Source organism: Stenotrophomonas sp. C9D9 (assembly GCF_056491205.1).
The window spans coordinates 114392-225328 of the sequence record NZ_JBSZIF010000006.1 but is presented as its reverse complement, the minus strand read 5'-3'; the positions used below and the strand labels follow the sequence as shown (position 1 = coordinate 225328).

110 protein-coding genes, 1 tRNA gene and 2 pseudogenes (2 of these 113 only partly in view) are annotated in these 110937 nt (G+C 66.0%); 43 read left to right on the top strand and 70 right to left on the bottom strand.

The window, feature by feature from the left end:
• A protein-coding gene (locus tag ACXI0D_RS16505) for a GGDEF domain-containing protein (protein WP_049443171.1) crosses the window boundary here: on the top strand, nucleotides 1–1036 show its 3' portion. It extends 404 nt beyond the left edge of the window; only the last 1036 of its 1440 coding nucleotides appear in the window; the start codon falls outside the window, past its left edge; its stop codon occupies nucleotides 1034–1036.
• Here ACXI0D_RS16505 and ACXI0D_RS16500 read toward each other — a convergent pair.
• Nucleotides 1033–2859, bottom strand: coding sequence for a methyl-accepting chemotaxis protein (locus tag ACXI0D_RS16500; RefSeq protein WP_479642816.1), 1827 nt, complete (start codon nucleotides 2857–2859; stop codon nucleotides 1033–1035). The genes ACXI0D_RS16505 and ACXI0D_RS16500 overlap by 4 nt on opposite strands.
• 254 nt (nucleotides 2860–3113) lie before the next feature.
• On the bottom strand, nucleotides 3114–3659 hold the full coding sequence (locus tag ACXI0D_RS16495) for a GNAT family N-acetyltransferase (RefSeq protein WP_479642815.1): 546 nt from the start codon (nucleotides 3657–3659) through the stop codon (nucleotides 3114–3116).
• A 154-nt stretch (nucleotides 3660–3813) separates the two neighbouring features.
• Here ACXI0D_RS16495 and ACXI0D_RS16490 point away from each other — a divergent pair, with 154 nt between their 5' ends.
• Together ACXI0D_RS16490 and ACXI0D_RS16485 are read left to right on the top strand one after the other, a co-directional pair.
• Nucleotides 3814–4902, top strand: coding sequence for a DUF5694 domain-containing protein (locus ACXI0D_RS16490; RefSeq protein WP_101765697.1), 1089 nt, complete (start codon nucleotides 3814–3816; stop codon nucleotides 4900–4902).
• 62 nt (nucleotides 4903–4964) lie between these two features.
• Complete coding sequence (locus tag ACXI0D_RS16485) at nucleotides 4965–5255, top strand: putative quinol monooxygenase (protein ID WP_135967278.1); 291 nt, start codon at nucleotides 4965–4967, stop codon at nucleotides 5253–5255.
• Nucleotide 5256: 1 nt separating this feature from the next.
• On the opposite strand, the gene ACXI0D_RS16480 is transcribed toward ACXI0D_RS16485, so the two are convergent.
• The 15 genes from ACXI0D_RS16480 to ACXI0D_RS16410 all read right to left on the bottom strand — a co-directional run bounded on the left by ACXI0D_RS16480 (nucleotide 5257) and on the right by ACXI0D_RS16410 (nucleotide 23932).
• Nucleotides 5257–5496 (bottom strand): hypothetical protein, encoded by a 240-nt coding sequence (locus tag ACXI0D_RS16480; RefSeq protein WP_432592169.1) that lies wholly within the window; start codon nucleotides 5494–5496, stop codon nucleotides 5257–5259.
• Between the two features lie 77 nt (nucleotides 5497–5573).
• On the bottom strand, nucleotides 5574–6968 hold the full coding sequence (locus tag ACXI0D_RS16475; RefSeq protein ID WP_479642814.1) for an efflux transporter outer membrane subunit: 1395 nt from the start codon (nucleotides 6966–6968) through the stop codon (nucleotides 5574–5576).
• Entirely contained in the window at nucleotides 6955–8118 is a 1164-nt protein-coding gene (locus ACXI0D_RS16470; protein ID WP_049443165.1) for an efflux RND transporter periplasmic adaptor subunit, read from the bottom strand. The genes ACXI0D_RS16475 and ACXI0D_RS16470 overlap by 14 nt, the downstream gene beginning before the upstream one ends.
• Nucleotides 8111–11329, bottom strand: a complete 3219-nt coding sequence (locus ACXI0D_RS16465) for an efflux RND transporter permease subunit (RefSeq protein ID WP_479642813.1) — start codon at nucleotides 11327–11329, stop codon at nucleotides 8111–8113. Before ACXI0D_RS16465 ends, ACXI0D_RS16470 begins: the two co-directional genes overlap by 8 nt.
• Nucleotides 11330–11960: 631 nt before the next feature.
• A complete protein-coding gene (locus ACXI0D_RS16460) occupies nucleotides 11961–13340 on the bottom strand; it encodes a sensor histidine kinase (protein ID WP_479642812.1) in 1380 nt (459 codons plus the stop codon).
• Nucleotides 13318–14001, bottom strand: a complete 684-nt coding sequence (locus ACXI0D_RS16455) for a response regulator transcription factor (protein ID WP_014037608.1) — start codon at nucleotides 13999–14001, stop codon at nucleotides 13318–13320. The genes ACXI0D_RS16460 and ACXI0D_RS16455 overlap by 23 nt, the downstream gene beginning before the upstream one ends.
• A gap of 95 nt (nucleotides 14002–14096) precedes the next feature.
• Entirely contained in the window at nucleotides 14097–16280 is a 2184-nt protein-coding gene (locus ACXI0D_RS16450) for a PAS domain S-box protein (RefSeq protein ID WP_479642811.1), read from the bottom strand.
• Between the two features lie 207 nt (nucleotides 16281–16487).
• Nucleotides 16488–18875 (bottom strand): Tex family protein, encoded by a 2388-nt coding sequence (locus ACXI0D_RS16445; RefSeq protein WP_479642810.1) that lies wholly within the window; start codon nucleotides 18873–18875, stop codon nucleotides 16488–16490.
• 207 nt (nucleotides 18876–19082) lie between these two features.
• Nucleotides 19083–19298, bottom strand: a complete 216-nt coding sequence (locus tag ACXI0D_RS16440; protein WP_006452005.1) for a hypothetical protein — start codon at nucleotides 19296–19298, stop codon at nucleotides 19083–19085.
• Nucleotides 19299–20004: 706 nt separating this feature from the next.
• Nucleotides 20005–20457: a hypothetical protein gene (locus ACXI0D_RS16435; RefSeq protein ID WP_087922925.1), complete on the bottom strand. Its 453-nt coding sequence runs from the start codon at nucleotides 20455–20457 to the stop codon at nucleotides 20005–20007.
• A complete protein-coding gene (locus ACXI0D_RS16430; RefSeq protein ID WP_014037612.1) occupies nucleotides 20454–20657 on the bottom strand; it encodes a PspC domain-containing protein in 204 nt (67 codons plus the stop codon). The genes ACXI0D_RS16435 and ACXI0D_RS16430 overlap by 4 nt, the downstream gene beginning before the upstream one ends.
• 67 nt (nucleotides 20658–20724) lie before the next feature.
• Entirely contained in the window at nucleotides 20725–21096 is a 372-nt protein-coding gene (locus ACXI0D_RS16425) for a YfeK family protein (RefSeq protein WP_049444460.1), read from the bottom strand.
• A gap of 55 nt (nucleotides 21097–21151) precedes the next feature.
• On the bottom strand, nucleotides 21152–22219 hold the full coding sequence (locus ACXI0D_RS16420; RefSeq protein ID WP_049444248.1) for a class III poly(R)-hydroxyalkanoic acid synthase subunit PhaC: 1068 nt from the start codon (nucleotides 22217–22219) through the stop codon (nucleotides 21152–21154).
• Nucleotides 22216–23295 carry a class III poly(R)-hydroxyalkanoic acid synthase subunit PhaE gene (gene phaE, locus ACXI0D_RS16415; RefSeq protein WP_119006446.1) on the bottom strand — a complete coding sequence of 360 codons (1080 nt, stop codon included), beginning with the start codon at nucleotides 23293–23295 and terminating at the stop codon, nucleotides 22216–22218. Before phaE ends, ACXI0D_RS16420 begins: the two co-directional genes overlap by 4 nt.
• Before the next feature lie 22 nt (nucleotides 23296–23317).
• Nucleotides 23318–23932, bottom strand: coding sequence for a CDP-alcohol phosphatidyltransferase family protein (locus tag ACXI0D_RS16410; protein WP_014037616.1), 615 nt, complete (start codon nucleotides 23930–23932; stop codon nucleotides 23318–23320).
• Between the two features lie 347 nt (nucleotides 23933–24279).
• On the opposite strand from ACXI0D_RS16410, the gene ACXI0D_RS16405 reads away from it, so the two are divergent.
• Nucleotides 24280–24930, top strand: a complete 651-nt coding sequence (locus tag ACXI0D_RS16405; RefSeq protein WP_119006447.1) for a class I SAM-dependent methyltransferase — start codon at nucleotides 24280–24282, stop codon at nucleotides 24928–24930.
• 84 nt (nucleotides 24931–25014) lie between these two features.
• Here ACXI0D_RS16405 and ACXI0D_RS16400 read toward each other — a convergent pair whose 3' ends face one another.
• The 5 genes from ACXI0D_RS16400 to ppsR all read right to left on the bottom strand — a co-directional run bounded on the left by ACXI0D_RS16400 (nucleotide 25015) and on the right by ppsR (nucleotide 29267).
• The gene (locus ACXI0D_RS16400) at nucleotides 25015–26376 is read right to left on the bottom strand and encodes an MATE family efflux transporter (RefSeq protein WP_119006448.1); all 1362 of its coding nucleotides are present in this window, start codon (nucleotides 26374–26376) and stop codon (nucleotides 25015–25017) included.
• A 118-nt stretch (nucleotides 26377–26494) separates the two neighbouring features.
• Complete coding sequence (locus tag ACXI0D_RS16395; protein WP_101765707.1) at nucleotides 26495–27112, bottom strand: DUF2239 family protein; 618 nt, start codon at nucleotides 27110–27112, stop codon at nucleotides 26495–26497.
• 143 nt (nucleotides 27113–27255) lie between these two features.
• The gene (locus tag ACXI0D_RS16390; RefSeq protein ID WP_101765708.1) at nucleotides 27256–27744 is read right to left on the bottom strand and encodes an NUDIX hydrolase; all 489 of its coding nucleotides are present in this window, start codon (nucleotides 27742–27744) and stop codon (nucleotides 27256–27258) included.
• A gap of 42 nt (nucleotides 27745–27786) precedes the next feature.
• On the bottom strand, nucleotides 27787–28296 hold the full coding sequence (locus ACXI0D_RS16385) for a DUF1249 domain-containing protein (protein WP_032956108.1): 510 nt from the start codon (nucleotides 28294–28296) through the stop codon (nucleotides 27787–27789).
• 149 nt (nucleotides 28297–28445) lie between these two features.
• Nucleotides 28446–29267, bottom strand: coding sequence for a posphoenolpyruvate synthetase regulatory kinase/phosphorylase PpsR (gene ppsR, locus ACXI0D_RS16380; RefSeq protein WP_014037622.1), 822 nt, complete (start codon nucleotides 29265–29267; stop codon nucleotides 28446–28448).
• Nucleotides 29268–29411: 144 nt separating this feature from the next.
• Here ppsR and ppsA point away from each other — a divergent pair, with 144 nt between their 5' ends.
• Together ppsA and ACXI0D_RS16370 are read left to right on the top strand one after the other, a co-directional pair.
• Entirely contained in the window at nucleotides 29412–31790 is a 2379-nt protein-coding gene (gene ppsA, locus ACXI0D_RS16375) for a phosphoenolpyruvate synthase (protein WP_014037623.1), read from the top strand.
• A 144-nt stretch (nucleotides 31791–31934) separates the two neighbouring features.
• Nucleotides 31935–32828 (top strand): mechanosensitive ion channel family protein, encoded by an 894-nt coding sequence (locus ACXI0D_RS16370; protein WP_014037624.1) that lies wholly within the window; start codon nucleotides 31935–31937, stop codon nucleotides 32826–32828.
• An 87-nt stretch (nucleotides 32829–32915) separates the two neighbouring features.
• Here the strand turns inward: ACXI0D_RS16370 and ACXI0D_RS16365 are convergent, their stop codons facing one another.
• From ACXI0D_RS16365 to ACXI0D_RS16345, 5 genes are all read right to left on the bottom strand, one after another.
• On the bottom strand, nucleotides 32916–34031 hold the full coding sequence (locus ACXI0D_RS16365) for an alkene reductase (protein WP_119006449.1): 1116 nt from the start codon (nucleotides 34029–34031) through the stop codon (nucleotides 32916–32918).
• A gap of 208 nt (nucleotides 34032–34239) precedes the next feature.
• Nucleotides 34240–35112, bottom strand: a complete 873-nt coding sequence (locus ACXI0D_RS16360) for an EcsC family protein (RefSeq protein WP_119006450.1) — start codon at nucleotides 35110–35112, stop codon at nucleotides 34240–34242.
• 113 nt (nucleotides 35113–35225) lie between these two features.
• Nucleotides 35226–35798 (bottom strand): oligoribonuclease, encoded by a 573-nt coding sequence (orn, locus tag ACXI0D_RS16355; RefSeq protein ID WP_119006451.1) that lies wholly within the window; start codon nucleotides 35796–35798, stop codon nucleotides 35226–35228.
• A 74-nt stretch (nucleotides 35799–35872) separates the two neighbouring features.
• Nucleotides 35873–36397, bottom strand: a complete 525-nt coding sequence (tadA, locus tag ACXI0D_RS16350; protein WP_119006452.1) for a tRNA adenosine(34) deaminase TadA — start codon at nucleotides 36395–36397, stop codon at nucleotides 35873–35875.
• Nucleotides 36398–36472: 75 nt separating this feature from the next.
• Entirely contained in the window at nucleotides 36473–36832 is a 360-nt protein-coding gene (locus tag ACXI0D_RS16345) for a winged helix-turn-helix transcriptional regulator (RefSeq protein ID WP_014037629.1), read from the bottom strand.
• 78 nt (nucleotides 36833–36910) lie between these two features.
• On the opposite strand from ACXI0D_RS16345, the gene ACXI0D_RS16340 reads away from it, so the two are divergent.
• The 3 genes from ACXI0D_RS16340 (at nucleotide 36911) to ACXI0D_RS16330 (ending at nucleotide 38448) form a co-directional block, all read left to right on the top strand.
• Nucleotides 36911–37678, top strand: a complete 768-nt coding sequence (locus tag ACXI0D_RS16340) for an NAD(P)H-dependent oxidoreductase (RefSeq protein WP_119006453.1) — start codon at nucleotides 36911–36913, stop codon at nucleotides 37676–37678.
• A gap of 68 nt (nucleotides 37679–37746) precedes the next feature.
• The gene (locus ACXI0D_RS16335; protein WP_049444276.1) at nucleotides 37747–38184 is read left to right on the top strand and encodes an acetyltransferase; all 438 of its coding nucleotides are present in this window, start codon (nucleotides 37747–37749) and stop codon (nucleotides 38182–38184) included.
• A 57-nt stretch (nucleotides 38185–38241) separates the two neighbouring features.
• Complete coding sequence (locus tag ACXI0D_RS16330; protein WP_049444278.1) at nucleotides 38242–38448, top strand: hypothetical protein; 207 nt, start codon at nucleotides 38242–38244, stop codon at nucleotides 38446–38448.
• A gap of 12 nt (nucleotides 38449–38460) precedes the next feature.
• On the opposite strand, the gene ACXI0D_RS16325 is transcribed toward ACXI0D_RS16330, so the two are convergent.
• Complete coding sequence (locus tag ACXI0D_RS16325; protein WP_049444279.1) at nucleotides 38461–38967, bottom strand: GNAT family N-acetyltransferase; 507 nt, start codon at nucleotides 38965–38967, stop codon at nucleotides 38461–38463.
• Between the two features lie 261 nt (nucleotides 38968–39228).
• Between ACXI0D_RS16325 and ACXI0D_RS16320 the strand changes: the two genes are divergently transcribed.
• From ACXI0D_RS16320 to ACXI0D_RS16310, 3 genes are read left to right on the top strand one after another with little or no spacing between them, the layout of a single operon-like run.
• Complete coding sequence (locus ACXI0D_RS16320) at nucleotides 39229–39885, top strand: hypothetical protein (RefSeq protein ID WP_479642809.1); 657 nt, start codon at nucleotides 39229–39231, stop codon at nucleotides 39883–39885.
• A gap of 43 nt (nucleotides 39886–39928) precedes the next feature.
• Nucleotides 39929–40582: a hypothetical protein gene (locus ACXI0D_RS16315; RefSeq protein WP_119006455.1), complete on the top strand. Its 654-nt coding sequence runs from the start codon at nucleotides 39929–39931 to the stop codon at nucleotides 40580–40582.
• Complete coding sequence (locus tag ACXI0D_RS16310) at nucleotides 40579–41907, top strand: XVIPCD domain-containing protein (RefSeq protein WP_479642808.1); 1329 nt, start codon at nucleotides 40579–40581, stop codon at nucleotides 41905–41907. Before ACXI0D_RS16315 ends, ACXI0D_RS16310 begins: the two co-directional genes overlap by 4 nt.
• Before the next feature lie 54 nt (nucleotides 41908–41961).
• Here the strand turns inward: ACXI0D_RS16310 and ACXI0D_RS16305 are convergent, their stop codons facing one another.
• From ACXI0D_RS16305 to ACXI0D_RS16205, 21 genes are all read right to left on the bottom strand, one after another.
• Nucleotides 41962–43230: a hypothetical protein gene (locus tag ACXI0D_RS16305; protein WP_424143698.1), complete on the bottom strand. Its 1269-nt coding sequence runs from the start codon at nucleotides 43228–43230 to the stop codon at nucleotides 41962–41964.
• Between the two features lie 98 nt (nucleotides 43231–43328).
• Entirely contained in the window at nucleotides 43329–44336 is a 1008-nt protein-coding gene (locus ACXI0D_RS16300; protein ID WP_101765715.1) for an XVIPCD domain-containing protein, read from the bottom strand.
• 57 nt (nucleotides 44337–44393) lie between these two features.
• Nucleotides 44394–44930 (bottom strand): hypothetical protein, encoded by a 537-nt coding sequence (locus tag ACXI0D_RS16295; protein WP_101765716.1) that lies wholly within the window; start codon nucleotides 44928–44930, stop codon nucleotides 44394–44396.
• A 360-nt stretch (nucleotides 44931–45290) separates the two neighbouring features.
• The gene (locus tag ACXI0D_RS16290) at nucleotides 45291–45614 is read right to left on the bottom strand and encodes a DUF4189 domain-containing protein (RefSeq protein ID WP_101765717.1); all 324 of its coding nucleotides are present in this window, start codon (nucleotides 45612–45614) and stop codon (nucleotides 45291–45293) included.
• Nucleotides 45615–45832: 218 nt separating this feature from the next.
• The gene (locus tag ACXI0D_RS16285; protein WP_119006457.1) at nucleotides 45833–46372 is read right to left on the bottom strand and encodes a DUF4189 domain-containing protein; all 540 of its coding nucleotides are present in this window, start codon (nucleotides 46370–46372) and stop codon (nucleotides 45833–45835) included.
• Nucleotides 46373–46878: 506 nt separating this feature from the next.
• On the bottom strand, nucleotides 46879–47154 hold the full coding sequence (locus ACXI0D_RS16280; RefSeq protein WP_259337398.1) for a DUF4189 domain-containing protein: 276 nt from the start codon (nucleotides 47152–47154) through the stop codon (nucleotides 46879–46881).
• Nucleotides 47155–47726: 572 nt separating this feature from the next.
• Complete coding sequence (locus ACXI0D_RS16275) at nucleotides 47727–47885, bottom strand: hypothetical protein (protein WP_223224464.1); 159 nt, start codon at nucleotides 47883–47885, stop codon at nucleotides 47727–47729.
• A 42-nt stretch (nucleotides 47886–47927) separates the two neighbouring features.
• Nucleotides 47928–48476, bottom strand: coding sequence for a DUF4189 domain-containing protein (locus ACXI0D_RS16270; RefSeq protein WP_223224465.1), 549 nt, complete (start codon nucleotides 48474–48476; stop codon nucleotides 47928–47930).
• Nucleotides 48477–48509: 33 nt separating this feature from the next.
• Nucleotides 48510–49655 carry a TrbL/VirB6 family protein gene (locus tag ACXI0D_RS16265; RefSeq protein ID WP_119006458.1) on the bottom strand — a complete coding sequence of 382 codons (1146 nt, stop codon included), beginning with the start codon at nucleotides 49653–49655 and terminating at the stop codon, nucleotides 48510–48512.
• Between the two features lie 61 nt (nucleotides 49656–49716).
• Nucleotides 49717–50568 (bottom strand): hypothetical protein, encoded by an 852-nt coding sequence (locus ACXI0D_RS16260; protein ID WP_101765720.1) that lies wholly within the window; start codon nucleotides 50566–50568, stop codon nucleotides 49717–49719.
• On the bottom strand, nucleotides 50565–53012 hold the full coding sequence (locus ACXI0D_RS16255; protein ID WP_101765721.1) for a VirB4 family type IV secretion/conjugal transfer ATPase: 2448 nt from the start codon (nucleotides 53010–53012) through the stop codon (nucleotides 50565–50567). Before ACXI0D_RS16255 ends, ACXI0D_RS16260 begins: the two co-directional genes overlap by 4 nt.
• 81 nt (nucleotides 53013–53093) lie before the next feature.
• Complete coding sequence (locus tag ACXI0D_RS16250; protein ID WP_080347493.1) at nucleotides 53094–53402, bottom strand: VirB3 family type IV secretion system protein; 309 nt, start codon at nucleotides 53400–53402, stop codon at nucleotides 53094–53096.
• Complete coding sequence (locus ACXI0D_RS16245) at nucleotides 53395–53802, bottom strand: TrbC/VirB2 family protein (RefSeq protein ID WP_049444299.1); 408 nt, start codon at nucleotides 53800–53802, stop codon at nucleotides 53395–53397. The genes ACXI0D_RS16250 and ACXI0D_RS16245 overlap by 8 nt, the downstream gene beginning before the upstream one ends.
• Before the next feature lie 73 nt (nucleotides 53803–53875).
• Entirely contained in the window at nucleotides 53876–54859 is a 984-nt protein-coding gene (locus ACXI0D_RS16240; protein ID WP_101765722.1) for a lytic transglycosylase domain-containing protein, read from the bottom strand.
• Between the two features lie 3 nt (nucleotides 54860–54862).
• Complete coding sequence (virB11, locus tag ACXI0D_RS16235) at nucleotides 54863–55906, bottom strand: P-type DNA transfer ATPase VirB11 (protein ID WP_049444303.1); 1044 nt, start codon at nucleotides 55904–55906, stop codon at nucleotides 54863–54865.
• A 14-nt stretch (nucleotides 55907–55920) separates the two neighbouring features.
• Nucleotides 55921–57174, bottom strand: a complete 1254-nt coding sequence (locus ACXI0D_RS16230; RefSeq protein ID WP_101765723.1) for a TrbI/VirB10 family protein — start codon at nucleotides 57172–57174, stop codon at nucleotides 55921–55923.
• Complete coding sequence (locus ACXI0D_RS16225) at nucleotides 57171–57950, bottom strand: TrbG/VirB9 family P-type conjugative transfer protein (RefSeq protein ID WP_101765724.1); 780 nt, start codon at nucleotides 57948–57950, stop codon at nucleotides 57171–57173. The genes ACXI0D_RS16230 and ACXI0D_RS16225 overlap by 4 nt, the downstream gene beginning before the upstream one ends.
• Nucleotides 57947–58993: a VirB8 family type IV secretion system protein gene (locus ACXI0D_RS16220; RefSeq protein ID WP_101765725.1), complete on the bottom strand. Its 1047-nt coding sequence runs from the start codon at nucleotides 58991–58993 to the stop codon at nucleotides 57947–57949. Before ACXI0D_RS16220 ends, ACXI0D_RS16225 begins: the two co-directional genes overlap by 4 nt.
• An 89-nt stretch (nucleotides 58994–59082) precedes the next feature.
• The gene (locus ACXI0D_RS16215; protein WP_042358796.1) at nucleotides 59083–59529 is read right to left on the bottom strand and encodes a hypothetical protein; all 447 of its coding nucleotides are present in this window, start codon (nucleotides 59527–59529) and stop codon (nucleotides 59083–59085) included.
• 431 nt (nucleotides 59530–59960) lie between these two features.
• Nucleotides 59961–61640, bottom strand: a complete 1680-nt coding sequence (locus ACXI0D_RS16210; protein ID WP_479642807.1) for a type IV secretory system conjugative DNA transfer family protein — start codon at nucleotides 61638–61640, stop codon at nucleotides 59961–59963.
• Nucleotides 61641–61675: 35 nt separating this feature from the next.
• Nucleotides 61676–61933, bottom strand: a complete 258-nt coding sequence (locus tag ACXI0D_RS16205; RefSeq protein WP_049444463.1) for a hypothetical protein — start codon at nucleotides 61931–61933, stop codon at nucleotides 61676–61678.
• 221 nt (nucleotides 61934–62154) lie between these two features.
• Here ACXI0D_RS16205 and ACXI0D_RS16200 point away from each other — a divergent pair, with 221 nt between their 5' ends.
• Nucleotides 62155–63366 carry an MFS transporter gene (locus tag ACXI0D_RS16200; RefSeq protein WP_188485209.1) on the top strand — a complete coding sequence of 404 codons (1212 nt, stop codon included), beginning with the start codon at nucleotides 62155–62157 and terminating at the stop codon, nucleotides 63364–63366.
• Between the two features lie 18 nt (nucleotides 63367–63384).
• On the opposite strand, the gene ACXI0D_RS16195 is transcribed toward ACXI0D_RS16200, so the two are convergent.
• A complete protein-coding gene (locus ACXI0D_RS16195; protein WP_479642806.1) occupies nucleotides 63385–63864 on the bottom strand; it encodes a MerR family transcriptional regulator in 480 nt (159 codons plus the stop codon).
• Nucleotides 63865–63953: 89 nt separating this feature from the next.
• Between ACXI0D_RS16195 and ACXI0D_RS16190 the strand changes: the two genes are divergently transcribed.
• From ACXI0D_RS16190 to ACXI0D_RS16175, 4 genes are all read left to right on the top strand, one after another.
• Entirely contained in the window at nucleotides 63954–65192 is a 1239-nt protein-coding gene (locus ACXI0D_RS16190; RefSeq protein ID WP_479642805.1) for an NADH:flavin oxidoreductase/NADH oxidase family protein, read from the top strand.
• A gap of 92 nt (nucleotides 65193–65284) precedes the next feature.
• Entirely contained in the window at nucleotides 65285–65761 is a 477-nt protein-coding gene (locus ACXI0D_RS16185; protein ID WP_479642804.1) for a hypothetical protein, read from the top strand.
• Nucleotides 65762–65864: 103 nt separating this feature from the next.
• Complete coding sequence (locus tag ACXI0D_RS16180; protein WP_119006461.1) at nucleotides 65865–66134, top strand: hypothetical protein; 270 nt, start codon at nucleotides 65865–65867, stop codon at nucleotides 66132–66134.
• A gap of 124 nt (nucleotides 66135–66258) precedes the next feature.
• On the top strand, nucleotides 66259–66504 hold the full coding sequence (locus ACXI0D_RS16175; protein ID WP_049444316.1) for a hypothetical protein: 246 nt from the start codon (nucleotides 66259–66261) through the stop codon (nucleotides 66502–66504).
• A 45-nt stretch (nucleotides 66505–66549) separates the two neighbouring features.
• Here ACXI0D_RS16175 and ACXI0D_RS16170 read toward each other — a convergent pair whose 3' ends face one another.
• Nucleotides 66550–68079, bottom strand: a complete 1530-nt coding sequence (locus ACXI0D_RS16170) for an FAD-dependent monooxygenase (RefSeq protein ID WP_479642803.1) — start codon at nucleotides 68077–68079, stop codon at nucleotides 66550–66552.
• Nucleotides 68080–68161: 82 nt separating this feature from the next.
• Here ACXI0D_RS16170 and ACXI0D_RS16165 point away from each other — a divergent pair, with 82 nt between their 5' ends.
• Together ACXI0D_RS16165 and ACXI0D_RS16160 are read left to right on the top strand one after the other, a co-directional pair.
• Nucleotides 68162–68806 (top strand): TetR/AcrR family transcriptional regulator, encoded by a 645-nt coding sequence (locus ACXI0D_RS16165; RefSeq protein ID WP_479642802.1) that lies wholly within the window; start codon nucleotides 68162–68164, stop codon nucleotides 68804–68806.
• A gap of 72 nt (nucleotides 68807–68878) precedes the next feature.
• On the top strand, nucleotides 68879–71020 hold the full coding sequence (locus tag ACXI0D_RS16160) for a TonB-dependent siderophore receptor (RefSeq protein WP_479642801.1): 2142 nt from the start codon (nucleotides 68879–68881) through the stop codon (nucleotides 71018–71020).
• 54 nt (nucleotides 71021–71074) lie between these two features.
• On the opposite strand, the gene ACXI0D_RS16155 is transcribed toward ACXI0D_RS16160, so the two are convergent.
• The gene (locus ACXI0D_RS16155) at nucleotides 71075–71356 is read right to left on the bottom strand and encodes a hypothetical protein (RefSeq protein ID WP_049444324.1); all 282 of its coding nucleotides are present in this window, start codon (nucleotides 71354–71356) and stop codon (nucleotides 71075–71077) included.
• 214 nt (nucleotides 71357–71570) lie between these two features.
• Here ACXI0D_RS16155 and ACXI0D_RS16150 point away from each other — a divergent pair, with 214 nt between their 5' ends.
• The 7 genes from ACXI0D_RS16150 to ACXI0D_RS16120 all read left to right on the top strand — a co-directional run bounded on the left by ACXI0D_RS16150 (nucleotide 71571) and on the right by ACXI0D_RS16120 (nucleotide 78518).
• Complete coding sequence (locus tag ACXI0D_RS16150) at nucleotides 71571–72245, top strand: response regulator transcription factor (RefSeq protein ID WP_049444326.1); 675 nt, start codon at nucleotides 71571–71573, stop codon at nucleotides 72243–72245.
• Entirely contained in the window at nucleotides 72245–73594 is a 1350-nt protein-coding gene (locus tag ACXI0D_RS16145; protein WP_135967024.1) for a sensor histidine kinase, read from the top strand. The genes ACXI0D_RS16150 and ACXI0D_RS16145 overlap by 1 nt, the downstream gene beginning before the upstream one ends.
• Before the next feature lie 292 nt (nucleotides 73595–73886).
• The gene (locus tag ACXI0D_RS16140; protein ID WP_080347494.1) at nucleotides 73887–74336 is read left to right on the top strand and encodes a hypothetical protein; all 450 of its coding nucleotides are present in this window, start codon (nucleotides 73887–73889) and stop codon (nucleotides 74334–74336) included.
• Between the two features lie 135 nt (nucleotides 74337–74471).
• On the top strand, nucleotides 74472–75665 hold the full coding sequence (locus ACXI0D_RS16135; protein WP_049444330.1) for an efflux RND transporter periplasmic adaptor subunit: 1194 nt from the start codon (nucleotides 74472–74474) through the stop codon (nucleotides 75663–75665).
• Nucleotides 75662–77632: a MacB family efflux pump subunit gene (locus tag ACXI0D_RS16130; protein WP_424143891.1), complete on the top strand. Its 1971-nt coding sequence runs from the start codon at nucleotides 75662–75664 to the stop codon at nucleotides 77630–77632. Before ACXI0D_RS16135 ends, ACXI0D_RS16130 begins: the two co-directional genes overlap by 4 nt.
• 91 nt (nucleotides 77633–77723) lie before the next feature.
• Nucleotides 77724–78110, top strand: a complete 387-nt coding sequence (locus ACXI0D_RS16125; RefSeq protein ID WP_049444334.1) for a hypothetical protein — start codon at nucleotides 77724–77726, stop codon at nucleotides 78108–78110.
• Between the two features lie 30 nt (nucleotides 78111–78140).
• Nucleotides 78141–78518 (top strand): EF-hand domain-containing protein, encoded by a 378-nt coding sequence (locus tag ACXI0D_RS16120; RefSeq protein ID WP_049444336.1) that lies wholly within the window; start codon nucleotides 78141–78143, stop codon nucleotides 78516–78518.
• A 129-nt stretch (nucleotides 78519–78647) separates the two neighbouring features.
• Here the strand turns inward: ACXI0D_RS16120 and ACXI0D_RS16115 are convergent, their stop codons facing one another.
• The 5 genes from ACXI0D_RS16115 to ACXI0D_RS16095 all read right to left on the bottom strand — a co-directional run bounded on the left by ACXI0D_RS16115 (nucleotide 78648) and on the right by ACXI0D_RS16095 (nucleotide 82730).
• Nucleotides 78648–79103 (bottom strand): hypothetical protein, encoded by a 456-nt coding sequence (locus ACXI0D_RS16115; RefSeq protein ID WP_049444338.1) that lies wholly within the window; start codon nucleotides 79101–79103, stop codon nucleotides 78648–78650.
• Nucleotides 79104–79199: 96 nt separating this feature from the next.
• A complete protein-coding gene (locus ACXI0D_RS16110) occupies nucleotides 79200–80525 on the bottom strand; it encodes a Smlt3024 family type IV secretion system effector (RefSeq protein ID WP_479642800.1) in 1326 nt (441 codons plus the stop codon).
• A gap of 24 nt (nucleotides 80526–80549) precedes the next feature.
• Nucleotides 80550–81413 (bottom strand): Smlt3025 familytype IV secretion system inhibitor, encoded by an 864-nt coding sequence (locus ACXI0D_RS16105; RefSeq protein ID WP_479642799.1) that lies wholly within the window; start codon nucleotides 81411–81413, stop codon nucleotides 80550–80552.
• 76 nt (nucleotides 81414–81489) lie between these two features.
• A complete protein-coding gene (locus ACXI0D_RS16100) occupies nucleotides 81490–81897 on the bottom strand; it encodes a hypothetical protein (RefSeq protein WP_430345987.1) in 408 nt (135 codons plus the stop codon).
• Nucleotides 81898–82382: 485 nt separating this feature from the next.
• On the bottom strand, nucleotides 82383–82730 hold the full coding sequence (locus ACXI0D_RS16095; RefSeq protein WP_479642798.1) for a winged helix-turn-helix transcriptional regulator: 348 nt from the start codon (nucleotides 82728–82730) through the stop codon (nucleotides 82383–82385).
• 101 nt (nucleotides 82731–82831) lie between these two features.
• Here ACXI0D_RS16095 and acuI point away from each other — a divergent pair, with 101 nt between their 5' ends.
• Together acuI and ACXI0D_RS16085 are read left to right on the top strand one after the other, a co-directional pair.
• Nucleotides 82832–83821, top strand: a complete 990-nt coding sequence (acuI, locus tag ACXI0D_RS16090; protein ID WP_479642797.1) for an acrylyl-CoA reductase (NADPH) — start codon at nucleotides 82832–82834, stop codon at nucleotides 83819–83821.
• A gap of 173 nt (nucleotides 83822–83994) precedes the next feature.
• A complete protein-coding gene (locus ACXI0D_RS16085; RefSeq protein WP_479642796.1) occupies nucleotides 83995–84309 on the top strand; it encodes a hypothetical protein in 315 nt (104 codons plus the stop codon).
• 53 nt (nucleotides 84310–84362) lie between these two features.
• Here the strand turns inward: ACXI0D_RS16085 and ACXI0D_RS16080 are convergent, their stop codons facing one another.
• A complete protein-coding gene (locus ACXI0D_RS16080; RefSeq protein ID WP_479642795.1) occupies nucleotides 84363–84572 on the bottom strand; it encodes a hypothetical protein in 210 nt (69 codons plus the stop codon).
• Between the two features lie 188 nt (nucleotides 84573–84760).
• Between ACXI0D_RS16080 and ACXI0D_RS16075 the strand changes: the two genes are divergently transcribed.
• On the top strand, nucleotides 84761–87511 hold the full coding sequence (locus ACXI0D_RS16075) for a UvrD-helicase domain-containing protein (protein ID WP_479643103.1): 2751 nt from the start codon (nucleotides 84761–84763) through the stop codon (nucleotides 87509–87511).
• A 26-nt stretch (nucleotides 87512–87537) separates the two neighbouring features.
• Nucleotides 87538–87717: pseudogene (locus ACXI0D_RS16070) on the top strand (integrase core domain-containing protein); the annotation flags it as partial.
• Between the two features lie 81 nt (nucleotides 87718–87798).
• Here ACXI0D_RS16070 and ACXI0D_RS16065 read toward each other — a convergent pair.
• A complete protein-coding gene (locus ACXI0D_RS16065; protein ID WP_101765733.1) occupies nucleotides 87799–88509 on the bottom strand; it encodes a hypothetical protein in 711 nt (236 codons plus the stop codon).
• Between the two features lie 194 nt (nucleotides 88510–88703).
• Between ACXI0D_RS16065 and ACXI0D_RS16060 the strand changes: the two are divergent.
• Nucleotides 88704–89134: pseudogene (locus ACXI0D_RS16060) on the top strand (IS3 family transposase); the annotation flags it as partial.
• A 137-nt stretch (nucleotides 89135–89271) separates the two neighbouring features.
• On the opposite strand, the gene ACXI0D_RS16055 reads toward ACXI0D_RS16060, so the two are convergent.
• Nucleotides 89272–89361: transfer RNA gene (locus tag ACXI0D_RS16055), tRNA-Ser, on the bottom strand.
• Between the two features lie 124 nt (nucleotides 89362–89485).
• Here ACXI0D_RS16055 and ACXI0D_RS16050 point away from each other — a divergent pair.
• On the top strand, nucleotides 89486–90559 hold the full coding sequence (locus tag ACXI0D_RS16050) for a DUF4241 domain-containing protein (protein ID WP_479642794.1): 1074 nt from the start codon (nucleotides 89486–89488) through the stop codon (nucleotides 90557–90559).
• A gap of 55 nt (nucleotides 90560–90614) precedes the next feature.
• Here ACXI0D_RS16050 and ACXI0D_RS16045 read toward each other — a convergent pair whose 3' ends face one another.
• Nucleotides 90615–91607: a LysR family transcriptional regulator gene (locus ACXI0D_RS16045; protein ID WP_005410175.1), complete on the bottom strand. Its 993-nt coding sequence runs from the start codon at nucleotides 91605–91607 to the stop codon at nucleotides 90615–90617.
• A gap of 126 nt (nucleotides 91608–91733) precedes the next feature.
• Here ACXI0D_RS16045 and ACXI0D_RS16040 point away from each other — a divergent pair, with 126 nt between their 5' ends.
• Both ACXI0D_RS16040 and ACXI0D_RS16035 read left to right on the top strand, forming a co-directional pair.
• Nucleotides 91734–92321 carry an FMN-dependent NADH-azoreductase gene (locus ACXI0D_RS16040; protein ID WP_100442319.1) on the top strand — a complete coding sequence of 196 codons (588 nt, stop codon included), beginning with the start codon at nucleotides 91734–91736 and terminating at the stop codon, nucleotides 92319–92321.
• 136 nt (nucleotides 92322–92457) lie between these two features.
• Complete coding sequence (locus ACXI0D_RS16035) at nucleotides 92458–92808, top strand: SH3 domain-containing protein (RefSeq protein WP_049444380.1); 351 nt, start codon at nucleotides 92458–92460, stop codon at nucleotides 92806–92808.
• Nucleotides 92809–92949: 141 nt separating this feature from the next.
• Here the strand turns inward: ACXI0D_RS16035 and serS are convergent, their stop codons facing one another.
• A complete protein-coding gene (gene serS, locus ACXI0D_RS16030) occupies nucleotides 92950–94230 on the bottom strand; it encodes a serine--tRNA ligase (RefSeq protein ID WP_049443244.1) in 1281 nt (426 codons plus the stop codon).
• A 113-nt stretch (nucleotides 94231–94343) separates the two neighbouring features.
• Between serS and ACXI0D_RS16025 the strand changes: the two genes are divergently transcribed.
• Both ACXI0D_RS16025 and ACXI0D_RS16020 read left to right on the top strand, forming a co-directional pair.
• A complete protein-coding gene (locus tag ACXI0D_RS16025) occupies nucleotides 94344–94982 on the top strand; it encodes an energy transducer TonB (protein WP_042359252.1) in 639 nt (212 codons plus the stop codon).
• Nucleotides 94983–95101: 119 nt separating this feature from the next.
• Nucleotides 95102–95674, top strand: a complete 573-nt coding sequence (locus tag ACXI0D_RS16020; RefSeq protein ID WP_479642793.1) for an energy transducer TonB — start codon at nucleotides 95102–95104, stop codon at nucleotides 95672–95674.
• Nucleotides 95675–95832: 158 nt separating this feature from the next.
• Here ACXI0D_RS16020 and aroA read toward each other — a convergent pair whose 3' ends face one another.
• From aroA to ACXI0D_RS16000, 4 genes are all read right to left on the bottom strand, one after another.
• Nucleotides 95833–97140 (bottom strand): 3-phosphoshikimate 1-carboxyvinyltransferase, encoded by a 1308-nt coding sequence (gene aroA / locus ACXI0D_RS16015; RefSeq protein WP_479642792.1) that lies wholly within the window; start codon nucleotides 97138–97140, stop codon nucleotides 95833–95835.
• Between the two features lie 76 nt (nucleotides 97141–97216).
• Nucleotides 97217–98416 (bottom strand): prephenate dehydratase, encoded by a 1200-nt coding sequence (gene pheA / locus ACXI0D_RS16010; RefSeq protein WP_049443241.1) that lies wholly within the window; start codon nucleotides 98414–98416, stop codon nucleotides 97217–97219.
• A 51-nt stretch (nucleotides 98417–98467) separates the two neighbouring features.
• The gene (serC, locus tag ACXI0D_RS16005) at nucleotides 98468–99553 is read right to left on the bottom strand and encodes a 3-phosphoserine/phosphohydroxythreonine transaminase (RefSeq protein WP_049443240.1); all 1086 of its coding nucleotides are present in this window, start codon (nucleotides 99551–99553) and stop codon (nucleotides 98468–98470) included.
• Nucleotides 99554–99747: 194 nt separating this feature from the next.
• Nucleotides 99748–100554 (bottom strand): FHA domain-containing protein, encoded by an 807-nt coding sequence (locus ACXI0D_RS16000; RefSeq protein WP_049443239.1) that lies wholly within the window; start codon nucleotides 100552–100554, stop codon nucleotides 99748–99750.
• 125 nt (nucleotides 100555–100679) lie between these two features.
• Between ACXI0D_RS16000 and ACXI0D_RS15995 the strand changes: the two genes are divergently transcribed.
• The 3 genes from ACXI0D_RS15995 (at nucleotide 100680) to ACXI0D_RS15985 (ending at nucleotide 102768) form a co-directional block, all read left to right on the top strand.
• A complete protein-coding gene (locus ACXI0D_RS15995; protein ID WP_005417302.1) occupies nucleotides 100680–100955 on the top strand; it encodes a polyhydroxyalkanoic acid system family protein in 276 nt (91 codons plus the stop codon).
• Nucleotides 100956–101035: 80 nt separating this feature from the next.
• The gene (locus tag ACXI0D_RS15990) at nucleotides 101036–101527 is read left to right on the top strand and encodes a phasin family protein (protein ID WP_014037692.1); all 492 of its coding nucleotides are present in this window, start codon (nucleotides 101036–101038) and stop codon (nucleotides 101525–101527) included.
• A gap of 236 nt (nucleotides 101528–101763) precedes the next feature.
• Nucleotides 101764–102768: a restriction endonuclease gene (locus tag ACXI0D_RS15985; protein WP_049443238.1), complete on the top strand. Its 1005-nt coding sequence runs from the start codon at nucleotides 101764–101766 to the stop codon at nucleotides 102766–102768.
• A 184-nt stretch (nucleotides 102769–102952) separates the two neighbouring features.
• Here ACXI0D_RS15985 and ACXI0D_RS15980 read toward each other — a convergent pair whose 3' ends face one another.
• The 4 genes from ACXI0D_RS15980 to ACXI0D_RS15965 form a co-directional block, all read right to left on the bottom strand.
• Nucleotides 102953–103330, bottom strand: a complete 378-nt coding sequence (locus tag ACXI0D_RS15980) for a type II toxin-antitoxin system HicB family antitoxin (RefSeq protein ID WP_479642791.1) — start codon at nucleotides 103328–103330, stop codon at nucleotides 102953–102955.
• A 23-nt stretch (nucleotides 103331–103353) separates the two neighbouring features.
• Nucleotides 103354–103536 (bottom strand): type II toxin-antitoxin system HicA family toxin, encoded by a 183-nt coding sequence (locus tag ACXI0D_RS15975; protein ID WP_080347459.1) that lies wholly within the window; start codon nucleotides 103534–103536, stop codon nucleotides 103354–103356.
• 73 nt (nucleotides 103537–103609) lie between these two features.
• Nucleotides 103610–104338 (bottom strand): histidine utilization repressor, encoded by a 729-nt coding sequence (gene hutC / locus ACXI0D_RS15970; RefSeq protein ID WP_088026455.1) that lies wholly within the window; start codon nucleotides 104336–104338, stop codon nucleotides 103610–103612.
• A gap of 28 nt (nucleotides 104339–104366) precedes the next feature.
• Nucleotides 104367–105737, bottom strand: a complete 1371-nt coding sequence (locus tag ACXI0D_RS15965; RefSeq protein ID WP_479642790.1) for a formimidoylglutamate deiminase — start codon at nucleotides 105735–105737, stop codon at nucleotides 104367–104369.
• A gap of 67 nt (nucleotides 105738–105804) precedes the next feature.
• On the opposite strand from ACXI0D_RS15965, the gene hutI reads away from it, so the two are divergent.
• The 4 genes in view from hutI to hutU are tightly spaced (each overlapping or abutting the next) and all read left to right on the top strand, a layout consistent with a single transcriptional unit that may run on beyond the window.
• Entirely contained in the window at nucleotides 105805–107028 is a 1224-nt protein-coding gene (hutI, locus tag ACXI0D_RS15960; RefSeq protein WP_479642789.1) for an imidazolonepropionase, read from the top strand.
• Nucleotides 107025–108566: a histidine ammonia-lyase gene (gene hutH / locus ACXI0D_RS15955; protein WP_049443234.1), complete on the top strand. Its 1542-nt coding sequence runs from the start codon at nucleotides 107025–107027 to the stop codon at nucleotides 108564–108566. The genes hutI and hutH overlap by 4 nt, the downstream gene beginning before the upstream one ends.
• Complete coding sequence (gene hutG, locus ACXI0D_RS15950) at nucleotides 108563–109417, top strand: N-formylglutamate deformylase (protein WP_101765740.1); 855 nt, start codon at nucleotides 108563–108565, stop codon at nucleotides 109415–109417. Before hutH ends, hutG begins: the two co-directional genes overlap by 4 nt.
• Nucleotides 109414–110937: the 5' portion of a urocanate hydratase gene (gene hutU / locus ACXI0D_RS15945; RefSeq protein WP_479642788.1), read on the top strand. Its footprint extends 144 nt past the window's final position; 1524 of the gene's 1668 nt are visible here — the first part of the coding sequence; its start codon is at nucleotides 109414–109416; its stop codon lies off the right edge, out of view. The genes hutG and hutU overlap by 4 nt, the downstream gene beginning before the upstream one ends.

Sequence of the window (110937 nt, the reverse complement as noted above, 5' to 3'; positions counted from 1 at the left end):
GGCGATGGCACACCTCAACACCGCATTGTGGACGCAATGCCTGCACACCATGAGCAACGTGCAGAACAGCCTGGTGTTCTGCTTCGCGCTGATCCGCTTCCTGGCCGAGGACAATGCCGACCGCCGCGACTTCTTCCGCACGTTGACCCTCTACGCGCTGGGCTACTTCCTGCTGGCGTTCTACATCAATACCTGGCAGCCGCAGGTACCCGATGGTGGCTGGGGCGACCTGCTGATCAGCGGGCTGTTCGTGCTGCTGGCGGTGCTGGCCGGCAGCACGTATCGCCCACCGGCGGTGGCTGTGCCGCGCAACCTCCGCCGCATCGTCGATGCCGGCGTGCCGCTGATGCTGCCGTTGCTGCTGATGATGGTGGCGCTTCTGGTGGCACGCCTGCAGCCGACCCTGGCCACCGTGGGGTTCATCGGCGCCATGCTCGGCTATGCCCTGCGCAGCGTGCTGACCCAGGTGCAGATCCAGCGCGAGCGCGACGAACTGGCGCTGCTGGCCCGGCGCGATCCGCTGACCGGGCTGGGCAACCGGCGCAACTTCGATGAATCACTCGGCAGCGCGCACGGCCGCGCCCGTCGCCAGGGCCTGGGGCTGGCGGTGCTGATGATCGACATCGACCACTTCAAGCGACTCAACGACACCTACGGGCATCCGGAAGGCGATCGCCGCCTGCAGGCGGTCGCCGCGATCCTCGACGGCTGCCTGCAACGCGGTGATGACCTACTGGCCCGCTACGGCGGCGAGGAGTTCATCGCCGCCCTGCCCGCGCCCGACGCCGCCCACGCCCTGGGCCTGGGCGAGCGCCTGCGCGCCGCCGTGGAAGCCGCCGCCCTGCCCGCCGCCGAGGCCCACGTGACCATCAGCATCGGCGTGGCCTGGCAGGCCGCGCATGAGCAGGCCGACCCACGAGGCCTGGTCGATCGGGCCGACCAGGCCCTGTACCGGGCCAAGCATGCCGGCCGCAACTGCGTGCATGCTGCCCCGGCCATCGAGGCCGGGGAGCACCACTCCGACCGCCGGGCCTAGACCGCGCGCAGCACCGTCGCGCCATGCAGGTGCCCCACCCCACCCTGCACGCGGAAGCTGGCCACGGTCTGCAGCAGCTGCGCTGACTGCTCTTCCATGCTGCGCGCCGCGGCCGAGGCTTCCTCGACCAGCGCGGCGTTCTGCTGGGTACCCTGGTCGATCAGATCGACGGCATGGTTCATCTGCTGGATGTCGTCGCTCTGCTGCTGTGCGGCCGTGCTGATCTCGGACATCAGGTCACTGACCCGGCGCACGTTGACCACGATCTCGTCCATGGTGCGGCCGGCGCTCTCAACCTGTGCAGTACCGGCGCCGACATTGGCCACCGACGCATCGATCAGCTGCTTCATCTCCTTGGCGGCACTGGCCGAGCGCTGCGACAGTTCGCGGATCTCGGTGGCGACCACGGCGAAGCCACGCCCGTGCTCGCCCGCGCGCGCGGCTTCCACCGCGGCGTTCAAGGCAAGGATGTTGGTCTGGAAGGCGATGCCGTCGATCACGCCGATGATGTCGACGATGCGCCGCGAGGACGCGTTGATCACCGCCATGGTCTCGACCACTTCGTGCACCACGTTGCCACCGCGCGCGGCGACGTCGGCGGCGCCACCGGCCAGCTGGCTGGCCTGCCGTGCATTGGTCGCGGTGCGCTGCACGGTCTCGGCCAGGCCCTTCATCGACACCGCGGTCTCCTCCAGCGACGCTGCCTGCTGCTCGGTGCGCTGCGACAGATCGCTGTTGCCCTGCGCGATCTCGGTTGCGCCGACGGCGATGGTGTCGGCGGCGAACTTGATCTGGCCGATGATCGCGGCCATCGCCTCGACCAGCGAATTCACGCCTTCGCACAGCTCGGCGATCGGCCCGTTCTTGTCGGCGGTGGCCACGCGCCGGGTCAGGTCGCCCTCCTTGGCGGCCGCCACCACTTCACGGGTCTGCGCCACGGCGCGCTGCATGGCCTGGTTTTCATGCACCTGCGCGGTGATGTCGGTGGCGTACTTGACGACCTTGAACGGCTTTCCGTTGAGGTCCAGGATCGGGTTGTAGGACGCCTGGATCCAGACCTCGCGCCCGCCCTTGCCGAGGCGCCGGTACTGGCCGGCATCGTATTCGCCACGACCCAGCTTCTCCCAGAACTGCCGATACTCGGCACTGCCGCGATGCTCGGGTTCGACGAACAGCGAATGGTGCTGGCCACGCACGTCGTCCAGGCTGTAGCCGGTGGCGGCCAGGAAGTTGTCGTTGGCCGACAGGATGCGGCCGTCCATGCTGAACTCGATCACCGCCTGCGACTTGTCGATGGCCGCCAGCTGCCCGGCCGAGTCGGCCGCCTGCAGCTTCTGCGCGGTGATGTCGGTGGCGAACTTGACCACCTTGTACGGACGCCCCTGCCGGTCCAGCACCGGGTTGTACGAGGCCTGGATCCAGATCTCGCGCTGGCCCTTGCCGAAACGCCGGTACTGGCCAGCGTCATATTCGCCACGTCCCAGCCGCGCCCAGAAGTCACGGTATTCGGCGCTGCGCGCCTGCTCGGGATCGACGAACAGGGAATGGTGCTTTCCCTGGATCTCCTCCAGCCGGTAGCCCATCGCCTGCAGGAAGTTGTCGTTGGCCTGCAGGATGGTGCCGTCGAGGGCGAACTCGATGACCGCCTGGACCCGGTGCAGCGCAGCGACCTGCGCCTCGAGTTCGGTACGGCCATCGGCCGCCGCTTCGACGCCGGTGCGGTGCTGGGGTGCCAGCGCGCCCAGCAGGGCACGCCACGGCGACCAACGGGTATGCAGCTCGGCCGGCGCCTGCGCGCCTGCCGTGAAGCCTGGAATGAGCATTGTCTGATCCTCGGTGTCCGGTAAGCGGTTGCGACCCGACGGGCGGGATGCCCGGCGGCAACTTCAGTTGCTTGGGACTACAGGTACCGGCAGGCACCCCTCGAGCGGCTGGCAAGAACGTCTGGTGCGGGTGCGATCGGCATAGGGAGCGGCGGAACACACAGCGCGGGCCGCCCGTCGGGGGCGGCCTGGGGTCCTGCAGCGGGCGACTGGAGCGGGATCCAGAGGGAATATCGGCGATGCGATCGGTGGCTTTAGCCGGATTCCGCGACGCCCGTCGCAACTTCAGATGCTGCTGCAGGGATGCGGTAGACAATCGCGGTGTACTTCACATTCTGCTCACGCGCGACGGGGCTGCCGCCGAGCGATTCCGCCAGGCGCCGGCTGGGCAGGTTCTGCTCGGCCACCGGGTAGCAGAATGCGGCCCGGTCCAGCCGCCGGGATGCGAGCGCACGCACCGCCGCCACGGCTTCACGGCCATAGCCATGCCCGTGCATCGCCTCGGCGATCCAGATGCCGAGTTCGGGTTCCGCATCGGCGGTGCGATGCAGGCCGGCCAGGCCGAGGAACGCACCATCCGCGTGTCGGCGGATCACGAACGTAAGGTCGGTGCCATCGGCGATGGTGGGCAACCACGTCGACCAGACAGCGGCGAAAGCCTGCTCCGACGCAGGGGGATCAAACGCCATGTAGCGGGTCAGCCCCGGCGTGATCGCGGCAAACGCCTCGCCGGCGTCCTCCGGCGTGAAGGGCCGGAGCTGCAGCCGCCGGCTGTCGATGGTCCAGTCGTCGGGGGACATGTCGCGCGTCGTTGCTGTCATTGGGCATAGCCTCGTCCGGGACGCCGATGCAGTTCAAGCCGAAAAGGTTTGCATGACCAACGGGAGATCTCGTGGCAGATGAAAATGGCCAGCATGCAGCGAACCGCAGGACGCTCACTGACACGGAGATCGCATGTTCCCACGCTTGGCCAGTTTCCTGATCCTGGGCCTGTGCAGCGGCGGCGCCCTCGCTGCCGATGCCACCTATCGCCCCAGCTTCCACCCCGACCAGCTGAAGGGCCCGCCTGCCGGGCGCCCGAACGAAGTGCTGGTACTGGGCACCACCCACTTGTCCGGCCTGCCCAAGTCCTTCAAGCCCGCCTTGCTTGAACCGTTGCTGCAGCGACTGGTCGCCTGGAAGCCCGAACTGATCGCCACCGAAGACCTGTCAGGCCTGCAGTGCGATTTCATGCGTCGCTACCCGGCACGCTATGCAGAGAGCGTGGCCACCTACTGCTTCGATACCACCGCTGCGCAGGCTGCGACCGGACTGGACGTACCCACCGCGAACACCCAGGTCGAGCGCCTGCTTGCAACCTGGCCGAAGGATCCGGCGCCCGCCCAGCGTCGTCGGCTCGCTGCATTGTTCCTGGCAGCGGGCGAACGCGGCTCGGCGCAGGTGCAGTGGCTGCGCCTGCCTGCGTCCGAGCGCAAAGACGGTGATGGATTGACCCCCGCCCTGGTCGAGATCCTCGACAAAGGCATGGTTCGCCGCAATGAAACCAACCTGATCGCCGCCGAAGTCGCCGCCCGCCTAGGGCATGAACGGCTGTGGGCGGTGGACGACCATACAGCCGATTCCCCCACGCCCGCTGAGGATGAAGCGGCGGCCAGCGCGGCCATCACCGGTGCCTGGAACAATGCGCATTCGCGCGCGCGCCGGGAGGCCGACGAACGGCTCGTGGCCGACCTGGACAAGCCCGGCGGCGTCATCGCGCTGTATCGGGACTACAACAGTCCGGCGGCACCGATGGCCGCGTACCAGAGCGACTTCGGCGCGACGCTCGTCGAGCCATCCTCCAAGGCCTTCGGCCGGATGTATGTCGGCTACTGGGAAACCCGCAACCTGCGCATGGTCGCCAACATGCGCGACGTGCTGGGCCAGCACCCCGGCAGCCGCATGCTGACCATCGTCGGTGCCTCGCACAAGGGCTACTACGAGGCCTACCTCAACCAGATGCACGATGTGCAGCTGGTCTCGGCGGACGAAGTATTGCGTTGACGGTGGATAGTGCCGGCCCGACGCCGGCACTATCCTACGGGGCCCGCTTTGCAGGTGCCGACATGCTGAAGGTGATCGCCGAAGACTTCATTCGCCCGGAGGCCCTGGCCACCGTCCTTCCGCTGTACCGGGAGCTGGTCGCCTGCACGCAGCGCGAGCCACTGTGCATCAGCTACGAACTGTTCGTCGACGAGAAGGATCCCGGGCACCTCGTCTTCATCGAGCTATGGCCCGACCACGCCGCACTCGACGCCCACTGCGCCAGCGAGCACTTCCAGCGTCTGGTGCCGCAGATCAATGCCTACCAACGCGCACCCTGCCGGTTCGTGCTGATGAAGGCCGCTGCGCTGTAGATCATCCGGCGGGGGTCCGGCGCGGTGGCCGGCGGGCACGCCACAGCACCGCGCTTGCTGCCAACGTGCAGGCCAGCGTCAGCACCAGCGACGCCACCACGCCGCCGTGCAGCATCGGCAGCAACGCCTTCGCATGCAGGTCGTCGCGCAGTTGTTCCAGGCGCAACCAGCTGGCCAGCGCCAGGCACCAGCCGACCATGGCCGGCGCATAGGCGGCCACGACGTTTCGATTCCAGGTCATCATCGTCAGCTCTGTTGTCCGGGGGAGTGGCGATTGTTCCGCCCCGCCCTCTCACAGGCTGAGACCGCCTCCCGCCGCTACCGCGACCAGCCACCGCCCAGTGCCGCCATCAGCGCCGCACTGGCCTGCAGCTGCCGGCTCTGGATGTCCTGCAGGCCGAGTTGCGCCTGGCGGGCATCGGTCTGCGCGCTGACCACGTCCAGATAGCTCACCGCACCGCCGGTGTAGCGGTCGTGCGCGATCTGCTCCGCACGTCGCGCGGCCTGCACCGCTTCCTGTTCGTGGCCGCGCTGGGCATCGAGCTGGCGCAGCAGGGTCAGCTGGTCCTCCACCTGGCGGATCGCCGCCAGCACGGTGGCCCGGTACTGCGCCGACGCAGCATCGAATTCGGCCTCGGCCCCGGCCTTGGCAGCCTTGCGGCGGCCGCCATCGAACACCGGCAGTGCAGCCAACGGGCCGAGTGCCCAATAACGGTTGCCCGTATCCAGCAGGGCGCTGCCACCCGAGGTCTGGCCACCCAGCAACCCGGTCAGGCTGAGCTGCGGGAACCACGCGGCGCGCGCCACACCGATGCCGGCATTGGCGGCGAATACCCGCCGCTCGGCGGCAGCGATGTCCGGCCGTCGCTGCAGCAGGTTGCTGGGCAGATCGGCCGGCACCGTCGGCAATGCCGGCAGGCCTGCAGTGGCGACGACGAAGCCTGTGGCGGGGGCACCGACCAGCTCGGCAATGGCATGCCGCAGCAGGTCGTGGCGCGCATCGAGCGCATCCAGATCGGCCTGTGCGCTCGCCAGCTGATGCCGTGCACGGGACACATCCAGCTCCGAAGCGATCTCGCCACGGAATCGGTCTTCGGTCAGCGCCAGCGCCTGCTGGTAGTCCTCGATGCTCGCGCGCAGGATCAGCTGCTGTGCCTCGGCGCCCCTCAGCTGCAGGTAGAGCCCGGCCAGCTGCTGCGACAGGCTCAGCCGCGCGGCGGCCAGGTCATCGCCACTCGCATCGGCGCGCGCCCTGCCGGCGGCCGCCGCGTTGCGCAGCCGCCCCCACAGGTCAAGATCGAACGACAGCGAAAACGTGGCGCTATTGCTGTCATAGATGGCCGGCTGGGTCGCGCTGCGCAGCGGCTTGTCATCGGACTGGCGCTGGCGCACCGGGCCCGTGCTGAAGCCGATCTGCGGTGCGCGCGCAGATGCCACTTCGCCCGCAGCGGCGCGTGCAGCATCGTAGTGCGCCACGGCCAGTGCCAGCGTCGGATTGGCCTGCTCCAGCTGTTGCTGCAGCTGGTCCAGCACCGGGTCATCAAAGGCCTGCCACCACGCCGGTGCCATCGGTGCAGTGGCCACCGCCGCCTCGACCTGCTCGTAGGTCGCCGGCATCGCCACCGACGGCACCTGGTAGGCCGGCGCCAGCGAACAGCCGCCCAGCAGCAGCGTCGCCAGCGCAAGCGCAGCGACACGCTCAGCCGCGGGCATGCGCGGGCTCCTGCTCACCGGCCACCACACGCACATGGTCACCTTCGCGCAACGCATCGGGCGGATTGGGAATGACCCGGTCGCCCGCCTTCAAGCCGCGGTCAATGCGCAACGTGCTGCCCAGATCACTGACGATATGGATGTCGCGCAGATGCACGATGTCCTGGGCGTCGACCACTGCCGCCTGCGTACCCTTGGCACGGAAGATCAGCACCTCGGCCGGCACGCTCACGCCGGCACCGCCGTCCTGCAGCGGCAGGGTCACTTCCGCATAGCTGCCGGGCAGCAGTGCGCCGTCGGCGTTGTCGACGACGAACTGCGCCAGCAGGGTGCCCGAGCTGCGATCGATCGCACTGGAATCCCCCTGCAGCGTGGCGGTGAAATGGCGCCCTTCCTGGCCTGGCACCTGCAGCGTGGCTTGCAGCCCGGAGCGGATGCTGGCCGCGCTGTTCTGCGGCACCGGCACCATCAGGCGCAAGCGGCGGGTGTCAGCAATGTTGAACAGCTCGCGGCCGCTGTCATCGGCGCGGATCAGCTGGCCGACGTCGGTCTGGCGCGAAGTAACGGTGCCATCGAAGGGCGCGCGCAACGTACGGTAGCGGCCGAGCTCCTGCAGCCGTGCGTAGTCGGCCTGGGCCGCTTCCACGCTGGCCTGTGCGGCCACCGCATTCGCCTGCTTCTCGTCGGCTTCCTGGCGCGACACCGAATGGCTGCCAAGCATGCCCTGCCAGCGCTCGGCGCTGACCTTGGCCAACGCTGCGTCTGCCTGTACCTGCAGCAGGTGGGCGTGGGCCTGGGCGATCTGCTGGTCCAGTTCCGGGCTGTCGATCACCGCCAGTACCTGCCCGGCCTTGACCGCCTGGCCGATGTCGGCACTCCACGATTTCAGGTAGCCGCCCACGCGGGCATGGATCGGCGCCTCGGTCCAGGCACTCAGGTGTGCCGGCAGGGTCATGGTTCCTGCAGCGCCCTGCCCGCCAGCGATCACCACCTGCACGGACGGGACCGCCTGGCGCTCGGTCCACTCGACCACGGCGTGTGCCTGCTGTGCGCGCAGGGCAAGGCCACCGGCCACCAGGACGAGCGCAACAGCCGCGGCCAGGAGCAAGGGACGGCGCAGCGAACGCTGCGGCAGCGAAGACTCAGACATGCAGGGGTTCTCCGGCAGGAGCAGTACGGGTTTTACGGGAGTGGGCCAATGCGAACACCACCGGAACGAACAACAACGTGGCGCAGGTCGCCAGCAGCAGGCCGCCGATCACCGCGCGGCCCAGTGGCGCGTTCTGTTCGGTGGACAGTGCGGTCGGCAGCATGCCCAGGATCATCGCCAGCGCGGTCATGCAGACCGGACGGAACCGGGTGAAACCTGCTTCAAGCGCGGCCTTGGCCGCGTCACCATGCTCGTCCAGGCGCTCGCGGCAGAAGCTGACTACCAGGATCGAATTGGCCGTGGCCACGCCCATGCACAGGATGGCGCCGGTCAACGCGGGCACCGACAACGTGGTGTGGGTCAGGAACAGCATCCAGACCACACCGGCCAGGCCCGCCGGCAATGCGGTGATGATGACGAACGGATCGGTCCAGGACTGGAAATTGATGACGATCAGCAGGTAGATCAGCACGATCGCCGCCAGCAGGCCGTAACCGAGGCCGGTGAACGCCACATGCAGCGCATCGATCTGCCCATGCAGGCCGACCTCGGTACCCCGGGGGCGCCGGCCGGCCATGCCATCGATGACCTTCTGCACGTCGGCCGCCACCGCGCCGAGGTCCCGATCCTGCACGCTGGCGTACAGATCCAGCGTGGGCTGCACGTTGTAGTGGGTGACCACCGCCGAACTCGAGCCGCGCTGGATGTCAGCCAGGCCGCCCAGCACCTGCGGCGTGCCGCTGCTGCCGGTCACCGGCAGCGCCTGCAGCGCGGCCAGGCTGTCCATGCGGTACTGCGGCGTCGCCGCCACCACGCTGTAGGAAATGCCATTCTTCGGGCTCAGCCAGAACGTCGGAGCAACCTGGCCGCTGCCGGCCAGCGACGCCACCATGCTGTTGGTGACATCGCGTTCCGTGATGCCCAGGCCATTGGCGCGCAGGCGGTCAACATCCACCTTCAGGGTCGGATAGCCATCAGGCTGCTGCAGGCGCAGGTCGACCAGGCCCGGCACGTGGCGCAGGCGACGCTGCAGCTCCTGGGCATAGGCACGGTTGCCGGCGGCATCCGGCCCGGCAATGCGTACGTCCAGCGGCGCCGGCGAACCGAAGTTGAGGATCTGGCTGCTGGTATCGGCGGGCAGGAACGCAAAGCTGACGCCCGGGAAGGCGGCCGGCAACACCTCCCGCAGGCGCCGCGCGTACTCGGCCGCATCGCCGTGGCCCGGCTTCAGTGACACCTGGATGTCGCCATCCTGCGGGCCGATGGTGCCGCTGGCGCTGTAGGCCATGTTGATGCCGGTCATTGGCAGGCCCAGGTTGTCGACGATGGCGTCGATCTCATGCGCCGGCACTTCCTGGCGGATGCGCGATTCGATGCGATCGAACGCCGCTGCGGTTTCCTCGATGCGGGTGCCCAGCGGCAGGCGTACGTGCAGCGACAACGCGCTGGCTTCGGTGGCCGGGAAGAAGTCCTGGCCCAGTGCCGGCAGCAGCGCGAAGGACACCAGCACGCAGGCCATGAAGCCGATCAGGAAACGGCCGCGATGTGCCAGCGCCAGACCGAGCAGTGCGTGGTAGCGGTCACGGGTGGCGGAGAAGCCGGCCTCGAAACGCTGCTGCCAGCGCACCAGCGTGGCCGTCAGGCGTGCACGGCGCGGCCGCGGATGATCACCCTCGTGATGGTTGAGGAACGCGTCCTCGGGATGGTGCCCGACCCCGCCCTCTACCCGGTGCGGCCGCAGCAGGTACAGCGCCATGGTCGGCACCAGGGTGCGCGAGAGCACGAAGGAGCTGCCCATGGCGAAGATGACCGCCAGCGCCATCGGCCGGAACAGGTAACCGGCGATGCCATCAAGCAGGAACATCGGCACGAACACGATGCAGATGCACAGCAGCGATACGAATGCCGGGCCGACGATCTGCGCGGCGCCATCGAGGATCGACTCGCGCACGCCCTTGCCCTGCTCCAGGTGCCAGTTGACGTTCTCGATGGTGACCGTGGCATCGTCGACCAGGATGCCCACGGCCAGCGCCAGGCCGCCCAGCGTCATCACGTTGAGGGTCTGCCCGGCGGCCGACAGCAGCGCGATGGCCGACAGCACCGCCAGCGGGATCGAGGCGGCAATGATGACGGTCGAACGCCAGCTGCCAAGGAACACCAGGATCATCACACTGGTCAGCAGCGCGGCGATGATGCCCTCGCGGGCGACGCTGCTGATCGATTCGCGCACGAAGGTGGACGCATCGCCCAGCAACGAGATCTTCAGCGACGGCGGCAGCGACTCCCCGATCTGCGGCAGCATCGCGCGGATGCGGCTGACGAGCGTGAGCGTGGATGCATCACCATTCTTCAACGCGGCCATCAGCACCGAATGGCCGCCGTTGACCCGCACGATGTTGGTCTGCGGCGGCGAGCCGTCGCGCACGTGGGCGACCTGGCCGATGGTGACCACCGCACCATTGACGGTGCGGATCGGCAGGTCATTGAGCGCTTCGATCTCGTTGGGGCTGTTGTTGAGCAGCACGGTGAATTCGTTGCTGCCCAGCTTGGCGGTGCCGACCGGGGTGATCTGGTTCTGCGCCGCCAGGGCGTTGCCCACGTCCTGGGCCGACAAGCCCTTGGCGGCCATCGCCTGCGGGTCCAGGTCGAGGGTGATCTGGCGCTGCTTGCCGCCGTAGGGGGCGGGAATGGCCAGGCCCGGAATCGAGGTCAATGGCGGGCGCACCGTGTTCTGCGCAAGATCGCGGATCTGCGACTCACCCAGCGTCGGGCTGGAGAACGCCATCTGCAGCACCGGCACGGTGGAGGCGCTGTAGTTGAGGATCAGAGGCGGCGTCATGCCGGCCGGCATCTGCTTGACCATGGTCTGCGAGATCGCGGTGATCTGCGCATTGGCGGTGCGGATGTCCACGCCGGGCTGGAAGAACACCTTCACCACGCCCATGCCGGCCAGCGACTGCGATTCGATGTGCGCGATGTCGTTGACGGTGGTGCTGAGCGCACGCTCGTATGGCGAGATCACCCGCCCGGCCATCGCATCGGGCGACAGGCCGGTGTACTGCCAGACCACGGCGACAACCGGGATGCCGATATCGGGAAACACGTCAGTGGGGGTGCGCAGCGCGCTGAGCGGACCGATGATGCAGATGAAAATGGCCATCACCACGAAGGTGTAAGGCTTGTTGAGCGCGGTCCTGACCAACCCGAGCATGCGGCTCTCCAACGGTGCCACTGCCCACCGCGGGCAGCGCAGGTCGGCAAGTATCAGCGCTGCCAGCTAAAACAAAGCTGTGCCGCAGATGAAACATATTTCATGAAGGGGTTTTGTTGCAGGGCTGCGCCCTGCACCTGCTTCAAACCAGAGCAACGTCAAATGCCAGAGCGGCATTCCGTGGGATTGCGGGGCACTGTGGGTTTGCGGGGACGCCGTAAACCCGTCCATGGGGGCTTGGTCGCGGCATCCATGCCGCTCACACCCCGCAAACCCACAGTTCCCCGCCTTCGACAGATTCCGGCGGCTGTTGGTAGGAGTCGACCTTGGTCGACACATCTGTCAGATATCGAATGAAATTCCGGGGTCAGATCCGTTTTCCTCCGGAAAACGGATCTGACCCCACGAGCTGTTCCAACAGATCGCAGAAAACTGTCGAAGGCGGGGTGGGTCCGGTTGCGGGGGCGTGAGCCGCATGGATGCGGCGACCGAGCCTACAAGGACGTATTTACGGCGTCCCCCGCAGCCGGGCCCACCCCGCCCCCCCCACGGAATGCCAGCTTCTGCCTTTGACGTTGACGTTGATTGCAGCAGGTGCAGGGCTGCAAGCCCTGCAAAAAAAGAACACTCTCTACAGCAGCTGCGGTCGGCACAGCAGGCTGAAGCGGGCGCCGCCCAGCGTGGACTGCGCCACCTGCAGGCGGAACCCGTGCAGGCCGGCGATGGCTGCCACGATCGACAGGCCCAGGCCGAATCCTCCGCCCTTGCTGGCCTCCGCGCGGTGGAAACGCTGGAACACCAGGCTGCGTTCGGCGGGCGGTATGCCCGGGCCCGAATCCTCCACCACGATGCTGGTAGCCCCCTCCTCCACCTGTGCCGACAGCTGCACGCGGCCGCCCTCCGGTGCGAACCGGATCGCGTTGTCGAGCAGGTTGCCGATCGCCTCGAACAGCAGGCCGCGGTCGCCCACCACGCCCGGCAGGCCAGCGGCCAGTTCCAGCTGCAGCCACTGGCCCTTCTCCTCCGCCAGCGGCGCGTAGAACGCATGGACCTCCTGCAGCAACGCTTCCGGCGCCAGCGTGTCGAACCCGGAGCGGCGCTGGTGGTCTTCCAGCTCGGAGATCCGCAGCAGCGCGCGGAAACGCACCATCAGTGTGTCCGTTTCTTCCAGCACCTGCTCCAGTGGCAGCGCCTGCGGATCACCGTCCTGTACCTGCTGGCGCATGCGGTACAGCTGCGCACGCACGCGCGTCAGTGGCGTACGCAGATCGTGGGCGATGTTGTCGCATACCCCTTTGACCTCGGTCATCAACTGCTCGATGCGGTCGAGCATGGCGTTGACGATGGCCGCCAGCATGTCCAGTTCGTCGCGGCGGTTGGCCAACGGCAGGCGCTGGCCCAGGTCGCCGGCAACGATCCGCGCAGTGGCCTGCTCGATCGCCTGGATGCGGCGCAGCGGCCGCCGCCGCAGCAGGTGCCAGCCAAGCAGCCCCGGCAGCAGGGTCAACGACACCCCCCACAGCAGGGCGTCGAGGATCAGGTGATTGACCTCGTTCAATGGCCCGCTGTAACGCACCAGCACCAGGATGCGGCCGTCGCGGGTCGGCATCGCCAGGCCGAAACCGCGCTTGCCGCGTGCGTTCACATCGGCAATCGGCAGGCCGGACACCGGATGCGCGCTGCCATCGAGCGGCAGCTGCGCCGGCAGCGACTTCAGCATGCCGGCAATCGGCTGCCCGTCGGGGGTGAACAACCCGTAGGCATCGATGCCATGCAGGTCGTAGCGGCGGTTTTCGCGCAGCGCTGCGGTCAGGCCATCACCGGTGAAGTGCTCGAACAGGTGCGCACGTTGCAGCACCGCCGACTGTGCCAACTCGTCCAGGTACAGCGACACCCTCCAGTACAGCACCCCCAGCAGCACGCACGACCAGGCCACGAACAGCAGGCTGTACAGGCCCAGCAGGCGACTGCTGGACGAGCGCCAGCCGTCAGACAGTTTCGCTGAGGACATAGCCGCTGCCACGCACGGTACGGATCAGCGACGGCGCGTCGGCCTGGTCCAGCTTGCGCCGCAGGCGGCCGATGTGCACGTCGATCAGGTTGGTGCCCGGGTCGAAGTGATAGCCCCACACTTCCTCGAACAGCATCATCCGGGTCAGTACCTGGCCGGCGTTGCGCATCAGGTATTCCAGCAGCTTGAATTCGGTCGGCAGCAGGCTCAGGCTGCGCCCGCCACGGTGGGCGGTACGCGCCAGCAGGTCCAGCTGCAGATCCCCCACGCACAGCAGGGTCTCGTTGCCGGCCGGGCGCTGGCGGCGACGCAGCAGCACCTCCACCCGCGCGGCCATCTCGTCGGAGGCGAACGGCTTGGTCAGGTAGTCATCGCCGCCGGCACGCAGGCCGCGCACCCGCTCATCGACATCCGACAGCGCACTGAGCATCAGCACCGGCGTATCGATGCCGATCCGGCGCAGGGTGGTGACGATGGCCAGGCCATCCAGCCCGGGCAACATGCGGTCCAGCGTGATTGCGTCGTAGTCGCCACTGGCCGCGCGCACCAGGCCTTCGCGGCCGTCGGCCACCCAGTCCACCTGCAGGCCATGGCTGCCCAGCTCCGCCACGATCTCCTGGGCCGTGATGGCGTCATCCTCGATGGTCAATACGCGCGACATGGGCACCGCTGAAGTCCAGACTGGCCCATGCTCGCCAAATCAGCCGGCGCGGGCAAATGAAACATCCTTCATCCATCCGGGCGGTGCGGGCCGGTTCAGCCCGGCTCGCCGTCGTCACCCGGAAGCTCGGACAGCTCGCCCTGCACCTGCACGTTGTTGCGGCCCATCGCCTTGGCCCGGTAGCACTGGGCATCGGCCGCAGCCACCGCCTGGTCCACGCTCATGCCGCCGGCCAGCGGCGCGATACCGATGCTGGCACCGATCCGAAGCCGGTCCTGGTCCCAGGGAATCGACAGGGACGCCAGCGTATGCAGCAGTTCACCGCCGATGCGGGCCGCACGACGTGGCGTACAACCGGACAGGATCACCGCGAATTCGTCACCGCCCAACCGCGCCACCACATCCGAATCGCGCACGCCATGGCGCAGCACGCTGGCCACCGCCCACAGCACGGCGTCGCCGGCCAGATGACCCCAGGTGTCGTTGACCGGCTTGAAGCGGTCCAGATCGATGTACATCAGCGAGGCAGCCTGGCCGGTGCGCTCGACGCGGGTGATCGCCTGCTGCAGGTGCACCTCGAAGCCGCGACGGTTGCTCAGCTCGGTCAACGGGTCGATCTCGGCCAGGTGGCGGGCTTCGCGCTGGCGCGCACGCTGCTGGGTATCGTCGCGCAGCACCCATACCGCGCCGCGCACATGGCCTTCGTCATCGCGCAGCCAGGCGCGGGTCAGGTCCACCGGCACCGTTGCCGTGCCCAGCCGCAGCAGCAGGTCGGCGTGCAGGTCCACCGCATTGCTCTCCGGGTCCAGCAGCACCGACACATCCAGTACCGAGCCGGGCGCGTACTCGGTGGTCAGCGCCAGCACGTCCTGCACCTTGTGCCCGGCCAGCGACAAGGCGCCATCTCCGGCCAGGGTGCGCACCGCGGCCGCGTTGGCGTAGTCGATGCGGCCATCAAGGCTGACGCTGAGCACCAGGTCGGCCACCGCATCCAGCGTGATGCGGCTGCGTTGTTCACTCTCGAACAGGCGCTGCTCGCTGCTGCGCTGGGCGGTGATGTCCTGGATCTGCGACACGAAATGCAGCGGTTCGCCATGCTCGTTGCGCACCAGCGACACCGACAGCCGCGCCCAGATGATGCGTCCGTCGCGGTCGAGATAGCGCTTTTCCAGGTGGTAGTGGCTGCGCCGCCCGGCCAGCAGATCCTGCACCAGGGCCAGGTCGGTCTGCAGGTCATCGGGATGGGTCAGCCGCTGGAAATCGACCTGCAGCAGCTCTTCGCGCGGGTAGCCCAGGATCCGGCACAGCGCGTCGTTGACGTCCAGCCAGCGTCCTTCCAGCGACACCAGTGCCATGCCCAGTGCGGCGGAGGTGAACGCGCCAGCGAACTTCTCCGCCGACAGCCGCGCTTCGGCGCGCGCCTGCAGGATCTCGGTGATGTCGATGGCCATGCCGACGTAGCCGATGCGCGCTCCATCAGCACTCTCCATGCGGCTGATCGACAGGCGCACCTGGCGTGACTGGCCATCCTTGCGCAGCAGCGTCCACTGCCGCGAGTAGGTCTGCCCGTCGGCACGCGCGCTCAGCGCCTCGAACACGCCGGGGAGATTGCCATCAGCATCGGCCAGCGGCTGCAACCAAGCATTCAGTTCGGCTGGATCGTGGAAGGCGTCGAGCCGGCGCTGGCCAACCACCTCCGCCGCGCTGTAGCCCAGCAGGTGCTCCGCACCCGTGTTGAACAGGGTGATGGTGCCATCGGTATCGGTGGCGATCACCGCCACCTCATCGGACGCATCGACCACGGCCTGCAGGCGTTGCCGGGTCTCGGCCGCGTCCTGCCTCGCCTGCTGCAGCTCGGTGACGTCGGCATGCGCGCCGGCCATCCACAACGGCTTGCCCTGCGCGTCCCATTCGAAGACCCGTCCGCGGTCCTGGATCCAGATCCACTGCCCGTTCTTGTGGCGCATGCGCAGCAGGCAGGCGTAGTTGTCGGTGCGGCCTTCGAAATGCTCATCCAGCGCCGCATCGGACAGCGCGATGTCATCGGGATGGACCAGCTTCAGGAACGTCTCCTGGCAGATCGGTTCCAGCTCATCCAGGCGGTAACCGACAATCTCGGCCCAGCGCGCATTGACCCGCATCTCGCCGGTCTGCACGTTCCATTCCCAGGTTCCCGCAGCGGTACCGTCGATGATCATCGCCAGCCGGCGACGCTCTTCCGCCAACTCCTGCAGGCGGCGCTCCAGCAGTCCATTGCCGTGGGTGCCCTGGCCCGGCATCACTCCGGTCCCCTGCCGGCACGGGCAGGCGCCGACCGCAGCGGAACGCTGCGGCCTGCAACGAAGACGGCGGGTCGTGCTGGCGTCATGGCCCTCCCCAGCGACAGCGGGGAGGCCAAACGCCCCCCTCAGGCGCAAGTGTGCGCAATCACGGGGAAAACCGACAAGTCCCCCGCCCCGGATCAACCGTGACGGGGGGCACGATCCTCAGCTGCGCTTGGCCCGGGCAAAGGCCTCGGCCAGGGCATTGTTGGCCGGCGGCGCAGACTGGGCAGGACGGCCACCAGAGCCCTGGCCGCGGTTCGGTCCACGGTTCTGGCCGCCAGCGTCACGGCGCGGCCCCTGGCCCTGGCCGCGCTCATCGCGCTGGCCCGGGCGGCTGGTGGCCTGGCCCGGGGTATCGTCCAGGCGCCGGGTCAGGGCGATGCGCTTGCGCGCCACATCCACCTCCAGCACCTTCACCTTGACGATGTCACCGGCCTTGACCACGTCGCGCGGGTCCTTCACGAAGGTATCGGAGAGCGCCGAGATGTGGATCAGGCCGTCCTGGTGCACGCCGATATCGACGAAGGCTCCGAAGGCGGCCACGTTGCTGACCACGCCCTCCAGCACCATGCCCTCGCGCAGGTCCTTGATGTCCTCGACGCCCTCGGCGAAGCGCGCCGCCTTGAACTCCGGGCGCGGGTCACGGCCCGGCTTTTCCAGCTCCTTCAGGATGTCGCGCACGGTCGGCACGCCGAAGGTGGCATCGGTGAACTGCTCGGCCTTCAGGCCACGCAGGAAGCCGCCATCGCCGATCAGCGCCTTGATCGGGCGCGCGGTGCTGGCCACGATGCGCTCAACCACCGGATAGGCTTCGGGGTGTACCGCCGAGGCGTCCAGCGGCTGGTCACCATCGGCGATGCGCAGGAAGCCGGCGCACTGCTCAAAGGTCTTCTCGCCCAGGCGCGCGACCTTGAGCAGGTCCTTGCGACGCTTGAACGGGCCGTTGTCGTCGCGATGGCGCACGATGTTCTCGGCCACGGTGGCCGACAGACCGGACACCCGTGACAGCAGCGCGGCCGAGGCGGTGTTCACGTACACGCCGACCGCGTTCACGCAGTCCTCCACGCGCGCATCCAGCGCCCGTGCCAGGCGGTACTGGTCCACGTCGTGCTGGTACTGGCCAACGCCGATCGCCTTGGGTTCGATCTTCACCAGTTCGGCCAGCGGATCCTGCAGGCGGCGTGCAATCGACACCGCGCCACGCAGCGACACGTCCAGCCCCGGGAATTCCTTGGCCGCGAATTCCGAGGCCGAGTACACCGACGCACCCGCCTCGCTGACCACCACCTTCTGGAGCTTCGGATTGGCGGCAGCCTTGATCGCTTCGCCGGCCAGCTTGTCGGTTTCGCGGCTGGCGGTGCCGTTGCCGATCGCAATCAGTTCCACGTTGTGCTTGGCGCACAGCTGCTTGATCGTCTGCAGCGACTGCTCCCACTGGCGACGCGGCTCATGCGGGTAGATGGTGTCGGTGGCGACCAGTTTGCCGGTGGCATCGACCACGGCAATCTTGCAGCCGGTGCGGATGCCCGGATCCAGCCCGAGTACGGTCTTCGGGCCCGCCGGTGCGGCCAGCAGCAGGTCCTTCAGGTTGTCGCCGAACACCGCGATGGCTTCGGCTTCGGCCTTTTCGCGAGCCTGGTTGAACAGGTCCAGCAGCAGATGGGTGTGCAGCTTGGCGCGCCAGGTCAGGCGGCAGGCATCCAGTAGCCAGCGGTCGGCGGCACGGCCCTGGTCGGCGATGCCGGCCTTGCGCGCCACGCGTCCCTCGGCGTACTGGTGGCCGGCCTCGGCATCGCTGCCCGGGTCCAGTTCCAGGAACAGGATCTCCTCGCGGCGGGCACGGAACAGCGCCAGCAAGCGGTGTGATGGAATCTTCGCCAGCGCCTCGGCATGTTCGAAATAATCGCGGTACTTGGCGCCTTCGGTTTCCTTGCCCTCGGCCACACGGGCGCGGATCACGCCGGTCTCGCCCAGCCAGGTGCGCAGCTCGCCAACCAGCGCGGCATCTTCGCCCCAGCGCTCCATCAGGATCGCGCGGGCGCCTTCCAGTGCGGCCTTGGTGTCGGCCACGCCCTTGTCGGTGTCGACGAAACCGGCAGCAAACACCTGAGGGTCCTGCGTCGGGTCGCCCAGCAGGCCGTCGGCCAGCGGTTCCAGACCGGCCTCGCGGGCGATCTGGGCGCGGGTACGGCGCTTGGGCTTGTACGGCAGGTACAGGTCTTCCAGCCGGCTCTTGGTATCGGCGGCCAGGATGTCGTTGCGCAGTTCGTCGCTGAGCTTGCCCTGCTCGCCGATGCTGGCCAGCACCGCCGCGCGCCGGTCTTCCAGTTCGCGCAGGTAAGTCAGGCGCACTTCCAGGTTGCGCAGCTGGGTGTCGTCCAGGCCCCCGGTCACTTCCTTGCGGTAGCGCGCGATGAACGGAACGCTGGCGCCTTCGTCGAGCAGGCCGACGGCGGCACGTACCTGGGCGGACTGGGCACCGATCTCGTCGGCGATGGTCTGGGCGATCTGCTGGGCGAGCGCGCTCTGGGCGTTCTTGGCGTCGTGCATTGCTTCAGGTCTGTGCCGCGTTTCGGGAAGACCCCATTCTGGCAATCCACGACGGAGCCGGACAAGGCATTGACAGGGGGCGAGGTTCAGCGGCTAGGCCGGAGTGGACGCCGGCATCCTGGCGAAGAGAGGGCTCGGACTGGCCCAGGGCTGGGATGCCGGCGCGGGCGCACGATGGTGGGCGCGCCCTGCCGCGTGTTGCGAAGGTCAGCGGTAGTGGCGGGCGGCGCGCTGCATGACGATGTCGTCACGCATGCTTTCCAGGGCCATCAGGCGGACCTTGCCGACACCCTGCAGTTCCATGAACCGCTCCGTGTAGAACTCCGGCCCCAGCGCGGTGTCGGCGCGGGATTTGCTGAAGCCGTAGGGCACCACGCCCTTCTCGCCATCCTTGCTACCACCGACATAAAGAACGATTGCCATGTGATGTATTCCTCCAAATTACTACTGCGTACTGCACTCGATGAGCGATGCTGCGAGCTCATCGAGGGAGAGCTTACCGCGTCGAACCTGACTGGAACGTCACGAAGGCTAATGACGATCGGTTGCATGCAGATGACTGCGGGATCGCAGCAGAATGCTTACGGATCTTTAACTTCCGCCTAACGAATCCGCGGGGGATTCCCGCCAACGGCGCAGCCCCTCGTGGCTGGGTCGCGAAATGCGCTTCATGTGATTGGGTCGGTCGGGGTGGGTTCGCGGGACACGCCGTAAACCCGTCCATGGGGGCTCGATGGCGCCATCCATGGCGCCAACGGTCCCGCGAACCCACCCCGACCGCCCCGACAGTTTTCGGGCACGTCCAGCCACGGAAAAGAAAAAAGAAGATCAAAAGCAAAAGCAGCCTGGCTGGCCGCTTTTTGAAGAGCCGAGCCCATGTTCGGCTCACGAGCAAGCGCAGCGCGCGACCCGCTTCTGCTGTTCTTTATTCTCTTCCGTGGCCTGGCGCGCACGGAAACTGTCAGCGGCCGGGTGGGTGGCGCTGGCGGGGTATCCGCGGCATGGATGCCGCGGCTAAGCCCCCATGGATGGGTTCACGGCGTCCCCGCCAGCCCCACCCACCCGGCCAGCCCCCAGGAAGCAGGCATTCCGCGACCAAGCCACGAGGGGCTGCGCCGTTGGCTGGAACCTACGGCCACCAGCCACGCCCGAACCGGGCGAAATGATCGGCCGCGCGCTCGAACGGGTTGCGCGCACTCACGCCACCACACAGCAGGTATACCGGCAGGTACAGCGGCCCCAGCACCATGTACTGGTACACGTGCGCGCGCTCGTGGTCGTCCAGCCGGATCAGCGGCTCCACGCCCCACCCGGCCTGGTGCGCATAGGTGCGGCAGGAAATGCCCAGGTCATGGCCGGTATGCAGGATCACATTGCCCAGCGTGATCGCCCCGCCCGGCCCCCACGGCCAGCGGTCGAACACCAGGGCGCAGTCCCGCCCGCTCCAGCGCAGCGTCGCGCCGCCGAGCATGCCGGCCAGGCCACCGATCAGGCCGAGCAGAGAATTGGGGGACGCCCATGCCGCGCCCAGCACCTGCAGCGCGCGCAGCCAGATCGGCCAGGGCTCCGGAGCAGTCTTCAATCGGCCTCGTTCGGCATCAGCAGCCACAGGATCAGGTAGACCAGGATGCCGGGGAAAGCCGCCGAGCCGATCGAGACCAGCACGAACACGATCCGCACCAGCGTGGGGTTCCAGCCAAAGCGGTGGGCGATTCCGCCCATCACGCCGGCAATCATGCGGTCGTTCAGCGAGCGCGACAGCGTCTTGGGCGTGGTATTCATGGCGGCGTCTCCTCGGCTTGCGGGCAGAACCAGTCGAGCATGGCTCGACTCTACACCCGGGCCGTGTCTACGGCGTGCGGTGACGCAATGCCTGCAGGCGTGCACCGAACCAGGCCGCTGCCGTCTGTTCAGGCTGCCCCGGGCACTGGATGCGATAGGGCTTGCCGCTCATGCTGCTCTGGCTGGCGGCGCGCTCGATGAACTGCTCGGCGCTGTCCACCATGTCCTTCTTCAGCAGGTAGTCGTACTTGCGCTGCAGGTGCGCGCGCGCATCGCTGCCGTCGTACCAGCTGCCATTGCGCTGGAACCGGCATTGGGAGCCGTCCAGGCTGGAGATCAGCTGGGCGATTTCTCTTCGCGCATCCGCGCTGGGGGCGGCCTGGGCAAGGGGCGCTGCCAGCAGCAGCGTGGCAAGCAGCTGCGAAATCCTTTGCGACATCATCATTCTCCATGCAGTCGAGCATGGCTCGACGCTACAAAAACCGAAGCAGCCTTTACGCGTCGCGCGCCTTCAACCAGCCATCGATCGTGGCCGGCACTTCGCGCTGTGCGCGGCCGGACACGTAGATGCCGATATGGCCGCCGCGGAAACTGGATTCGGTGTAGTCGTCCGTACCCAGGCGTCCACGCATTGCGCGCGAGGCATCCGGCGGCACCAGATGGTCCTGCTCGGCATAGATGTTCAGCACCGGCAGGGTCACCTGCGACAGATCCACCGCTTCCTCGCCGATCCGCACCGTGCCGTTCACCAGCCCGTTACCCTGGTAGAACTGCTTGATGAAGTCGCGGAACGCCTCGCCCGCCAGGTCCGGTGAATCGAAGATCCACTTCTCCATGCGCAGGAAATCCTCCAGCGCCGCCTTGTCGTCGAGGATGTCGAGCAGGCCGACGTACTTCTGCACGTTCAGGCGGAACGGCTTGAGCATCAGGTAACTGGCATTCATCAGGTCGGCCGGGATGTTGCCCAGCGTGTCGACCAGCAGGTCCACGTCCACCTGCCGCGCCCAGTGCGAGAGCATGTTATCGGCAGTCTGGAAATCGACCGGGGTGACCATGGTGATCAGCTTGCCCAGCTTCTGCCGCCGCAGTGCGGCGTAGCACAGCGCGAACACGCCGCCCTGGCAGATGCCGAGCAGGTCGACCGGGCCACCACTGCGCGCGCGCAGCGCATCCACCGCGCCATCGATGTAGCGCAGCAGGTAGTCCTCCAGGGTCTGGAAGCGTTCGGAACGATCCGGGTAGCCCCAGTCCAGCACGTAGACATCCTGGCCCAGCGCCAGCAGCTTCTGCACCAGCGAACGGTCGGCCTGCAGGTCGACCATGTACGGCCGGTTGACCAGCGCGTAGACGATCAGCAGCGGCGTGCGCCGGGTCGGTGCCTGCTCGCCGACGAAGCGGTACAGCACCACCTTGCCGTCGCGCCAGACTTCCTCGCGCGCGGTCACGCCATAGTCCACGTCTTCCACCTGCGGCAGCAGCTTCAGCCCTTCCATCAGCTTGCGCTGCATGGCCAGGGTTTCCTGCATCAGGTCATCGGCGTTGAAGCCCAGCGGTCCTTTCATCGGTCACGCGCCCGCGTGGAAGTGCGAGGTGCAGCCTTTTTCGCGGGCGCCTTCTTCGCAGACACCTTTTTCGCAGACGCCTTCTTTGCCGGCGCGGCCTTCTTCGCGGCCTTGCGCGCGGCAGGCTTCACCTTCGCCGGTGCCGGCTGCGCCACCGGATCGACCTCGCCCGTACCGGCCATGGCCACCACCTGCGCCTGCAGGCGGCGCAGGCTGCGCTCCAACTCGGCGATGCGGCGGTGTGCTGCGTCCATCTCGCTGCGGGTCGGCAGGCCGATCCGTTCACTCATCTGTTCCACCTCGCGCTGCAGGCCGGCGCGCAGCCGCATCTGTGCGTTGCCCAGCGCGGCGTATACCTGCTGGAACGGCTCGGACATGGCGACCTTGGCGTAGGCTTCCTCCGCCACTTCAATCCACAGGTCGAACATCGCGCGGGCGCTGGTCAGCTGGCTGCCGGGCTGCTCGTGCTCGGCCAGCCGCTGCTCGAACAGTGCGAAGGCCTCGTCCAGCGCCTGCTTGATCTGATCGACGTAGGCGCGCGAATGCTGCTGGTATTCCTCCTGCGCACGCAGCAGGGCCTGCCACCGCGCCTGATGCTCGCGGCCAGGCCCGAACGCCGGGCTCTGCAGCCACGGGCCGGCCTGCAGCTGGAACTGCTGCAGCCAGGCGGCGAATTCCGGCACCGCGGCACCGGCGTGGGTGCTGCCACGCGCGCCCTGCAGCATCCATTGCAGCATGCCGTCACCCTGCCCCTGCACCGCTTCGCGCCAGGCCTGGGCGACGTCGGCACTGCTGGCGTCGCGGCCGGCAAACCGGGCGGCGACTTCCTGCATGGTGCCGTACCAGCTGCCCGCCTGTTCGCGGAACCGGCGCATGGCATCTTCCGGCGCGCCGTGCGCCTGTTCGGGCAGCAGCTGGCCCCACCAGTCGAACAACCGCTGCCAGCTGCCGGGATCGTCACCGGCCGGGGCGCCGGGCGTGCTCGCATGGCGCAGGGCATCGCCCCAGGCGCCGAAGTACTGCCGGGCCAGGGCTTCGAAATCACTGCTGCCGGTGTCGTGGGCAGAGCTGGTCATCGCAGGCCTCCGCAGGGCTGGCTCATGGCTTGGGGATACGCAGGGTCTTGCTGATCATCAGCGACCCGGACAGGGCGAACAACAGCACCATCGGGTGCAGCTGCCACGGGCCGATCTGCCACTGGCCGAACCAGATGTTCTGGCCGATGGCATCGGTACCGGCGGCGATCGCCAGCACGATCACCAGCAGCAGGCTGGTCGGGATCGGGGTGCCCTCGAAATACGCGACCTTGCCCTCGTCGCCGGCCAGCGCCTCGGCGGTGACGTTGTAGCGTGCCAGGCGGCTGACACCACAGCAGACGAAGTAGCTCAGTACCAGCCAGTCCCAGCCGCCCTGCATGCCGCAGGCATACGCCAGCGCTGCCGGTGCCACGCCGAAGGAGATCACGTCGGACAGCGAGTCCAGTTCGCGGCCGAGGGTGGAGCTGGACTTGCGCCAGCGCGCGATGCGCCCGTCGAGGGCGTCGAAGATGAAGGCCAGCGGGATCAGCGCCATGCCGAACAGCAGGTAGCCGCGCTCGCCGTCCTGCAGGAAGCGCATCGCGGCAAACACCGCACCGGTGCCGCAGAAAGCATTGGCCAGGGTGAACCAGTCGGCCAGCTGGAATTCGCGCAGCATCGAGAAGTGACGTTTCATGGGGTCTCACGGAGCATCAAGGCCCACAGGTTACCGCGAGCGCCGCCGCTGGCGACAGCGCTGGCAGGGCCACTCCTTCACCGCTCCCTCACCCGTCGTCACCGGCGGTGAATTTTTCGCCACCCATCTTGACAGCCTAGGGGGGTGGCGCCTGTCGCGGCTTATCCACAAAGTTGCCCACGCGTAATCCACACCCCCTGTGGACAACCAGATCTCACCGACTGCGACGGTGGACATTTCCTCATCACCCTTCCGCGGGGTTTCCCTACTTCCCAAGCGGCAGAGTCGGCGCTATGGTCATCGGCGGGCCCGCCGCCGCCACGTCCGAAACCCACCGACGGACGACGATGACGATGCTGGATGCCTCCTCCCTGGCCGCGCAGCTGCGGCAGCCCCATGGCGACGCCGCACTGGCGGTGGCCGATTCAATGAATCGCAGCAACGGCGCGCTCAACCGCGCGGCGATCGGCCTGCTGGCGGTGTCGGCAGGCGAACGCATCCTGGAGATCGGTCCCGGCAACGCCGCCTTCGCGCCCGCGCTTCTGCAGGCCGCGGACAGCCAGTACCTGGGGATCGAACTGTCCGCTGCCATGGTCGAGGCCGGCAATCAGCGCCTGAGCGCCGCCGGGCTGAGCGACCGTGCCACGATGCGCCTCGGCGACGCCCATGCCCTGCCAGTCAGCGATGCCTCGATGGATGCGGCGCTGGCGGTCAATACCCTGTACTTCTGGCCAAACCTGGCCCCGGTGCTGGACGAGCTGGCGCGGGTGCTGCGCCGGGGCGGCCGCTTGTGCCTGGCGTTTGGCGATGCGGCCTTCATGCGCAGCCTGCCGTTCGCCGCCGATTTCCAGCTGCATGAACTGGACGCGGTGGAGCTGGCCCTGCGGGTATCCGGCTTCCGCGTCTCGGCCTGGCGCAGCCACCGCGAAACCGCAAGCGGCAATGACGGCCAGACCCGCGAAAAGCACTTCCACCTGCTGCTGGCACAGCGGCGCTGAAGTGGTAGAGCCGGCCGCTGGCCGGCTGCCCCGACCGCTGGCCGGCTGCCCCGACCGTTCCGGGTTGCCGGCCAGAGGCCGGCACTACCCAGCCTGCACCCGACGCCAACGCGCGAAACAGAACACCTGCATCACCAGCATCGCCAGCAACCCCAGCGGCCACGCCCACCACACGCCGGCCAGCCCATGCCGCGCCTGCAACCACATCGCCAGCGGCAGCTCCAGCAGCAGTACCGCCGCCATGCCCAGCAACGCGGGCAGCAAAACCGTTCCGCTGCCGCGCATCACCCCGACCAGCACAGTGCTGCCTCCCATCGCCAGCACGCCCCACGCTACTGTGCGCAACTGCAGCGTGGCCAGTTCGCGCGCTTCGGTCGTCACCAGGATCAGCCCAGTCAGCCAGGGCGCCAGCACCATCACCAGCAGCACCACCGCGCTCAGCATCGCCAGTCCAAGCAGCACGCCGGCGCGGGCGATGGCGGGCAGCCGCGCCGTACGCCCCGCGCCCATCGCATGCGCCGCGAGGATGGTGGCGGTAATGCCCAGTGACATCGCCGGCAGCTGCACCCAGCTCATCAACTGGTTGACCGCACCATAGGCGGCCGTGGCCGTGTAGCCGTAGCGGTTGATCCAGCCCAGCAACACGATCTCGGCAATGGCCAGGCTGAGCATCTGCAACGAAGACGGCACGCCGATGCGCAGCATCTCGCGGATGATCGCGCCGTCGAAACGGATGGCGCGCAGCAGGTCACGGCCCGGCGCCAGCGGATGCCGCACCCGATGCCAGCGCCACAGCAACCAGGCCAGGGCCAGCAGCGACGCGAACGCCGCGGATACGGCCGCACTGGCCGAACCCAGCTGCGGCAGGCCTGCCCCGCCCAGGATCAGCAGCGGCGTGCACAGCAGACCGACCGCCGTGGCCAGCAGCAGCGCATGCAGCGGCGACGTCGCATCGCCCACTGCACGGCTCACGGCAGTGGCCAGCCACAGCAGGAAGAACGCCGGGGCCGCCAGCAGCAGCACGCGCGCATAGACAATGGACTCACTGAGGACCGCTGCCGGCGTACCCAGCGCCGCCAGCAGCTGTGGCGCGAAACCGCCGCCCAAGGCCATCACCAGCACCGACAACAGCAGGATCAGCGCCACCGCGCTGCCAGCCACCGCGCGTGCCTGCTGCGGGCGACCCGCGCCCCAGGCCTGGCCGATCAACACCATTGCGCCCGTGGCCAGGCCCATCACCAGGGCCAGCAGCAGGAAGAAGACCGGGAAGAACGCGGCGGCCGCAGCCACCGCCTGTGTGCCAAGCAGGTGGCCGAGATAGATGTTGTCCAGCGTGCCTGCGGCCAGCTGCAGCGCATTGGTCAGCAACATCGGCAGCAGCAGCGTCAGGTAGGTGCGCCAAAGCGGGGGTGCTGCCGGAGGTATCGGATGTACAGGGGTGCTCATGGGGTTCTCTGGGCAAGGCGCCGCCCTGCCCGGCGTTTCCGCCAGCAAAGCAAGCACAGGGGAAGCGGGCCGCGGCCCGCGATCAGATGACGCCGTCGCTCAGCAACGGCGCGATGGCTCAGCCGTCAGCGTCTTCGAAGGCCAGGCGCAGGGCGTGGTCACGCACGTCCTCGGGCCAGGAATGCAGCGCCGCTTCCAGGCCCGCGCGGTCGTGCGCGAACAGCACGCGGATGGCCTCCTCGAAGCCCGGCAGGTCACCGGCGATGGCCTGCAGGAAGTGATAGGCACGCTCGCTGTGGCGGCGCTGCCGGTCCTTGTCGGCACCGGCACGGCTGGCCGCTTCCACCAGCCTGCGCAGTACCACGGAAGCCCCACCCGGCTGTTCGGCCAGCCACGCCCAATGGCGCGGCAACAGCGTCACTTCGCGGGCGACCACGCCCAGCTTGGGGCGGCCACGGCCACGCGGGGTTGCGGGTGCATCTTCGGCAGTGGCATCGGCCTCCGCCTCCATGGCGGCGGGAAACGCTTCGGTCACCCGCGCCAGCAGTTCTGCGTCGCTGCCGCGCGTGTCGAAATCGCGGGTTCGGCCGCTGGCGTTGTCGAATACCAGCAGCGGACCGGCGGCGTTGTCGGCACGCAGCTGTTTCAACGCCAGCGCAGCCACTTCAGGGGTACCGGAAGCGACCAGGCGATGGCCGTCGAAACAGCTGAAGGGAGGAAGTCGGGACGCAGGCATGGCAATGGCATCAGAGGTGACGCGCCAATATTGCCCGGGTAATTTATGGGAGTCAATATTGCCCGGGTATTAATTAACCAGGGGAGCGTGCCAACCAAGGTTGGCACCCACCCGAAAGGTTGGCGCCCACCCGATTCTTCGGGTCACAGACGACTGTAGGACCAGCTGACCATGCGGCCGTCCTTGTACGGCATCACCCCATGGAACGGGCGCGGGTCGGCGTCGAACACCAGCGGCAGGAAGTTGCGGTCGCCCTCCCACATCGGCAGCGTGTCCAGCTTGTCCAGGTCCACCCACTCCAGCGTGCCCTCGTGGTTGCCGCCGTGCGGGGTGCCCTCGAATCCATCGATGACGAACACGAAGCCCAGCCAGTCCTCGCCGTGCTTGCCGAAGCCCGGCCAGCTGATGGTGCCGCGCAGGTGCATGTCGGTGCAGAGGATGCCGGCTTCCTCGGCGATCTCGCGGCGCATGCTGGCCGCCACATCCTCGTCCGCTTCGATCTTGCCGCCCAGCCCGTTGTACTTGCCCAGGTGGTGGTCACCGGGACGGGTGTTGCGGTGGATCATCAACACCTGGCGACGATCGGGCGACAGCACATAGCCCAGGGTGGCGACGATCGGGGTATACGGCATGGGGCAGCATCCAGCGGCAGGTCAGCCGTGGATTATGGCCGATCAGCGCACCAGCGACAGGCGGCGCTCGGCGGGCGTGCCGGCGCCGTCGGGATCGCGGCGCAGGGTGGCGACACCGTGGCCACGCTCGGCCAGGTATTCCAGCCACTTGCCGAGGAAGGTGTTCATCCGCATGCGGTGGCTGATCAGCTCCGCCGGCGGCGGGTACAGGCCCATGGTGTCCTGCCAGCGACGACCGACGTAGCAGTGGGTGGTCTCGGCCTGGCGCGCGTCACGGTAAAGGCGCACATATGCCGAGGGATCCGGCTCACCGGTGACCGGGTCGGCCAGGTCGTAGGTCAGGCGCAGTTCCACCGTGTAGCGGTGGCACTCGATCACGTCCAGGCGGACATCCAGGCCGTCGCCGATCGAGGAAATGTAGCTGCCCGCCACCAGTCCGGCCGGTTCGAACAGGCGCACCAGGTGGCGGTAGTTTTCCGCGTACAGGCCCATGAGCCAGCTGAGCCGGCTCAGGCGGGGAATGCGTTCGGTGCGGGGCGAGGCTTGGGCCATGGGTCGATCCTACACGTTGGTGCTTCAACGTGGGGGCGGGATCGTCCCGACCAAAGGGGCTCGGTATCGACCAACGGTCGATACCCACCGCGGAGAAGGGGCAATGCCCGCCCCCAGGTAGGCCACGACCGTTGGTCGTGGCGCACGGATCAATACAGCTCGCGCTGCAGACCCAGCGTGGCCAGCACCTTGCTGGAAATCTCCTCGATCGAGGTATGCGTGGTGCTCAGGGTCGGGATCCGCTCCATGCGGAACATGGTCTCGGCCGCGGCCACCTCGCGCTTGCAGGTGTCCAGGTTGGCGTAGCGCGAGTTCGGGCGACGCTCCTGGCGGATCTGCTGCAGACGATCCGGGTCGATGGTCAGGCCGAACAGCTTGCGCCGGTAGGCACGCAGCCGCGGCGGCAGGCGGTCACTTTCCAGGTCTTCGTCGGTCAGCGGGTAGTTGGCCGCGCGCACCCCGTAATGCAGGGCCAGGTAGATGCAGGTGGGCGTCTTGCCGGCGCGCGACACCGCCACCAGGATCACGTCGGCATCGTCGTAGTTCACCGCGATCCCATCGTCATGGGTCAGGGCGAAGTTCATCGCGTTGATGCGGCGGTGGTAGGTGTCGAAATCGACCATGCCGTGGGCCTGGCCGACCCGCGCCAGGCGCGGACTGGCCAGTTCACGCTCCAGCGGCTCGATGAACGGCGCGAACACATCCAGCATCAGCGCCCCGCTGTCGGCCAGGATCAGGCTCAGGCTCTGGTCCACGCAGGAGTTCACCACGATCGGCCGGACCTGGTACCGCTCCCCCGCCGCCTGGATCCGGGCACAGGCTTCACGCGCTTTTTCGGGGTCGTCGACAAACGACATGCGGTCGGTAATGAAGCTGAACCCGGAGAACTGGGTAAGCAGGCTATGCCCAATGGTTTCAGCGGTGATACCGGTTCCATCGGAAACGTAGAACACCGGACGGATGGTCGACATGCGCGCTTTTACCCCCTACGAAGCTTAAAAAGGCCGCCAGCACAAGCTTGTGCCGACGGTGCTCTGCCCGGCATCATATCGGCTTCTTCCTACGGACGCGGCCACTCAGCCCGCCTCGGGCGATGGCCAAACGGAGCATCGCGCTTGAACGAGAACATCCTGTGGTTGCACGAACTGCGTCTGGCCGATCTGGCCCGCGTAGGCGGCAAGAATTCGTCGCTGGGCGAGATGATCGGCAACCTCGCCGGTCTGGGCGTTTCGGTGCCGGGCGGTTATGCCACCACCGCTGAAGCCTTCAAGGACTTCATCGCGCACAACGATCTGTCCAAGCGCATCTTCGACAAGCTGGCCACGCTGGACGTCGAGGACGTCAACGCACTGACCGCCGCCGGCAAGGAAATCCGCACATGGGTGATCGATGCGCCACTGCAGCCGCAGCTGGACCAGGACATCCGCACCGCCTACGCCCAGCTGAGCGCCGACAATGGCGGCGGCGACGTGGCCGTGGCCGTGCGTTCCTCGGCCACCGCCGAGGATCTGCCGGATGCCTCCTTCGCCGGCCAGCAGGAAACCTTCCTCAACGTCACCGGTGCCGACGACGTCGTGCACAAGGTCAAGGAAGTGTTCGCCTCGCTGTACAACGACCGCGCCATCGCCTACCGCGTGCACCACGGCTTCAAGCATGAGGACGTGTTCCTGTCCGCCGGCGTGCAGCTGATGGTGCGTTCGGGCGTCGGTTCCTCCGGCGTGCTGTTCACCCTGGACACCGAGTCCGGCTTCCGCGACGTGGTGTTCGTCACCTCGTCCTTCGGCCTGGGCGAAATGGTCGTGCAGGGCGCGGTCAACCCGGACGAGTACTACGTCTACAAGCCCACCCTGCAGGCCGGCAAGCCGGCGATCCTGCGCCGTTCGCTCGGCAGCAAGGCGATCCGCATGGTGTACTCGGATGTCCCGGGTGAGCGCGTCAGGATCGAGGACACCCCGGTCGAACTGCGCAACACCTTCTCGATCAGCGACGAGGACGTGCAGGAACTGTCCAAGCAGGCGCTGGTCATCGAAAAGCACTACGGCCGCCCGATGGACATCGAGTGGGCCAAGGACGGTGTCAGCGGCAAGCTGTTCATCGTGCAGGCCCGCCCGGAAACGGTGAAGTCGCGCAGCCATGCCACCCAGATCGAGCGCTTCGCGCTGACTGAAAAGGGCGGCAACGTGCTGGCCGAAGGTCGTGCCGTCGGTGCCAAGATCGGCTCGGGCGTGGCCCGCGTGGTGAAGACGCTGGATGACATGAACCGCGTGCAGCCGGGCGACGTGCTGATCGCCGACATGACCGATCCCGATTGGGAGCCGGTGATGAAGCGCGCTTCGGCCATCGTCACCAACCGTGGCGGCCGTACCTGCCACGCCGCGATCATCGCGCGCGAGCTGGGCGTGCCGGCCGTGGTCGGTTCGGGCAACGCCACCAAGGTGATCGAAGATGGCCAGCTGGTCACCGTCAGCTGCGCTGAAGGCGATACCGGCTTCATCTACGAAGGCAAGCTCGGCTTCGAGCGCACCACCACCGATCTGGGCAACATGCCGCCGGCACCGCTGAAGATCATGATGAACGTGGCCAACCCGGAACGTGCCTTCGACTTCGGCCAGCTGCCGAACGCCGGCATTGGCCTGGCCCGCCTGGAAATGATCATCGCCAGCCACATCGGCATCCACCCGAACGCGCTGCTGGAATACGACCGCCAGGACGCAGCGACGAAGAAGAAGATCGACGAGAAGATCGCCGGCTATGGTGATCCGGTCAGCTTCTACGTGGATCGCCTGGCCGAAGGCATCGCCACCCTCACCGCCTCGGTCGCCCCGAACGCCGTGATCGTGCGCCTGTCGGACTTCAAGTCCAACGAGTACGCCAACCTGATCGGCGGCAGCAACTACGAGCCGCACGAAGAGAACCCGATGATCGGCTTCCGCGGCGCCAGCCGTTACGTCGACCCGAGCTTCTCGGCCGCCTTCGCGCTGGAGTGCAAGGCCGTGCTGCGCGTGCGCAACGAAATGGGCCTGGACAACCTGTGGGTCATGATTCCGTTCGTGCGCACCCTGGAAGAAGGCCGCAAGGTCATCGAGGTGCTGGAACAGAACGGCCTGAAGCAGGGCGAGAACGGCCTGAAGATCATCATGATGTGCGAAGTGCCGTCCAACGCACTGCTCGCCGATGAGTTCCTGGAAATCTTCGACGGCTTCTCGATCGGCTCCAACGACCTGACCCAGCTCAGCCTGGGCCTGGACCGTGACTCGTCGATCGTCGCGCACCTGTTCGACGAACGTAACCCGGCAGTGAAGAAGCTGCTGTCGATGGCGATCAAGTCGGCACGTGCCAAGGGCAAGTACGTTGGCATCTGCGGCCAGGGCCCGTCCGATCATCCGGATCTGGCCGAATGGCTGATGCAGGAAGGCATCGAGTCGGTGTCGCTGAACCCGGACACCGTGGTCGATACCTGGCTGCGCCTGGCCAAGCTGAAGGCCAACGGCTGATGCCATGATGGGCTGACGTCGTGTTCATCGGCGTCCGCCCATACTGCTGCTGCACGCAAGCCCCGCCTCTGCGGGGCTTCGTGTTTCTGGCGTCCACGTACGCCCTGCCCCGCGCAGACTTCCCCCGCAGCAAAGGATTTCCGCATGATCGTCGCCGCCGCACCCGCTCCCGCCGCAACGCCCTGGTTCCACTCGCTCGATTGGGAACGCCTGCTGGAGACCTACGGCGTGCCATTGCTGGCCGCGATCGTGGTGCTGCTGGTCGGCATGTGGGTGGCACGACGCCTGTCCAACGCGATGCCACGCGCCACCGCGCGCATGGGCGTGGACCCGATGCTGGGCAATTTCCTGCGCAACGTGGTGTACGCCGCGTCGCTGGTGATCGTGGTGGTGCTGGCGATCGGCACGCTGGGCGTGCAGATCACCCCGCTGCTGGCCGTACTTGGCACCGCCGGCCTGGCGGTAGGCCTGGCGCTGAAGGATTCGCTGTCCAACATCGCCTCGGGCGTGATGCTGGTGACGCTGCGCCCGTTCCGCGTCGGTGATGTGGTGACGGTGGCCGGACAAACCGGCACGGTGCGCGAAGTGCGCATCTTCCAGACCGTCATCACCGGTGCCGACAACCAGCACACCACCATTCCGAACACGTTGATCACCGCCGCGCCGATCATCAACCTGACCGCCGAGCCGACCCGCCGCGTCGAACTGGTGGTGGGCATCGGCTATGAAGACAACATCCAGCTGGCGCGCGACACCGCGCTGGCGCTGATGAAGGCCGACCCGCGCGTGTTGCAGACGCCGGCACCGGACGTGGTGGTGTACGAGCTGGGCGCGCACGCGATCAATCTTGGCATCCGCTGCTACGTGAAGTCGGCCGACTGGTTCGGTACAAAGGTCACGCTGCTGGAACAGCTCAAGCTGGGCTTCGACAAGGCCGGCATCAACATCCCGTATCCGCAGCAGGACATGCACCTGTACCTGCATGGCAAGGATGGCGGCGTGGTCGAGGCCGACGCGCTGGTGCGCGACAAGCCCTGATCCGACACAGAAATGCCGGCCAGCGGCCGGCACTACCCTGCCCCGCGCGCCCCGGTAGTGCCGGCCGCTGGCCGGCAGCCTCCAGGATCAGGCCGCGACGCTCTCTTCCAGCGTCGCGTAATCGGTGAACCCGACCGCACCACCGCCGAAGAACGTCGCCCGATCCGGCGGATTCAATTCCGCACCCAGACGCAGGCGCTCCGGCAGGTCCGGGTTGGCGATGAACGGGCGACCGAAGCCGATCAGGTCGGCCCAGCCTTCCGCCAGTGCCTGCTCGGCGCGCTCGGCGGTGTACTTGCCGGCGTAGATCAGGGTGCCCGGGTAGACCATGCGCAGCGCCTGCTTGAAGGCCACCGGCATCGGCGGTGCATCGTCCCAGTCGGCTTCGGCGATGTGCAGGTAGCCCACGCCCAGCGCACCCAGCAGGTGCGCCGCGGCCAGGTAGGTAGCCTGCGGCGTATCGTCCACCGCGCCCTGCAGCGTCGTCAGCGGCGCCAGGCGCACGCCCACACGATCACCGCCCGTCACCGCGGTCACCGCCTCCACGACCTCGCGCAGGAAACGCAGCCGGTTCTGCAGCGAGCCGCCATAGCCGTCGCTGCGCTGGTTGGCCTGCGAGTCGATGAACTGGTTGATCAGGTAGCCATTGGCCCCGTGCAGCTCGACGCCATCGAAGCCGGCGGCCAGTGCATTGCGGGCGGCCTGGGCATAGTCGGCGATGATGCCCGGAATCTCGTCCTCGGCCAGCGCGCGCGGCATCGAGTGCTGGATCATTTCACCCACGCCCGCTTCCGGGCCTGCGCCGGTGGGGTCGACAAATACCTTCGCGCCCTCGGCCAGCAGCGCCGACGACGACACCGGCGCGGCGCCGCCGGGCTGCAGGGCCACGTGCGAGACCCGGCCCACATGCCACAGCTGGGCGTAGATGCGGCCGCCAGCGGCGTGCACCGCATCGGTCACCCGGCGCCAGCCCTGCACCTGTTCCGGGCTGTGGATGCCCGGGGTCCAGGCATAACCCTGGCCCTGCGGGCTGATCTGGGTGCCTTCGCTGACGATCAGGCCGGCACTTGCGCGCTGCGCGTAATACGCGGCCATATCTGCGGTGGCGACGTTGCCGTGCGCTGCACGCGAGCGTGTCATCGGCGGCATCACGATGCGGTTGGGCAACGTCAGCGCGCCCAGGCGGTGGGGGGTGAACATCATGGCGGCAATCTCTTGCGGGGGGGAGTGCCGCAAAGGATGGGGATGCCGACTGCCATGCAACAGGCATGCGCCGGCAAAACAATTGTTCCCCCGAGGCAAGGATGGCCGCCCAGGGGTCAGAGCCCCTTCCTGCGGAACGGGATCCGACCCCGCGCGCAACCGGGGTCGGATCCCTTTGCAACGCAAAGGACTCTGACCCCAGTACCGATTACAGCGTCGGCTCAATCTTGACCGCGCCATGTGCCACGCGGTCATAGCAGCTGCGCACCACGTCTTCCCCGTACTTGAGCTCCAGCCGACGCACAATGAAGTGGCCGCGCGCCATGTCCTGGTAGTAATCGGTGAACATGGTATTCAGTGTTGCACCTGCGGCCGCACCGACGATCGGCACCGCCTGCGCGGCGAATTTCTCGGTAACCACTACGCCAAAGCGCGCCGCCACCTTCTCCACCATCTTCGCCAGCAGCTTGCCAGCTTCCTTCGGCGCCACGCCCAGGGTCAGGTCGCGGCCGGTCACCACGCGCCCGGCCAGTTCGGCCGACAGATGGCGCATCACGTCGGTGGTGAAGCCGCGGGCCAGGTAGTAGCCGGTCTCGCTGGCATCATCGCGCGGCGAGTTGCCGCCCAGCGCGAACACCTCCAGGCAGGCCTGGCGGGTGCTGAATTCGGACAGGTCGAAACCCTCGCTGCGGGCCACGTCCGCCACCGCGCGCATCATGATGGTGGTCGACACCGGCAGCTCGATGAACAAGGCCGCGAAGCCGAAGGCCCCGCCGACCGCACCCGAGGTGGCTGCCGCCAGTTTGTGCCAGCGGGTGGACGCTCCCTTGCCAGGTGAGTTGTCCATGCTCCACAGGGCCGCCTGCGCCGACTTGGACAGCGCCGCCTGCACCGCCCCGTGGATGCGGCCGGAGACCGCCTTGGGCAGCGCCTTCACCGCGAACTCCAGCGGCGTGCCGACCAGGTTGGCCATGCGCGCGGTCAGGGTCGGCGCTTCAAGCAAGGCCACCGCCCGCTGCAGGTCGGACCAGTCGCGGGCGTCGTGGGCAATGTCGCGGGGAAGCAGGATGGGCTCGTTCATGGCGCTGATCTTAGCGCCGGATGGTTGAACGGTTCGTCGCGGGAGTCAGGGCCCTTTCCGCTGGAAAGGGGGCCGCCCCCGTGGGATTGCCGGCCAGCGGCCGGCGCTACCGGTCAAGAGGTCGGCAGGCCCGACAGCGCGCCCATGAACTGGCGGTAGTGGCGCAGCTCGGCGATCGAATCGTGCACGTCGCTCAGCGCGGTGTGATTGCTGTTCTTGCCGACGCCAGCGGCCACGTTCGGCGCCCAGCGCTTGGCCAGTTCCTTCACCGTGGACACGTCCAGGTTACGGTAGTGGAAGTACTTCTCCAGGCGCGGCATCTGGCGGTGCAGGAAGCGGCGGTCCTGGCAGATGGAGTTGCCGCACATCGGCGACAGGCCGGCCGGAATCCACTGCGCCAGGAAGTTCACTGTCTGTGCCTCGGCCTGGCCGAGGGTGGTGGTGCTGTCCACCACGCGCTGCCACAGGCCTGAACGGCGATGCTGGTTGCGGTTCCACTCATCCATCGCTTCCAGGGTTTCAAGCGGGTGGTGGATGGCGAACTCCGGACCTTCGGCCAATACGTTCAGCTGGGCATCGGTGACCACGGTGGCGATCTCGATGATCGAATCGTTGTCGGTATCCAGCCCGGTCATTTCCAGGTCGATCCAGATCAGTCGTTCGTTGGCCGCGCCGTTGTCCGCCATGTGTCGCCTCGTTGCTGGGCAGGCGCGCGGCCTACCGGTGAAGGAAAGAGGCGCCCATCATACCCGTTCGCCCCTCAGGCCTCGCCGGCATGGTCTTCCAGCAGCAGCGGCGGCTTGCCACGCTTGGCACGGAAATAGTTGGTCAGGCGCATGCTGGCCTCCTTGGCCAGCACCCCGCCGTGGATCTCGACGCGGTGGTTGTGGCGGGTATCGCCGAGCAGGTCGAACACGCTGCCGCAGGCCCCGGTCTTGGGGTCGCTGGCGCCGTAGACCAGGCGCGAGACGCGTGCATGCACGATCGCCATCGCGCACATCGCACAGGGCTCCAGGGTCACGTACAGGGTGCTGCCAAGCAACCGGTGGTTGGCCAGCAACCTGCCACCGGCGCGCATGGCTACGATCTCGGCATGCGCACTGGGGTCGTGCGAGGCGATGTTGAGGTTCCAGCCCTCGCCCAGCAGCTGGCCATCGGCGCTCACCAGTACCGCACCGACCGGGATCTCGTCGAACTCGCGCTGCGCACGCTCGGCCAGCGCCAGCGCATGGCGCATCCAGCGTTCATCGGCGTCGTGCACCGGTACACCCAGGGCATCGGTCATGGCGGTTCTCGCGTGTCTACAGGGCCAGGATGGCCGCCGGGGCCGCATTGTACGCCCGGGGCCGTGCAGGCGCCGCTAACGCGCGTCGAAGCGCTCGCGGGCGGCGTCCAGCGCCGGGAAATTGTGCTCTGCCCAACGGTCCAGCGCGGTCAGGGTGTCTACCAGGCTGCGCGCAACCTCGGTCAACCGGTATTCGACATGCAGCGGCTTGCTCCCCAGATCGCAGCGCTCCACCAGGCCGTTGCGCTCCAGCTGCCGCAGGGTCTGCGTCAGCACCTTCTGCGAGATGCCTTCGATCTTCCGCAGCAGTGCGCCGTTGCGTTGCGGGCCCTGCGCCAACGCTGGCAACAGCAGCATCACCCACTTGCCGGAGATCAGCGCCAGCGCATCGCGTGCCGAGCAATCGGCGGCATAGACATCGCCCGGATAGGCCATGGTTACCTCAAGGTGCGTAATTGCCGGGGCACTCCGGCATCGCGAGGATGGTCGCACACTCCACCAACACCTCGCCCCATGCGCGCCCTGATCCTGCTTGCCCATCCCGAACCCCGCTCGTTCAACGCCCATCTGGCCGCGCAGGCCGCCGAGCAGCTGCGGCGTGACGGTGTGCAGGTGGAGGCAATCGATCTGTATGCGGAAGGCTTCGATCCATTGGAAGCCGCATACCACCATCCTCAGCGCCTGCAGCGCGAACGCTTCGATGCCCAGCGCGAACAACGCCACAGCGCCGAGCATGATCTTCTGCCCACCGACGTGCGCCGCCACCTGCAGCTGCTGCAGGCCACTGACCTGCTGATCCTGCAGTTCCCGCTGTGGTGGTTCGCGGCACCGGCCATCCTCAAGGGCTGGCTGGACCGCGTGCTGGTCTACGGGCCGATGTACAACAGCCGCCAGCGCCACGAGCACGGCGTGATGCGCGGCAAGCGCGCGTTGCTGAGCATCACCACCGGCTCATCGGCACGGGCCTGCGCCGTCGACGGCCGCGAGGGTGATACCCGGTTGTTGCTGTGGCCGTTGATGTACAGCCTGCGCTACGTCGGCTTCGACGTGATGGAACCGCATGTGGTGCATGGTGTGCGTTCCGGGCTGGCACCGGAGCGCGTGCAGGCGCACGACGAGGCATTGGCTGCGGCCGCCGATTGCTACTGCGAACGACTCGCGCAATGGCCGCAGTGGCCCACCGTGCCTTTCAACGACAGCGGAGATTTCGAGGACGGCGTGGTGCTGCGCGCAGAGGCCACAGCCTACAGCCCCTTCATCCGCCATCGCCACACCGGGTGAATCCACTTCTGCAGGCGCCGCCGGAAAACTTCATACTGCGCATTCCTGTCAAGCACCTTGGTGAACCCATGACCACCCTGCGCCCCTCGCGCGCCGACGACGGCACCGCCCTCGTCGACCTCTGGCGCCGCGCCGTCGACGCCACCCACGATTTCCTCAGCGCCGAAGACCGTCAGGCCATCGATGCCGAAGTGGCTGCCTTCCTGCCACAGGCGCCGATGACCGTTGCCGTCGATGCGCAGGATCGGCCCTTGGGCTTCATGCTGATCGACGGCACACACATGGAAGCGCTGTTCATCGATCCCGACGTGCGCGGCACTGGTATCGGTCGGCAGCTGTTGCAGCACGCACTCGCCCTGCATCCGCAGCTGAGTACCGACGTCAACGAACAGAACGCGCAGGCCGTTGGCTTCTACGTCCGCATGGGCTTCGTCGAAACCGGCCGCTCACCGCTCGATTCGCAGGGCCGTCCGTATCCCCTGATCCATCTCCGGTACAACGCCTGACATCCATCGGCAGCAGCCACGTGCTAGCGTGGCTGCTTTCGGAGAGGAGTGCCGTGCATGGACGGTGGCAGAGCCCTGCTGACCCTGTTCGCGCTGGGAATCAGTCTGGTATGGATCCTGGTGCCGTTCGCGATCTTCGCGGTGCGCAATCTGCTGCGCGAGCTGTTGGCCGAGCAGCGTCGCACCAATGAACTGCTTGAACACATCGGCGGCTACCGCATTCCCAAGCCGCAACCCGAGCCCACCGTCTGGCGTGCGCCCTGACCTCCCGCATGCTCAGGCGGTGGCTTCAAAGGCCGTGGAATAGCTCACCTCGCCCTGCGCCATCGGCGGCCGCAGGCACAGCGCCTGGAAGTACTCTGGCGGAACACCCGGCAGCACCAGGCCCGGCTCGGCGCGGAACCCGAACCGTCCGTAATACGCGGGCTCCCCCAGCAAGACACAGCCCTGCGCACCCTGCTCACGCAATGCGTCGAGCGCCGCGTGCATCAGCGCCGCGCCAATGCCCTGCCCCTGCCATCCGGGCAGCACCGAGATGGGCCCCAGGCCAAACCAGCCGGTGCTGCCATCGCTGATCGTCACCGGCGACAGCGCGATGTGGCCGACCACCTGCCCTTGCCGCTCGGCGACCAGCGAAATGCTCAGCTCTCCGCGTGCACGCAGCGCGTCGACGATGAACTGCTCGGTGTGGCTGCTGTGCGGGGCTTCGCGGAAGGCCGCCTCGGTGAGTGCATGGATGACCGCGTGGTCTTCGCGGGTTTCGGGGCGGATCGTGCAGTTCAAGGAGAACGCCTTTGATGAAGTGATGGACATGTGAATGATCGGTTTCCGTCACGGATTCAGCTACGAACCTGCGTCCGGCAGCAGAGCCAACGCGACGATGGGATGCCCTGTGCGGCAAGCGATCTGCCGGCGCGGCTCGCCCTGGGCGCGTCAAAAATCCGTCTCGAGGGGTGGCACAGGGCTCCCGGCACGCTCCATAATCGAGAAACCTGCCACCCAGGAAGGATATATGGACATGGACGCACGATGCAGGATCGGGCCATGGGTGTAGCACACCGCGCACACAGGGGACGGCCATTGCTGGCATTGCTCACCCTCCTCCCGTTGGCGGCGTGCTCGCCGTACGCCGATGCCGAGCGTGACGTCGACGCGGGTGGACGCGGCCTGGCCAAGCTCAACCCGGCCCCGAAGCAGGCCTATGAGCTGGTGCTGACACTGAAGAACGCACCGGGCCCGTTCGCGATTGTTGAGGGCGTGGCCCAGTATGACGCCAGCAACTACGCAGATTGTGGGCGGATCTTACCCGCGACAGGCACTGCGGGCCGCATCACCAGCCAAGAGCCCGTCACGCTGCGCAAGATCGGCGAGAACGAGTATCGCGGCACGTTCTACTTCGACCGTATGCAGGACGAGGACTACTACGGGCGTGGCGTCTGCCATTGGTCGCTGACGGGTGTTGGCACGATGCTGCGCGCCACGACCGGCAAGGCGGATACGCGATTCCTGACGTATTTCAGAAAGGAACGCATGAACGCCGAATCGCCATTGACTCTCTACTATCCGAAGGCTGCCTATCCTCGCGCCGAACTTGCTGCCAACTATCCTGCAAGTGGCAAGGAAGATCCGTCAGCGTACAAAGAAGAGCTGCGCGACGCGCTGTTCTCGACCACCACCACTGTGCAGAAGCTCGCGCCATGAACTGCCAGTGTCACATTTACCTCTATCCCCAAGGAGGCCGACATTGCGCCACAAGATGATTCCGTGCCTTGCTCTGCTTCTGTTGACCGCCTGCCATCCGGAGACCGCCATGAACCAGGAACGTGCCGCTGCTGAAGCCGATGTCGCCCAGGGTGGGCGCGGGCTCGCAAAGCTCAACCCCAGCCCGCGCAAGGCCTATGAACTGGTGCTGCGCCTGAAGGATGCCCCCGGCGATTTCGCTCTGGTCAAGGGCGTGGCTCAGTACGACGTCACCAACGAAGACCAGTGCGGCCACATCGAGCCAGCCACCGGTACGGCTGCTCGCATTACCAGCCAGGAGCCAGTGGAGCTGCGCAAGGTCGCCGATGGCGAGTACCGGGGCACGCTGTATGTGGACCGCATGCTGGATGAAGACTACTACGGTCGTGGCGTGTGCAAGTGGGAGTTCACCGGTGCCGGGGCAATGCTGAAGGCAACGGGCGCTGAAGAAGAGACCCGCTTCCTCACCTTCGTTGACGCCAAGCCGCTGACCGAAGGTGGCGCGCATACGCTCTACTATCCGGATCTGGTCTATCCGAAGGCAGATCGCGTTCCGAATTTCCCCGCCAGCGGCGAGCCCGATCGCAGCAATTACGCCCCTGATCTTCAGGACAAGCTGTTTACGATCACCCTCTCCGCAAGTGAGGTGGCGCCGTGACCATCACCTCCCAGGATTACGCCGCGTTATCTGATGACGCCTACAAGGATCGGGCCGTCGGCCGACGTGAACCCGGCCAGGAAGAGAAGGTCACGTTAAACGGCCATGAGTACAAGATACTTGAGCATGTCAACAATCGTCTCAACGGCTATCAAGGTACTGTCTATCAGCGCGTAGACAGCAAAGAGATCGTCATTGCGCATCGTGGCACCGAGCAGATAGCTCGCGATGCGATTCTGACCGATGGCGGCATGGTGGTTGCGCGCACCAACGTGCAGGCGCCCGACGCGATTGCCTTGACACAGAGGACGCTTGAAGGCGTCGCGCTTCAATCGCGCTTGAACGGTGTACCCGCCCCCCAGGTCACCGTCACCGGCCACTCTCTCGGCGGCGCCCTGGCCCAGATCACCTCGCACCACTTCAACGTCAAGGGCGAGACCTTCAACGCCTATGGCGCGGTCAGCCTCAGCTACCGCATCCCGGAAGGCGGCAACACCATGATCAACCACGTCATGGCCTCCGATCCGGTCAGCTCGGCCTCGCCGCACTTCGGCCAGGTGCGCATCTATGCCAAGCCGGATGAGATCAAGACACTCGCCGCAAACGGCTTCAGCAATCACCCGATGCGCGCCCTCATCCCGGACAGCCCGCTCGTCGCGGCGGGAAGCTCGTTCGGCGCGCACAAGCTGGGCAACTTCCTCGGCGACGGCTCAGTGCTGAAACATCCGGAAACGCAGAAGCTGGCAAAAGACAACGCCAAGATGATCGAGGAGTACCGCGACGATGTCGAATCACTGCGTCGTGGTGTCACCCGCGCGGCACGCGGCATTCCGGGCGGCGCCGTCGATCTGTACGACCATATCCGCGGCCCGCTGCAGCCCGGTGAGCCGGCACGCCGCGAAGCAGAGAAGAACGGCCATCACACCAGCATGCTGCGCATGGACGATGCCAACCATCTTGGCAATCCCTTGTTCAACGATGCGATCCGCGGCGTGCACGCGCAGGACGTGCGCGTCGGACGCGTGCCGGACGTAATGAGCACGCAGCTGGCAGGCAGCCTGGCTGCCGAAATGCACGCGGCAGGCGGTAAGCGCATCGACGACGTGGTGATGAATGCCGATGCCTCGCGCAGCTTCGCCGTGCAGGGCCAGGGCGGTGATCCCGCCCACCTGCGCGTGTCGGTGGATACGGCGGTAGCAATGAACACACCGCTGGAACAGAGCAGCCAGCGCATCGACCAGCAGGCCGCAGGCCAGCGCCTTGAACTGGAGCGCGACCAACAGCTGGAGCAGCAGCAGAATCAGACTCGCAGCCTGCAGGCCTGACGGACAGCACGGGAGCCGGTCATTCCGGCTCCCGCTTCAGCTCGACACCGCGCCTCAGGGGCTGGAGGCTGCGATCGCTCCAGACCCATTGGCGGTCACGAACAGATCCGGCCCGGAATCCGGGAATCCACCACAGGCGCGATCGCCTGGTGCCACCGGATCGCAGGGCCATTGCGCACGCGCCACCTTCTCTCGCAGCTCGAAGCGATCACCGGTCCAGACCACGAACGCGATGTGCTCGCGGTTCCAGTCGCTGTAGGCACGCGGACTGCCCTTCTGCGCCGACTCGGGGTACTGCACGAACCAGCGCATGGCCGGACCGTACTGCAACTTGCTGTGGTCCAGGCTGATCCGGCCCTCGCGCGACAGCTGGCGCGCACGTTCAGCCTCCGTCACCTGGGGCATGGCCGGCATGGCATCGGCGGTCACATCCCTCGGCGCGGCGTCCCCACGCACCTGGTACACGCGCTGGGCCATATAGGCCTCGCGGCAGTCACCCGCTGGCACACGTACCGGCTCCGCGCCGTACTCATCGGGGTTGGCGACCCGGTCGCTGCAGGTGAACGGCGCTGACACCAGATAGAACGTGCTGTCGGCGTCGCGCCCTTCCAGCGAACGCACCCAGATGTCACCCATCCGCACGATGAAGTCCGGGCGCTGGCCGTAGCCCGGCACGGCCTTGAACCAGGCCTTCTGCTGTACCTCTCGCTCGCGCCAGCTGCGCGGCAGGTGGATGTCCTGCTGGGGCAGCGCGACCAGCATCGCAGCCAGATGCGCCGGCATCGTGCCCTGGCAGGCGCCGATCAGCAGGTCGCCCTGGGTCGCCAGGCGCCCGGCCAGATCCACCGGGCAGCGGGCACCAAGCGCACGCTCGGTCGCCTGCTCGGGCGGCAACGGCACGATGGCCAATGCAGGCGGTGCCGGCGCTACCGCCGGGACCGTTGGTTCGACGACGGCAGGCGATGCAGCCACAGGCGCCGCCGCTGCGGGCGGAACGGGCGCAGGCGCCGGTTCCGCAGTCGGCGCCGGTTGCGCGTCCACCACAGGTGTCGCAGGAGGTGTCACGGCAACCGGTACTTCGGGAGCCGGTGCCACGACCACAGCTTCGGCCGCCATGGGTGCTGCAACGGGCGCCGCCCCTGCAGGCGCGTCAACGGTTGCCTCTGCAGCGAGGGGCGTCTCCACGGCGGGTGCCGCCGCCTCCTGAGCCTGTGCCGACGCTGCGGCAAGTCCAAGTGACAGCAGCCAGAGCGGCGGCAGGCGGCGCATGGATGCATTGCAGCGGGCAGCGGCGTGCCGGGCATTCGAGGGAACGATTCGCATGTGGTGTCCTTACAAGTGGGTTTCCATGTCGGCGCCACGGGGGCGCCACGCGTCGTACGTAGATCGCCAGCGGGCACCCCGCCCGCCGGCGTCAGGTGTTACAGGGATCGCGAACGCTGCTCGTGCTCGCGGGCAAGCGCAGCCGCCGGGTCCTGCTGCGCAACGCTGGCGGCCAACTGCTGGCTGCTCTGCGCCAGCGGCTGCTGCGCCGCCTGTTCGCGATCGACCGATGCGCGCAACATGGCCGGATCGCCCAGCGCGCCCTGCACCGCAAACAGCGTGCGGCCATCATTGCCGGCCAGGAGGTGATCGATGCGCAACATCCCGGCCTTCTGCGCGCTCAGCGCCAGTGCGCCGGCGGCATTGTCAAGCTCCTGCCCACTGCGCAATCCGCTCTGCGGTCCCATCTGCTGCAGGTGCTGGCGCGCCCCCTGGAACAGGCCGTGTCCCGGCTCGCCCGGCTGCGACATGTCGCGCACGGTGGCCTGCTGGGCCGGCGCCCCGACTTCGCCCCGCTCCAGCCGCGCCATCACATCAGGCGTCAGCTTCTGCTGCCACACATCGAATCTCTGCTGGCGGGCCTCGATACCGTTCAGGCCGCCGTTGATCGCACGCGTCGCTTCGCGCACATCCTCGCGCGCCGCCTCGGGTACCCGCGTCTGCCACTGCCAGACCGCAATACGGCCTGCGTGCTCGGGCTGCGCAGCCAGTTCCGGCTGATTCACCAGGTCCAGATCCAGCGCCTTGCCGGCACGCTCGTAATTCTCCTTGCCGACCAGCGGCAGATAGCCACGTCCGTGATACTTCAGTGCGTCACCGGGCGCGTCATTGCCCATGCGCCCGCCATACATCAGTTCGGCCAGGTTCTCCGGCCGCCCACGCAGCGCCTCCTGGCGGGCGCTCTCAAGCGCGCCATTGCCATTGCGCCACGCCGCTTCCACCGGGATCTGCGAGATACCCCGGGTGAAGTTGAAACTTTCATTGAGCCGGCTCAGGCCACGGGACTCGTGCCCGGCCTGCGCCATGAAGTTGGCCAGTTCCCGGGACGAGGTCATGCCGGCCTCCGTGGCCTGCCGCAACAGCTGCGACTCTCTATCCTGCGACACGGTGCAACTCCTGAATCTTCATCAGCGCGGATTCCCTTCCGCCGGTTGGAGCTTTGCTCATGGAAGCGACACCTCGGCGACACTGGACGGGTCGAAGTCCTCGAACCGCACCCTGCCCAGCTCCGCCACCGAGTAATCACGGACATTGGTCGCTTCGGTCTCGATATCCACGACCTTGCATCTCACCCCGTCCACCCAGCAGGCCTTGTCCGCGGGCGCATAGCGGAACCGGTAGGTGCTGCTCCAGCGCTCGCGGCTACCGCCGTTGGTGATCACGCTGAAGGTGCCTTCCTCGACCATTGCATACGCAAAAGGATCGCCGGCCAGGCCACCTCGGGTGGAACACGGCACCAGCTTGTCGTTGCGCGCAGCCAGCTGCCAGCGCCCGCGCCCGTCACCGCGCAGCAACAGCAGCACCCGGTTGGGTCCGTGCTGGCCAGGCACCAGCCCTTCCGGCGTCGGCTGATCGATGACCAGCAGCTGATACTCGATGCCATCGCCGTTGAGCTCGCCCCTGACGGCTTCCAGCAGGTTCGCACCGGACGGAACAAATGCCAGGGCATCGTCCATGTGTGCGCCAGCCCTGTCTTCCATCCCCTCCCACTCCTTCAATATCGTCTCGCCGATGCTCGCGTCGTAGGCAGGCATAGTGGCGTTGCCCAGTCGCGCCAGTCACCCTGCAGATGCGGATGATAGCTCCGGGAGCACCGTGGCAGCGACGGTGGCAAGCGTCACCCATTGAGCGGGGGGACAGGGTCCTCATGGACGGGAAAGCTCCTGCAATCGGTAGCGCCGAAGCGTCATTTTTCTGACGCCAAGAGAGCTTAGCGCGAGGAGGTCGCTTGCGTCGAAGATCGAAAGCTTGAAATGGCGCTACCAGTCACAAAATTCGGGGCTGCATCCACGAAGCAAGACGGTCGAAGGCGGCGCAACGCCCCCAAATCGCCTGTAGCCTCACGTGCAGTTGTTGAGTAGCAGAGAACAGGCTTTCGCATCGGCATCGATACATTCTCCCACTGCCTTTTCCTCCGCCTCGGGCAGTGTCCCGGCCACTGCAGAATAGGTCTGCTCAACGTCACTGCCACTACTGCGGGCACGGACCACTGCGGCGCACTGGCCAAGCGTGACAGCAGCCACCACTTTGCAGTCACCTGCTCCGCACTGACTGACCGCGGTGTCACGTGCATCACGCTCGTTCAACCCCAAATGGATCGCGGAGCCCTTCGGCGCACTGCCAGCGGCGATCGCGCTCCAAGAGTGGGCGATATTGGCCACCATGCGACTGTTCTTTTCTTTGCGGTGCGGCGTCTGGCTGAGGCCACTCGTGCAATCAGGCGCGCAGCCTGTCTGGCGACTGCCGATGCAGGACCGCTGCCATGCTCGGGAGATTCGTGCTCGGCTGACCGCTTGGGGCACTCAGGCAACGCATTGACTCGACCGGCGCGCGCGTCTCCTGGTATGCCATTGCTCTGATATTCCTTGCCGCACGCCCTTGGTCAAAATTCATCAAACAATGGCTTGGTACAGTTCGAATAGAACACTTCACATCGTCCTGCGCGATCATTGCGGCACATTGCTTCCGACGCGACATGCGCCAACTCGGGGGTAGCCCCTGTCCCAAGTCCCGCACGCCCGGCACCGGATCGCCCACTTGGAATGACCCAGGAAATACACTGATTGAAATAGCTCATGCTGACTGTGCAGTCTCGGGCACCTGAAGCCCCACACTTTGAAACTGCTTCGCGCTCAGCCTCATTCTTGGATCGCAACCCTGTTGAAACCCCGGCATCCTGAGTGCTCTTCGACTCCGCAATTGCCCCCCAGGTCTTGGTCCATTTGCCAGTCGGAGTTGCGAGACGGATCTCAGAGGGGGCAGCGCTTCCAGCGGCACCTCCCGGAATCGGCGCACATCCGCGCGCGCCCTGACCGCCAATAGGGTAATACCCGGGCGGACAATTGCCTTCAGCGAACGCAACTTCGGTCAACAAGAAGAGAAGAAAGAAGAAAAGAATAACCCACCGCTTTGCTCCATTCATAAAACTGTTCTCACTCCCTTCTCACTGGACCAGCCAGACGGTACCGCGATTGACATTTCCTCCATCTCATAGATCGGCTTAGAACAAGCGGAGCAGGCCACTTTACATTGCGCTCCATCAGAGCGCATAGCGAGCCCTGGAACACATATTAAAACCCCTTAGCCCGCCATGGCGATTCTTCGCCCGCCAAATGGGAAATTACTACTTACAATCGCGCCTGCCGCAGAGATTCGACACCCATGATGTGAGCACTAAAAGCACCCACCGCACGAATTTGGCTCCGAATCAGAGGACCTGAATGCCCCCAATTGAACCCAAAGACGCTGGCAACTCCAGTCGCCCGATGACGCACACACGGCGCTGCCGCTTGAGTCCTAACGCGGTACAGCACCCCACGTGGCGCCCCTCGCGTCCTATCGCTCGTAGAAGGCGAATCGCTAATAGCGCCCACCAGCGGCTATTCGGCGTTGCAATCTCCAAGGCTATCAATTAACTATTGAAGAGAACTAGAACTCCTCAAAAATCGGTTTCGTGCAGCTGGCATAGAACTCCACACATTTTCCTGGCTGATCATTCTTGCACATTAACTGGGCCGCAAATAGCGCTCGCTCCGGCGTGGGCCCACCGCCCACGCCCGACTGCCCGCCCCCAGAACGCCCACTTGGAACGACCCAAGAAGCGCACTGATTGAAGTAGGCCAAATCGACCTTGCAGTCACGCGCGCCTCCCGATGCACACTTGGAAAGAGCCTCTTGCTCCTTGACTCTCTTTCCCGTCGACACTCCTGCATCTTGAGTGTTCTTGGAAGACGCTATCGCCCCCCCAGGTTCGCACCCACTTGCCAGTAGGACTGGCAAGCTGAATCTCCGCTGTGGTACCACCTCCACTGGCGGCCCCGGGTATCGGCGCACACCCACGTGCCCCTTGCCCCCCAATCGGGTAGTAACCAGGAGGGCAATTACCTTCGGCAAAGGATTGATACGCTACGCCCAAGATCAAAGAACTGGCGAGAATCGCTTGCGATACAAGAATTTTCATCGCCCGCCACCTCGATCTTTATCATGCATATCGAACTCGCTATGCAGCGCTGCCATTCGCATTTCCTCTAAGCCCAGACGATGGTGGCGGAGAGTCAAAGGCACCCTGCAATCTCGGAGTGACTGCAGAGCCTATACCCATCGATTGAGATTCGTGAGTCGCCGGTGCGTTCGGCTTGTATTGCCCGCAGCCCGTCGAACCCGGCGGCTGACCATTCGGGCCCGGCGATGCTGGCACTGTACTACCGCCTATCTGCGGATATGCCATGAAGCTGCCCAATGTTCCCTAGAAGAACATCGCCGCCGATGGGGCACAGTCAGATCAGCGTGATCAGGATCAAGCCCATGCCGCCTTGCTGCAGTGCCATGCCCGACATACCTTCGCAGAAATTCTCGCCCATCAGCGTACCCGTCAACGTGCTCCCCCAAAAGGCGAACGCAACCTTGGACACCATCCTCATCGCGATGCCGGTCACATCAATGAACCGAAATATCAGGGCTCGACATAAGCCTGCAACTTAGAATTCATCAAATATCGGCTTACTGCAGTCCGAATAGATCTCTTCGCAATATCCCGGCTGATCATTTTTGCACATGGCTTGCGCGTTGAATTTGGCCCTTTCGGGCGTGGGACCAGCTCCAATCCCAGCACGGCCCGCGCCAGAACGCCCCCTTGGAATGACCCACGAGACACACTGATTTTGATACGTGAAGCTAACCGAACAATCAGCAGCACCAGCTGATCTGCATTTTGAGATTGCCTCACGAGAAGCCTCCCCCTTGGATCGCTTACCGACAGAGGTGCCCGCGTCCTGAGTTGCTTTCGATTCAGCAATCGCCCCCCATGTCTTGGTCCATCGCCCAGTAGGAGAGTTTGCGGGCAATTCGGAAATCCCGCCACTCGATGTGCTACTCGGTGCGCCACTTGGAATGGGAGCACAACCTCGGGCGCCCTGACCTCCAATTGGGTAGTACCCTGGCGGACAATTGCCTTCAGCGAACGCAACTTCGGTCAATGAGACGAGAAGAAAGAAGAGAAGAATCACCCATTGCTTTGCTCCATTCATAAAACTGTTCTCACTCCCTTCTCATTGGACCAGCTAGACGGCACCGGAATTCGCATTCCCCCTAAGACCAGAGGCTGACGGCACCGAATCGCCTGCGCCATGCAATCGTGGACTGACCACCTGCCCCACACCACCAGCATCAGCTTGCGTCACAGAAGGCGAACTCGGTTTATAGCTCTGCCCGCCCGTCGAACCCGGCGGCTGACCATTCGGGCCCGGCGATGCCGGCACCGCACTACCGCCTATCTGCGAATATGCCATGAAGCTGCCCAATGTTCCCTGGAAGAACATCGCCGCCATTGGGGGCGCAGTCAGGATCAGAGTGGTCAGGATCAGGCCCATGCCGCCTTGCTGCAGCGCCATGCTCGACATACCTTCGCTGAAATTCTCACCCATCAGCGTACCCGTCAACGTGCTTCCCCAAAAGGCGAACGCAACCTTGGACACCATTTTCATCGCAATGCCGGTCATGGCTGCCAGAACCGCCATGGAGAACATCGTGCCTATGCCGTAGAGCAGCCACTTCTGGAACAGCTGCTTGGTCTGGTCAAACAGCAAGCACAGGATGAACAGTGGCCCCAGGCCGATGAACAACGCCAGCGCGACCTCGTACAGCAGAAGCATTGAGCCAGCCGTGACTGCCGGACCACCCGTGCCCATACCAATGAACCACATGGCACGGGTCTTCGCGTTGTCCAGCGTCACGTCACTCATCACGTCCAGCGCGTCAACGCTGGATAGCGCCAGCTGCATGTACCCCAGGTTCTCATCGATCAGATCCTCCGGTGAGTCCTTCTTCCCGGTCACGACGTAAGTGATCTCGTTCTTCACGTCATTGATGAGAAAGCCATGCATCTCGCGACCGAACATACCCATGGTCGTGGCAACCGACACGATCAGCGCAGCCTTGGCCATGTTGGTCACGAGCACCATCATCGAATCGCGGCTGCGACCGGTGGCGATCCGGAAACCCTGAATCAGCACCCAGAGCGTCATGAGAGTCAGTGCAATGCCACCGACCCACGCCATCATGCGTCCAAGCAGCTTGACGCCGTACTCCGCGATTTCCTTATGCAGGTAATCGAGGATAAGCCGGAAGAACACAAAGTCCCCAATTGAGGATGACGCGTGCAGATTCTGCAGCATGTGCAGGGGGCCTTGCCCCAAGATGCCATCCATCAGCCCAAGATCCATAACTTCACCTAGAATGTGATTGCAGCTCGACCGGAGCAGCGTCTAATCAGTTGGAGAGCGCTGCCTTCAGTGCCGCGGCCTTCACTACGGTACCGAGAGGTGACTGGCCGGTACCCTTCAATGCGCGCTGCGCAAGAATCTGCTGCATCTTGGTCAGCGCCTGAATCTGCTTGTCATACCCTTCAGTCTTCTTTTCCCAGGTCGCAAAATCTGCCTGCATATAGGCATCAGAAACGACTGCATTCGCGGAGGCCTCTGCCATCGCACCCTCGCCGCTCCACAGATCACGGATATCCTTGATCCTGTCCAGCACCCTGCGCATGTCGGGCATCGTCTTCTGCACAACTTCCACGGTCTCGTTGTACTTCTGATTCTCCATGACCTGGATTGCAGCGCAGATGTTGCGCTGCTGGGCCACGATGTCCCCACCCGGGCTCAAGTCCAACGCAGTGAGGATACCGCTCAGGCTCATGATATTGCCGGCGCCGCAGCGCTCGGCGACATTCCACTCAAGCGGAACCGGCTCCAGCTTCACGCCTTGAGGCATCAGTGGCGAGGCGATGATCTGATTGAACTTCGCCAGCTTCTGCGCCCAGTTCTGAGTTGTTTCCAGAAACCGTTGCGCCTGGGTACTGTACTCGAGCAAGGCTTCCCCCTGAGCGGCAAGCGTATGGACCTCAGTCAGCGTGCTGTTGAAGGTATTCAAGCCAACCTCAACCACCGGGATGGTGTATCCCTTCACGGGGAAGCTGAGCAATGCGGCGACGGAAATCGCCATGGCGGTGGAACGGAGCCGGGAGACTGCACTCGGCGTCTTGGCAGTACGGGCAGTGGTTTCCATGTTCTTCTCCATCGAATTCAAAGGGCTTGCTGCGTTCACGTCTGTTGCGACAGTCATGCTGCAACCTCCTTGCTGTTGGATGCGGGCTTTCCGGAGCCCTTGCGGTTCTTGTAGAAATCTTCCAGCCACTGTTCCGGCGTCAGCTCATCCACCGTCACACGTGCACGCACGGCGGCGGTCTGCAGGACACGATGCATGATGTCGATGTTGTCGGTCGACGCCGAGATCACCGACAGGATGTCGTCCATGCCGCGCAGGTTGAGCTGGCAGACACTGGACGCATGACCCTGCTTGACCAGGAAGCAACGCGAGCGCTCGTCCAAGGCGGTAACCACATTGAACTCGGCCTCGGTCAGCTTCAGGCCATCCATGTAGTCGCTCTTGCTGGCGTTCGGGTTCGGCAGCAGGATCAGCGTGGCGGTCTGTTCGATCAGGGCGGCGGAGATATCGCTCTTCAGCGCATCCTCCGGGCTCTGCGTAGCGAAGATGCCCAGACCATTCTGCTTACGGATGGTCTTCTGCTTGTTCTTAGCGAACTCCTTCAGGCCACCTTCGCCGTCCAGGATCTTCCAGAATTCGTCCATCACGTAGATCAGCGGACGGCCGTCGATCAGCGACTCCAGGCGGTGCAGCAGGTAGTTGATGACCGGCACGCGGACTTCTGGGTTGTCGATGATGTCGGTGTAGTCGAAACCGATGATGTTGGCCTTGCTCAGGTCAACGGTATCGATCGGATTATCGAATACCCAGCCCAGCGAATTGCCCGAGGTCCAGCGGCGCATGCGCGCGTAGAGGCCATCGTCACCCATGTTGGGCAGGCTCTTCTGGAAGTTGGTCATGCTGCGCAGGTGCATCGGCGTATCGAGCATGCTTTCCACCGCGCGATAGATGTCTTCTTCCTCGCGGGCGCTGTACTCACGCTTGCCGGCCAAGACCTTGATCAGGTCGGCCAAGAACTGCACGTTGGCTTCGTTGTTCTCGCACTGGAACGGGTTGAAGCCGGTCGGCGCGCCGTTCTCCAGGGCCAGGTAGTTGCCTCCGCAGGCACGCACGAAGATCTCCGCGCCGCGATCCTTGTCGAAGAAGAAGATGGTCGGCGACGGCTCGTACTTCTGCACCTGGCTGAGCAGGAAGTTGATCAGCGCGGTCTTACCGGTACCGGACTTGCCGATCACCATGGTGTTGGCGATCGCCTTCTCGCCCAGCGAGTTTTCCGACGGATGGGTCGCGTGGAAATTGAAGTAGTACGGCTGGCCGTTGGTGGTCTGCAACGTGGTGACGCAGTCGCCCCACGGATTGTTGTGCTGCTTGCCGGTGGCGAAGTTGTGCAGCGGCGACAGGCCCAGGAAGTTCAGCGAACTGACATTGGCCAGGCGAGTGCGGTAGCGCCAGTTACCCGGCAGCTGCGAATAGAAGGACGAGGTAACCGCCAGGTCTTCCTTGGTCGACACAAAACCGGCGTTGGACAGCTCGGCACGGGTCGAGGCGACGTTCTGCGAAAGCTTGGCCTGCGTGTCGCCGTAGACCGCCATGATGAAGTGGTATTCACCCAGCACGAAGTTGCCCGACGACAGCTGATCCATGGCCTGGTCCAGCTCGACGATCTGGCTGACCGCCTTGTCGCCGGAGGAGATCATCATGCCCTTGGTGCGGTCGAGCACCTTCAGCGCATCCTGACGCCCCATCGGGCTGAACGAATGGGTGATGACGTACTCGTAATCCAGGTACTTCAGGCCGTTGAGGATGCCCGGGTAGGTCCCCTCGGCATACTCCTTGATGTTCAGGATGGCGCCAAAATGGTTGGCGCCATTGGGGGTGTTGATCGCAAAATCGCCGGTCTTGGCCGAGAACATGTGGCGGCTGACAGGCAGGTAATCCTTGATCGGCGCCGACAGCACCGGCACCGGCTCATCGATGCGATTGATCAGGTAGCCGAACAGCTCCAGCGTTTCCGAGAACACCACACCGTTCTTGGCTTCGTACATGCCCAGGCGATACGGCGCGTAGTCGCGGATCACGGCCTCGACGTTGCCGGCCAGTTCCATCAGCTTCTCGACCGCCTGTTCCTGCTCGGCGCGCAGCTTGTCTACGTTCGCCGACTTTTCGACAAAGCGCTTACCGGCCACCACCGGGCGGTAGATCATGGTCAGGTACAGCTCGTTCTGCATGATGCGCTGCGAGGACAACATGCCCATGTACTGGTCGGACACGTCCTGGTTGAAGCGCTGCTTGTAGCTGCTCTTGCCCTTCAGCGTGCGGCGGCGACGGATGTCGTGCACCCAGAAAGCGACGTTGACGAAGTCCGGTGCGCGCAGGGTCTGCAGCAGGCGGTTGAACGTGTTGTGGCGATGCTCGAGCTCCCACTCCTCACGGCCGACGAACGGCAGTCCTTCCAGATGCCAGGTCATCAGGTAGTCGCCGCCCGTGGTCTTGACCACGTTCGGAGCGACATGCGACGACAACGGGATGAACTCACTGATGGAGGTGTCAGGGCTGAACATACGACTGCTTCCAAAGAGGTACTGCCAAGGAGTTTCAAGAGACCTGGCGGGCGAGAACGCCCGCCAGGCCGGATCCGGACCTCAATCCATTCGGGCCGGCTTGTTGCGGTAGTGATTGGGGTTGAACACCCACATGCCATCGTGTTCCGGCACGTTGCGCACCTTCAGCTTGAACATCAGGCGCAGGCCCAGCAACCGGAAGATCATTTCGTCACGCTTGGCCATGTGCCGCATGATGAAGATCGCCACCGGAATGGTGAGCAGGAACCAGAAGTTCGTGTACACGCTGAGGAGCAACAGCCCGCCCGCCACCATGAAAAATGGCAGGTAGGGCACGCCCAGGAACATCGCTGGACGCGTGCAACCGCGGAACAGGACGTTCTTATGCACTGTAGTACTGGATCGCGTTGTTGATCAGGTAGTACGTCGTGCTGCCGCCGGTGCACTTGCCGTCGCTGCCCTCGCCCAGCAGCATGCGCGCGATCTGGCCAGCGGCACCGATCAGCACGCCACCGATCAGGATCGGCGCGACGTCACCGATGCGCTTGTGCGCGAAGGCGATCTGGTAGCCGGCGAAGATCACCGCGATGGTCACCACGGCGATCGAGGCCATGTTCAGCAGGCCGTTGATGTTGGAGAAGAAACCGCAGACCTTCTTGTCGGTGCCGCCGAAGTCGGTGCCGGTGGCGAACACCTGCGGGGCGAACAGTGCGCCAACGAAGATCGTGGCCATCAGCAGGGTCTTCAGCGTGCGCTGGGCCTGGACGAGGTCGAGATTGGATCGCTTCATGGATTGATTTCCTTGTTGATGGACTAACACAACTGAATCGACCAGCCGGGGGACTGGCCGCACCACGACTTCGTCAGAACACGAAGGCCGCATCCCCTGCGGGAATCTGCTGCGCCGGCGCAGCCTGCACCGGTGCGTTGAATGAATTGTCGCCACCGGCGACAGGCTGGTTGCGCTCGCTCCAGGGCCGCAGCATCACGGGCCCCTCATTGCCGGCGCCGGCAGCGCCTGGCAACTGCTGCGGCATGGCCATCGCCTGCGCAGCACCCTGCTGAGGCAGTTGCTGCGGCATGCCACTGGCCTGTTGCTGCGGATAGGCGGCCCCTTGGGTGGGCTGCGCCTGCGGCTGCATCATCCGGTCCACCGAACCCAGCACTACCTTGGACAGTGCCTGGTCGGCGATGTTCAGCAGGCTGCCCCGCGCCATCGCACCGGTGGAGGGATACACGACATACGCGCGTGCCGGGTCTTCCGACGGCACGTACACCGGACCATTGGACTGCGCAACGATGCGGGCCTGCGCCGGAGATGCCAACTGCGGATGATGCTCGACCTTCATGCTGCGGCGTTCACCGCGACTCACCACGTCGATCGGCGCAACACCATTGCTGGCAAGCTGCTGCCCGCGGCGCATCGAGTCATAGACTTTCTGCACGTAGCCGTGACGGAAGCCGGTCTCGAAATTACCCGAGTAGTAGCAGCTGAACGACTTGCCCCAGTCACCGCCGGAGCGCTTGTAGCACTCGGCGAGAATGCGCGAACCCGCCTGCAGGTTCGGGCACTGCTGGAAGGCCTTCTCGTAGGAATCCAGGCCGTACTTGCCGAGGTTGTAGCGATTGACCTGGGCCAGCCCGATGGAGAAGTTGTAGCCCTTCTCTTCCAGCATGCGCACCGTCGCCAGCGCTTCATCCAAGGCCTTGGGCTGGCGCACCAGTGCGCCGCCGACCACGCCGATGGCGTAGGGATTGCGCGACGATTCGACGTTGATGACGTGCTGCATCACATCCATCGAGACGGCCATCTCCGGGCACGCCATCATTTCCAGTCCTGGCAGCATCCTTCAGCCCTCCTGCCCCTGGGCACGCCCAGGATTGAAGTCGATGCCGGTGATGTAGCGCGAACCGGCATGCGCCTTGATATGCACGACGATGTCGATGGTCATCATCAACAGTCGCTTGATCACGTTGAATTCGAGGCCCGAACCTTCGGTCGAGGCCTTCACCATCAATGCCAGCTGGTCCCAGGTCTGCTCCGGGCTGCCCGCGTGGCAACTGGTGATCGAACCCGGGTGGCCCGATGCGCAGTTGCGGATGAAGTAGAACGCTTCATCACCTCGCAGCTCTGCCAGGATGATGCGTTCGGGCTTCATGCGCAGGCACGCTTCCATGCAGCTCTTGGCGCTGACATTGCTGGTGCTTTGTCCACCCTTGGAATACAGCAGGTGCACGACATTGGGTTGGGTCAGAAACAGTTCGCGCGCGTCCTCGATCGTGACCAGGCGCTCGCTGTCCGGGATATGATTGACCAGCGCTTTCATGAAGGTGGTCTTGCCGCTACCGGTCGCACCGGATACCACGATGTTCTTGCGGTACATCACCGCACGCCGGAAGAACTCGGCGTACTCGCGCGAATGGCGCAGCTCCAGCAGTTCGCGATCCTGCTCGCTGATGCTGCCATCGCTTTCCAGGATCTGATTGAAGAAGCCGTCTTCGTGATACTGGCTGAGCGACTTGGTGTGCTTGGACGGCAGACGGATGGTGATCGACACCTTGCCAGCGTCACATGCGGGCGGAATCACGAACTGCGCACGCTGGCCGGTGGGGAACGTGAGCGACACGACCGGATCGGCATCGGTGATGCGCTGGCCGGTGTTGCTCTCGTTCACCACCGCCGTGCAGAACTGCCGGGCCCGCTCGAAGGTCAGGCTCGGCACGTCTACCCGCTGCCACCCCGCCCGGGTTTCCAGGTACAGCTCACCGGGACGATTGATGCAGATTTCCGTCACTTCCGGGGACGTCATGTACTCGGCGATGCCCAGCACTTCGTACTGATAGCGCAGGAAATCGCTGGAGACGAGGGCGAGGGGTGACACTTCGGCGTCCATGATCGTTCGTTGGGTTACCGGCGGGGGTGGAGCACGTTGGTGAAGTCGACGTCCTTGGCAACGTAGACGTTCACGATCGTGCCCTGGTTGATGGTGACGGTCGGCGGACGGCGGTTGCTGCTGAGTGCCTCGTTGGCCAGGCGCTCCATCGTGCGTGCGGTAGCACTCTCATAGGGCGACTGCACCGTCATGCCGTTGTTGGCGATGGTGGTCGTCTCCGGACCGTGTTCGGCGGCTGCGTACTTGAAGGCATCGGAAATCAGGCTGATCATCAGCGCCGAGGCGATACGACTGCCCCAGTGCGCGCTGTACTGGCCCGGATGACCGGCGCCACCCAGCTGATCCACGCCCGGGCTGGACATCGCAACGTCGATGCCATTGGGAGTGGTGATGCGATCCCAGATCACTTCCACGCGCTTGCCCATCGGACCGCCGCCGTAAGCGCCATAGATCTTGGAGCCCTTCGGCAGCAGCAGGTTGCGACCATTGATCGAGTACACCGGCTCGGTCAGCAGGCACGAGGTATAGCCGGCGAGATCGGTGATGATGCGGGTTTCCAGCACGCAACGCAGGTAGGTGCCACGCACCAGCAGCGCATCGGGGCTCTGGATGTAGGTGGCACTGGAGACGTCTTCCACGTCCGGCCCACGGCGGATCTTCTGCTGCCCCTGCTGGTTGGGCATCATGTTCGCAAGCAGCGCCTGGCGGGTCTGCTCGTCGATCGCACTGCGCTGCGGTTGCGCGCGATTGCCTGCCGCAAGCGCGGCATCATCCACGCCGGCCATCCGGCGCTCGACCAGCGTCGGCCCACGGGGTTCCATGGCTTCCGGCCGGGACGCGATGGGCACCAGCTTCGGACCTTCGTCCTGCGACATCGGCGGAAGCATCGGAATCGGTTCGGCGGCAGTCGGCGGCGCCTGCGGAGGCGGCGCAACGTCCGGCAGTGTCGGCGTGCTGGCACGTGCGACATCCGGCACCTTCTGCGCGGCGTCATCGCCCTCCTGGCCCTTGCGGAACAGCAGGAAGCCCATGGCCACCAGCAGCAGCACGATGCCACCGAGGAACATCAGCGCCTTGCGGTTCAGCCGCTGCTCTTCGGCCGAGCGCAGCTGCGGTGCGGCCGCATCCAGATCCGGCGCAGGCTCGGCCTGGGTCGTGCCGAAGTACGGGTTCGACTGCGCGTCCGGGGCACCCTGTGCGCCGTACGGGCTCTGGCTCTCGTCGCGTCCGTTGTTCGGGTCGTTTCCGGGAGTGTTCTGCTGGCTCATTTCTTCACGTTCCTTCGCAGGCCGACGACGAAGTCGCCGTGGCGGATGACCAGGTACGGGTGCGTCCCGTGCACGATCAGCGTATTGCCTTCAACCGTGGTGTTGACCACGAAGTCTTCACCGTATTCCGTTTCGCGACCGAACACCGCCGGGAAGATGCCGGTCTTGTACTCCGGCGAATTCGGCAGTTTCAGGTAGGTGAAACGACCATCGTCATAGGCGTTGACCGGGATCAGCCACCCCATCTTCTTCGCCTTGCTGGTCGAATAGGAGTAGTTGAAGTTGTACTGGCGGTCCTTGGCCAGTTCAGAGCTCAACAACGGCTTGGCCTCTTCCTCGACCGCCTCCTGGGCGACGCCGAACACGGTGTCGTTCGGATAGACGAAGGCGATCTTGTACTGCACGCCTGCACGACGGGCCTGTTCCAGCTGGCGCCAGTCGGTGGCCACCACTTTCAGCTCGAAGATGTAGGAATGGGTCTCGGTGCGCACCATCATGTTGGTGTCGACGTCGACGTTCTTCGGCTTGATGTAGAACACGTTCTCGCGGCGGGTCAGTTCCCAGCCGCTGCTGAAGCCGGTGCTGTAGTCGAGGATCTTCTCGTTCGGGCTCAACTCGATCTGGGTGGTCAGACCCAGGCCGGTGCGAACCGGATAGATACGGTCCTTCTCGTACTCGTAATGGTCAACCGCCTGCGCCATTGCCGCTGCTGAGAACAGCAACGACAACATCGACAGCAGCGCCAGTGCGCTTCCCCTGATATTTCGACTACTCATCGGTTGCTTGCTCCATCAGCAGTTCCGGTGGAATTGTTCTGCGCCGGCCTCATGGCCGGCTGTCCGGGCATGACCTGCCCCGGCATTGCTTGCCCCTGCACCGGCTGACCCGGCATGGGTTGCCCCTGTACGGGCTGACCCTGCATCGGCTGGCCCGGCACCTGGCCGTTGGCCGGAACCGCGACCGGCTGGCCGGTAGCCGGATCGATCATCGTGGCCGCGGCCGGATTGTTCGGATCGTAGACGCCCTGCGCCTGCTGCGCGGCCTGCTGCGCCTGCGCCTGCATGGCGCCGTCATCCGGCACTGGCACGCCACGCGAGTAGTCGTTGTCGACGCGGTACTCGGTGACCTGGAACGCCAGCGGGTTGAGGATGCGATCCTGTTCGGACAGCGCCAGGTTCTGGTTGTAGCCGAAGCGCATCGTCACCAGCTGGTTGTCCAGGTAGGTGGCGACGCCAGTGCGCTTGTCCAGCAGGCTGCGCTGGATGCGCACCGAAGCGCCGCGGAAGCTGCCGTTCGGCTCGGCGCCCAGCGGCGTGATGCTGAGGATCTTGACCCGGATGGCGCGCTCGCGGCCATACATCACGAACGGGTTCTGCGGGTTGTTGCCGGCATAGCGCACGCGCATGGACTGCGCCACCGGATCGGTGGACATCACGAACACCAGTTCCCAGTCGCGCAGGCCCATCACCGCCGAGTCGTACGATTCGCGCGCGAGCACGTACTGGGCGACATTGCTGCGATTGATCGCTTCGTTGGTGGTGATCGTCTCGCCCTGGAAGGTGCCACTCAGGCGCGCGACGGTCGCGGTGCCGGTGTAGGCATCGGCCATCACCAGGAACGGCACCTTCTCCTTCAGCGGCAGCATGTAGTAGTAGCCGCCCGCGAGGGCGAGCGACATCAGCAATGAGCCTGTGGCAACCCACCACGCACGTCGCTCGCTGCGGCGTGCCATGTCGGCCACGGTGATCTCGTAGCTGACCGCCTTGGCGACCGACTGCTCGACCTTGGGACTATTGCCGGGATCCTTCTTGCGGAACATGGATTCTTCCGTACTGCTGAAACATCAATGGGCGTGGCACCCCTGCGACAGGCGCGGGGAGCGGCACGTTCGATGATTTCGAGGTGGACTCAGGTGCCGCTGCTGGACTCAGCGCCCTGCGCCGACGCGGTCGGCGTCGAGCCTGCGCTCTGCACAACGATCTGGTTGCCAACGATGGAGACGGAGATGCCCTGCGCTGCATAGGCTGCGGTCAGATCGATCACGGCCTGCTGTGCATTGGTGGTGTCGATGTTCGAGACCGCGCCAAACAGGGTGAAGTCCGAGCTGAGGCGGTAGTCCAGCGTGCGTCCGGAATCCTTGGCCCAGCGCTCGAGCATGGCTTTGAGCGTGCCATCCATCGGCGAGGCCTGGTAGACGTAGCTGGAGTACAGCGGGATTTCGGTCGTTGCCGCAGCAAAGCGGTTGACCGGCTTCCAACGGCCTCCGAAATCGGGAGCGGACTTGGTGGCACAACCTGCCACCATCAGCGCCGCCACTGCGGCGATGGACATTTTTGCGATAAACGCCTGATTCATACGGGCTTCACTTTGACGTACGAAAAAGCAGTTCCGAGCGTTGGATCCCTGGTCGTCCGGCGCTGCATGGCGCACGCCGGAAACGGGGAGACGCGCTGGATTGCAGCACACCTGCCCCGGCTCCCCTGCAGCCTTGCGGCTGCCAACCAGGTTGCAGGCCGAGCGACGGACTTCAGCCGCCACGCACCTGCACACCCTTACCAACGTCGAAACCATCCTTGTTTCCATGGCACAAACTCCTGGCCACCCTACTGCTGAAACTTTGACACCCGGCACATATTTCCGGACCTCAAACATAGGGTCGCACAACCACGCGTCAATTCCATGTCAGGAAAACCTGAAAATCTATCTCTCCGTGCTATTTTTTTGACGAAGCTCACCAATTCACGTTACTGAATACGAATGAAGTTCACATTTTTACATCTGTGAATTCAGACTTTGAGCATCGGAACGTCCACCTTCGGCAGCAGTCTCGAAGTGAAGTAACGGTCCTTGTAGTACCGGATCTTGTCGCACTTCACCGGATGCGGTATGCCCTCGTACAGGAACACCTCCATGTCCGGCCCCATCGCCTTCAGCTCCTGCGGCAGCATCAGCGCGCGCCGTTCCTCGGTGAAGTTGTGGGTCTTCTCGCGGGCATGGGTGACGTTCTTCTTGCGCACCGTGGTGTAGCCCAGCATGTCCGAGTAGTCGTTGGCATCCTGCTGTTCGCGCGGCGCGTACAGGATCTGCAGGGCGTGGTTGGTGATGATCGTGCGCGAGACTTCCCGGCCGTAGGTGGCATCGAGCTGCGACATGCTCTGGATGATCGGCAGCAGGCGGATGTTATAGCCCGCCATGTAGGACACCGCCGAGGCGATGATCTCCACTTTGCCGATCGAGGTGAATTCGTCCATCAGCAGCAGGCACTGGTACTTCAGGTCCGGGTTGGACTTGGGCAGTTCCTTGGTGTTGAGGTTGATCAGCTGGCTGAAGAACAGGTTGATGATCAGCCGGCTCTCGGCCAGCTTGTTCGGCTGGATGCCGATATAGATGGTCATCTTCTTCTTGCGGACGTCGGTCAGCAGGAAGTCGTTGCAGCTGGTGGCCTTGTCCAGCACCGGATTGATCCAGGGGTTCAGCGGCTCCTTGAAGGTGCCCAGGATCGAGGCGAAGGTCTCATCGGCCTGCGACAGCATGTTGGCGAACGCCGAACGTGCGTTGGCACTGAGGAACGATCGCTCCGACAGGGTCTTGAGGTACTTCTTCAGTTCGGTGCCGTCACCAGAGGACAACCGGTACACCGCGCCCAGCGTGGGCGTGCCCGAGCCGCCCGGGAAGCCACTGCTGCGCTCGTCGTCCCAGTTCTCGAACAGGTACAGGGTGAAGGCCATGAACGCGTTGCGTGCCTGGCTGACCCAGAATTTCTGGTCCTCGGCCCCGTCCGGATACAGCATCGCAGCGATGCTCATCAGGTCCGAGACGCGGAAGGCCGGATCGTCGGAGACGTAGCTGAGCGGGTTCCAGCGGTGCGCGCGCCGATCCTCGGCGAAGGGATTGAACAGGTAGATCTCCTGGCCCTGGCTGGCGCGCCAGCCGCTGGTCAGGTCGAAGTTCTCCTGCTTGATGTCCAGCACCACCAGTGATTCGCCGTACTCCAGCAGGTTCGGGATGACCACGCCCACGCCCTTGCCCGAGCGGGTCGGCGCGGCCAGGATCACGAACTGCTGGCCATCGAGGCGCACCAGCTTGCCGCCATGGCTGCCGACCACGATGCTCTGGCCGGTCTTCTTGAACATGCCGTGCTTGGCCAGGTCGGCACCGGTGGCGAAGCGCGCGTCGCCGTGCAGCGAGCGCTTGTCCTTCTTCAGCAGCAGCACCAGGCCGGTCACCAGCAGCACCAGCAGGGGCAGGCCGAAGCCCACGTAGCCGGCCCATTTGATCTTGCCCACGAAGGGCGCAACCTGCGGCTGGCCGATGGCGTGGACGTACTGGTAGTAGGTGTTCCAGGTGAACAGCTGGGTGTCCAGCCCCAGGAACAGCAGGGTCAGGTAACCGGAAAACACGAAACCAAGCAGCAGGGTCGCCAGCGTGATGATGGCGATGAGCAGATACTTCTTACTGGGCAACACCCGAATCCTCCATGATGCGCACGCGGCGCGACGGCCTAGCGGTGGCGCCAGCGCGACGCCTTCTTCCGCAGGTGGTTCTCGTTCTCCAGCCCGGGCTCCTCGCCCTCCTCACGCACCAGTTGCAACAAGCGTTGGCGCGCTTCGGCCAGTGATATCAGGTCGGTCAGACGATCCCCATCGTCGGCGACGACCGCATGGCCGACCACATCGCCCGGAGCGTACACCGGCGCGTAGGACACCGCTACCAGCTGATAGCGCCCGCGCGACTCCAGCACGTGCCTGAACTCCTGCATCGATCCGCCTCCTTGTTTGAGCAACGCCACAGTCCCCTGCACCGCCATCATGCCCGCTGGCATGTCGTCTGCACATGCACACCGGCGGCACGGATCGGCGGCCCCTCCCGCAGCGGAGGCGGCATTACCACCGATCAAACACTGATTTACCCCCAGCGTGGCTGCCCCTGCTGCGGTGCAGCAGTACAATGGCCGGCTCCCCGCCCCCATCGCGCCCCCGCATGAGCCCCAACTCTTCCCTGGCTGCGCGGCTGACGCCCCGTCAGCGCACCCTGATCATCCTCGCCCTGTCGCTAGGTGGCTTCGCCATCGGTACCAGCGAGTTCGCCAGCATGGGCCTGATGCTGGAGATCAGCCGCGGCCTGTCGATCTCCGAAACCCAGGTCGGCCATCTGATCAGCGCCTACGCCATCGGCGTGGTGGTCGGCGCGCCGATCCTCGCCTTCGTCGGCGCCAGCTTCCCACGCCGCAAGCTGCTGCTGGCACTGATGGGCTTCTACGCGGTCGGCAACCTGGCCAGCGCATTGGCACCGAACTACGGCACGATGCTGGTGGCGCGCTTCGTTGCCGGCCTGCCGCATGGCGCCTACTTCGGCGTGGCGATGCTGGTGGCCGCGGCGATCAGTCCCGCCGGCCAGCGCGGCCAGGCGATGTCGCGCGTGCTGCTGGGCCTGTCGATCGCGATCCTGGTCGGCAACCCGCTGACCACCTGGCTGGGCCAGCAGCTGAGCTGGCGCACCGCCTTTGCCCTGGTCAGCGTACTGGCCATCGCCACCGTGGCGATGATCGCGCGCTTCCTGCTGCCGGACCCGGATGAAGTGCGTACCTCGCCGATGCGCGAGCTGCGCGCCTTCAACACCACCCAGGTGTGGCTGGCGCTGGCAATCGGTGCGGTCGGCTTCGCCGGCATGTTCTGTGTGTTCACCTACCTGGCACCGACCCTGGTCCAGGTCACCGGCGTGGCCGAATCGTGGATGCCGCTGGCGGTGGGCGTGTTCGGCATCGGCGCGATCATCGGCAACATCGCCGGTGGCTGGCTGGTGGACAAGTTCCACTTCAAGGCCGCCGCCGTGGTGCTGCTGTGGTCGATCGTGATGTTGCTGCTGTATCCGCTGGCCGCGCAGTCGGTGTGGACCATCGGCCCGATGATCATCACCGTCGGCACCATGGGCGCGCTGGCGGCGGTGCTGCAGACCCGCCTGATGGACGTGGCCGGTGAAGCGCAGACGCTGGCGGCCGCCTCCAACCATGCCGCGTTCAATACCGCCAATGCACTCGGCCCGTGGCTGGGCGGCATGGCGATCAGCGCCGGCTTCAGCCCGGCCAGCACCGGCTATGTCGGTGCGGCTACCGCGATTGGCGGCCTGCTGCTGTGGTGCGTGGCAGTGACGCTGGACAAGAAGCGCAAGACTGCCGTCGCCGGCAGCCACTGAAGAAACCGCGCCGGGTCGTCAGTCGCTGCCCAAGCGGCGGCGGCGATCCGGACGCAGCAACGCGGTATCGCCGGCCGCCAGGGTCGGTCGCGCCAGCTCACCGCGCTTCACGCGGTCCAGCACCCGCCGCGAATTGGCTGCACAGTCGATGCCGTCCGGCCGTGCCTGGATATCCTCGATCAGGGCCAGCAGGTGCGCCCGGCTCTCTGCCAACCGCCGCTGCAACGCCTCGATGTCGGCCACCTTCTGCTGCAGCATCGTGATCAACGCATCGTGCTGCCACTGGCCCATGTCCGGCGGCAGCAGGGCGCGGATCTCTTCCAGGCTGAAGCCTGCACGCTGCGCGCCCGTGATCAGCTCCAGCAGCAGCACCGCCTGTTCCGGGTAGTCACGGTAGCCATTGGCCTGGCGCTGCACCACCAGCAGCCCCGCGTCTTCATAGAAGCGGATGCGCGACGCCGCGAGGCCCGTGAGGCGGGCCAGCTCACCGATCTTCATCTGTATGAATCCTCGACATCGGAGCCTGTTGACCTTCAATCAAACTTGAAGGTTAGCGTAGCGCCATTCCCCTGTCCTGGAGCTGTCCGATGTCGCTGTTCTCGCCCCTGGCACTACCCTCCGGTGCCGTCATCCGCAACCGCATCGCCAAGGCGGCGATGGAGGAAAACATGGCCGACGCCGACCACGCGCCTTCCGATGCGCTGCTGCAGCTGTACCAGCGTTGGGCCGACGGCGGCGCAGGGCTGATCATCACCGGCAACGTGATGGTCGATGGCCGCGCCATGACCGGTCCCGGCGGGGTGGTGCTGGAAGACGATCGCCACCTTGACCGCTTCATCGCCTGGGCCGAAACGGTACGCTCGCGGGGCGCGCAGATGTGGATGCAGATCAACCATCCCGGGCGGCAGATGCCGGCCGCACTCGGCCAACCCGCACTCGCGCCGTCAGCCGTCGCCCTGGAGATGGGCGCGCTGTCCAGGCAGTTCGCACCGCCGCGGGCGATGACCGAGGCGGACATCGAAGAGGTGATCGCCCGCTTCATCCGCAGCGCCGAGCTGGCCGAGCGCGCCGGCTTCAGTGGCGTGGAGATCCATGCCGCACACGGCTACCTGCTCAGCCAGTTCCTGTCGCCCCTGTCGAACCGCCGCGACGACCGCTGGGGTGGCAGCCTGCACAACCGTGCGCGCCTGCTGCGGGAGATCGTGCAGGGCGTGCGCGCCACCGTGTCACCCACGTTTGCGGTGGCCGTGAAGCTCAACTCCGCCGACTTCCAGCGCGGCGGCTTCTCGCCCGAGGATGCGCGCGAAGTGGTGGAAATGCTGGCGCCCCTCGGCGTGGACCTGGTCGAGCTGTCCGGTGGAAGCTACGAAGCGCCGGCCATGACCGGTGCCGCGCGTGACCAACGCAGCCTGGCCCGCGAGGCCTACTTCCTGGAGTTCGCGCGTGAGATCGCCACGGTGGCGACGATGCCGCTGATGGTCACCGGCGGTATCCGCCGTCGCGCCGTGGCCGAGCAGGTACGGGACAGCGGTGTGGCCATGGTCGGCATCGCCACCGCGCTGGCGATCGAGCCGGATCTGCCGCAACGCTGGCAGCAGGGACGCGATCCGGTGCCGACACTGCGCACCATCGACTGGCGCAGCAAGCCGTTGGCCGCCAGCGCACACATGGCAGCGGTGAAGTACCAGCTGGCGCGGCTGAGCCAGCGCCGCCCCACCGCGCCGGGTGTCTCACCGGTGTGGGCACTGTTGTTGGCACAGGCCGCTGGCAAATGCCGGACTCGCCGGTATCGGCGCTGGATCGGTGCACGCGCAGGCAAATATTGAGCGGGCAGGCTTCTCATCGCTGAAGCGATGCTCCACCATCTGCATGATCGGCGGCAGCCCGTCGCCGGTCGCAACAGGCAGAAGGAACCCTCGTGGCAGCAGGACGAACCAGGAACCGCGAAAAGCTGCTCGATGACCTGCTCTCGCTGGGCCGCAACTGGGCGCTGGCCATCGCCATCGCAGGCGCCGGGGCCGCGGTCCATTACAGCGAGTCGGTATACGAAGCAGGAATCTGGCGCGGCCTGCTGCCCACGCTCTGCTTCCTGGTCGCCATCGTCTGGATCGTGCTCAGCATCATCCGCTTCGACCTGACCATCCAGCAGCACTTCGAGCGGAAACTGTCGCGCTGGCTCAGCCGCCTGCTGTATGTCGTGCTGCTTGGCACCGGCATCACCGCCGTGTTCTTCGTCACCGAACTGGCGGAAAACAACCACATCGCGCGGATGTGCGACTCGGTGGCCAACGAACCCGGCAGCCGCATCCACAGGTCGGCCGAATGCCAGCGCCTGTACCAGCATCGCGCGGCGTACCGGCAGCGTCTGGAATCGGCCGAGGGTGAGTTCGACTGAACGGGCTTCATCGCGGTCTTCGCGCGCGATGAACACATTTCGTGGATGTGCATTTCGGCACAGTGCAGCCGACGCCGCGCTCTCGGCCCGCACCGGACCCGCAATGCACCACCACCGCGCACCTGCCCGCCATGATGCCATCGCCCTGCAGGCCGGCATGCTGGGCAGCGTGTTGGGCGTGGCGTTGTTCAAGGCCATCGCATTGTCTGCGTTGGCAGCCGGTTCGATGATGGGCATCGGGCTATGGATGGCAGCCTGCGCGCTGCTGGCGGCGTGGGCGCTCGCAGCCTATCTGGCCTGCCTGGCACTGAGCCGACGCGTGTTCGTGCTGATGCTGGTGCTGTGCACGGTACTGATGATCTGCATCGCCTGATCTGGCAGGGGCCGGACTATCGCGCAGATGTTACAGAATAACAAGTGCAGTTGGTCCGATTGTGCGTGCCCGGTGTCGCGGATTTGAATTCCATGGCCATCCCGGCATCACCCGAGACCACCCCATGGACCTGCAGCTCCCACTCCGCGCCACCCTCATTGCCATCGCCCTGGCGTCGCTCAGCGCCTGCGCCACCTATGACGACAGCAACATGCATCAGGCCTGTCAGGAGTCGCCCCAGCTGAAGGACCTGCCACGCGAGGTCGCTGCCCGCGAGAGCCGCTGCAACAAGGGCATGGAAGTGTGGTCGAGCGAGCGCAAGGGCAGTGACAAGCCGATCGACCTGAGCGGCAAGAAGAAGGATCTGTAACCGGGATCGGCGCAGCCGGCGTCGGCTGCGCCGCTGTCACCCGGGTCAACCCGCGGCCGCCGGACCGAACCATCGCTGCAGGGCTTCACGCAGCCCGGCCTCGGTGTCACCGGCATTGCAGGCCCAGGCGACGATGCCATCCGGGCGCACCAGCATTGCAGCCAGGCCCAACGGACTGTCTTCGGCCGCCATTACGCTGGCAACGCACCGTCGCCAGCCTTCGGTGACGGCACCCGAGGAAGCGGCCGGGCCGAACTGCAGCAACACGCCCTGCCCCGTCCGCAGTGCTTCACCCACGCGACGACCATCGGCCAGCCGGACGTCGGGCGTGCTGCGCCCGACCAGTGGATGGATGCCGCCCAGGTCCACCTGCTGCACAACGCCCCAGACCCGCTCGGCCAGATACGTGGCGCCGTCAGGGGTGTCGGCCAGTTCGGCGATCACCGCCGCCAATGCGCGCGAGCCGGCGCCCGGCCGCATCAACGCAACCTGCGCGCGCGACCAGTCCAGCACCTTCGCACCGATCGGGTGCCGCTCGGCCGTGTAGCTGTCAAGCAGTCCATCATCGGCGGTACCGCGCACCACCTCCGCCAGTTTCCAGCCAAGATTCATCGCATCGCCGATGCCAAGATTGAGCCCCTGGCCGCCCAGCGGCGAGTGCACGTGCGCCGCATCACCGGCCAGCAGCACGCGGCCGATGCGATAGGTCTCCGCCTGGCGCGCGCCATCGGTCCAGGTGCTCGACAGCCGCAGCGCGGTGATCGCTACGTCGCGACCAGAGACGCGCCGTAACAGCGCCTGTGCGGCCTGCTGGTCGAGTGGCGTGCGATGGCCCGCGCCACCGTCGAAGTCGGCCAGTGCCACCACGCCCGGTGGATTGAAATTGCACATGCCGTGATCGGTGTATTGCCGACCTGGCGTCAGCATCGCCGGATCGTCCAGCTCGACCAACAGCGAGTGCCCGGTGAATTCAGGGGCGGTGCCGACGAAGCTGAAACCACATTGCTTGCGCACGGTGCTGCGGCCGCCGTCGCAGCCCACCAGCCAGCGTCCTCGAACCGTTGCTCCCGCGGTCTCAACGGCCACCTCCGTTTCACCGGGGTGGACCGCCTGTACCGCACAGCCGCGCTCGATGCGCACACCCAGTGCGATCGCACGCTCGACCAGCACGGCTTCCAGCGCCTGCAGTTCCACCGCCATCTGGGTGGGCACCGGCGTCGGCAGGCGATGGCGCCAGCGTGCACTGTCCACGTTGTCCAGGGCGAAAGGAATGCCGGCGAAGTGGCCGCCCAGCGGTCGCGGTTGCGCCAGCCAATGGGCGGTGCCGGGCGGCGGTGCGCCCTTGTCTGGCTTCAGCACCTGAAGGGCGGCCACCGCGTCCAGCAGGCCACGTCGATCCAGCGCCTCCAGGGTGGGCGCGTTCAAGCCGCGCAAGCCAAAGGGCAGCCGCTTCAAGGGTGTCTCGGGTGACCCTGCCTGCTCCAGCAGCATGACCGAACAGCCGGCCTGGGCCAGCTCGCAGGACAGGAACAGGCCGACCGGGCCGGCCCCGGCGATGACGACGTCGTACAACATGGGATTTCCCTGTGAGCGCCGGGCCGGCGCTCTGGCGGCGCCAATGTTACACTCGGTGTACGTTTCCACAAGTGAACCGCCCATGACCCCGCCGCCGGGCCGCCGCGAGCAGCGCAAGACCGAGACCCGACAGACCATTTCGGACGTCGCCACCGAGTTGATCATCCGTCATGGCTTCGAATCGGTGTCCATGTCCGAGATCGCCGATGCGGCCGGGGTCTCGCGCAAGACGGTCTTCAATTACTTCGCCAGCAAGGAAGACCTGGTGTTCGACCGCGATGAGGAGGCCCGCACCCTGCTCCGCGAGGGCATGACGGCGCGCCGCGGCATGACCCCGCTGGCCGCGTTTCAATCGCTGGTGCGGGAGTTGCTCGCCAGCGGCCATCCCCTGCTGCGGATCAATGCCGGTGCGGGGGCCTTCTGGGCCACCGTGGCCGACAGCCCGGTGCTGGTGGCGCACGCACGGCGGCTGCAGGCGCAACTGGCCGACGACCTGGCGCAGCTGATGGCAGACGCCGTCGGCCGACCGGCGCACGACGCGGAGGCACGCCTGGGCGCAGCCATGCTGTTGGCGTCGATGGTGGCCGCCTATGAGAAAGGACTGGCCAGCCAGCGGCAGGGCGAGGATCCACGCGAGGCTATGCTGCAGCTGATCGTGCGGGCTGGCACCGGCGTGCTGGTGGCTTTGGCGGGAACCCCCTATACCGACCCGGGCCTGCGTCCATAGCGCATTCGGGGGATAGGTCACGAAGTGTTGCAAATGGTAATCTTTCTCATTTGCGACCGCCCCCGACCCCTCATGCCTCTTCCTCCCCCTCTGAAGCCCGCGCTCTGCCTGGCGCTATCCCTTTCCCTGGCTCCGCCTGCACTGTCTTCCGAGGACCCCGCTGACGCTCCGAAGGATCTGGACAAGGTCGAAGTCCGCGGCCGCGCACAGACCTTGTACCGCGCCAGCGATGCGGCCGTCGGCACCCGCACCGATACCCCGCTGGAACTGGTACCGCAGTCGATCCAGGTCGTGCCGCGCGAGCTGATCGACGACCAGGCTGCGCGCCAGGTCACCGATCTGTACCGCAGCATCAGCGGCATCAGCTTCTTCAGCTATGCCGGCGTCACCCTGCGCGGTTTCCGCCAGGAGAACGTGCTCTACGACGGCCTGCGCGGTGATCCCTATGCAGGCTTCTCGGTGCCACAGCTGTTCAACATCGAACGCGTGGAAGTGCTGAAGGGGCCAGCCGGTGCGCTGTATGGCGGTGGTGATGCCGGCGGTGTCATCAACTACGTGACACGCAAACCCAAGGCCACCGCCGAACGCCGCATCGAGTTCCAGGTGGGCGACAAGGACTTCCGCGCCGGATCGATCGAAGGCACCGGCCCCGTGAATGCCACCGGCAGCATTCGCTATCGCGCCGGCCTGTATGCCGACGGCGAGCAGGGCCTGCGCTGGAATGCCGACAGCGAAAGCGTGATCGGCGATGCATCGCTGGCCTTCGACGTTGGCCAGACCGGCGAACTGGTGCTGCAGTTCACCGACATCACCCAGAACCTGGGCGGCAACCGCCTGCGCGGCGTGCCGGTGAACGACGCCGGCAGCTTCCTGACCGACCGCCGCTGGAACCACAACGAAGCCAGTGATTTCCTCGACATGCGCGCCAGGGTGGCGCTGGCGCAGTACCGCTTCGCACCGCGCGACAACCTGGACGTGGACATTGCCGCGCGCTGGTTCAGCAACAACGAGCACCAGATGTACCACGAGCCGATGGGGCTGATTGATCGTGACCGTGACGGCGTGGCCGAGTGGATGACGCGCCAGCTGCGCAACCAGATCCGTGACAACGAGGCCTTCACCGCCAGCGGCAATGCCATATGGCGGATCAACACCGGCCGTATCGAACACAAGGTGCTGTTCGGTGCCGACGTGTATCAGCTCGACGCCGAATTCACCGCGCAGACCGCCAACAGCGCCGACCTGGCACGCGGCGCCGGCCCGGTGCGCGGCATCGATCTGTTCAACCCGATCTATGGCGCAAGCACCTGGCACGACTACAACCTGGCGACGCTGCCCTGGCGCAGCACCTCCATCCGCAGCAAGCGCTACGGCGGCTATCTGCAGGATGAGCTGGCACTGGGCACGCGCTGGCACGTGCTGGCCGGACTGCGCTGGGACGGCTTCAAGGATGAGGACCGCATGGGTGGCAGCAGCGTGGACGGCAACGATCTCAGCTGGCGCCTGGGCACCACCTTTACCGTGCGGGACGGCCTGAACCTGTATGCCAACGTCGCCAGCGGTTTCGTGCCGCAGAGTGCCGCCAACCAGAACCCCGCGGCCGGTGGACCGTTCGATGCCGAGCGCAGCAGGCAGTGGGAAGTCGGCATGAAATCCCTGCTGGCCGACCGCGTGACCTTGAACATGGCGGCCTACCGCATCGACCGAAGCAACATCGTGCAGGCCACCGGTGAAGTACGGAACGGCGTGAACCAGCTGGCCGCGCTGGGCCTGGTACGCAGTACGGGCATGGAACTGGACCTGCTGGCCGACGTCACCGAGCGCTGGGTGGTGAACCTGACCTACGCCTACAACGACGCACGGGTGAAGGATGCTGGACCGAATGGCATCACCAATGCCTCCGGCGACCGCTTCGCAAATGCGCCACGCAACAAGCTCGGCCTGTGGACGCGCTACGACCTGCCATCGATCAACTCTGCCATCGGCTTCGGCGCCGATCATGTCGGCGAGCGTGTCAGCCTGGATGGGCAGGCGGTGAAGGCCTATACCGTGTTCGACATGAGCTGGAAAACCACGTGGAAGCAGTGGCAGTTCCAGGCCAACGTCAAGAACCTGTTCGACAAGGTATATGCGGCCAGCGGCTTCATCGAACGCAACGGGCATTTCCCGGGTGAGCCGCGGCGGGTGTATGTGCAGGCAGCCTACAGCTTCTGACGCTGCGCGGCAGAGCGCGCCAAGGGGAGGTGCAACCCACCTCCCCTGCCCGCGTCAGTGTGAGCAGGACACCAGCATCGAGCGGGTGGCCATCTGGGTGGAGGTGAACCCGTTTTTGTTGCCCACGGCGATGGCATTGCCGTCGTCGCCATCCTTGCTGAAGACCACATAGCCGCTTGGGCACATCTGCCCGGCCTTCTCGTAGCAGCCACTCCAGGAGCTGGAGCCGCTGCAGTCGATGGAAACGCCACGGCGTCCATCGGGGGTGACGGTCATCTTGGCGGTGGTGCAGCCACTCAGCGCGGCAACGAACAACAGCGGGACGAACAACTTCATGGGCACTCCAGGGGTTGGGGATAAGCGGACGAGCGCCAAGGCTGGAGTGCCCGGATTGCGCGAACCTTGCGCCGGGTGGTCCGCGCCGCAGCGGTGTTGCGGCGTCACCGGCAGGGCTCGAAGGCACGCCATGTTCACGCAATGTTCCTGTAATACGGTGCCGGCGCGTGCAGACGCCCCTCCCCTGAGCCCCCTTCCCGCCCGATTCCCGCCGATGCACATCCTGCTGATCGAAGACGAAGCCGAACTGGCCGCCACCTTGAAGTCTGCCCTGCAGCGCGAGCGCTACGTGGTGGATCTGGCCAGCACCGTGGCCCTGGCCCGCGAGGCTGCTCTCTCCGGATCGCACGACCTGGTGCTGCTGGACCGCACCCTGCCCGATGGTGACGGTCTGGGGCTCATTCCCGTGCTGCGCGGACGCAATCCCGGAGTGCCGATCATAGTGCTCAGCGCGCTGGGGCAGTTGCCGGACCGCATCGCCGGCCTGGATGAAGGCGCCGACGACTACCTGGCCAAGCCCTTCGCGCTGGAAGAACTGTTCGCGCGGATCCGCGCGGCCGGGCGCCGTCCGAGCGGCATGCAGGTGGAGCCGGTGAGCATCGGCCGGCTGCTGTTCGACCCCACCTCGGGCGAGGCCAGCGTGGGCGGACAGCGGCTGGAGCTTCCGCGCCGCGAGATCCGAGTGTTGGCGGCCCTCGCCCGCCGGCTGGGCCGCACCGTGCTGCGCGAATCCATCGAGATGGCGGTGTACGGCTTCGACGACGGCATCCATTCCAATACGCTGGACTCGCATGTCTCACGCCTGCGGCGCAAGCTGGCCGACGCCGATGCGGGAGTGGAAATCCATGCCATCCGGGGTGTCGGCTATCTGATGCGGGAAACGAAGTAATGGCGCGTCGTCCCTCACTGAAGCGCCCGCTGATCGTCAAAACGCTGATCTACCAGCTGCTCGCACTGCTGGTGGCGTTCTTCGCATTGCTGATGGTGCTGGTGCGTGTCGACAGCGGCGGCTACTACACCATCCAGACCTTCGCCCCGGTGGCGGCAGAGGCCGTTCACCGCGATAGCAAGGGCGAACTGTATGTGCAACACACGCCGGAGCTGGCCGAACTGCTGAAGATCGTCCCCGACGCGTGGTTCATCGCCGAAGATGAGCAGGGCCACCATGTGACGTTCGGCCACGTTCCACCCGCCTACGCGTCGCTGGTCGGCGCCCTCGACGGCATTCCCTATGGCGACCTGCGCGGACGCGGCCGCAACGATGGCCTGGCCGTGGTGATACGCCAGCACAGCGGCCCGGCCGGCAAGCTGACCATCATGGCGCATGGCGAAACCGATTCGCTGACCTGGCAGATGGCGCTGGCCGCGCACATCATCACCCTGCCGATCTTCCTGCTGCTGGGCCTGGCCACCATCATCCTGACCCCTATCATCGTGCGCCGCGCCCTGGCCGGCGTGGAACGCATCGCGCAGGAAGCCCGCAACATCTCTGCCAGCCGTCGCGGCATCCGCCTGACAGAGACCGCCGTACCGGTAGAGATCGCCCCCCTGGTGACCGCAGTGAACGAAGCGCTGGACCGCCTGGACGAAGGGCACGAACGGCAGCGCCGTTTCATCGCCGCCGCCGCCCACGAGCTGCGTACGCCCATCGCCATCCTGCGGGTGAAGATCGATGCCACCGACGATTCCACCTCGCGCAGCCTGGCCGTGGAAGTCGCTCGGCTGGCAACGCTGGCCGAGCAGCTGCTGGACCTGCACCGCATGGAAGCAGAGGGGCCGAAGGACTCCCTCAACCTGGCCCGCGTGGCCAAGCGGGTCGTCGCCGATCTGGCCCCCCTGCTGATCCAGTCCGACAAGACAGTCGCCGTGGCGGTGGAACCGAACTTCCCGGTGCTGGGCGAGTCCGGCGCCATCGAACGGGTGCTCTCCAACCTGGTGCTGAATGCTGCCGAGCACGGTGGACGCCACATCATCGTGCGCGTACAGGGCAGCTGCCTTGAGGTGGAAGACGACGGCCCCGGCATTCCGGTCGACCAGCGCGAACGCGTGTTCGAACCCTTCCAGCGCCTGCGCCCCCGGCAGACCGGCGCCGGATTGGGCTTGAACCTGGTGCGGCAGGTGATCGACCGTCACGGCGGCCACGTCACGATTCTGGATGCACCTGGCGGCGGCGCCCTGATCCGCGTCGAGTTCCCCCTGCATCCAGGCGTCACCAGCACGTCGGCGCCGGCGAACTGAGCACATCCCTTCCCCGTGGATGACTACCGGCTGTCCACGCACAGCGATCGCGATTGATGCGCAAGGTTGCGGCAATGTTCGCTGCCCAGCATCCAGGTGAGCAGCACCGCTGAAGGTGCTGCGTCCGGATCTGACAGGAAGCCTGCATGTGACACAGGGAGCTTCTCCACCGCCCTCTTCCACACCCACCCCGCCTCCACGGAATGCGCCCAGCCTGACCGCCGCAGCGTGGAACTGTCGGGCGCATGCAGGCCGCGCGCGTGGGCTGGAACACTGGCCGCACTGGCTGCGGATGATTCCCGAACGCGAGCGGGCAGGCGTGCTGATCCGCCTGTTCGCCGCGCTGTTCCTGCTGCTCCCAGGCCTTGCGCTGGTGGCTTCCGCGTATCGGCACGCGCACGCAACGGCCACCGCCGTGGTGGTGTTCGTCGCCGTGCACGCCGCGCTGCACATGCTGGCAGTGTGGCGGGGGGCTGCACCACGCCCCGTTCCCCCGCTGCTGCGGTCCCTCGATACACATGCAGCCGCCGTGATGCTTGCTGCAACGTTGATGATCATCGCGATCATCGCCGCCACCGCAACGCTGCCCGTTGCGATCTGCGCCGTGCTGCTTGTCGGCGCGTTGTGCCAGCTTTCGACCCTGCCCACGGCAGCGCAACGCCTCCGCCACGTGCTGTTGGCGCTCGGCAGCATGCTCCAGTTCATCGCGATGGCACTGCTCACGCAGGGCGCCGCCTACTGAAACGCCCGCACCTCCGCAAGGTTCACGCAATCTGGCGCACTGAGACTCGACGGCCATCCACGCCTGCCCTGCCGGCGTGCACTCCCATCTGTCGCGAGGACTCACGATGCCCTGTCTTTCCTGGATGCTGTGCCGATGAGCACCGCACCGCGCCACCGCCGCCGCGTGCTGATCATTGCGGCCGCAACCCTCTGCACCCTGTTGGCGCTCTTCGCGTGGCTCCGGCCTGCACCACCACCGCAACTGCAGTTGGCACCGGTCACCCGCGGCAACATCGAACAGATCGTGGAAGCCACCGGAACACTGAAGCCCTCGCGACTGGTGAGCGTGGGCGCGCAGGTCTCCGGCCGCATCGAAACCCTGCATGTGAAGTTGGGGGACAAGGTAAAGGCGGGCGATCCGATTGCCGATATCGATTCGCGCACCCAGCGCAACGCGTTGTTGAGTGCGCAGGCGGCACATCGCACCGCGCGCGCCAACCGCGATGCGCTGGCCACCGACCTCCGCCAGTACCAGCTGACCCTGCAACGCCAGCAGGCGCTGGTTTCAAGGCAACTGGTCGCGCGCGCAGACTACGATGCGGCCAAGGCCAAGGTCGATGCCACCCGTGAACAGATCGCCGCGCTCGATGGCGAGGTGGTGCAGCGGCAGACCGATGTGGATGTGGCGCAGACCAACCTGGGCTACACCCGCATCACCGCGCCCACCGACGGCACCGTGCTGGCCGTGGTCGCTCGCCAGGGCCAGACCGTCAACGCGGTACAGAGTGCACCGACCATCGTGATGCTCGGCAACCAGGACGTGATGACCGTCTACGCCGAGATCTCCGAGGCCGACGTGGTCCACACCGCACTGGGACAGGAGGCGTTCTTCACCATCCTGGGTGACAGTGACCGACGTTACAGCAGCACGCTGCGCGACATCGCACCGGCACCCGAGTCGATCACCAACGAAGACACCTCCGGCTTCGCGCCCGGCAGCGCTTCGGCGGGCGCCAGCCGTACGGCCATGTACTACAACGGCCAGTTCGACGTGGACAACGCCGATGGCCGCCTGCGCAGCTACATGACGGCGCAGGTACGCATCGTGCTGGGGCGTGCCAGGGGCGTGCTGACCATTCCCTCGGCCGCGCTGGGTGCGCGTGCCGCCGACGGCAGCTACAGCGTGCAGGTGCGCGGCGCGGACGGCCACCCTGCCCCGCGACGCATCACCACCGGGCTGGACGACCAGATCAACGTGGAAGTACGCAGTGGCCTGCAGGAAGGCGAACAGGTGGTACTGGCCCAGACCGGCGATGCCGTCGCCGCCGCAGCCGCCGCACAGCCATGATGGACACAGAGAAGGACACGCCGCTGCTGCGTGTGCGCGGCATCCGTCGCGAATTCGCAGCGGGCGAACAGACCCTGGTCGTGCTCGATGGCATCGACCTGGATATCCGCGCCGGTGAGCTGGTGGCCATCGTCGGCCAATCCGGCTCGGGCAAATCCACCCTGATGAACATTCTGGGCTGCCTGGACAGGCCCTCGTCCGGCGCGTATCAGATCGCCGGTCGCGAGACCGCGCAGATGTCGCCGGACGAGCTGGCCGAGCTGCGCCGCGAGCACTTCGGGTTCATCTTCCAGCGCTACCACCTGCTGACCGACCTGACCGCGCTGGGCAACGTGGAAGTGCCGGCCATCTACGCCGGCCAACCCAGCGCCGAGCGCCATGCCCGCGCCCAAGCCCTGCTTCAGCGATTGGGCCTGGGCGAACGCATGCTGCATCTGCCCGGCGAGCTGTCCGGCGGGCAGCAGCAGCGCGTGTCGATCGCGCGCGCGCTGATGAACGGCGGTGCGGTGATCTTCGCCGATGAGCCCACCGGCGCGCTGGACACCCAGTCCGGCAAGGAGGTGATGAAGATCCTGGGCGAACTGCACGCCGAAGGCCATACGGTGGTGCTGGTCACCCATGACATGGCCGTGGCCGAGCATGCGCAGCGCATCATCGAGATCCGCGATGGACGCATCGTCGACGATCGCCCCACCGCTGCCGCGACTGGCCTCGCCAGCAGCATCGCAGCCACCCTGCAGCCGCGCAGTGAAGGCACCGGCTGGCAGGCCCTGCGCGACCGCTTCAGCGAAGCCTTCCGCATGGCCCTGCGCGCGATGAACGCGCACCGCATGCGCACCTTCCTGACCATGCTCGGCATCATCATCGGCATTGCCTCGGTGGTCTCGGTGGTCGCACTGGGTACCGGCGCGCGCCAGGCCATCCTGTCCAACATCGCTTCGCTGGGCACCACCACCATCGAGGTCTATCCGGGCTCCGGCTTCGGCGATGTGCACGCTGCACAAGTCGAGACCTTGACGCCCGGCGACAGCGCGGCGCTGGCCGGGCAACCGTTCGTGGACAGCGCCACGCCCGGCGTCGCCAGCAGCGGCACTGCGCAGCGTGGCAACCGCTCGGCCAACGTGCAGATGCAGGGCGTGAGTGAGCAGTACTTCCGCGTGCATGGCCTGAAGCTGGGGCAAGGCCGCTTCTTTGGCCAGCCCGCCGTCGCCGGCTACCAGCAGGTGGTGGTGATCGATGCCAACACGCGTGCACGGTTCTTCGCCGCGCAAGAAGACCCGATCGGCCAGACCCTGCTGCTGGGCAATGTCCCGGTGCGGGTGGTGGGCGTGGTGAAGAAGGAAGCCGGCGCCGTCGGCGATGCCTCGCTGCTGCAGGTCTGGGTGCCCTACACCACCGCCATGGCGCGCATGCTGGGGCAGAGCCATGTGTCCAGCATCACCGTGCGGGTGTCCGACACCGTGGGCATGCAGGCCGCGGAGGCCGCCATCCGCCGGCTGCTGGAGCGACGCCACGGGCGCCAGGACTTCTACATGAGCAACAACGCGCAGATCCGCACGTCGATCGAGCAGACCACCCGCATCCTGACGCTGATGATCAGTTCCATTGCCGCCATCGCGCTGGTGGTAGGCGGCATCGGGGTGATGAACATCATGCTGGTGTCGGTGACCGAGCGCACCCGCGAGATCGGTGTGCGCATGGCCGTGGGCGCGCGCCGCAGTGACATCCTGCAGCAGTTCCTGATCGAGTCGGTACTGGTCTGCCTGCTCGGTGGCGTGCTCGGCATCGGCGTGGCGCTGGCGCTGGGAGCAGTGCTGGCACTGGCCGACATCGGCTTCTCGCTGGTGTTCTCGACAACCTCGATCCTGGCCGCGTTCGCCTGCAGCAGCCTGATCGGCATCGGCTTTGGTTTCCTGCCGGCGCGCCGTGCGGCGCAGCTGGACCCGGTGGAGGCGCTGGTGCGCTGAACGAGAGGTGGCCAGCGCAGACGACTACAGGTTCGCGCAATGTCCGAGCGCTGTACTGGCACGACCGACACAGCCGCACAGGAGCGGAACGATGTTTCAGAAGACAGGACGTACAGCGTTGCTGCTGGGTGCCGCACTGCAACTGCTGGTGCTGCTGCCCTACGCGGGCCAGGCTCACGCACAGTACCGCGATGGTTACCGCTCCGGCTGGGACCAGGGCTACCAGGTCCGCCAGCGCGAAGACTGGGAGCGCCGCGAGCGCGAGCGTGAGCGCGACCGGCGCGACGATGCCAAGGCCAAGCGCGTGGTGGTGGGCGTGGTCGGCGCAGCGGTGGTGGCTGGCGTGATCGCCGCCGCGGCCAAGCGCGAGCGCGAGACCCGCGAGCGCGCCGACTACTGCATGAACCGCTACGGCAACTACGACCGCCGCAACGACACCTACCGCGGTTCGGATGGCTACAGCCATCCCTGCCGCTGACCTGCCCTGCATCCCGAAGGAACCGACCGCATGAACAAGACGCTACTCATCATCGCCCTGTGCGCCGCGCCGCTGATCGGCCACGCCGCCAGCGACGACCCGAAACAGGCCTATATCGACTCCAGCTTCGCCGTCATGGACAGCAACGGCGATGGCCACATCGACAAGGCCGAGTACGCGAAGTACCAGCAAGCACGCTTCAACAGGCAGGCAGATTCCATCGACGCCGCGTTCAAGGAAATGGATGCCGACAAAGACGGGAAGATCAGCAGGAAGGAAGCCGCAGTGGTGCCGGAAATCGCGAAGTATTTCGCGGGGCTGGATACTGATGGCGATGGCTATCTGTCGCTGAAGGAGATGCAGCAGGCCATGGTGGCCGCACAGACCGCGGATGCCCCGGCGAAGTAGCCCCCCGGTACCGGATGCCACGTCGCATCGCTTTGGCAGGTGCCCCCCCCTGGTGGGCACGGCTCCGTCACCGCGCGCGAGGACCAGGATGCCCACCAAGGTGGGCATCTACCCGCCAGCGCGCGGCGCTCAACGCACCTTGTACAGCACCGCCGCACCCGGGCGCGGCTCGAACGCCGGAACCGTCTGCTGGGAGAGGGCCGTGCCCTTGGCATCCCACACCAGCGTTTCCACCGGGTACTCATCCTTGCGGGTCATCTGGTCGATCTTGGCGACAACCACCGTCGCAGCCGCTGGCACCTCCGGATTCCAGCCAAATACACCCACGCGGCCGTAGAACACTGCGGGTGCAGAGGCATCCAGACGGCGGTCCGGGCACATCACCAGGCCACGGTCGAGCATGACGCGCAGCGCGCCCACCGGTACCTTCTTCACCGTAGGCGCCGTGCGCTCGGTGCTGTGGCCTGGGCAGACGTTGGCGGCGCGGGTGACCATGTCTTCGGCCACCTGCCGGTCGGATTGGGCGAAGGCCAGGGCCGGGGCCAGGCAGAGGCCCAGCAGGACAAGCGGGGACGTCCGGGTCATTGCAGGTTCCTGTGAGGGATGCCAAGCGAACTTAGCAATGCCCACGCACAGAGTTGCAAAGACCGCGTGAGGCAGGGGCTACTGCGGGCCGGGACCCTAGCCCATGCGCATGGCCGGGGTGTCGCGTGCCTGCACATCGATTTCCTGCTGATGGCGCTGTGCATGTGCCTGTTCACGATCCGCACCGACGGCCTGCAGCGCCTGCAGTGACTGCTCGACTGGTGTCTGCACTGCCCGGTCCGTGGGCATGGAGGCCCGCAGATGCGCCGGATCATTCAACTCGCCCTGCACCACGAACACGTTGCGGCCGGCCGGGTGATCGGCGGTCTGCGCACTCAGCAGCACATGGTCGGCACGTTCGAGCTGGTTGCGGCGCGCCAATGCCATGACGCTCGCCACGAGGCGCTCGCTGTTCTCATCATGGGTTCGCCCAGCACTCGCATCGATCGCGGCCACGCCTTCGCGCACCTGCTGCATCAATGCGTACTCACGATGGCCGGGACCAATGTCGGCCAGACGGATCGGTGCCTGTGCGGGATCCGGCACGGCGTCCACCGCTGCGGTAAGCGGGCTGCGGGTAATGGTCCGGTACGGGTCGTCCGGGTGGAACTGGGTCCGCTTCTCCTGCCGCTCCAGACGAACCTCGCGGGCGTCGTTGAGTTCGGCGATACGGGCGGGATCGGTGATCTCGCGCAGCGACATGTGGCCGCCGCCTGCACTGACGCTGACCCACTTCCTGTCCGCTTCGAAGTACATCGCGTAGTAGCTGTTGCCACCGATGACGTTCGGATCGACCGCCGAGCGGCCCTCCAGTACCTGGGTGGCTTCCAGCACGCTCAACCGGGTCAGGTACTGCCCGCCCTTCGCCCATCCCATCTGGCTGATGGCATCGACGCTGGTGTTGCCTACGCGCGGGCCCCCGGCGTAGTCATTGTTGAGCATGTTGGTCCAGATCTGCTCCAGCTTCTCGGGGCCGCTCTTGTCCGAGGCGGCTTGCAGGAGCACTCGAGGAGTCCAGCAATTGGGGTCCAGTCTGTGCTGCTCGAAAGCGCGGTCATGAGCGAGCATGACGTCAGCACCAGGCAGATTCAGCGCGAGATCCGCACGTCCGTTTCCCATCCACGCCTGTCGAAGCTCCAGATCTTCCCGCAGCAGTGTCCGGCCGAATGCCTCCCACTGGCGCTCGCTCAGCTCAGCATTTGGAAAGCGCGAACCTTCGTCATTCTGAGATCTGGCATGGCTTTGCGCGTAGGCATTGGCCACGCGTCCAGGCAAACTGTCATTACGTACCACACCTAGTGCCAGCGTACCGTAGCCGTCCGAACCCGGCAGTTGCGACAGGTAGTTCCAGTACAGCTCACGATTACCGGCATCCGCATAATCGATGAGGATTCTGATGTCCTTCTGGGTCAGGCCGCTCATTGCTTTCTCCTTGAGCCTCGTCGTTTAGCGTGTCCGTGCTGCAGCAAGAACATCGCGAACAGCATCTTCCATGCGCTTCCAGTCCTTCAAGAAAGCTCGCTTGTAATGCAGGGAGATGGATAGGCTGTCAGAGATATCGACAAAGTAGTGAACGCATCCGGCAGCCACAGGATCGTCCAGATCAATGACCTCATCATGCGTCAGGCGCACTCCGTCCCCCAGGAACGTTGCGCTATCGCACTTGATGAAGCTTGTCAGCCCCCCGGCACCGTCCCGTGCAACATACCAGTCGCGCTCGAATGCCGGATTGCGGACAGGCGGCTTCCCATACCGGGCCTCATACTTCTTCGCGTACAACACCATCTTCCCTTCATCGATTGCATAGGGCGTCAGGCCCAAGGTCTCCGGCTGTGCGACGCGTTGATCGAGACGGTCCCTGGGATCCTCCCTTTCCACAGAGCCTTCCTCCGTGATGGCTTCATTTGAGGAAAGCCTTGAAAGCGAAGTCTCAATTGGAATGCGATCAATGTAGTTGATGCGGACAGCAATCTCCTTGCGGAAATCATTCGTACGCGGATTCGCCCGGGCACCCGGAGCCGTCGGCGTCATGTCTGGCCACTCGATGACCAGCGTCACGCCCTCGCCAGGCCACGGTGCGATCTGGCTGTCCAGGTAGTTGGCCGGAATGCGGAAGGTGTTCGGCCCCAGCTTCACGTCCACGGGGGCATCGGTATAGGTGTGACCGTTGATCGTGCGGCCGGTCTGGATTGCGCCGGACATGGCGGGATTCCTTTCGTGTTCGGTGGACGGTGGCCGTGCGCACGCGCCGGCACTCACTGCAACGGCAAGTGCGAGCGTCAGGCAACGGCCGGGGGACATCACGCGCATGGGCATTCCATTGCAGGGTTCCGGCGCCACTATAGGCAACTGGGCGTCAACGGAACAGGAACCGCATCGCAGCCCTTCACGGCACCAGGCAGCGTTCCACCTGCAGCGACAGCACCTGGCAGGCGTTGAACAGGCCCTCGACCACGGCTGCGGAGGGGCAGCAGGCAGGATCGTCATTCTCCCGTGCCACATGCGCGGCGTGCAGCACCGCGGTCAGCGCCGTGATGCCCGACGCGCTGCGGGTCGCCAGGGCCATGTCGAAGGCGCGGCCGGGGCTCAGGCACATTTCACTCCAGGCCTCGCCATCGGCGCGCAGGTTCCGGCCATGGCCTTTCAGGTGTGCAAAGAATGCCGATGGCGTGACGGGCTCGGCGGATTCGCGGAGCGCGTCCTCCAGCGTTTCGGCCAAGGCAGCGGGAAGATCGCGCACGGCGGCGCCCAGCAGCGCATGCAGGCGGGGATGATCGGGCAGACGTTCGGGCATGACGGCAACCTCACGATGTGGCCACCTGCAGATGCAAGGTGGCGGACGGTGCGGGTTGGCGTGCCGGATACATGATGCAAGAAGCCGGCGGATCAAGAAATCCCCACGCACCGTCCGCCATGAACTGGCAGGCGATGCATTGTCACGGTTGCAACTCTGGCTGCAACCGTGACGCCGCGCATCATGTACGTTCGGGACGCCAATCCCGGCCACGGCGAATGCCTTGGCGCGGCCATGGTTACCGCCCCGAACCGGCGATGAAAAGCAGGAAAATCCCGAGCGATCGCGCTGTTACGTTGGTTGCGTCAGCGGATGTCGAGTTGTCCATCGGCTGACGCGCTTCGCCAGCAGATGAACCCCGCCAGCGTGCACTGCCCGGGCGCCCTATCCTGCCGTATACGACATGCACGCCGCCGCCAAAGACCCATCGGTGGAAGTGAGCGTTAGCGAATCCGGCATGCGGCATGTGCAACGCCGCTCAGCCTTCAGCTATCGCCCTGGGTACTCTGATAGCCGCGGTAGGTTTCACCCCACTCGCGCATGGCCAGCAGCACCGGCACCAGCGTGCGCCCGAACTCGGACAGCTCGTATTCCACCTTCGGTGGTACTTCCGCGTACACGTGGCGGATCACCACGCCGTCGGCTTCCAGTTCACGCAGCTGGCTGGTCAGCATGGACTGGGTGGCGTTGGGCACCCGCCGCGTCAGTTCCATGAAACGTCGCTTGCCCATCATCAGGTGAAAAAGAATGATCGGCTTCCACACGCCGCCGATCACCGACAGCGTGACTTCCACGGCACAACCGCTCTTGCCATCCCAACGCTTGCTACGCATGCATACTCCGGAAAACCATAGTACCTACGGAAAATCATCGTTCTTGTTGCGATAGAGGCGCGAGCCTAGCATGGCCTCATCCGGTGAATGTGAGCCCCTCCATGACGTTCAAAGCACTGCTCGCCCGCAAGACGAACAACCAGGTTTCGACCGAACTGGTCGATTTCGATGAAGCCGACCTGATGGACGGTGACGTCCTGGTGCAGGTCGAGTACTCCACGCTCAACTACAAGGATGCGCTTGCCCTCACCGGCAAGAGTCCGGTCATCCGGACATTCCCGCTCATTCCCGGCATCGATCTGGCAGGCGTGGTGCTGGAATCCAGCAGGGCCGACTTCAAGCCAGGCGACCGCGTTGTGCTCAATGGCTGGGACCTGAGCATGGGCCACCACGGCGGCCTGGCACAGCGCGCCCGCGTGCGGGGCGAATGGCTCAACCGGATTCCCGGCAACCTGAGCACCCGCGACGCCATGGCCATCGGCACCGCTGGCTATACCGCCATGCTGTGCGTACTGGCCCTGGAACATGCTGGCGTGACGCCCGACAAGGGCGATGTGCTGGTGACCGGCGCCAACGGCGGTGTCGGCTCGATCGCGGTGGCGATCCTTTCAAAGCTGGGCTATCGCGTGGTGGCCGCTACCGGGCGCCCGGAGCATGCTGAGTATCTGCACAACCTGGGTGCGAGCGAAATCATCGACCGCGCGCAGCTTTCGGAACCGCGCGGCCGACCGGTGAGCGCCGAACGCTGGGCCGGCGTGGTGGATGTGGCCGGCGGCCCTACCCTCGTCAACGCCATCGCCGAGACCAAGTACCGCGGTGCCGTGGCCGCGTGCGGCCTGGCGCAGAGCGATGCACTGCACGGCTCGGTGCTGCCCTTCATTCTTCGCAACGTGACCCTTGCGGGCGTGGATTCGGTGAATGCACCGCAGGACGTTCGCCAGCGTGCATGGGATCGCCTCGCTACCGACCTGGACCCGCAGAAGCTGGAAAGCACGGTGCAATTGATCGGGCTTGCCGACGTGCTGGACGTGTACGAGAAGATCATCCCCGGTCAGGTGCGCGGCCGCATCGTTGTGGATGTAAATGCCTGAGCGGATGACCGCAACGGGGCTCGATGGATGGGTGTAGATGGAGGGCTGCAACGCGCCTCCACGCTGCAGCGAATGGTGAACCTGCCGTGAAACACACGGTGCGGCAGTGACCTTCGGCCATCGCCGGTCGCATACGCTCAGGCTCCCACTGCCGCTGGATCCTCGACATGCCAATGACCGCATTCGCGCTTGCCGCCGCACTTTCGGGCCTGCCCGACATCGACTGGGAGCGCCAGCGCGCCGAGGACGCGCACCAGCTCATGCTGTGCCAGATCCATCGCGGTGAGTTGCAGCAGGCCGAGGGAAAAGACGATGCCTACCAGCGCGCAAAAGCGGTCTGCGACCTGCTGGCGCGGGACTACAGGAACAGGTGGGATTTCGACGCACAGGATGCACTGGCGGCATCGGCGGTGGATCTGGATGAGCTGATCCGGCGTGGCGACGCGGTTGAAGTCCCCCCTGCAAAGCGGGATCGTGCCTACGAGTGATTCAGCAACTGCTGATTCAGCAACTGCCGCTGGCGCTGCCGGTTTCCGAACGCCTAAGGGATCCGACCCGGCGCCCGTGCCAAACGCAGGATCCCGTCTGGCGGAATGACGGTGCCATCGTCCATCACGATCAGCATGTCGGAGACTTCGCCCTCGTGCCCTTGCTTCGCAGTGGTCACCAGGATCCTCAATGGATCCGTCCGGATATCGTAGCCGCCGCTGGTGTGCTTCAAGGTTCCCACGCGGTCCCAGTCGATTTGCATTACCTGCTCCTGGATCCAGGCGCGTCATGATGCCATGCGCCAGGCAATTGGGTGGGCCGCGATGGACGGCTCCCGGACGCACCCTGCCCGCGTGTGAAAGGCCACATGCAACGTCAAGGCCCCTTATCATGCGGGATTAGGGGCTCTACATGCCCGGTTGACGCTTGCAAGGCAGTACCTGGATGTCTATGGAATGGCGCCCCTCGATCTGGGGCCAACGTGTGACTCGTTCGCCACACTGGTGGCTGCGGCTGGATGGCGAAAGCATCGAGCTGAACGTCGCCGGTCAGCAATACCGGCAACGCTTGGATGACGATCACAGCGTGCAGGTCATTCCAGGGCTTTTCTGGTCGCGGGTCGAGCTGAAGACAGAAGGCGCACTGAGGCTGTCGGTGGACGGGCTTGCCAACGCGCAGGCGTCCCGGCTTGCGGCGGCGCTGCAGCAGGTGCGCTTTGTGCGCACCACACGCGGGCGCAAGGCTCTGTTTGACACGATCCTGGCGCAGATCCAGGCGTGGTTGAGCGCCGCGGACGCCCTCATCGATCGCGGCCGTGCCGGCCGCCGCTGGATCACCCACGAACAGCAGCAGGCGCTGCTGGCCGAACGTTCCTCCCTGCCGCTGCAGCCGGCGGAGCTGGAGCAACTGTTCCTTGATGAAAGCGTGCATGGCGACCTGCATTCGCACAGCCATCGTGCTGCGCTGGATGCCCTGCACGACTGGCAGTTGGACTGGCCCGCCACCTGGGCCGAGGCCAACGCGACCATGGCAACGCGTGAGCGGGTGCTGGCCAAGGACTTCCTGGACCGGGTCGAGAGCAAACCGCTGACCGAGGAACAGGCCCGTGCCGTCATCTGCTTCGACAACCGGGTGCAGGTCGTGGCCGCGGCCGGCTCTGGCAAGACCTCCACGATGGTCGCCAAGGCCGCTTATGCCATCGATCGTGGCTTTGTCGAACCCGAACGGATCGTGATGCTCGCCTTCAACAAGGACGCCGCCAAGGAGCTGGAAGCGCGCGCACAGCGATGCTTCGACCGGCTCGGCATGGGCGATACCGTGGTTGAGGCCCGGACTTTCCACGCCCTCGGCCTGTCCATCATCGCCAAAGCCACAGGGCGCAAGCCCGATATCCCGGAATGGGCGGTCGACGCGACGCTGGGCTTCAACAAGCTGGCCGAACTGGTGGACGACCTGAAGGACCGCTCGACCCACTTCCGCACCCAGTGGGACATGTTCCGCCTGGTGTTCGGGCGCGACCTTCCGCCGTTCGGTGCCGACATGATGGCCGATGGCTACGACCGCGATGGCACGCCCTACATGCGTACCCTGCAGGGTGAGCGGGTGAAGAGCCTGGAAGAGTGCGTCATCGCCGACTGGCTGTTCTACAACGGCGTGGCCTACGACTACGAGCGGCGCTACGAGTTCGATACCGCGACAGACACCCACCGCCAGTATCGTCCGGACTTCTACTACCCGGACGCCCGGCTGTATCACGAGCACTTCGCGCTGGATGCCGATGGCCAGCCGCCGAAGCACTTTGCCAACTACAGCGAAGGGATGCACTGGAAGCGCCAGCAGCATGTGGCGCGCGGCACCGCCCTGGTCGAGACGACGTCGTTTGGCCTGCGCAGTGGACAGGCGCTGCACGATCTTGCGGAGCGGCTCAGCGCGTCTGATGTCGAGCTCGACCCGAACCCGGATCGCGAGCTGCCTGACCAGGGCGCCAAGCCGATGCCGGACGCGGACCTGATCGGCCTGATGCGGACCTTCATTGCCCATGCCAAGAGCAACTGCCTGACGCTGGACGATATGGCGGCGCGCCTGCGGCAGATGCCCGAGGATCAGTTCAAGGAACGCTACCGGCGCTTCCTGGAGATCGCCGGGCCGGTTTTCCAGGCCTGGGATAACGCGCTGGCTGACGAGCGCAGCATCGACTTCGAGGACATGCTCAACATGGCGGCCGGGCTGCTGGAACAGGGCCACTATGAATCACCCTACGAACTGGTGATGGCCGACGAGTTCCAGGATGCATCGCGCGCCCGTGCGCGCCTGTGCCGAGCGCTGGTCAGCCAACCGGGCCGCTATCTGTTCGCGGTGGGCGATGACTGGCAATCGATCAATCGCTTCGCCGGTGCCGACGTTTCGGTGATGACCGGATTCCGCGAGTGGATGGGCCATGGCCAGGTGCTGAAACTGGAGCAAACGTTCCGCTGCCCGCAGGCACTGTGCGATGTGTCCAGCCGCTTCATCAGCCGCAACCCCGCGCAGATCGCCAAAGCAGTTCGCTCAGCTACGCCGGCGATGGGCCCGGTGCTGCAGGCGTTCCAGATGAACCGGCGTGAGGAGGTGCAGGATGGTGTTCGCCAGTACCTCGCCAAGCTGCATCAGAAGCTGCTGTCCGGGGCCGTTCCACAGGGCCGCAACGGGCGTGTGACGGTCTTTGTCCTGGGGCGGTATCGCGCGGATCGCGGTGCAGTGCCTTCGGATTGGAAGGCGGCCTTCGGCAGCACGATGGACGTCGAGTTCCTGACCACACATCGATCGAAGGGGCGCGAGGCGGACTACGTGATCCTGCCGGGCATGATCAACCGCAGCTTCCCGAGCCTGCGCGCGGATGACCCGGTGCTTTCGCTGGCCATGCCGGATGGGGATACCTATCCGCTGAGCGAAGAACGGCGGTTGTTCTATGTCGCGCTGACGCGTGCGCGACGGTCGGTGGCGATGTTCACCCTGCAGGGCAAGCACTCGCCGTTCCTGGATGAGCTGGTGAAGGACGGCGCAGTGGAAGTGACCGCGGTTTCAGGCGCGGCCATCCACGAAGAGCGCTGCCCCGTGTGCAAGGTGGGCGTGTTCGTGGACCGGAATGGGCCGCACGGGGCTTTCCGGTCGTGCTCGAGTTATCCGTTGTGCCATAACAAGCCGAAGGGTGGGCGTCGTTAGTTTGTCCGGATTCGTCCCGGAGGGCGAACGTCTACGTCGTGAGGTTCAGCGGCCGCCCTTACGTCGAATGCCTCAACGAGCGCAGTTTTCCCAAACTGCTGCATGCCCACGTCGAGCTCGAGATCTGGCGAGGGAAATACAACGAGGAGCGACCGGCGAAGCTCATGGGCGACCTGACACCGGCGGCCTATGCCCAACAGTTGGCGGCCAAAGCCACTACGAAGAAATCTGGACTCCAAAGGACCCCGCTACTGAAAGCGGGGAACGTCGGATGTTGGGAGCGGGGTCTATCTTCGTGATGAAGCACGACTCACAAAAGCCGGCTTTCTTGTGTTTTCCTCTCGCTTCGCTCGCAAGACGTCATAGAGATCAGGCCAGTACATGAGTGGCTCGCTGTCAAAGCCCCTCCAGATGAATAGCATCAGGGGCGTCCCCAGGAGCAAGAGGACAACCAGATAAGTCCAAATCCAACGGTCAGCCCACACTGAGAGTAGTGATTGGTCCGCCCAACACCAACTCGCAGCACTCAGTGCCATGCATGCAATGCTATTTCGCACCGTCACCAACCAAGCTCGCTCTTCCTCCCGGTGCTTTGCCAAGCAGGCCTCAAGTCTGGCTAACCATTGATGGTCCGGATGTACCATGAGGTGCTTCATTGCCTGAAATTGCGTGACGTATCCCATGGGCGGCGACGAATCATCCCGCTCGTCGACCGGAAGCCGCTCTTGGATCGCAAGAGCGATAGGAATGAGGCCGAACTGGACCACTATCTGCACCATCACTGCACCGACAGATAATGCAAGCCCGAAGACCACAATCAAAACGAGGGCAAGACCGGGGCGCTCCGTCAGCTCGCGCAGTGAAAGCTCAACAATGCTCTTGTGCCAAATCATCGCTGACGCGAAGTCCGAAGCCAAGGCGAACGCGCTCATCCTGAGCACAAATGGGAAGTCGCTCAACTTTTCCAGAAGCGACCACTTCGAAAGATCCAGATTCAAACCCAACTCCTCGCTGATGACAGCTCTATTTACCGAAGTGGAGAAGCAATCGCACTTCTACCCAGAAATGCAGTAGTCGGCCTGGTCGCAGCGAACTTGATACCGCGTCCTTGAGTTCCATGGCTTTTCCAGCTCCTTGCCAGATCAGATCCGTCCAGACATCAATTCGTGTCGCAAGCAAACGGAACGCGATTTTTTCGAGATGTGGCAACGTTCTTTGCAACGGAGGCATCCTGAGCAATCGGGTAATCGAACGACGCCGCGATGGGTTTCCGATTCGACTGATGGGCCGCTGCGTGAGGGTATCGGCCAGCCGCTACTACGAGTGGGGTAAAGCACCCTGCGAGCGCCCGGCAAGTCGACAATGAGCGCCGCTCGTACGGATACGCGAACTACACGAAGGCAGCCGCGGCACGTTGGGGGCTGGCCGCATGTGCGAAGACCTGGCTGAAGAGGGCTAGACTGCCAGCCTCCAACGAATGGCGCGCCTGATGACAGCCAACGGCCTGCACGGCTGGCCTCGCACCCGCGTCGCGGGAGGCGTGCAGGTGCGGCCGTGACGCCGCCAGGCGTGAGTGATCTGATTGAGCGCAATGTTCTCGCACCGGAGCCGGCAACCAAGTGGACCGCGTGCGGCATGGCTGAAAGCGGACATAGACCGCTTCAGCGCCGAAACAACGAATCCACAGAATGCGGGCGAAAACATGGAACGAGCAACGTGGAACAAAAAACCCGCTGCAAACAGCGTCTTAGACATTGTCTTGGCGGAGAGAGTGGGATTCGAACCCACGGAAGGTTTAACCCTTCGCCGGTTTTCAAGACCGGTGCCTTAAACCGCTCGGCCATCTCTCCAATCGGGTCCCGGTCGCCCGGGCAGCGGCGTATTCTCGCACGTGAAGGGCATTTGCCCAAGACCACCTTGCTCCTGCCCTCCGCATCCGGCACGGTGGGGGCCTTCACCGCACTCGGAGCCGCCATGGCCCATCTCGATCTGGCCAACCTGCGCACCTGCCTGCTGGACGACACCCAGCTGGCCGCAGTGGCCCTGCACCGCACCTTCGCCGGGCACCTGCCGGTCAGCAGTGGGCAGCTGGTGGTCTGCGATCCGCTGGTCCAGGCCGAGGCGCCCGCGCTGGCCGACTACACCGCCCCGCTGGGCCGGCACCCGGTCGAGATCATCGTGCATAGCGGCCGCCCGGCGCTGGCCGTGGTCTGGTTCAGGCCGCGCCAGTTGCTCACCGCGTCCGCGCTGCACTGGCAGATGGCGCGCTGGACCACGCAGGACCTGACCGGCCTGGACGAGGACAGCTTCATCGGCTATCCGGTCGACGCCGGTATCGGTTGCTTCATGGACACCGACACCCAGCAGGCGCTGCTGGCCCTGATCGAACAGGCTGATGGCGACGAAGAGAGTGAATGGTCGGATGCACTGATCGACCACGATGGCCTGGATGAAGGCGCCGAGTACCGCCCCTGGGGCGAGGACTCGCCGCACGGCCTGGTGGTATTCACCAGCGGCTGGGGCGACGGTGTCTATCCCAGCTATTGGGCGCTGGATACGTCCGGCATTCCAGTCGCCCTGGTCACCGATTTCCTGTGCATCGAGGGCGGTGATGGGCGCGACGAGCGCGAGATTGCCGACCAAGCCTATCGCGACAACCTGCCGGCTGCGGAAGCCGAGGCGCTGGCGCGGCTGGTGGCCGCCGTGGAGCGCGATGACGCGGAGGCGCTGCGAGCCCTGCTGGTGGATGCGCCGCAGCGCGCCAACCAGATCGAACCGGGCTGTGGCGGCACCGCGCTGTTCGAGGCGATCCGCCTGGACCGTCCGCAGGCATTGCGTGTGCTGTTGCAGGGCGGCGCATTGCCGGCGATGCCCGAGCGCCTGCACATGAGCAAGGTGACCAGCTATCTGGACTATGCGCGCTTCCTGAAGAAGCCACGCAGCGCGGAGCTGATGGCGGTGCTGGAAGTGCCCGTCGTTGCAGCCGAACAGCCACCGGCCGCGCCGCGACGCCGTAGTTTCTGGGACCGGCTGTTCGGCCGGAACTGATCGGCGCCGGAATACAGCAACGCCGGGCATGGCCCGGCGTTGCCCTTCAGCGCTCTCAGCCGGCATCCACGGCCAGCGCACCCAGCGCGCTGGCCTTGATCCGCTCCTTGGCTTTTTCACAGGCGCCACCGCAATCCAGGCGCGAGGCCTCCAGCTGCGGCGGCAGGTGCTCGGCCAGGAAGTCGATGAACACGCGTACCGCCGGCAGCAGGCCGCGGCGCGAGGCGAACACGGCATGGCACACGCCCTGCGGCAGCGACCAGTCCGGCAGCACCACTTCCAGCTCGCCGTTGCGCACGGCGTCGGCGCAGACGGTTTCCGGCAGCATGGTGATGCCGAAGCCGTCCTTCACCATGCTCTGCAGCAGCGGGAAGTCGAAGCCGGCCACGCGCGGCTGCAGGTCGACCCGGCGCACTTCGCCTTCCGGGCCATGCAGCTCCCAGCGCTGGCGCGCTTCGTCTTCGCTGATGCTGAGGGTGACGTGCTGGGTCAGCTCTTCCGGGTCCTTGGGGCGGCCAGCGCGATCCAGGTACTTCGGGCTGGCCACCAGCAGTTCCTGCACCTGGCCGAAGCTGCGCATCACCAGGCTGCCGTCGTCGTCCAGGCGCGAACGCACGCGCAGGGCCACGTCGTAGCCTTCATTGATGATGTCCACGCGGCGGTTGCTGATGTTCAGCTGTAGCCGCACCTTCGGATACTGCTCGAGGAACTTGGGCAGCAGCTTGGGCAGCTGCATCTGTGCCAGCGACACCGGCACGCTGGCGCGCACCACACCGCGCGGTTCGGCGCTGAGGCGGTCCACCACTTCGCGTGCGGCCTGGGCCTCGGCCAGCATCGTCTGCGCATGGCGGTGCACGCTGGTGCCGACATCGGTGACCGCGAAACGGCGCGTGGAGCGCTGCAGCAGGCGCACGCCCAGGTCGGTTTCCAGCTGGCTGATGCGGCGGCTCAGTCGCGACTTGGGGATGCCCAAGGCGCGCTCGGCGGCGGCGAATCCGCCGTGGTCGACCACCATCGCGAAGTAGTACAGATCATTCAGGTCATGCATGCCCGAGTTCCATATCTAGAACAATACGTGGCATTCAACCACCTTTATCCCGCCTTTGCAACAACCTATCGTTCTCTCCGTCGGCGGGGCACCCCGCCCCTTCCTCCCAGAACATAGGTGACTGCCATGAAGCTTCTGCATCTCGACGCCAGCGTGCTTGGCGACAACTCCGTGTCCCGCCAGCTGTCGGCCGCCGTGGTCGCCCGCTTCACCGGCCAGATCGACGGCCTGCAGGTCGATTATCGCGATCTTGACGCCAATCCGGTACCGCATCTGCGCAGCAGCTCGCTGGCCAAGACCGATGCTGCCGAGGCGACCGATGCTGAACAGGTGATGCAGCAGTTCCTGGAGGCCGACATCGTGGTGATCGGCGCACCGATGTACAACTTCAGCATCCCTTCCACGCTGAAGGCCTGGATCGACCGCGTGGCCGTGGCCGGCCGCACCTTCAAGTACACCGAGAACGGCCCGGTGGGCCTGGCCGGTGGCAAGCGGGTGATCATCGCCAGCAGCCGCGGCGGCATCTACACCGACTCGCCGGCCGACTTCCAGGAGCCGTTCCTGCGCCAGGTGTTCGCCTTCATGGGCATCAACGAAGTCGAGTTCGTGCGCGCCGAAGGCATCGCCTACTCGCCGCAGCACCGTGAAGACGCCATTGCCGGCGCGCTTGCGGCACTCCCGTCGCACGAAGTGGCCGAAGCCGTCGCGGCGTAACGCGTTCCAACGTTCGGCGCCCCTCTCTCCTCGTCTGGGCGCTGAACGCGGGCCGGGATCCCCTCCCCCATCCCGGCCCACCCTGGCGGCCCCGCTTTGCGGGGCCGTTTTTTTGTGGGCGCGCTACGCTGGGGCCATGGACTACATCGTGACGGCTGCGCACCGCAGCGAATTTCCACATCCGATCACCCTGCGCCGCGGCCAGGCGCTGGTGGTGGGCGAACGTTATGAAGGCCCGGAGGGCTGGGACGACTGGTTCCTGTGCGAGGCCGAGGGGCAGCAGCCCGGTTTCGTGCCGGCGCCGGTGATCGGCCGCGATGCGCAGGGTGGCGCGTTTGCCACGGAGGATTACTGCGCGCGGGAGCTGGATGTGGATCCTGGGCAGGTGCTGCGCGGGGTGCGCACGCTCAATGGTTGGGCGTGGTGCGCGCCGGAAATCGGCGAACCGGGATGGGTGCCGTTGGAGAAGCTGCGGGCTGTGGAGTGATCGCGGTGGTTCATCCACGCATGGCGTGGATCTACTGGGGCATTGGTGAATTCATGCCGGGCGCGTGCAACATCCTCCAGTAGATCCACGCCATGCGTGGATGCGGTGCCATGCAGGCATGGCACCCACCCGATCAGGGAATCAGGCGATGGTTTCCAGGCCGCCCATGTACGGGCGCAGGGCCTCCGGCACGGTGATGCTGCCGTCGGCGTTCTGGTAGTTCTCCATCACCGCGATCATCGCGCGGCCAACGGCCACGCCCGAGCCGTTCAGCGTGTGCGCCAACTCCGGCTTGCCGGTGGCCGGGTTGCGCCAGCGGGCCTGCATGCGGCGGGCCTGGAAGTCACCACAGTTCGAGCACGAGGAGATCTCGCGGTAGGTCTCCTGCGACGGCAGCCAGACTTCCAGGTCGTAGGTCTTGATGGCCGAGAAGCCCATGTCGCCGGTGCACAGCAGCACCTTGCGGTACGGCAGGCCCAGCTTTTCCAGCACCACTTCGGCGCAGCGGGTCATGCGCTGGTGTTCGGCATCGCTGTCTTCCGGGCGGCTGATCGAGACCAGCTCGACCTTCTCGAACTGGTGTTGGCGGATCATGCCGCGCACGTCGCGGCCACCGCTGCCGGCCTCGGCGCGGAAGCACATCGAGTGGGCGGTCATGCGCAGCGGCAGGCGCTCGGCGTCAACGATCTCGTCGCGCACGATGTTGGTCAGCGGCACTTCCGAGGTCGGGATCAGGTAACGCGTGGAATCACCCACGGCGGTCTTGAACAGGTCGTCCTCGAACTTCGGCAGCTGGCTGGTACCGCGCAGCGAGTCTGCGTTGACCAGCAGCGGCACGTTGGTTTCCTCGTAGCCGTGCTCGCCGGTGTGCAGGTCGACCATGAACTGGGCCAGGGCGCGGTGCAGGCGCGCGATCGGGCCGCGCAGCACGGTGAAGCGCGAACCGGACAGCTTGGCCGCGGTCTCGCCGTCCAGCCAGCCGTTGCGGGCGCCCAGTTCAACGTGGTCGAGCACCTTGAAATCGAACTGGCGCGGGGTTCCCCAGCGCGCCTGCTCGACGTTGTCGTTCTCGTCGGCACCGGCCGGCACGTCTTCGGCCGGCAGGTTCGGAATGCCCATCGAGATCGCTTCGATCTTCTCGCGCAGCTCGTCCAGCGCCACTTCCGAAGCCTTCAGCTCGTCGGCGAAGGCAGCGACCTCGGCCATGATGGCCGAAACGTCCTCGCCCTTGGCCTTGGCCTGGCCGATGGCCTTGGAACGGCTGTTGCGCAGGCTCTGCAGCTCCTGGGTCCGCACCTGGATGCGCTTGCGATCAGCCTCCAAAGACTCCAGGGCAGACACGTCGAGCTCGAAGCCGCGGCTGGTGCGCAGGCGTTCGGCGAGGTCGGCGGGCTGGTGGCGGAGCAGGGCTGGATCAAGCATGGCAGGTGTCGTGGTGGGTATCAGGGATGGGATTATCGCTTGTTATACGGATTTCTGCCGCCCGGTTCATTCCTGGCGTGGCAGAATCGGGCTATTCCGTACTGGTCCGGTCCATGTCTGCACCCCGCTCGTCGTCCGCCAAGTCGTTCACTGTGCATATCCCGCGCAACGCCCTGAAGATCGCCGGCATCGCCTTCGGCGTGGGCGTGCTGCTGTTCGTGCTGGTCTGGTTGACCGGCCGCGACAAGGAGTTCTTCCGTGCCGACCCGGCCGCGCAGACCCCGCAGGAGACCGCGCAGGTGGAACCGCTGCCGGAACCGCTGGCCGCAGCCGCAGGCTCCAGCGACATGCCCGACGCCAAGCCGGCCCCGGTAGAGGACGACGCCCCGAAGCTGGTCGAAACCGCCCCGCCACCGCCCGCGCCCATCGCTGAACCGGCCCCGGCCGCGCCGACCCCTGCACCGGCCGCCACCGGCAACAGCCAGCCGATGCCGATTGCCGGCCAGTCGCCGCCGCCGGCTTACCCGGCCGCCGCGCTGCGCGCCGGCGAGACCGGCAGCGTGGTGGTGCGCGTGGACGTGGATGCCACCGGCTACCCGAACAATGCCACCGTGATCCAGCGCAGCGGATCACGCGAGCTCGACCGTGCCGCCACCGACGCCGTGCGCCGCTGGCGCTTCACCCCGGCACAGAGCAACGGCCAGGCCGTACCGGGCAGCATTGAAGTGCCGTTCGACTTCAAGACCCAGTAACTGAACGTTTCCCGGCAGGCAAACTGAACCCTGCCGGTCGCGTTGACGCAACGCTGACACTTCCCGCCACTGGCCCGCGCAACACTCTCCCCGTCGTCCATTGACGGAAGGAGTTTGCGATGACCGCCACCACCCACGAAGACCTTCATTCGCCGCAACTGCAGCAGGAAGCCAGCGAACAGCACAAGCCCACGTCGCCCTGGATGTGGATCGCGCTGATCGTGGCGATGTTTGCCGCCGCCCTGCTCTGGCTGCGTCATTCCAACCAGGAAGACGTGGCGCCGGCACCGGTCGGCGAGCGCATGCTGCCCGCCCCCGAGCAGGCGCCGGTCGCCGACGTGCAGGCGCCCGCTGCCCGCCAGGCCGCACCGGTCAGCAGCCAGCACAAAGCCGCCCCTGCGGTACGCAATCGCGAGGCGCGCCCGCTGGCAGGCAACAGCAAGCCGACCTACCCCGCTGCAGCGCTGCGCAACGGCGTGCAGGGCAGCGTGATCGCCAGCCTGAATGTCGATACCCGTGGCCAGGTGACCAATGCCGCGATTGTTTCGCGCAGCGGCGAGCGCAGCCGTGACCTGGATCGTGCGGTGCTGAGCGCCGTGCAGAACTGGAAGTTCCAGCCGGCGATGCATGAAGGCCGTGCAGTGGCCAGTGTGGTGCGGGTTCCGGTGGATTTCCGTACCGAACAGCGTTGATCGCGGACGAGGGGTTCGTGATGTTTAGACGGAGGCTTCGGCCTCCGTCCTTTTATGCGGAGACGCGTGCCAACCAAGGTTGGCACCTACCGGGTGATATGGGCCTGCCAACCAAGGTTGGCACCTACCGAGTTGCGTCATCCGCCGGGCGCGGCCTTTCAGGCCAGGTTGAATCCTGCGCTTCGGGCAAGGCCATCGAAGTCCGGGAAGGACGTGGCGACGTTGGCGATGTCGTTGATGCGCACCTCGCCGTCACTGATCTGGCCGGCGATGGCGAATGCCATGGCGATACGATGGTCACCGTGGCTTTCGATGGTGCCGCTGCCCAGGCGGACGCCGCCGTGCAGGGTGGCGCCGTCTTCGGTTTCGTCCACCTGCATGCCCAGCGCACGCAGGCCGGTGGCCATCGCCGCAAGGCGATCGGATTCCTTCACCCGCAGTTCGGCCGCACCGGTCACCACGGTCTGGCCTTCGGCGGCGGCGGCAGCCACGAACAGCGCCGGGAACTCGTCGATCATGTCCGGCACCAGTGCTTCCGGAATGCGCGCGCCCTTCAGCGGTGCGTAGCGCACCACCAGATCGGCCACCGGTTCACCGCCCTGCTCGGCCGGATTCTCTTCGGTGATGTCCGCCCCCATCAGGCGCAGCGCGTGCAGCAGGCCGGTGCGGCGCGGGTTCAGGCCAACCTGCTTCAGGCGCAGCTCGGAACCGGGAATGATGCTGGCGGCCACCAGATAGAACGCAGCCGAGGAGAAGTCAGCCGGCACCACGATATCCGTGGCACGCAGGCGCTGGCCACCACGCAGGCGCGCCTTGCCCGGCGAGAATTCGATGTCCACGCCGAACGCCGACAACATGCGTTCGGTGTAATCGCGGGTCGGGTGCGGTTCCAGCACGCTGGTTTCGCCCTGCGCATACAGGCCGGCCAGCAGCACCGCCGACTTGATCTGCGCGCTGGCCACCGGCGAGGCGAAGTCGATGCCGTGCAACGATTGCCCGCCATGCACGTGCAGCGGCGGCGTGCCATCGCTCTCCGTATCGATCTTCGCGCCCATCTGCGACAGCGGGCCGGTCACGCGGCGCATCGGGCGGCCGGACAGCGACTCGTCGCCGATCAGCGTGCAGTCGAACGCCTGGCCCGCCAGCAACCCGGCCAGCAGACGCATGCCGGTACCGGCATTGCCGCAGTCCAGCGGTGCATCCGGTGCTTTCAGGCCGTCGATACCCACACCATGCACGATGCGCTGCGACGGGCTGGGGGTCTCGATGCGCACGCCCAACTGGCTGAAGATGCGCGCGGTGGCACGAGTGTCTTCGCCTTCCAGGAAGCCTTCGATATGCGAGGTGCCATCGGCCAGCGCGGCGAACATCACCGAGCGGTGAGAGACCGACTTGTCGCCGGGAATGGTCAGGCTGCCCTGCAGCGGCTGGCCCTTGCGGGCGATCCAGTGTTGCGCGTTGCTCATCGTTCGATCGTTCCGTAAACGCCGGCAGCGCCGGCGATGCATCAGGGAGCGGCGGCCATGGCCGCCACAGCAGCACTCAGGGCACGGCCACCGGATAGGAGCCCAGCACCTTGATCTGCGCCGAGTGCGCTTCGAGTTCTGCCAGCGCGGCCTGCATCGGCGCGTCGTCGATGTGGCCGGCCAGATCGATGAAGAAGCCGTATTCCCACTTGCCGTGGTGCGACGGCCGCGACTCGATGCGGTTCATGCTGATGCCGTGGCGGGCGAACGGGCTGAGCACGTCGAACAGCGCACCGGGCTTGTCATGGATGAACACCAGCACCGAGGTGCGGTCGTGGCCGGAAGTCGGGAAGATGTTGCGGCCCACCACCAGGAAGCGGGTGGTGTTGTCGGCATCGTTCTGGATCGGCTTGGTGACCACCTTCTTCAGGCCGTACACATGGCCGGCGCTCTCGCCGCCGATGGCCGCTGCGTCATCGGCGTTGCGCGCACGACGTGCACCCTCGGCATTGCTCGAGACCGGAATCTTCTCGGCCTTCGGCAGGTTGGCGCGCAGCCATGCCGAGGTCTGCATGAACGACTGCGGATGCGCGTAGATGCGCTCGATGTCCTCGATGCGGCCGCTGCGCGACATCAGGTACTGCTGCACGCGCAGTTCCACTTCGCCACAGATCTTCAGGTTGGAGGTCAGGAACATGTCCAGGGTGATCTGGATGGTGCCCTGCCCCGAATTCTCCACCGGCACCACGCCGAAATCGGCGTTGCCCGCTTCCACTTCCTGGAACACTTCCTCGATGCTGGCCATCGGCAGGCCCAGCGCGGAGCGGCCGAAGTGCTTGAGCACCGCCTGCTGGCTGAAGGTGCCTTCCGGGCCGAGGTAGCCGATCTTCAGCGGTTCCTGCTGGGCCAGGCAGGCCGACATGATCTCGCGGTAGACGTGCACCAGCAGCTCATCGCTGAGCGGGCCTTCGTTGCGGTCCACCACCATGCGCAGCACCTGCGCTTCGCGCTCGGGGCGGTAGTAGTCGACGGCCGCGGCGAGCTTGCCCTTGGCCTTGCCGACCTGGTGGGCGAAACGCGCGCGCTCGGCGATCAGGCTCTGGATGTCGCGGTCGATCTGGTCGATCTTCGAGCGCACATCGGCCAGCGCCAGCGGCGCCAGGGTGGGTGCCGGGTTCGAGGCGGCCTTGGCCTTGCCCTTCGCCTTGGTGGGCGCGCTGCCCTTGGCCGGTTCGGCCTTCTTCGGCGCCTTCTTGCTGGATTTGCTGCTTGCCATCGGAATTCCTTGTTGCGGGGCCCGCACCCGACGGTGCGCGCCGTTCATTGCTCAACCGTGACGCTGCTGGAAATCGGCCATGAAGGCGACCAGCGCCTCGGCCCCGGCCAGCGGCATGGCGTTGTACAGCGAGGCACGGATGCCCCCGACCACCTTGTGCCCCTTCAGCGCCAGCAGGCCGGCGGCCTTGGCTTCGGCGACGAAGCGGGCATCAAGCTCGGCATCGGGCAGGAAGAACGGGATGTTCATCCGCGAACGGGCCGCGTGTGCGACCTCGTTGCGGTAGAAGCCGCCGGAACCATCGATGGCGCCGTATACCAGCGCGGCCTTGGCGGCATTGCGCCTGGCGAATTCGGCCACGCCGCCTTCGGCCAGCATCCACTTGAACACCAGGCCGGCCAGGTACCAGTTCCAGGTCGGCGGGGTGTTGAGCATCGAATCGCGGGCGACATGCGAGCGGTAATCGAAGATGTCCGCGCGTGGCTGGCCACTACGCTCGAGCAGGTCGCGGCGGATGATCATCACCGCGATGCCGACCGGGCCCAGGTTCTTCTGCGCGCCGGCATAGATCACACCGTAGCGGCGCACGTCCAGCGGCTCGCTGGCGATGGACGAGCTGAAGTCGGCGATCAGCGGGACGTTGCCGGTGTCGGGCACATCACGGAACTCGACGCCGTGGATGGTCTCGTTGGCGGTGATGTGCACGTAGGCGGCATCGGGTGACAGCTGCCAGTCGGCACGTGCCGGCAGCTCGCGGTAGCCATTGGCTTCACTGCTGGCGGCAATGTTGACGTCCACGTAGACACCGGCCTGCTTGACCGCGGTCTTGCCCCAGTGGCCACTGACCACATAGTCGGCGCGCTGGCCGGGGGCGGCGAAGTTGAGCGGGATCAGCGCCTGCTGGGTGGTGGCACCACCGGACAGGAACAGCACCGCATAGTCTTCGGGGATGTCGAGGAGGCGACGCAGGTCGGCCTCGGCCTCGGCGGCCACGGACATGAATTCCGCACCGCGATGGCTCATTTCCACGATCGAGGCGCCGGTACCGTGCCAGTCCAGCATTTCCGCCTGCGCCTGGCGCAGGACCGATTCCGGCAAGGTCGCAGGGCCGGCACTGAAGTTGAACGCGCGCGTCATGTCACACCTGTGGGGCAAGACCCCTAGTATGCCGCAGTGCACCAGCCTTGCGGCCTAGTGCGGCAAGGGAAATTTGGTTTCATTGGAATCCATCGGCGACACGACGGGGGAGTGCCGGCCGCTGGCCGGCAACCTCAGCGATACAGGGCAGCGGCTGCCGGCCAGCGGCCGGCACTACCATCACCGCGCGGCCGTCAGCGCGCGCCGAACCAGAGCAGCAGGCTGAGCAGCGCGGCCAGCAGCAGTGCGCTGACCAGCAGCCACGGCCAGCGCCGGACCCTGCGGGGCGCGGTCGGCAGCACCGGCGCCTGCTCGGCCTCGTGGCTGGCGTCGTCCTCGGCGGGCAGCGGCCGCCGGCGCGGATCATGCGGCACTTCCAGCACGAACCGGTGCTGACCATCGAACACCACCTGGTCGCCGGCCTGCAGCCAGCAGTGGCGCACGGCCACGCCGTTGACCCGGGTACCGTCGGCACTGCCCAGGTCGCGCAGCAGCACGCGCTCGCCGTGCACTTCCACGCGGGCGTGCTGTTCGGCGAAGGCCGGGTCATCGATGGCGATGTCGGCCTCGTTGCCGCGGCCGATCAGGCGGGCCCGCGACAGGGTGAAGCTACGGCCATGGTGCAGGCCGCCGACGCCGCGCAGCAGTCGTTGCTGCTCGTCGCTGCCATCCTCGTTCTTCGGCGCAGGCGCCTGCAGCAGGCTCTCGACTTCGCCCTGCAGCACCATCTCCACGCCATCCACGTACACCGCGTCGCCCGCGCGCAGCAGGGCCATCCGGCGCACGGGGCGACCGTTGACGTGGATGCCGCGGATGCCATTGCCGACCTGCAGCCAGAGGCCGCGATCGTCCATGCAGAACTGGGCCAGCAACAGGGCGCCGTTGCCGGCATCGCCGAGCCGCACGCTGCCGTTGGCCTGGCGCACGATGCGCTGCACCCCGGGCCGCAGGGGCTGGTCGGGCTGTTGTTGTTGACTGAAGTGAACAAGCAGGTTCTGCACGCGGCGCAGCCTAGCAGGTTGGCCGCCAACGAAGAAGAACCTGCGATGAGTGCTTGGCGCGGCGGCCCGCGATGCGCACAATGCTCGCCCTCTTTGATCATCCCCGCCCTGCGCCAGGAGCCTGCATGTCCACCATCGATGTCCGCCACGCCCACGCCCTGCCCGACGCACAGGCGCGCGCCGCGATCGAACAGGTCGCTGCCAAGCTGTCCGAGCGCTTCGGCCTGAAGTCGTCCTGGACCGCCGACGTCCTGAACTTCTCCGGCAGCGGCGTGGACGGTGCGATCGAACTGCAGCCGGGCGCCGTGCGCGTGACCGCCAAGCTGGGGTTCCTGCTGTCGGCGATGAAGGGCATGGTCGAAGGCGAGATCCAGCGCGTGCTGAAGGAAAAGCTGGGCTGAACCCCGGCGGCGGCCGTCACGGCCGTGCAACGCCAACGCGCGCTACTCTCGGGGCAGGCCCAACTCCCACGGGAAGTGCGATGAACCACTACGAGAACGACGACCGCCGCAACGACGACGCCTCTTTCGGTGACCAGGCCGAGCGCTTCTCGCGCAAGCTCAGCGATTCGGCACAGCAGGTCTGGCTGGCCGGGCTGGGCGCTCTGGGCCGCGCGCAGGCCGAGGGCAGCCGCTTCTTCGACGGCCTGGTGAAGGAAGGCGAAGCCTGGGAAGCGCGCCGCCGTGAGCGCAATGGCGAACAGGGCCCGGGCTGGCGTGACAACGTCGAAACGTCGCTGGACGAGGCCCGCGAGAAAGCTTCCGGCACCTGGAACAAGGTCGAGAAGGCCTTTGATGACCAGGTGCAGGGCGTGCTCAAGCGCCTGCATGTCCCCACCGCTGACGAAGTGACCGCGCTGGAAGCCCGCATCGATGCCCTGCACGCGCGCCTGGCCAAGCTGGAAACGCGCGCCGCGTCCGGCACCGACGCCCCTGCGCCGGGCAGCCATCAATCGCCGGACAGCGTGCCCTGAGTCCAATTGTTGCAATGCAATAAAAATTGATTGACAATCGCGAGCAACCCGCCAATCGCTTCGGCTGCCGTTTGTTCCCTCCCCTCACGGCTTCAGGATTGGCGGGTTTTTCGTGCCCGCCGTGCGCCGATCTGCGCGCTCCATCACGCTTCCTGTCAGGAACATCCTGACCCAGCCGGGCACCGCGACCTTTACACTGTCGTTCTCCGCTTTCGCCCCTTCCGCCCTACTCCTGCATGCTCCCTTGGATCCTGGCCCTGCTGTCGGCCCTGCTTACCTGTTCCCTGGCCGTTGTCTATCTGTGGTGGATCAAGCGGCGGCAGAAGGAGATGCAACTCGGCCTGCAGGCTCTGGCCGGCATGCACTGGCGCGAATTCTCGGTACTGGTCAAGCGCATGCTGCGCGAACAGCGTGGCCTGCGTGAGCTGATCGATCCGACCGAAGATGCCCGCGAGCCGAGCAGCGACTTCCTGCTCAGCGATGGCCCCAATCAATGGCTGGTGTCGTGCAAGCACGGCCTGGCCTACCGCATCGGCACCGCCGCAGTGAACGAGCTGGGTGCGGCCGCGCGCCTGGCCGGCGCCAAGGGCGGCGTGCTGCTGACCGAAGGCCGGATCGAGCGCGACGGCCGTGGCGCCGCCGAAAAGCAGGCCGTTGAAGTGCTGGACGGCCCCCGCCTGTGGCCGCTGCTGCAGCCCTACCTGCCCGGCGATATCGAAGCGCGCGTGCGTGCCAGCGCCCGGCATGAGGCACTGCGCCGCATTGCCATCGCCGCACTGGGTTCGGTCACGCTGGGGCTGCTGGTCGGCCTGGGCCTGCAGGGCTTGCATGTGGAAGAGGCCGCGCCGGTTGCTGCGGCGCCGGTGGTGGCAGCACCTTCGGCCGCGCCAGCCGCCGAACCTGCCCCGATCGAAGCCGTCCCTGCGGCCGCCCCTGCTCCCGAAACTGCCGTCGCCCCGGCGGCCGACGCGCGCAGCAATCCCAACCCGGATGCCGCCACGCTGGAGCGCTTCCAGGCCGATCTGGCCCGCGCACTGGCCGGCAAGCCCGGCATCGCCAGCGGCGTCTGGCTGACCCGCCAGACCCTGGCGATCAACCGCACCGGCGAACTGGAAGCGGTGTGGCCGCGGGTCTGCGAGGAAGTGCTGCACTACCCCGCCCTGCGCAACGTGCGCATCCAGCTCAACGCCCGCCCCGGCGTGGATGAGCCCGTACGCTGGCGACAGTGCGCTACGTATTGATGAGGCAGCATCCACGCATGGCGTGGGTGTACCGGGGGTTCGCACGCATCGCGTAATCCCAACCGGGATTCAGTAGATCCACGCCACGCGTGGATGCCCTTGTAGAGTCGAGCCACGCTCGACTCATCGCGCAACGCGCGAGCAGCAGCAGCCGAGCATGGGCTCGGCTCTACATGGCGCCTGCTCAGCCCAATGCAGCCAGATGGGCGATGTAGCTTGAACGCGATTCACCCGCCGCTCTGGCCTGCGCATCCAGCTTCGCCAGGATCCGGCGTGGCAGGCTGATGTTGACCCGCTCGATGGTGTCGTCCAACAGCGCCGGATCAATGCAGATGTAGGCGAGAATCCAGCGGGTGCCCTTTGATGCCTCGGCGGCGATTTTCTGGGGTGCGGAAGGCGTCGGAATCGAGCGTCCGTCATCCAGGGCCGCGTCGATCCAGGCGAGCGCCGCCTCTTCCGCAGCACTGAGCGCATCATCAAGCGTGTCGGCCGCCGAGAAGCACCCCGGCAGATCCGGAATCACGACGCCCCATGCGGTGCGTTCATCGCCTGCCTCGATCAAGACTGGATATCGCATGGGACCTCCTACGTCAGCCCTGCGAGCTTCCGCAACGCCAGCAGCAGCCCCTTCCCCAGATCCTTCCTTGGATGAGTCACGGTGATGATGTGAGGGCACTGCGGGTGCACGAATACATGATGGGATCCGCGAATCCGTCGACAGGTCCAACCCGCCGCTTCCAGTTCCCGGATGAGGTCCCTTCTCTTCATGCAGGGACGATACACATCGTACACACGCCCCGACAGAGTTCAAGGCGACAGTGCCTGCTGAGCGAACCGGCCCCTACCGCGCGCCCGGCGCGAAGCGCGCGACCAGGTCCCAGGCGTCGCCGAGGAACACCTGGCGCACGCGGGTAATGGGCTGCTCACCGCGCCAGGTCAGGCGCTCGATCACCAGGCAGGCGGTGCCGGGCTTCACGTCCAGCAGTTTGGCGGTGGCGGTGTCCGCGCCCCAGGCACTGATGCGGTGCTGGGCACGGGTCCACGAGACGTTCTGCAGCAGCCAGCTGCCCGGCGCGGTGGTACTGAAATCGACCTCCAGCACCTCGGGCACGCCCACCGGGCTGATCAGGCGGTGCTCCAGCGCCAACGGACGGCCATCGGCCAGGTGCAGGCAACGCATCGCCAGCAGCGTCTCCTGGCCCGCCAGCTCCACTTCACCGGCATTGCCGGCGTCGGCCAGGCGCAGGTCGCGCTGCAGCAGGCGATACGCGTACTGATGGCCGCGCGAGCCGACTTCCATCGCGATGTCGGGAATCTCCAGCGCCACCTGCTCCAGGTGCGGGGGCTGCCGCGCCACGAACGAGCCGGCGCGACGGCGGCGCTCGATCATGCCGCTCTCGGCCAGTGCGGTCAGCACCTTGTTCACGGTCATCCGCGAGCAGCCGTACTGCTCCATCAGCTCGTGCTCGTACGGAATACGGAAGCCCGGCGCCCACTCTCCGCTGAGGATGCGGCTTTCCAGATCGCTGCGGATACGCTGGTTGAGCGTGGCGGACTTGCTGGCCTTCACGTAATGGGGTCTCGATGGCGGGAGGCGATCAGCCCAGCACGCCGCGCAGGGCGGCAGCGAAGGCGCTGGTGATCGCCTCGCGCTGCAGGTGGCGGCCGTCGGCCACGCACTGGCGGCCATGGCGCCAGACCGATCGCAGCGCGCCATTACGTGCGGCGAACGCCCAGCTGTCAAGCCATGCGTCGTCCTGTCGCGCCTGCAACGCCGGGTGCGAAGCATCCAGCTCGACCAGGTCGGCACTGGCGCCGACCTGCAGGCCGGCAGCCACGCCCAGCGCCTGTGCGCCGCCCTGCAATGCACCTTCGAACAGGAAACGGCCGGTGCTGCGGGTGGCATCCGGGGCCAGCACATTGCGCCCGCGCAGAGTCAGCCGCTGACCGTACTCAAGCAGGCGCAGTTCTTCGGCCGCATCGATCAGCACATTGGAATCGGAACCGACACCGAAGCGACCGCCCTCGCGCGCGAACGCCTGCATCGGGAACAGGCCGTCGCCCAGGTTGGCCTCGGTGATCGGGCACAGGCCGGCCACGGCCCGGCTGGCCACAACGGCCGCGCGCTCGTCATCGGTGATGTGGGTGGCATGCACCAGGCACCAGCGCGCATCCACCGGCGCATGGTCGTACAGCCACTGCACCGGGCGCTGGCCGCTCCAGGCCAGGCAGGCCTCCACTTCGCGCACCTGTTCGGCGATGTGGATGTGCACCGGGCCGTCGGTCAGCGGCAGCAACGCACTCAGCTCCTCGCCGGTGACCGCACGCAGGCTGTGTGGTGCGATGCCGAGCACCGCATCGGGCAGCGCGGCCAAGGCCGGCTTGGCGGCATCCAACAGTTGCGCGAAGCCGTCCACATCGTGGATCAAGCGACGCTGCGCGGGATTCGGCGCCGCTCCGCCAAAGTCGGCATGCGCATAGAACACCGGCAGCAGGGTCAGGCCGATGCCGGTCTGGTCGGCGGCGGCGGCAATCCGTGCACTCATCTCGGCGCGGTTGGCATAGGCGCGTCCATCGGCGTCGTGGTGCAGGTAATGGAATTCGCCGACGCGGGTGAAGCCGCTTTCCAGCATTTCCATGTAGGCCTGGGCGGCGATGGCCTGCACCGCGTCCGGGCGCAGATGGGCCAGGAAGCGATACATCAGCTCGCGCCAGCTCCAGAAGCTGTCACCGTCGCCGCCGCCGATCTCGGTCAGCCCGGCCATGCCGCGCTGGAAGGCGTGGCTGTGCAGGTTGGGCAGGCCCGGCACCAGGATGCCGACCCGTGTGTCGCCGTGCTGGGCGCCCTGCCCCGTGCTGATCGACGTGATGCGACCGTCCTGCACCTGCAGGCGGACGTCGCGGGCCCAGCCCCCGGCCAGCAGGGCGTGGGCGGCATGGAAACGGTGCGGGGAACGCGAATCGGACATGGCTGGACAACCCGAAATGGACGCCTATATTGTATAGACATATAAGCACAGCCGCGTTGTGGATGCCATGCACGTCGAAACCCTGTGGTCCAACGTTCACCTGATCACCCTCGATGGCGAGGACCTGGGTGTCATCCGCGATGGCGTACTGGCCTGCGCCGAGGGCCGCATCGTCCATGTCGGCCCAGCCGGCAGCGATGCCCACCTGCAGCCGACCACCCGCATCGACGGCGAAGGCCGCTGGATCTCGCCGGGCCTGATCGACTGCCATACCCATCTGGTCTACGCCGGCAACCGCGCCAACGAGTTCGAGCAGCGCCTGCAGGGCGTCAGCTATGCCGAGATCGCCCGTGCCGGCGGCGGCATCGTCTCCACCGTGCGCGCCACCCGCGCCGCCACACCGGAACAGCTGGCCCGCGAAAGCCGGCCACGCCTGCTGGCGATGCGCGCCGAGGGCGTGACCACCCTCGAGATCAAGTCCGGCTACGGCCTGACCCTGCCGGACGAGCGCAAGCAACTGCAGGTGGCGCGTGCGCTGGGCGAGGAATGCCGGGTCAATGTGGTGACCACCTTCCTCGGCGCACACGCGATTCCGCCGGGCCGCGAAGCACAGGAATACACCGACGAGGTGTGTAACGTGATGATTCCGGCCATCGCCGCCGAAGGCCTGGCCGAAGCGGTGGATGTGTTCTGCGAGAACATCGCCTTCTCGCCGGCGCAGGCGCGGCAGGTCTTCGAAGCGGCACGCGCCAACGGGCTGGCGGTGAAGATCCACGCCGAGCAGCTGAGCAACCAGCATGGCGCCGAACTGGCCGCCAGCTTCGGTGCACTGTCGGCCGACCATATCGAACATCTGGACGATGCCGGCATTGCCGCGATGGCGGCGGCCGGCACCGTCGCCGTGCTGCTGCCCGGTGCCTTCTATTTCACCCGCGATACCACCCTGCCGCCGATTGCGGCGCTGCGCGCGGCCGGCGTGCCACTGGCGCTGGCCACCGACAGCAACCCCGGCACCTCACCACTGACCAGCCCGCTGCTGGCGATGAACATGGGCGCCACCCTGTTCCGCCTGACCGTGGACGAGTGCATCGCCGGCTTCACCCGTGAAGCGGCGCGCGCGCTGGGCCATGGCCAGCGCATCGGCCGCCTGGCCGTGGGCCTGGACTGCGACCTGGCGATCTGGGACATCGACACCCCCGCCGACCTGGTCTATCGCATTGGATTCAACCCGCTGCACGCGCGCGTGGTGCGCGGACAGCCCGACCTGCCTGCCTCCTGGAGCAACACATGAGCAACACCCTGGTTCTTCGCCCCGGCCATGTCACTCTCGCCCAGTGGCGGCAGGTCTATCGCGGTGCGCCGCTTGCACTGGACCCGGCCGCGCTGCCGGTGGTGCGCGCCAGTGCGGCGGCCGTCGCCGCCATCGTCGCCAAGGGCGCGCCGGTGTATGGCATCAACACCGGCTTCGGCAAGCTGGCCAGCGTGCGCATCGAGCGCGAAGACCTGGCCACCCTGCAGCGGAACATCGTGCTCTCGCATGCCGCCGGCGTGGGCGAGCCGATGCCGGCCAGCGTGGTGCGCCTGATGATGGCGCTGAAGCTGGTCAGCCTGGCGCAGGGTGCTTCGGGCATCCGCGAGGAAACCCTGCTGCTGCTGGAAGCGATGCTGGTCAAGGGCGTGCTGCCGGTGGTGCCCGCACAGGGCTCGGTGGGTGCCTCGGGTGACCTGGCGCCGCTCTCGCACCTGGCCAGCGTGATGCTGGGCGTGGGTGAAGCCTTCATCGGTGACGAGCGCCTGCCGGCGGTCGATGCGCTGGCACGTGCCGGCCTGCAACCGATCGAGCTGGGCGCGAAGGAAGGCCTGGCACTGCTCAACGGCACCCAGTTCTCCACCGCCTATGCGCTGGCGGGCCTGTTCGAGATCGAGACCGTGTTCCAGGCCGCGCTGGTCACCGGTGCGCTGTCGGTGGAAGCGGCCAAGGGCTCGGATACCCCGTTCGACCCGCGCATCCATGCCATCCGCGGCCAGCGCGGGCAGATCGCCACTGCGGCCACGCTGCGCACGTTGATGCAGGGCTCGGACATTCGCGAATCGCATCGTGACAACGACGTGCGCGTGCAGGACCCGTACTGCCTGCGCTGCCAGCCGCAGGTGATGGGCGCAGCGCTGGACATCCTGCGCCAGGCCGCGACCACGCTGGAAATCGAAGCCAACGGCGTGTCTGACAACCCGCTGGTGTTCACCGACACCGGTGAAGCCCTGTCCGGTGGCAACTTCCACGCCGAGCCGGTGGCCTTCGCCGCCGACATGCTGGCGATGGCGGTGTGCGAGATCGGCTCGATCAGCGAGCGCCGCCTTGCGATGCTGGTGGACCCGGCGCTGTCCGGCCTGCCGGCATTCCTGACCCCGCGTCCCGGTTTGAATTCCGGCTTCATGATTCCGCAGGTGACCGCCGCCGCGCTGGTCTCGGAAAACAAGCAGCGCGCCTACCCGGCCAGCGTCGACTCGATCCCGACCTCGGCCAACCAGGAAGACCATGTGTCGATGGCCGCGCACGGGGCGCGCCGCTTGATGCAGATGGCCGAGAACGCGGCCAACGTGATCGGCATCGAACTGCTGGCCGCTGCGCAGGGCTGCGACTTCCACGCGCCGCTGCGCTCCAGTGCCGCGCTGGAAAGCGTGCGCGCCACCCTGCGTGCGCAGGTGCCGACGCTGGAAGAAGACCGCTACTTCCATCCGGACATGGTGACCGCCACGAACCTGGTGCGCAGTGGCGCGCTGGCGCAGGGCCTTGCCGATCTGTTGCCGACTGTGGAACCACAGGCATGAAGACCCATCCCGAATGGCTGACGGTGCACGAAGGCGATGCCCCGTTGATCGTCAGCTTCCCGCATACCGGCAGCGAGCTGCCGCACGACCTGATCGGCGACTACCACTCGCCATGGCTGGCCCGTCGCGACGCCGACTGGTGGGTGCACGAACTGTACGATTTCGTGCGCGGCATGGGCGCGACCACCGTGCGCTCGGCGGTCTCGCGCTCGGTGATCGACCTCAACCGCGATCCCAGCGGCGTGTCGCTGTACCCCGGCCAGAACACCACCGGCCTGTGCCCACTGACCACCTTCGACAACCAGCCGCTGTACCACGCCGGGCGCGAGCCGGATGACGCGGAAATCGCCCGTCGCCGCGACACGTATTTCCTTCCCTACCACGATGCGCTGGCCGCACAGATCACGCGCCTGCGTGCTAAGTTCGGCACTGTCGTGGTGTATGACGCGCATTCGATCCGCTCGCATATCCCGCACCTGTTCGACGGCGAGCTGCCGCAGTTCAACCTGGGTACCGCCGGTCCCTCCGGTGCGCCGGATACCTCCTGCGACAACGCGTTGAGCGATGTGGTGGAGAACCTGCTGAAGATCAGCGGCATGAGCCAGGTACGCAACGGCCGCTTCAAGGGCGGCTGGATCACCCGCCACTACAGCAACATCGCCGGTGGCGTGCACAGCCTGCAGATGGAACTTGCCTGCCGCGGCTACATGCACGAACCCCTGCCGGACCAGGTGGACGAACACAGCTGGCCCACCCCGCTCGACCCCGACCACGCCGCACCGCTGCGCCACACCCTGGCGCAGGTGCTCAACGCCTGCCTTGAATTCGCTACGAACCGGAGCGCCGCATGACCCGCAACGACCCGTCCCGCATCATTGCCGCGCCGACCGGCACCACGCTCAACGCCAAGAGCTGGCTGACCGAAGCGCCGCTGCGCATGTTGATGAACAACCTGCACCCGGACGTGGCCGAACGGCCACAGGAACTGGTGGTGTACGGCGGCATCGGCCGCGCCGCGCGCGACTGGGAAAGCTTCGATGCCATCGTCGAGACGCTCAAGCGCCTGGACGACGACCAGACCCTGCTGGTGCAGTCGGGCAAGCCGGTGGGCGTGTTCCGCACCCATGCCGATGCGCCGCGCGTGCTGATCGCCAATTCCAACCTGGTGCCGCGCTGGGCCAACTGGGACCACTTCAACGAGCTGGATAGGAAGGGCCTGGCCATGTATGGCCAGATGACCGCCGGCAGCTGGATCTACATCGGTGCGCAGGGCATCGTACAGGGCACCTACGAGACCTTCGTGGAAATGGGACGCCAGCACTTCGGTGGCGACCTGACCGGGAAGTGGCTGTTCACCGGCGGCCTCGGCGGCATGGGCGGCGCGCAGCCGCTGGCCGCCGTGATGGCCGGCGCCTCCTGCCTGGCCGTCGAGTGCCGCAAGAGCAGCATCGACATGCGCCTGCGCACCGGCTACCTGGATACCTGGACCGACAACCTGGACGAAGCGCTGCGCCTGATCGACGAGTCGTGCAAAGCGGGCACGCCGAAGTCGGTGGGCCTGCTCGGCAACGTTGCCGATGTGTTGGCTGAACTGCTCAAGCGCGGCGTGAAGCCGGACCTGCTGACCGACCAGACCTCCGCGCACGATCCGGTGAACGGCTACCTGCCGCAGGGCTGGACGGTCGAACAGTGGGATGAGAAACGTGTCTCCGCGCCCAAGGAAGTGGAGAAAGCCGCGCGCGCGTCGATGGCCAACCATATCCGCGCCATGCTCGGCTTCCACGCGCTGGGCGTGCCGACCGTGGACTACGGCAACAACCTGCGGCAGATGGCACTGGAAGAAGGCGTGGAGAACGCGTTCGACTTCCCCGGTTTCGTACCGGCCTACATCCGCCCGCTGTTCTGCCGCGGCATCGGCCCGTTCCGCTGGGCCGCACTGAGCGGCGACCCGGAAGACATCGCCAAGACCGATGCCAAGGTGAAGGAACTGATTCCGGACAACCCGCACCTGCACCGCTGGCTGGACATGGCCGCCGAGAAGATCAAGTTCCAGGGCCTGCCGGCACGCATCTGTTGGGTCGGTCTGGGCGACCGCGATCGCCTGGGCCTGGCCTTCAATGAAATGGTGGCGAACGGTGAACTGAAGGCACCGGTGGTGATCGGCCGTGACCACCTGGACAGCGGCAGCGTGGCGTCGCCGAACCGCGAGACCGAGGCAATGGCCGATGGTTCCGATGCCGTGTCCGACTGGCCGCTGCTGAACGCCCTGCTCAACACCGCCAGCGGCGCGACCTGGGTGTCGCTGCACCACGGCGGCGGCGTCGGCATGGGCTTCTCGCAGCACGCCGGCATGGTGATCGTGTGCGATGGC

What these genes read in the sequence shown, in the direction of transcription:
- ACXI0D_RS16500 (WP_479642816.1), bottom strand. Translation starts at nt 2,859, where the DNA reads ATGCTCATTCCAGGCTTCACGGCAGGCGCGCAGGCGCCGGCCGAGCTG.
- ACXI0D_RS16495 (WP_479642815.1), bottom strand. Translation starts at nt 3,659, where the DNA reads ATGTCCCCCGACGACTGGACCATCGACAGCCGGCGGCTGCAGCTCCGG.
- ACXI0D_RS16490 (WP_101765697.1), top strand. Translation starts at nt 3,814, where the DNA reads ATGTTCCCACGCTTGGCCAGTTTCCTGATCCTGGGCCTGTGCAGCGGC.
- ACXI0D_RS16485 (WP_135967278.1), top strand. Translation starts at nt 4,965, where the DNA reads ATGCTGAAGGTGATCGCCGAAGACTTCATTCGCCCGGAGGCCCTGGCC.
- ACXI0D_RS16480 (WP_432592169.1), bottom strand. Translation starts at nt 5,496, where the DNA reads ATGACCTGGAATCGAAACGTCGTGGCCGCCTATGCGCCGGCCATGGTC.
- ACXI0D_RS16475 (WP_479642814.1), bottom strand. Translation starts at nt 6,968, where the DNA reads ATGCCCGCGGCTGAGCGTGTCGCTGCGCTTGCGCTGGCGACGCTGCTG.
- ACXI0D_RS16470 (WP_049443165.1), bottom strand. Translation starts at nt 8,118, where the DNA reads ATGTCTGAGTCTTCGCTGCCGCAGCGTTCGCTGCGCCGTCCCTTGCTC.
- ACXI0D_RS16465 (WP_479642813.1), bottom strand. Translation starts at nt 11,329, where the DNA reads ATGCTCGGGTTGGTCAGGACCGCGCTCAACAAGCCTTACACCTTCGTG.
- ACXI0D_RS16460 (WP_479642812.1), bottom strand. Translation starts at nt 13,340, where the DNA reads ATGTCCTCAGCGAAACTGTCTGACGGCTGGCGCTCGTCCAGCAGTCGC.
- ACXI0D_RS16455 (WP_014037608.1), bottom strand. Translation starts at nt 14,001, where the DNA reads ATGTCGCGCGTATTGACCATCGAGGATGACGCCATCACGGCCCAGGAG.
- ACXI0D_RS16450 (WP_479642811.1), bottom strand. Translation starts at nt 16,280, where the DNA reads ATGCCGGGCCAGGGCACCCACGGCAATGGACTGCTGGAGCGCCGCCTG.
- ACXI0D_RS16445 (WP_479642810.1), bottom strand. Translation starts at nt 18,875, where the DNA reads ATGCACGACGCCAAGAACGCCCAGAGCGCGCTCGCCCAGCAGATCGCC.
- ACXI0D_RS16440 (WP_006452005.1), bottom strand. Translation starts at nt 19,298, where the DNA reads ATGGCAATCGTTCTTTATGTCGGTGGTAGCAAGGATGGCGAGAAGGGC.
- ACXI0D_RS16430 (WP_014037612.1), bottom strand. Translation starts at nt 20,657, where the DNA reads ATGAATACCACGCCCAAGACGCTGTCGCGCTCGCTGAACGACCGCATG.
- ACXI0D_RS16425 (WP_049444460.1), bottom strand. Translation starts at nt 21,096, where the DNA reads ATGTCGCAAAGGATTTCGCAGCTGCTTGCCACGCTGCTGCTGGCAGCG.
- ACXI0D_RS16420 (WP_049444248.1), bottom strand. Translation starts at nt 22,219, where the DNA reads ATGAAAGGACCGCTGGGCTTCAACGCCGATGACCTGATGCAGGAAACC.
- phaE (WP_119006446.1), bottom strand. Translation starts at nt 23,295, where the DNA reads ATGACCAGCTCTGCCCACGACACCGGCAGCAGTGATTTCGAAGCCCTG.
- ACXI0D_RS16410 (WP_014037616.1), bottom strand. Translation starts at nt 23,932, where the DNA reads ATGAAACGTCACTTCTCGATGCTGCGCGAATTCCAGCTGGCCGACTGG.
- ACXI0D_RS16405 (WP_119006447.1), top strand. Translation starts at nt 24,280, where the DNA reads ATGACGATGCTGGATGCCTCCTCCCTGGCCGCGCAGCTGCGGCAGCCC.
- ACXI0D_RS16400 (WP_119006448.1), bottom strand. Translation starts at nt 26,376, where the DNA reads ATGAGCACCCCTGTACATCCGATACCTCCGGCAGCACCCCCGCTTTGG.
- ACXI0D_RS16395 (WP_101765707.1), bottom strand. Translation starts at nt 27,112, where the DNA reads ATGCCTGCGTCCCGACTTCCTCCCTTCAGCTGTTTCGACGGCCATCGC.
- ACXI0D_RS16390 (WP_101765708.1), bottom strand. Translation starts at nt 27,744, where the DNA reads ATGCCGTATACCCCGATCGTCGCCACCCTGGGCTATGTGCTGTCGCCC.
- ACXI0D_RS16385 (WP_032956108.1), bottom strand. Translation starts at nt 28,296, where the DNA reads ATGGCCCAAGCCTCGCCCCGCACCGAACGCATTCCCCGCCTGAGCCGG.
- ppsR (WP_014037622.1), bottom strand. Translation starts at nt 29,267, where the DNA reads ATGTCGACCATCCGTCCGGTGTTCTACGTTTCCGATGGAACCGGTATC.
- ACXI0D_RS16370 (WP_014037624.1), top strand. Translation starts at nt 31,935, where the DNA reads ATGATCGTCGCCGCCGCACCCGCTCCCGCCGCAACGCCCTGGTTCCAC.
- ACXI0D_RS16365 (WP_119006449.1), bottom strand. Translation starts at nt 34,031, where the DNA reads ATGATGTTCACCCCCCACCGCCTGGGCGCGCTGACGTTGCCCAACCGC.
- ACXI0D_RS16360 (WP_119006450.1), bottom strand. Translation starts at nt 35,112, where the DNA reads ATGAACGAGCCCATCCTGCTTCCCCGCGACATTGCCCACGACGCCCGC.
- orn (WP_119006451.1), bottom strand. Translation starts at nt 35,798, where the DNA reads ATGGCGGACAACGGCGCGGCCAACGAACGACTGATCTGGATCGACCTG.
- tadA (WP_119006452.1), bottom strand. Translation starts at nt 36,397, where the DNA reads ATGACCGATGCCCTGGGTGTACCGGTGCACGACGCCGATGAACGCTGG.
- ACXI0D_RS16345 (WP_014037629.1), bottom strand. Translation starts at nt 36,832, where the DNA reads ATGGCCTATCCGGGCGATGTCTATGCCGCCGATTGCTCGGCACGCGAT.
- ACXI0D_RS16340 (WP_119006453.1), top strand. Translation starts at nt 36,911, where the DNA reads ATGCGCGCCCTGATCCTGCTTGCCCATCCCGAACCCCGCTCGTTCAAC.
- ACXI0D_RS16335 (WP_049444276.1), top strand. Translation starts at nt 37,747, where the DNA reads ATGACCACCCTGCGCCCCTCGCGCGCCGACGACGGCACCGCCCTCGTC.
- ACXI0D_RS16330 (WP_049444278.1), top strand. Translation starts at nt 38,242, where the DNA reads ATGGACGGTGGCAGAGCCCTGCTGACCCTGTTCGCGCTGGGAATCAGT.
- ACXI0D_RS16320 (WP_479642809.1), top strand. Translation starts at nt 39,229, where the DNA reads ATGGGTGTAGCACACCGCGCACACAGGGGACGGCCATTGCTGGCATTG.
- ACXI0D_RS16305 (WP_424143698.1), bottom strand. Translation starts at nt 43,230, where the DNA reads ATGCGAATCGTTCCCTCGAATGCCCGGCACGCCGCTGCCCGCTGCAAT.
- ACXI0D_RS16295 (WP_101765716.1), bottom strand. Translation starts at nt 44,930, where the DNA reads ATGGAAGACAGGGCTGGCGCACACATGGACGATGCCCTGGCATTTGTT.
- ACXI0D_RS16290 (WP_101765717.1), bottom strand. Translation starts at nt 45,614, where the DNA reads ATGGTGGCCAATATCGCCCACTCTTGGAGCGCGATCGCCGCTGGCAGT.
- ACXI0D_RS16285 (WP_119006457.1), bottom strand. Translation starts at nt 46,372, where the DNA reads ATGAATGGAGCAAAGCGGTGGGTTATTCTTTTCTTCTTTCTTCTCTTC.
- ACXI0D_RS16270 (WP_223224465.1), bottom strand. Translation starts at nt 48,476, where the DNA reads ATGAATGGAGCAAAGCAATGGGTGATTCTTCTCTTCTTTCTTCTCGTC.
- ACXI0D_RS16265 (WP_119006458.1), bottom strand. Translation starts at nt 49,655, where the DNA reads ATGGATGGCATCTTGGGGCAAGGCCCCCTGCACATGCTGCAGAATCTG.
- ACXI0D_RS16260 (WP_101765720.1), bottom strand. Translation starts at nt 50,568, where the DNA reads ATGACTGTCGCAACAGACGTGAACGCAGCAAGCCCTTTGAATTCGATG.
- ACXI0D_RS16255 (WP_101765721.1), bottom strand. Translation starts at nt 53,012, where the DNA reads ATGTTCAGCCCTGACACCTCCATCAGTGAGTTCATCCCGTTGTCGTCG.
- ACXI0D_RS16245 (WP_049444299.1), bottom strand. Translation starts at nt 53,802, where the DNA reads ATGAAGCGATCCAATCTCGACCTCGTCCAGGCCCAGCGCACGCTGAAG.
- ACXI0D_RS16240 (WP_101765722.1), bottom strand. Translation starts at nt 54,859, where the DNA reads ATGCTGCCAGGACTGGAAATGATGGCGTGCCCGGAGATGGCCGTCTCG.
- virB11 (WP_049444303.1), bottom strand. Translation starts at nt 55,906, where the DNA reads ATGGACGCCGAAGTGTCACCCCTCGCCCTCGTCTCCAGCGATTTCCTG.
- ACXI0D_RS16230 (WP_101765723.1), bottom strand. Translation starts at nt 57,174, where the DNA reads ATGAGCCAGCAGAACACTCCCGGAAACGACCCGAACAACGGACGCGAC.
- ACXI0D_RS16225 (WP_101765724.1), bottom strand. Translation starts at nt 57,950, where the DNA reads ATGAGTAGTCGAAATATCAGGGGAAGCGCACTGGCGCTGCTGTCGATG.
- ACXI0D_RS16220 (WP_101765725.1), bottom strand. Translation starts at nt 58,993, where the DNA reads ATGTTCCGCAAGAAGGATCCCGGCAATAGTCCCAAGGTCGAGCAGTCG.
- ACXI0D_RS16215 (WP_042358796.1), bottom strand. Translation starts at nt 59,529, where the DNA reads ATGAATCAGGCGTTTATCGCAAAAATGTCCATCGCCGCAGTGGCGGCG.
- ACXI0D_RS16205 (WP_049444463.1), bottom strand. Translation starts at nt 61,933, where the DNA reads ATGCAGGAGTTCAGGCACGTGCTGGAGTCGCGCGGGCGCTATCAGCTG.
- ACXI0D_RS16200 (WP_188485209.1), top strand. Translation starts at nt 62,155, where the DNA reads ATGAGCCCCAACTCTTCCCTGGCTGCGCGGCTGACGCCCCGTCAGCGC.
- ACXI0D_RS16195 (WP_479642806.1), bottom strand. Translation starts at nt 63,864, where the DNA reads ATGAAGATCGGTGAGCTGGCCCGCCTCACGGGCCTCGCGGCGTCGCGC.
- ACXI0D_RS16190 (WP_479642805.1), top strand. Translation starts at nt 63,954, where the DNA reads ATGTCGCTGTTCTCGCCCCTGGCACTACCCTCCGGTGCCGTCATCCGC.
- ACXI0D_RS16180 (WP_119006461.1), top strand. Translation starts at nt 65,865, where the DNA reads ATGCACCACCACCGCGCACCTGCCCGCCATGATGCCATCGCCCTGCAG.
- ACXI0D_RS16175 (WP_049444316.1), top strand. Translation starts at nt 66,259, where the DNA reads ATGGACCTGCAGCTCCCACTCCGCGCCACCCTCATTGCCATCGCCCTG.
- ACXI0D_RS16170 (WP_479642803.1), bottom strand. Translation starts at nt 68,079, where the DNA reads ATGTTGTACGACGTCGTCATCGCCGGGGCCGGCCCGGTCGGCCTGTTC.
- ACXI0D_RS16165 (WP_479642802.1), top strand. Translation starts at nt 68,162, where the DNA reads ATGACCCCGCCGCCGGGCCGCCGCGAGCAGCGCAAGACCGAGACCCGA.
- ACXI0D_RS16160 (WP_479642801.1), top strand. Translation starts at nt 68,879, where the DNA reads ATGCCTCTTCCTCCCCCTCTGAAGCCCGCGCTCTGCCTGGCGCTATCC.
- ACXI0D_RS16155 (WP_049444324.1), bottom strand. Translation starts at nt 71,356, where the DNA reads ATGAAGTTGTTCGTCCCGCTGTTGTTCGTTGCCGCGCTGAGTGGCTGC.
- ACXI0D_RS16150 (WP_049444326.1), top strand. Translation starts at nt 71,571, where the DNA reads ATGCACATCCTGCTGATCGAAGACGAAGCCGAACTGGCCGCCACCTTG.
- ACXI0D_RS16145 (WP_135967024.1), top strand. Translation starts at nt 72,245, where the DNA reads ATGGCGCGTCGTCCCTCACTGAAGCGCCCGCTGATCGTCAAAACGCTG.
- ACXI0D_RS16140 (WP_080347494.1), top strand. Translation starts at nt 73,887, where the DNA reads ATGATTCCCGAACGCGAGCGGGCAGGCGTGCTGATCCGCCTGTTCGCC.
- ACXI0D_RS16135 (WP_049444330.1), top strand. Translation starts at nt 74,472, where the DNA reads ATGAGCACCGCACCGCGCCACCGCCGCCGCGTGCTGATCATTGCGGCC.
- ACXI0D_RS16130 (WP_424143891.1), top strand. Translation starts at nt 75,662, where the DNA reads ATGATGGACACAGAGAAGGACACGCCGCTGCTGCGTGTGCGCGGCATC.
- ACXI0D_RS16125 (WP_049444334.1), top strand. Translation starts at nt 77,724, where the DNA reads ATGTTTCAGAAGACAGGACGTACAGCGTTGCTGCTGGGTGCCGCACTG.
- ACXI0D_RS16120 (WP_049444336.1), top strand. Translation starts at nt 78,141, where the DNA reads ATGAACAAGACGCTACTCATCATCGCCCTGTGCGCCGCGCCGCTGATC.
- ACXI0D_RS16115 (WP_049444338.1), bottom strand. Translation starts at nt 79,103, where the DNA reads ATGACCCGGACGTCCCCGCTTGTCCTGCTGGGCCTCTGCCTGGCCCCG.
- ACXI0D_RS16110 (WP_479642800.1), bottom strand. Translation starts at nt 80,525, where the DNA reads ATGAGCGGCCTGACCCAGAAGGACATCAGAATCCTCATCGATTATGCG.
- ACXI0D_RS16105 (WP_479642799.1), bottom strand. Translation starts at nt 81,413, where the DNA reads ATGCGCGTGATGTCCCCCGGCCGTTGCCTGACGCTCGCACTTGCCGTT.
- ACXI0D_RS16100 (WP_430345987.1), bottom strand. Translation starts at nt 81,897, where the DNA reads ATGCCCGAACGTCTGCCCGATCATCCCCGCCTGCATGCGCTGCTGGGC.
- ACXI0D_RS16095 (WP_479642798.1), bottom strand. Translation starts at nt 82,730, where the DNA reads ATGCGTAGCAAGCGTTGGGATGGCAAGAGCGGTTGTGCCGTGGAAGTC.
- acuI (WP_479642797.1), top strand. Translation starts at nt 82,832, where the DNA reads ATGACGTTCAAAGCACTGCTCGCCCGCAAGACGAACAACCAGGTTTCG.
- ACXI0D_RS16085 (WP_479642796.1), top strand. Translation starts at nt 83,995, where the DNA reads ATGACCGCATTCGCGCTTGCCGCCGCACTTTCGGGCCTGCCCGACATC.
- ACXI0D_RS16080 (WP_479642795.1), bottom strand. Translation starts at nt 84,572, where the DNA reads ATGCAAATCGACTGGGACCGCGTGGGAACCTTGAAGCACACCAGCGGC.
- ACXI0D_RS16075 (WP_479643103.1), top strand. Translation starts at nt 84,761, where the DNA reads ATGGAATGGCGCCCCTCGATCTGGGGCCAACGTGTGACTCGTTCGCCA.
- ACXI0D_RS16050 (WP_479642794.1), top strand. Translation starts at nt 89,486, where the DNA reads ATGGCCCATCTCGATCTGGCCAACCTGCGCACCTGCCTGCTGGACGAC.
- ACXI0D_RS16045 (WP_005410175.1), bottom strand. Translation starts at nt 91,607, where the DNA reads ATGCATGACCTGAATGATCTGTACTACTTCGCGATGGTGGTCGACCAC.
- ACXI0D_RS16040 (WP_100442319.1), top strand. Translation starts at nt 91,734, where the DNA reads ATGAAGCTTCTGCATCTCGACGCCAGCGTGCTTGGCGACAACTCCGTG.
- ACXI0D_RS16035 (WP_049444380.1), top strand. Translation starts at nt 92,458, where the DNA reads ATGGACTACATCGTGACGGCTGCGCACCGCAGCGAATTTCCACATCCG.
- serS (WP_049443244.1), bottom strand. Translation starts at nt 94,230, where the DNA reads ATGCTTGATCCAGCCCTGCTCCGCCACCAGCCCGCCGACCTCGCCGAA.
- ACXI0D_RS16025 (WP_042359252.1), top strand. Translation starts at nt 94,344, where the DNA reads ATGTCTGCACCCCGCTCGTCGTCCGCCAAGTCGTTCACTGTGCATATC.
- ACXI0D_RS16020 (WP_479642793.1), top strand. Translation starts at nt 95,102, where the DNA reads ATGACCGCCACCACCCACGAAGACCTTCATTCGCCGCAACTGCAGCAG.
- aroA (WP_479642792.1), bottom strand. Translation starts at nt 97,140, where the DNA reads ATGAGCAACGCGCAACACTGGATCGCCCGCAAGGGCCAGCCGCTGCAG.
- pheA (WP_049443241.1), bottom strand. Translation starts at nt 98,416, where the DNA reads ATGGCAAGCAGCAAATCCAGCAAGAAGGCGCCGAAGAAGGCCGAACCG.
- serC (WP_049443240.1), bottom strand. Translation starts at nt 99,553, where the DNA reads ATGACGCGCGCGTTCAACTTCAGTGCCGGCCCTGCGACCTTGCCGGAA.
- ACXI0D_RS15995 (WP_005417302.1), top strand. Translation starts at nt 100,680, where the DNA reads ATGTCCACCATCGATGTCCGCCACGCCCACGCCCTGCCCGACGCACAG.
- ACXI0D_RS15990 (WP_014037692.1), top strand. Translation starts at nt 101,036, where the DNA reads ATGAACCACTACGAGAACGACGACCGCCGCAACGACGACGCCTCTTTC.
- ACXI0D_RS15985 (WP_049443238.1), top strand. Translation starts at nt 101,764, where the DNA reads ATGCTCCCTTGGATCCTGGCCCTGCTGTCGGCCCTGCTTACCTGTTCC.
- ACXI0D_RS15975 (WP_080347459.1), bottom strand. Translation starts at nt 103,536, where the DNA reads ATGAAGAGAAGGGACCTCATCCGGGAACTGGAAGCGGCGGGTTGGACC.
- ACXI0D_RS15965 (WP_479642790.1), bottom strand. Translation starts at nt 105,737, where the DNA reads ATGTCCGATTCGCGTTCCCCGCACCGTTTCCATGCCGCCCACGCCCTG.
- hutI (WP_479642789.1), top strand. Translation starts at nt 105,805, where the DNA reads ATGCACGTCGAAACCCTGTGGTCCAACGTTCACCTGATCACCCTCGAT.
- hutH (WP_049443234.1), top strand. Translation starts at nt 107,025, where the DNA reads ATGAGCAACACCCTGGTTCTTCGCCCCGGCCATGTCACTCTCGCCCAG.
- hutG (WP_101765740.1), top strand. Translation starts at nt 108,563, where the DNA reads ATGAAGACCCATCCCGAATGGCTGACGGTGCACGAAGGCGATGCCCCG.